The following is a 115,343-nucleotide window of genomic DNA, read 5'->3' as shown; positions in this document are numbered from 1 at the left end:
AATTTTTAATGCAGATAATGAGTAAAAATTAATAAAAGTAAGATGATTGATGTATATACTATTAAAAATTCACCAAAACAGTACGTATTACGCACCTTACGCCCAAAGGAAAACTTTATGAACAACAAACTTTCAAAATATGGCATTACCCCAACCAATCGCCCAAAAGTCCCTGCAACCAAAAAGCTAGATTTAACAGGCGAACAAGGGCAACAAATTATCAAATCCGAAACCAAACTTGTGTTACGAACGCATAAAGAAACATTTAAACGCTTGGCGGATATGTAATGGAAATTATTTGTTTTCCATTTGAGCGAGTGATTGAAATTAACGCCTATATTCTCTCTACTGAAAAAGGAATGAAAGGACAAGCGGATATTGGCAAATTACAAGGAGTATTATCTCGGATTGATAATGCGATTTTGTATGAAGGGTTAAATGATGTGCTTGAAATTGCCAGTAAATATGCAAATAGCATTGCAATGGCTCACGCCTTATCTGATGCCAATAAACGCACAGGGTTGGCGGTTGACCTAGAATATTTATCGCTCAATGATTATGAAATTACGATAGACCATATTTTAATGGCGGACGCTATGCGTGATTTGGTGATTGGTGAATTATCCGAAAGTGAATTTGCGGATATTTTGTATTATCAATATTTAAGTAGTATAAACCCACAAAAGGACTAAAACAATGCAAACCCCAATCCCAGCCACTTATATGCGTGGTGGCACATCAAAAGGCACATTTTTTAAACTCTCCGATTTGCCAGAGCCTTGCCAAGTAGCAGGGACGGCACGAGACAATTTTTTGCTCCGTGTTGTCGGCAGTCCAGACCCCTACGGCAAGCAAATAGATGGAATGGGCAATGGCTCATCAAGCACTTCCAAAGTCGTGATTTTATCGCCTTGCACAGACGGCATACACGATGTCAATTATCTGTTTGGGCAAGTCGCCATTGACAAGCCGATGATAGATTGGTCGGGCAACTGTGGGAATTTAACAGGAGCGGTCGGTTCGTTTGCCATTTTTAATGGACTCATTGACCAAGCCAAAATCCCCAACAACGGCATTTGCACCGTGCGTATCTGGCAAGAAAATATCAAAAAGACCATCATTGCCTATGTACCGATTGAGAATGGTCAAGTAGTAGAAACAGGCGATTTTGAGCTTGATGGGGTAACTTTCCCCGCCAGTGAAATTAAAATTGAATTTATTGACCCTGTGGACGAAGGCGGTGAGATGTTCCCCACAGGCAATTTAAAGGATACTTTGTCCGTGCCTGATGTGGGTGAATTTGAAGTTACAATGATTAACGCAGGCATTCCTACGATATTTTTACACGCCCACGAGCTTGGCTTTACAGGCACAGAGCTACAAAAAGACATTAATTCTAATGCAGAAATTTTAGACAAATTGGAAAAAATTCGTGCTTATGGAGCGGTCAAAATGGGCTTGATTGATGATGTGGAGCAAGCCCAAAGCCGTCAGCACACACCCAAAATCGCTTGGGTCGCACCGCCGTCAGACTACATAGCATCTAGCGGCAAAACGGTAAAAGCTGATGATATTGATTTACTTGCTCGTGCAATGAGTATGGGGCAGCTACATCACGCTATGATGGGAACAGCCAGTGTGGCAATTGGCACCGCAGGGACGATTGTCGGAACGATTGTTAATGATGTAGCAGGTGGTCAGCCTTTGATTGAAGTAAAGTTTGGACACCCATCAGGGACACTCACGGTAGGTGGTCAGTCCGAGTGTATAAATGGTAAATGGGTCGCTCGTAAGGTGTCTATGAGTCGTTCGGCACGCAGGCTTATGGTGGGGAGTGTGTTTGTGCCTGTTGATAGTTTTTGATAGATTAAAATGCATATAATAGATTAAAATGCATATAAATGAAATCAGCCTAAACCCCAAAGCAAAAAAACTTTGGGGTTTGTGTTTTAAACACTTGTCGTTATTTTTAGCAAAACCCATGAAAATTTGCTATAATAATGCATTTTTATCATCAGTCTAGCACCGTGATTTTACGCCGATACATGATACGCCAAGTTGCCACGACCACCGCCCTTGTACTAGGGTTTTTGGTGGTTATGCTTTTGGGTGGTCGCCTGATACGTTATTTTGGCATGGCTGCCGAAGGGGGGCTTGATGTGGGGGTGCTGTGGACACTCATCGGCTATAACTTGCCTTATTTTTTGGAATTGATTTTTCCTTTGTCCTTTTTTATTGGGCTTATGCTGGTATTTGGGCGACTGTATGCCGACCATGAGATGGCGGTACTAAACGCAGGCGGGGTCAGTCGTGGCATGGTATCAAGATGGCTGATACCGCTTGTGCTTGTGGTGTTTGTGGTGCAGGGTTTTATTACGCTTGTTGGTAAGCCGTGGGGGGTGGGGCGTGCCACCAACATTTGGCAAGAACAATCAGTGGTGGAGATTTTTGATTTAATTCGCACCAAAGAATTCATCAGCAGTGGCGACTATCATCTGTATGTGGGTGAAGTGGGCGATGAGCGTGAATTTTTAAAAGATGTCATCGTCATTCAAATGAATGATGGCAAGCAAGCAGAGCATGCCAACACACCGACCACGCAGACCGCCATAGAGCAGGGCGACCCGCTACACGCTGATAACCTAGACACGAGCAAAATCCCAAGCCAGCTACTATCTGACAAAGACACCATTATCCTAGCCAAATCCGCAACCCAAGTGCCGACCGCCACGCATGACGGTTCGGTGGTGCTTGACTTGCACGAAGGTCGGCGGTATGAGGTGGATACGGCAAGTCGTCAGTATAATCAAGTGGGGTTTGGGCGGTATCGCATTCATCTGACGGGCAAAAGCGAGAGTCAAGGACGCCCGATGAAGATAGAAGGCATTGCCACAGGCGAGCTTTTGAGTGTGCGTGGGGTGCAAGGCGAGATAACCCTAAAAAACAGCACGTTTAGCCCGCAGCAGGTGCGTGCCGAGCTCGGTTATCGTTTGTCGTTGCCGTTTTTGATGATTATCGCTGTGCTGCTTGCCACACCGCTTGCGACCGTGCGACCCCGTCAAGGCAGATGGCTCAAACTCATTCCTGCGATTTTTGTGTTTGTGGCGAACGTGCTGATTTTGATTTCTCTAAAAGAGAGCATTGCCAAGGGCAAAATTGGCGTGTACATCTATCCTGTGGCATTGGTGCTGTTCATCGCCTTTGCCTTGTATCTAAATTATCATGACCGTATCGTGGCACAGCTTCGCCGAAATCGTATCAGTCGCCAAGGTCATCAGCAATCAGAGCAGGGGGTATCATGAAAGCATGGATTTTACCCCGTTATGTCATCCGCTCGGCACTGTTTGCCATGATGGGGGCGGTGGCGGGCTTGTGGCTATTGCAAATCATCTTTGCCTACCTGTCCGAGCTTGAAAACTTATCCGAGACTTATACGTATCTTGACGCGTTGCGTTTTATTTTGTACCGCTCGCCTTATTTTTTGGTGCAATTTATTCCCACTGGGGCACTTCTTGGAGCGGTGGTGGGACTGGGTTTGTTGGCAGGCAATAGTGAGCTTGTGGTCATGCGAGCGTCTGGGGTGAGCGTGTACCGCATTATCGGGTATGCGATGTTACCTGCGTTTTTGTTCGTAGTCATCTCATTAGTGGTCAATCAATTTATCCTGCCAACAACCAACCAAAAAGCGTCGCAGATAGCCACGCACACCGCCACGACCGATAAGCTATTTACGGTCAATGGCTATTGGGCGGTGAATGACACCGAGCAAGGGCAGGAGATTGTCTATATCAGCTATGCCGACTCGGATGGCAAACTGGGGGCAACCAAACGCTACTATCTGGACAAAGGGGCGAATCTCACGGGGGCGACCCGTGCAGGCAGTGGCGTGTTCCATGAACAGGTAGGCGATGATTATCAGTGGCAACTGACCGACGTGGCACAGCTGACCGTGGGCGATACGGGCGTCTCTCGCAGTTTTGATATGCACAAGACCTTATCACTGCCCCTTGCCCCGAGTGATGTTCATCTTTTGACCAAAGAGGCCGAAGATTTGTCTTTGACCGACCTATATGCTCACCATCAGCTCATGAGTCATCAAGGCAAACGCTCGTTACGCCATGAAGTCGCCTTTTGGCAAAAACTCTTATCGCCCTTTGCCGTGTTGTCATTGGTGCTGGTGGCGTCGTCCTTTGTGTTTGGGTCGTTGCGTTCGCAGGGCTTGGGACTTCGCATTGTCATGGCGTTATTGACAGGGCTTTTGTTTAGTTATTTGACCGATTTGACAGGGTTTGTGGCACTCGCGACAGGGTTCTCCCCGTTTTTTATGGCACTGTTGCCGATTATCATTAGTGCAGGCGTGGGGATTTATCTACTCCAAAGACGGCAATAAAATGGGCGAGAGATTGCCAATTTTTATGGTTATTTTTAAATTAAAAATCTTAAGTGTATAGCCACAAATTTTAAAATTATCACAAGCTCAATAATATAAGGGTGTAGGGGCGTGCTGTGCACATCCGATAAACATGACAACAATAGATAAACATGACAACAATAAAGGACGTGCGGAGATAGTGCTGATAAACCTTTGATAAATATTAAGTTCGTTAGATATAAGTATATTTTAACATAAAAAAATCACCTATTTAAAAACGATTGATTTTGTCAAAGTGTGTGTTTTGATTGAAAAGTTTCATAAAAACCCCCATTTTTTGTGTGTTTTTGGCAAATGATGTTATAATAATCCGTTTCATCATCTGTCTGTTTTATTTTATCTACCAAATATAGCCTGTCATGAAATTAGCCGTCATCGGAGTCAATCACAAAACCGCCCCTGTCGCCCTGCGAGAGCGGTTGTCATTCGGCTCGGATTTGCCACAGGCGATTACTGACATTCGCCGTCTTGATGAGTCGGTTTCGGGGGCGGTCATCGTCTCTACTTGCAACCGCAGTGAGATTTATGTGGGGTTTGACGATGAGTGGCAAGCGGTCGCTGACGATGATGATGTGAGCGTGCAGGCGGGGCGAGTGCGGTCGTGGCTTGCCGAGTTCAAGGGCGTGGCACTAGATGACATTTCGCCTTTTTTGTACATTTATGAAAATAACCGTGCGTTGAACCACTGGCTTCGTGTGGCGTCAGGGCTAGACTCAATGATACTGGGCGAGCCACAGATTCTGGGGCAAATCAGACAAGCGGTGTCGCAGTCGCAGGCAGTGAGTGGGGTGGGCAGTGATTTTCATTGGCTTACTCAGCAGATTTTTGCGTCAGCACGCAGTGTCCGCCGTGACAGTAAGGTCGGACAGCAGGCGGTGACGTTAGGGTTTGCGACCGCCAAGCTGGTCACGCAGATATTTGACAAGCCAGAGAATACCACGCTACTCATGGTGGCGGCAGGCGAGATGAACCGCCTTGTCGCTCATAACGTGGCAAGCCTTGGCATGAAAAACATCATCATTGCCAATCGCAGTCCACAGCGTGCCGAACTACTCAAAGATGAGCTGGTGCAAATGGCACAAAATGCAGGGCGGTCGGTGTATGTTGAGTGCGTGGGGCTAGATAGTCTCGGGCAGGTGCTAAGCCGTGCCGATGTGGTGAGCAGTTGTAGCGGTAGCATGGAGACGCTGATTAGCACAGAGATGGTCAAGTACGCCCAAAAGGTGCGTCGTCATCGCCCGTTGCTACTGGTGGATTTGGCAGTGCCACGAGACATCGACCCTGCGGTGGGCGGATTTGATGATGTCTATTTGTATTCGGTGGATGACTTACAGCATGTCATTGCAGGTAACCTAGAAGAGCGAAAACAAGCGGCGGTAGAGGCGGAGCTGATGGTCAGTCAGCTGACCCTAAGTATCGAGAGTCAAATGCAACTGCTGTCCGCCAAACGTTATATTGCCGATTATCGCATGATGGCAAACGAGCATAAAAGCCGACTGTTATCGCATGCCAAACACCGTCTGGCACAGGGTGATGACATGATGATGGTGCTAGATGAATTTGCTCATCGCCTGACCAATACGCTCACGCACTCGCCGTCACGACTCATTCGCACCGTTGCCACACACCAAGATTCACAGCTTCTAGAAGTGGTAGGGGTAGGGCTAATGGATTACCGTGATAGGCAAGTCTGACTACTTTACTCAAAATCACCTTTATTCAAAATCCCCCAAATTCATCTTTAACGCATCAAAACACACACCCATCTCAAAGCCCCGATACTGCAAAAATCTCAGTTGGCGGGCTTTTTCTTTGGGGTCTTTTGGGATATTATCGCCATATTTTTTACAGCGAGCTTCTACGGCAAGTTTGAGCCAGTCTATCTCATCATCCTTGTCATCACCCTTGTTATCATCGTCCAAAATCGTGCCGTCCGCCACACTATCCACATCACTCATGGCAATCAGCTCATCCACACCGCCAAATGCCTTGACATCAAGCCCTGCTTTTTTTAGGCTATCCGTCAGATGCCGCACGCCACGCCCTTTGCGTACCGCTTCACGCACGAGCATGGTCGCACAGCGTGTGTCGGACTGATAACCTTTTTCGGCAAATTCATCAAGCAAGTCATCTACCGCCTGTGGGTCGCAGTCTTTGGCGATAAGTTTGGTTTTTAGCTCATGGCGGGACAGCTCTTTTTTGGATAAATAATAAAACGCAAGCCAACGCAAATAGCGAGTTTCTTTGTCGGGAAGTTGTAATTTTTCAATCTCCACTTGGCTTAATAATTTTAAAGAATTATCATCAAGCACCGTTTGGCTGTCGTCTTTTAATAATAAATCCACCGCAGACGGCTGATTATCGCTTGTTTGGGATTTGCGTTTGCGTGTGGGTGTTGGCGTATCGGTTTGGGAGTTGGAATTTTGGGTGTTTTTAACTGTTTTTTTAGATTTTTTAAAAGATTGTTTGGCAGGGTCGGTTAAACCTTTTGGTTTATCAGATAAAAAATTATCATCGGATTGTTTGTTGCTGTTTTTATCGTTCGTTTTATCCGCTTTTTTGGTATTTTTATCGTCCGTGCTATTGCTGTTATTACTCTTTTTATCAAAAGTTTTAGCAGACACAGGTTGTCCCATGTCTGCTAAAATGTCATCTAAGGTTTGTATTTTTATGGGTTTGACCATAAAATTAGTTGTCCATGCCTTCGACATATTCAGGCACTTCACCGTCATCATCGCTGGGGGCGACTGGCACGACATTGGCAAGTTTGAGCTCACGGATTTTGGCTTCAATCTCTTGGGCGATGGCTGGATTTTCCGCCAAAAATTGACAGGCATTGGCTTTGCCTTGACCGATTTTTGAGCCTTCATAGCTGTACCACGCCCCTGATTTACCCACGATGTCAAGGCTTGCCCCAAGGTCTACAATCTCGCCCAAGCGGTTAATGCCTTCGCCATACATGATGTCAAATTCGGTTTGGCGGAACGGGGGAGCCATTTTGTTTTTGATGACCTTGACACGGGTTTCAGAACCGATGATTTCTTCTTTGTCCTTGACCGAGCCGATACGGCGAATGTCTAGGCGGACAGACGCATAAAATTTCAAGGCATTACCGCCTGTTGTCGTCTCAGGCGAGCCGAACATTACGCCGATTTTCATGCGGATTTGGTTGATGAAAATCACCATGCAGTTAGAGCGTTTGGCGTTACCTGTGATTTTACGCAAGGCTTGGCTCATCAGACGTGCTTGCAGACCCATGTGGCTGTCGCCCATTTCGCCTTCAATCTCAGCCTTTGGGGTCAAGGCAGCAACCGAGTCCACCACAATCAAATCCACCGCCCCAGAACGCACAAGCATGTCTACGATTTCAAGGGCTTGCTCGCCGTTGTCAGGCTGTGAGACCATAAGTTCGTTCAAATTTACGCCCAATTTTTTGGCATAAATGGGGTCTAGGGCGTGTTCTGCGTCAATGAACGCACATTTTCCGCCTTGTTTTTGGCATTCGGCAATCGTTTGTAGGGTAAGCGTGGTTTTGCCCGAGCTTTCAGGCCCGAAAATCTCAATGATACGCCCCTTTGGCAGACCACCAATCCCCAGAGCAATGTCCAGCCCCAGCGAGCCTGTGGAAATGGTCTCGACATCTACCTTGATAGACTCATCGCCCAGATTCATGATGGTGTTTTTGCCGAACGCCTTTTCAATCTGAGCCAATGCCATTTGCAACGCTTTTTCTTTATTGCCTTCAATGTTTTCGTCTTTTTCTTTGGGTGCTTTTGCCATAAGAATTACCTTTTTTCAACTAAAATTAATGTGATAAAATAACTAAATTTACAACCAAAATTTTGCCTATTTTAGCACTTTTTTGGGCAAAGTGGCGGTAATTTTTGCGTTGTTACAATAAATAATTGTTAAGTTAAATTAAATAATTTATTAAAAAATACTATTAAATCTGCTCATCTCGTTTAAACACCCATTCATCATGACTGCTTGCTTTTTCATCAAAATAATAACTGTCGATGTCAAAGTTTTTTAGCTCATCGGGATTGGTGATTTGATGTTTTGCACAAAAATTCATCATCATGCCACGGGCTTTTTTGGCATAGAAACTCACGATTTTATATTGTCCGTTTTTTTGGTCTAAAAATTTGGGCGTGATAATCTCCGCCTTGATTTTGGCGGTATTGACCGCTTTAAAGTATTCATTGGACGCAAGATTTATCAATACATCAGAACCGCTATTTTTGATATTATGATTTATCACATCGGTAATCTCATCGCCCCAATAGCCGTATAAATCATCGGCATGGGGTGTTTTTAATTTCGTTCCCATTTCCAGCCGATAGGGGAGCATATTATCTAACGGCTTTAAAATGCCATATAAGCCTGATAAAATCCCCAAATGCCGATTTAAATATAAAATCTCATCAGTATTTAATGAATAAGCGTCCAGACCTGTATAAACATCGCCGTCAAACAGATAAATGGCAGGCTTTTTATTATCATCAAAAGGATAAGTCCAATTTTGGTTACGCACGACATTTAATTCGGCGATTTTTGCAGATACGCCCATAAGTTCTTGTAAGTCTATCACATCTTTATTTTTTAGGGTTTTCATTAATTCTATGGCGTGATTGATAAGTACAGGTTCGCTTAAATGATTATCTACATTAAAGGGAATGGCGGTTTTTTCATCTAGGTTTTTGGCAGGGGATATTAAACAATACATGATTTTTTCCAATGATTAAGCTAATTTAAAAGACAAAAAGATTATAAAATAACTGGTGTGATTTTTCAATTTAAAAATATTGATTTGACGGTTTAAATTTGTTATATTAAATCCTTATTTTAACCATTAAAAGGAATTTTTCATGACTGACACGATTTTGGCACGCCTAGCCCCCACCACTCACGGCAAACACATCGGCATCATCACGCTCAACAATCCCAAAGCCCTAAACGCCCAAAACCTAGACATGGTCAAAGCCACACGCACGCACCTAGATACATGGGCGAATGATGACAGCGTGGCGGTCGTGGTGCTACACGGCACAGGCGACAAGGGGCTGTGTGCAGGGGGCGACATCAAGGCACTCTATGGTGGGGCGAGCGGAGAGACCGCCCACGACTTTTTCACGCACGAGTACGGACTCATGCACGCCATGCACACCTACCCCAAGCCTATCATGGCGTGGGGGCATGGTATCGTCATGGGGGGCGGTATGGGGCTGTTTGGCGGGTCAAGCCATAAAGTCGTTACGTCCGCCACGCTCATGGCAATGCCCGAAGTCTCTATCGGGCTGTTTCCTGACGTAGGGGCATCTTATTTTTTAAATCATTTGGCGGGCAAGATTGGGCTGTTTTTGGGACTGACGGGAGCGAGATTTACAGGGGCGGACGCTTGTGCGTTTGGCGTGGCGGATTTTGCAATCAGTCATGATAGATTTGATGACGTGCTAAGCCATATTTGTCAAATTGATTTTAAGGATAATAGTACCAATCATCATTTATTATCCGCTTGTTTAAATGAATTTCATGACAAATCTATATTGGGCGACAGTATCTTATTAAAGTCATTTGATGAAATCAATCATCTCATGAATCAAGGCGATTTATTAGCGATTGATAATGCCTTAATGAATTATCAAGGCGATAATGATTTTATCAAATCCGCCATAGACATTTATAAAAATGGCTCGGATACCACAAAAGCCATTACCTTTAAAATTTATCATGATTTAAAAACGACCAAAAAAGATTTTTCTTTAAAACAAATATTTGATTTGGAAACGGTGGTGGCGACACATTGTGTTAATCATGGCGATTTTAAAGAAGGGGTGCGGGCATTGCTCATTGATAAAGACAAAAACCCAAAATGGCGATATACGCTTGCTGATATGCCTGTGGGGTATATTGATGAGTTTTTTGGGGAATTTGTTTGATTAAATTTTAAAAATAAAATCCGCTTTATGAAAAAGCGGATTTTTTATTAGTTGCTCTTTGGGGTGGGTATGGCTGATTTTTGACCGTCTTTGGGTGGCGGTGGGCAACCGTCTTTTTTGCCATTCTTTTTAAAGTCTTTGGGTGGCATGGGTTTACCGTTGGTGTCTTTGGGTGGTTCTGGGCGGTCGCCTTGTTGTCCGCTTGGTTTTTCGCCATTTTTAGGTGGTTTTTGACCATTTGGGCGGTCGCCTTTTTTGCCGTGTTCATGCGGTGGTTTGCATTCGTGGGTATCAGCTTTGGCGGGCTTGGCGGTGGTGCCTGCGTGAGCAGTGCCGAACATGGCAAGCATGGCAACGATTGCCGATGTGGCGATGAATTTGGTTTTCATAAAAACTCCAACGGTGGTTAAGTTAGTGAGTGTATGATACCCAATCATCGTGTGGCAAGTATAACCATATAAGAATGATTTGTCGTGTAAATATAAAAATAAGTAATGATTTTTGCGAGAGTATTGCGAATGTTTCTTAAAATCATCATTGGTATCATCTCTTAAGGGGAATGATTTATCAATAAAAAACCACGCCCAAACATGACTAAAATCCCAAAAAGTCATTACCTATCATTATCCGCTTTACCATTCTTCATCAGGGTGCTGTTTTAGATATACCACATTAAATTGACCGCATTTTGCCACAGGTGTGTCGGTATAGACGTACAAGGTATTTGCTTCTTTATCAGACCATGAGATATAGCTTTTTGGAGGTAGCGGACATTCGGGCGTGCCTTTTGCAATCTCTCCCTTTAACTTTTGTAAATGGTAAGTATCCAAATTCAAATGAGTGTCATAGCCATAACTACTGTGATTTAGACTAAATAAATTATAATGATGTATCTCGCTGTCAGTTATCACAACCCAAAACTCGGTAGAGTCATCACCCATCATTGTATCAACAAAAATACGACTATTCACAGGTAAACTCAACGCCAAAAAACCATTTTCACTGGTTGCAGTATCATCTTTGGCAAGCTGGCATTTGCCATTTTGTATTTTTTGATAAGCTGGCGGTGGCAAGCTAGCATCAACACTGGGGGTATTGCCTTTGTTATCTTGGATAAGCCCCCAAGTAATCTCTCCTTGACAATAAAACTTACCCGTTTTCAAAGGTTTATCAACCACGCCCACAACAACTGACCATAAAATGCGAGTGGTTTTGTACGATGAGCGACGAGAGCATTCTTCATCACTTAGATTGGGGTTGTTTTCCCGACAGCTAAAATAGTCATTGTCTTGTTTGGTGTCTAAAAATCGGTGTAACTGTGTAACAGGGACGCCCTGCCACAGGATAGGCTTAGGGAAGTAGGCGGATTCAAAATACTCAGGTTTGACCCATTGCGTGCCTACCGCTCCCTGATGTAGCAGTTCCAATCTTGTGCCAGCAGGCATGGTAATCCCTGCAAGTATGGTTTCTTGGCTAAGAGTGGGTGTACGAATGGCTTCTTCTTCGGCAATTTCTTCGGCGATTTTTGCTGACAGTCTGTTAAGTCGGTAACTCTCTACCACGCTTAATAGCCAAATTATGCTGATGATTGTTAAAAATATCATCATGGATTTGTTGTATTTGGCACGGCTGTTAAAATTTTGTCGTGCAGTCGGCGAGATTTTAAGTTTAACAGGTATTGTTAAATAAAGATAGATTTTAAGGTTTTCCGTTCGGACTGAGCTTGTCGAAGTCTAGGAAAACCGTTATGGTTCGACAAGCTCACCACGAACGGCTTTCTAGAAAAGTATACTCAATTAACAATACCGTTTAACAAGCCAAATAAACCACACCAATGCACAAGGCAAGCCTATGAAAAATACCAAAGCGATTAACAAAGGATATAAAGAGATAGAAAAGGGAATCATGGCAGAGTAGATTTTGGGTTTTTAGACATTGTATAAGAAATAATAATCAAATGCAAAAAAACTACCCTATCCAGAGTGGTTTTTTAAATCAACTAAATCAACCAAAACCGCTTACGCCTGTGGTGGCAAACAGCTCGCCAAATGCTTGGCAGGGTCGGTGTCATACGCTTTAATGGCATCTTCTACCGTCATGCCCAACGCTTTGGCAACACCCATGCCATAGTCAGGATGGCAGGCGTGGCAGTTTCTGATATGGCGGTATTTGATGAAGTCTAGTGCATCACCCATAGCAGCAGCAGTATTGGTGAACAACGCTTGCTTTTGCTCATCAGTCATGAGACTAAACAGGGCTCGTGGCTGGCTAAAATAATCGTTGTCATCTTCACGATAATCCCAGAATTTGGCGTCGCCATTGATTTTTAGGGGTGGCTCGGCATACTGAGGCTGTTGTTGCCATTGTCCAAAGCTGTTTGGTTCATAATGTGGGCGACCGCCATAGTTATCATCAACACGACCTTGACCGTCTCTTTGGTTGCTAAATACAGGGCAACGAGGAGCATTTACAGGGATTTGGTTGCGGTTTACGCCCAAGCGATAACGCTGTGCATCGGCATAGTTAAATAGACGAGCTTGTAGCATACGGTCAGGCGATACGCTGATACCAGGAACCAAGTTGCTTGGGGCAAAGGCGGATTGTTCAACATCTAAGAAGAAGTTTTCTGGGTTTTTATTAAGTTCAAATTCGCCCACTTCAATCAAAGGATAGTCGCCTTTTGGCCAGACTTTGGTTAGGTCAAATGGGTGATAAGGCACTTTATCTGCATCTGCTTCTGGCATGATTTGAACGTACATTTTCCATTTGGGGAAGTCGCCACGTTCAATAGCTTCAAACAAGTCTTTTTGGTGGCTTTCACGGTCTTGACCAATGATTTTTTCGGCTTCTTCGTTGGTTAGGTTTTCGATGCCTTGCTGGGTACGGAAATGGAATTTGACCCAAAAACGCTCATTATTGGCATTGATAAAGCTGTATGTATGCGAGCCAAAGCCGTGCATATGGCGATAAGACTTAGGAATGCCACGGTCGGACATGACAATCGTTACTTGGTGGAATGCCTCTGGCAGTAGCGTCCAAAAATCCCAGTTGTTGGTGGCGCTACGCATATTGGTTTTGGGGTCTCTTTTGACCGCTTTGTTTAGGTCAGGAAATTTACGGGGGTCACGCAGAAAGAATACAGGCGTGTTGTTGCCGACCATGTCCCAGTTGCCTTCTTCGGTGTAGAATTTAAGGGCAAAACCACGAATATCACGCTCAGCATCCGCCGCACCACGCTCGCCTGCTACGGTGGTAAAACGGGCGAACATTTCGGTTTTTTTACCCACTTCGCTAAAAATCGCTGCTCGGGTGTATTTGGTGATGTCGTTTGTGACGGTAAATGTCCCGAACGCCCCTGAACCTTTGGCGTGCATACGGCGTTCTGGAATGACTTCACGGGCAAAGTCGGCAAGTTTTTCGTTTAGCCACAAATCTTGGGCAAGTAAGGGACCTCTGGCACCTGCGGTCAATGAGTTTTGGTTATCAACAACAGGAGCTCCGTTGCTCATGGTAAGGGGTGTGCCTGAGTAGGGGCATTTTGGGGTATCAGTCATGATAAATCCTATGGTTAGGGTGTGTTACGATATCAAAGTATGACAGAATAAGTATAACAAAGCAGGGCATAATTGTCGGTTAGTATGTGTAAACAATACAAATGACATTCATTGCTGATTTGCTTTTGCTCAGTTTGTCAGTCTATGGAGCTATTATAGGCAGGATTGATGATTTGGTAAATTATAATAATTTGATAGTTTTGTTTGGTTTTTTAAATTAAAAAAATTAACTTATTTTTTGATTTTGATTGAAAAAATCAATGATACTAGGATTTTTCTTCGGTTTTGTTGGGGAGGAGTGATGTGATAAGATCGGCAACGATTTTTTGGTGCATCGGGGTGAGCATCGCAAATCCTAATGCCACCTCTATCTGACCACTAGACAGGTTGGGTAGACTACCTTTGATGGGTGGATAAACCTCTCCAAATCGAAGCCAATGACTATCTACCGACAGCCAATGTGCCAGTGTTTGTAATTTGTCTTGGCTAGGAATTGCTACACCAGATAGCCAGTTGCTCACTGTCTGAATGCTGACAGGATTGCCTGCATAACGCTCATTAAAGGCATTACGCACAAAGGTGGGGCTAGTGCTGAGTGAACGCTGTTCTAGGGCGTATTTTAATCGCTTGCTAAACTCAGCTTTGACATCATGGCGGGGTTTGGTATTCATAAAGTTAATGTAGCAAAAACTGTTTCAAATTTGTATTGAAAAATTTTTAAATAAATATTAGAATAACCGACATAAATAAAATGCAATAACAAGGACATCTGATGACCCAATCTGACAAGAACTATCACGGCACAATCATCGCCATCGATTCTGATAAACAATGCTTTAGCGTTTTAGCAGACAATCAAAAAATTTGCACTTTGCCACTAAAGTGCTGGCAAGAGCTGTTTGACCCACAAATCAACGATAAAATACAGTTTGGTAAAAACTCACAAGGTATTTGGGCGAAGTATGCAGATAATTCAGACAACACCAATTTGAGTGCCATCAATGCCTTTTCTGATTTTGAAAATAAACCCAAGCAGACAACCCAAACCCACTTTTCACAAAACACGCACACCTTTCATAAAGAGCAAGCCAAACCCCAATCAGAGTTTTATCAATCCTCACAAAAAGAGACATTGTATGATAATCAAGTAAGAGAGACAATTGAATATCCTTATGGTCTATTTAAAAGTTATTTTTATACTTGGAAGAGGTGTTTTGATTATAAAGGTCGTTCACGCCGACAGGAATACTGGTATTTTATGCTTGTTACTACTTTGATGATTGTTATTTTGAGCATTTTAAGCATTCCATTCTCGTTCATATTGGCTGCTATGAGCACTCCTTATGAGTATCAAATAGGGCAAGAGTTTGAGTTAATTTTTGGTGTGATGATACTCATCATCATTGGATTTGTTTCGCTGATTCATACATTACCAATGATCGCTCTAAACATTCGCCGCTGTCATGACCTTGGGTATTCAGGCTGGCTAAGTTTGCTTTGTTATGTGCCTTATCTTGGTGTATTAGCCAGTTTATTTTTATCATTTAAAGATAGTCAGCCAGATGACAATGCGTGGGGCGATCCTGTTAAGTAATTGGGATATTTATGATAATTTTTCTTATTATTGTAGGCGTATTTATCTATTTTGTATTTTTAAATCAAGAGAATGGAAATGGCTCAAATATGATTAATGGTCTTAATAATAGTTATGAATGGGAAAGGGTGGGCAATTATGCCTATCTTTCCCAATCTATACCCAGCCATATAAAAAGAGCGACTTATATTTGCCATATCAAATATCAAGAAAAATTGGTCAAAAGCCATCTCAAATTATTAAATGATGAGCGTGGTCATTTTTGTACATTAGGTATTATCAATGAGGACAATAAAGTCTATTTAACCATTCCCATCAATGCACTTGATTTGCCTAGAAATAGGGATATTGATATAGATATTATAATTGAACAGCAATTTAATATTGGCAATGAAACCAAAACAAATTTTGCAACCATCTCAAAAACCATCTACATCAGTAAAGAGATGGCATTGGCGACGGATTGGTTTTTACCTGTTTTGCAAATACAATCTCTCATCGCCTTAAGGTGGAATGATGACAAACAATATGAAAGCTGGCAATCTGAATATGTCAAAATCATTAAAGCATTCTATAAAGACATTATTACAAACAACAAATCAGAAACTGAATATTTAAGAAATTCTATCAAAAATCTTAGTCATATCAATTTAAATTTTGGTGATATCATATCAGAATATGATAGACGTGCTTTATTTATCTATTGTGCTGATAGTGCTTTTTCTAGCATTGTGGATTTGATGATTGAAAAAATCAACAACCATCAAATTGTTGATATTATCGGTGCTTGTGAAGATATTGAAAAATTTGGCATACTGCTTAAAGCAAATACCGACATCATTCATTCGGCGATACAATTTGTACGCCAAATAAATCATCATCGTTATGATAAAGATACCGACCATAAAGATAAAGCATGGGCTTATGAAATCTTAGGTGTTTCACCAAATGCCACGTCCCAAGAAATGAAAAAAGCCTATCGCAAAAAAATGGCAGAAATGCACCCTGACAAATACCAAGAATTACCAGAGAGCGTCAAAAAACTGCTAGAACAAACCGCTCAAGATCTTAATAAAGCCAAAGAAATTTTGAATTTTTAACAACCACCAAACAATCGTCAAGTGAGTGTATTATGAGTAAAGAACAAATTGCTAAAGCCGAAGGCGAAAAACAAAAGAACGCTCTTGCTTATATTTTAAAAGCAATCGTCAATGACCCCTCCATCCCCTATCACACCAAAATCAACAGCGTAATTGCACTAGGGTCAGCAAGCTGTGCCATCATTGCCGTTCAGTCCATTCCATTTGCAGACATTTTTATTTTAACGCCTGTGCAGATGGTGATGATTTATTATCTTAACAAAATCATCTCAGACGATGCTGATGCCGACATTGATGCAGGCTCGCTTTTGACCACCTTGGCGGCGGTGGCAGGTTGGGGGCTTGTCGCACAGCAGATTGTGCTTGGACTTTATAAGACCGTATTGCCTTTTATGGGCGGTTTTACCACCATTCCACTCGTGTATGGAGCAACTTCTGCGATTGGATTTATGGCGGTCAAAATGCTTGAGCGAAAGGCAAAATACAAAGATTTTGATCCTAACAATCTTACACCACAACAAAAACAAGAATTCGAAAAAGTGGCAGAACAAGCCAAAAAAGATGCCAAAAGAAATAAGCAGTCTTTTGAACAATTAAAAGATTTCGTAGCAAATGCCAAAAAGCAAGCGGAACAGTTTTATGATTATGAAAAAGAAAAAGCACGCTTAGAGAGCCAAATTAAAGCAAATAAAGAGCTGGAACAAGAGTTCATTAAAAAGCAGGCAGAATATGAAAGTAAATTATTGGAGTTAAAGGAGAATTATCACTCTTTGGAAGATGAGCAGTTGGAGATAATGCTTAAAAATGAAGAATTAAGCGAAGAGAATAAATTATTATTACAAGAGTTTATTGTCATCAAAAAACAATATGATGATTTAAAATCAAAAGCCTTAGAAAATCGTAAGTCTAAGCGTGAGTTTTATCAAAAAAGAATGAAATTATATCCTAATATTATTTTTAACAAAAATTCTTTTGATGAATTTTTATTATTGAATGAGAGTGATAACTTCTTGGTTGAAAAGCTGATCGGCTATCTCAATCATACACCAGACAAAGCAAAATTACGATGTAAGATTGAAGGCACTGATTTTTTGGAGTATGGCTTTGGCTCGCAAGGTAGATTGTACACCAAAAAAGTTAGTGTAAAGTACCAAATTTATAAAATTGGCAATAAAGCCACCCAAAAGAATGATGTTAAATACTTAAAATCTCTAAAATAAACTTCTTAATAACCCCCCTCAATCAATAAAAAGCGGATAACTATCCGCTTTTATCATTCCTCATCATCCCCATAATACTTCACGCCGATTTTAATCGGCTCACAACCCTGACTTCGGCGAAAATTATTGGTATCACGGAGCGAATAAGCACAGCCACAGTACTCTTGTTGGTAAAAATGCTCTCGTTTACTAATCTCAATCATACGACTGCTACCACCGCCTTTACGCCAGTTAAAATCCCAATAATCAAGCCCTTCATAAGGGGCAACGGCACGATGACCGCAGTCGTTAATCTGTGCCATGTTTTTCCAGCGACTAATCCCAAGCGAGCTTGTCATCACAGGAAAGCCATGCTCATGGGCATACAGAGCAGTGCGTTCAAATCGCATGTCAAAGCACATCGTACAGCGTCTGCCACGCTCGGGGTCTTGCTCCATGCCTTTGGCACGAGCGAACCAATTATCCATGTCATAATCAGCATCAATGAATGGTATGCCATGCTTTTGGGCAAAAGCGATGTTCTCGTTTTTGCGAATCTCATACTCTTTTTTGGGGTGAATGTTGGGATTGTAAAAATAAATGGTAAATTCAATGCCACTGGCAAGCATCGCCTCCATCACCTCGCCCGAGCAAGGGGCACAGCAGGAGTGTAATAGCACTTTTTTGTGTCCGTTTGGCGGGGTCAAAATCTCACGGTCAATCGGCGTTAGGTGCGGATTGGTGGGGTCAGCTTTGGCGATTTGTGGTTTGCCTTTACGTTGATTTTGGTTGGGTTTGGGGGTGTGGGTCTGTACGCTCATGATTTAACAATGATAAATAAAAATGGCGATTATTATAGCATTGATTTAATTTTTTTGCTAAAATTTGCGTGAATTTGTATTTAAAAAAGGTTTTTTATGAAACTCAACTGGCACGACAGCTTAGACATCGCCATTGCCCTTGCCGAAAAGCACCCCGATGTGGACGTACAGTACATTCGCTTTACCGACTTGCACCGCTATGTGTGTGAGCTTGACGACTTTGTGGGCGAACCTGACAAATCCAACGAAGCGATATTAGAAGCCATTCAAATGGCATGGCTTGATGAGCTTGATTGATAATTTAGATAATTTAAAGATAATTTATGGGTGTATCATACGCCTTTTATCTGGTTTTTATCCACCTTTCAAAACTTTATCTGTAAAAAAGCGGTCATTATCACCGCTTTTTTATTTTGGTAGTATGGTAGCAACTGTATCCCTAAAGAATACAGTACCACCAACCCTCATTAACTTTGTTGGCTTGTGGATGTTACTTAACGCTAAGATTAAGATGATAATCCGCTTGCCAAACACTGTCATTTCTAACAATGGCGTTAATGACGATTAGGAGTTTACGCATACAAGCGTTGATGGCAACTTTAAAGGGTTTGCCTTTGCCTATCAAACGCTCATAAAACTGTTTAAATTTGGGTTCATATTGTCTTGCCACATTGGTGGCATTGTATAAGACATTACGAACCGATTGCCTACCCCCTTTGCAATGGCTCTTGTATTTAAGTGTGCCACTTTCTTTGGGGTGTGGGGCAACGCCCACTAAGGAGGCGATTTCTTTATTGCTTAATGTACCAAGTTCAGGTAACATTGACATCAAGGTAGCGACAGTAACACCACCAATCCCCTTGATGTCTTTAAACTTTTTTGTGGTGTCATCAAAATGTTTGCTTAGGGTGTCGATGTCTTGTTCTAACTTAGCAATCTGTTCATCAAGGTAAGCAATGACTTGTTTAACACTCTCAAGCTGACTTTGATGAATTTGCCAAATACGGTTCTTTTCTTGTACACGCATTGCCACAAGCTGATGACGGCGTACTACCAATGCCTCTAAGCGTTCTTGCTCTTCGCTTGGTGGGACATAGAGCAAATGAGTAAGTTTGCTCTCATCAAGACTTAAAAACTTGGCATAAAGAGCAAGCATTTTGGCATCTTGGTTATCTGTCTTAGCATTAGAATAAGACTTAGCAAACTGGCTGGTTTTATTAGGATTGGCAATCACCACATTAAAGCCTGATTGATACAGGGCTTTGGCAAGGGGGATTTCTAATCCGCCTGTACTTTCAAGTACTACCAAAGCTAGGTTTGTGCCTGCATTGGTATTAAGATAAGCCATCGCTTGTTTGATGTCGCCCCCAGTGTTTGAAAAGGTTTTGGTTTTATCCTTACAAGAAAGTGATACCACAAAGACCTTTTTGCCCACATCAATGCCACAGTAAATGGGTTCATTGGGCTTGTTCGCTACATTGGTTTTGGTTTGCTTGGTATTTTTGGTTTGTTTAGCATTATTCATCATTAACCTGCCTTGTATTCGGTTTAGAGTCTATCAACTGTACGGTTTTGATTGATGAAAGGTTATCCACTCTTAAAGCTACGACACGAACTTAATCTTGGGTGGTTGCCCTTATGGTTCTAAGGTGCGTACAAGATGTGGATAACGGGTTTTTGCTTATTATACCTTAAAAGGGGGTATACAAAGGTGCGTATCACGCAACTTTTAAATTGGTGCGTTTTGAAGTTAAATGGTCATAAAATCAACCCTTTAACTTATCGCCCACCAATCCTTTGACCGTGTTTAGGATATCGGCAGGTAATACAACAGTTTTGGCATTATCAGATTGTGCCATCTCATTCATCGCCTTGATGTACTGCTCGCCAAGCAAGTACACAACAGGCATTTCTTTGCCGTCCATCGCCGATGAGATAAGACGAATGGATTCTTCGGAACCTTTGGCAAGCACTACCTGAGCTTCGGCATCACGGCGAGACGCTTCCAATCGTCCGTCCGCCTCTAGGATAGCCGCCTGTTTTTGTCCATCTGCTCGTGTTACCATCGCACGGCGTTGGCGTTCGGCAGCCGCTTGCTCTTCCATCGCCAGTTGCATGGTGTGGGACGGTTTGATGTCTTGGATTTCCACCGTTTTTAGGGTGATACCCCAGTCGGCGATGTCGTCTGATATGGCGTGTTTGAGCTGGGTTTTGATTTGGTCTCGGCTTGATAACGCACTGTCCAAATCCATCTCGCCCACGATAGAACGCAAAGACGTTTGCACCAGATTGCGAATGCCGTATTCATAGTCTTCAATACCGTACACCGCATATTCTGGCTGAATGATGTTAATGTACGCCACCGCATTGGCGATGATGACCACGTTGTCTCGGGTGATGACTTCTTGACTGGGAATGTCAAGCACGATGTCTTTGGTCGTGATTTTATAGGCGACCGTATCGACAAAGGGAATGATAAAATTCAAACCCGGTTCTAAGGTCTGATGATATTTTCCCAGTCGCTGAACCACCCATTTATAGCCCTGTGGTACAAGTCTGACACCCTTAAAAACGGTAAAAACGACAAACGCCACCAAGACAAATAAAACTTCCATAATAAGCCCCTATCTAACAGTTATCTAAAATTATCTAAATTTGAAATACAGGACAAATGTGATTACCCCCTACCAATCTATCTAATATGATGAATTGGTAATAAATAGCAATCCAATGGCATTATTTACGCCGAACCACCAACTCATTACCCAGTATCTGCACCACCACGACCCTATCGCCTGCCTGCAACACTTCGCCATCTGCCCCACGGCACAGCCATTCATCAGAGCCGACTTTTGGCACGCTAAACCGCACTTTGCCGAGTCTATCCGCACTCGGAGCTTGGGTGAGCATACCTATCTCGCCGATGATGACGCTACCCCCAAGCCCTGCGGTCGTGCGAGTCTTGATGTTGGGTTGGATAAATTTAAACCACGCCACACATGAGATGACCGACAGCACAAGCCACGAGATGACCCCCGCCCCAAAACCCAAGCCAAACGCCCACGCAAGCCCTGCCGTTACAACAGCAGACGCCCCGAACCATAGCAGAAAAAAGGTCGGCACAAACATCTCTAATATCATCAAAATCAGACCAAAAACCAACCAATGCCAAGGCTGTACGTTCATCAGGTGTCCTTATGTGGATTTTTGGTTAATATAAATCATTTATCAAAAATAGTCAATGATTTAACCCCAGACCCTAACCCATTGATAATCATAAAAATACTTGACAAAATATAAAATCGGCTGACAATCTTTTGGAAAATGGAAAAATATAGAACAGTTTTGATGGGATGGTTTCCGATTTGGCACCAAATAAAATAAAAAATCGGATAATAACTTATCCGATTTTTTTGTTATTTTGGTATTGTTAATTGAGTATACTTTTCTAGAAAGCCGTTCGTGGTGAGCTTGTCGAACCATAACGGTTTTCCTAGACTTCGACAAGCTCAGTCCGAACGGAAAACCTTAAAATCTATCTTTATTTAACAATACCGTTATTTTAAACCAATAGGGCGTACCTGCCTTTTGTATTTGCAATGAAAAATGTGAAAAATCGCCCGTTTTTCAAGGAAAAAGTGAAGTTTGTGAGTCTTCTATCAAACGAACTTTTGACTTCGAGCCACAAGATTTAGCCATTTTCATGCAAAAACATTATTTTATTTCCAAAATATTTCTATATTGTAAATAGTGTTATAAAGGGCAGGCACGCCCTAATCAACGTGGCACGACTTCCACGATGTTCAAATCAAAGCCCGACACGTTAAATTTGGCAGAGCTTGATAGAAGTCGCATGTCTTTGACGCCAAGCTGTTTTAGGATTTGGGCTCCAACACCGATACTGCGATAAGGCTCGCTACTTTCGTGTACGCTGACATTGGCTTGGCATTTATCCAACGCACCGCTGACATCGACAGCACGCCCCGAGTCAATCCACACGAACACGCCTTGCTCGCTTTGCCCGATTTGAGACAGTGCTGAGCGAATATCCCAACTGTGCTTGCTGTCAGTATGCCCAAACAGGTCTTTTAGGGGTTTTAGGGCATGGACTCGCACGGTCGCCACGCCACGGCTTGGGTCGCCTTTGACTAGGGCGATGTGGATCTCATCCGCCCCATATTCTCTAAAACGATAGAGTTTGAACGCCCCAAATTCACTGGCAAAGTCCCGCTCATCGATGACTTCCACGGTCTGCTCGTTGGTCATGCGATAGTGGATAAGGTCGGCGATGGTGCCGATTTTAAGCCCGTGTTCTTTGGCAAAGATTTCTAAATCATCACGACGTGCCATCTCGCCATCAGGCTTGATAATCTCACAAATCACCGCCGCAGGTTCAAGCCCTGCAAGGCGTGCTAAATCACAGCCTGCTTCGGTATGACCTGCCCGATGTAGCACCCCGCCTTGTTTTGCCATGATGGGGAAGATATGTCCAGGTTGGACGATGTCGGTGGGTTTGGCAAAGGGGGCGACGGCTGCCTGCACGGTTCTGGCACGGTCGGCGGCGGATATGCCTGTGGTTACGCCCTCGGCAGCTTCGATGGATAGGGTAAAGTTGGTGCTAAACTTCGCCCCGTTTTTGTCGCTCATTAGGGGCAGTTCAAGCTGACGGCAACGGGCTTCGGATAGAGTCAAACACACCAGCCCACGAGCGTGAGTAATCATAAAGTTGATGTCGGACGGCTTGACATGAACCGCTGCCATGACGATGTCGCCTTCGTTCTCACGGTCTTCATCGTCCATTAAGATGACCATTTTGCCTGCTTTGATGTCGGCAATGATTTCTTCTGCGGTGTTTAGGGTGCTTGCCATAAGGGTGCCTATTTGTGTTAAAAATTTAATAGGCTACATGGGGGCGGATTTGGGGGATTAAAGGCAGATGATGTAAAATTTTAAAAACAGTCAAGCCTTATTTGTCTTTAAAATTTTTTTAAAAGGCACATTGTACGATATAAAGACAGGCTTGCCACCCAAAAACCATTTAATCATTCCCTAAAGTTTGTTACAATACCCCCAATATCAGCACCGTATCTGACCATGAGCAAAACCCGAGCCACCAAGCCCCGCCTGCCGTCCTTGACGACCACTGACACCGACCCAGAGTATCTGACCGAATTTCGCATTAACATGCTCGCTCGGGGACTTGCCACACGCACCCGTAACGCTTACATTCGTGATTTACGTACTTGCATGGCAAGCAGTGAGCGAGCATTGCCCGATTGGCAAGAGACGGACGTAGCAGGGTGCTTGGTGTATCTACAAAACCAAGGCAAATCGCCACGCACGCAGGCGAGAATGCTCGCAAGTTTACGCCAGTTTTTCTTATGGCAGGTGGGAGATGGGGTGCGTGATGACAACCCCTGTGAGAACATCAAAAACCCCAAAGCCGACAAGCCCCTGCCCAAGACCCTATCCGAAGACGACATCACCAGACTGCTTGGCACGCCTGACTTAGCGACGATATTAGGATTGCGTGATAAAGCCATGCTCGAAGTCATGTATGCCTGTGGTCTGCGTGTCTCGGAGCTGGTCAATCTGTCGCTCGATGAGCTAAACCTAAACGCAGGCTGGCTCCAAGTGACGGGTAAGGGTGGAAAGACTCGCCTGATTCCGCTTGGCGAATACGCCCACAACGCTCTACAAAGCTATCTTGTCCGCCGCCATGAACTGACCGCTGGCAAAAGCGGTAAGGTCGGCACAAAGGGCGGTGACTGCCAAGCGGTGTTTTTGACCGAGCAGGGCGGTTATATGACCCGCCATAATTTTTGGCATTTGATTAAAAAATACGCTCTCTTGGCGAGTATCAAAACCGACATCTCACCGCACACGCTTCGCCATGCTTTTGCCACGCACCTGCTCAACCACGGGGCGGATTTGCGTAGCGTTCAGCTTTTGCTCGGGCATAGCGACCTATCCACCACGCAGATTTATACCCACGTTGCCACGGCACGTCTGCAAGCCTTGCACGAAGAGCATCATCCTAGGGGGTAGCATGCACGCCATTTTTAATCTCATTTTCCACCAAAACTTTGGCTTGTTCTAGCAAGTTTTCGCTTTGTTTCTTTAATTCAAAACTCATCTGCACTTTATCACTGACGGCTTGCTGAATGTCTTTGGGCAAAATTGGAATCACCACCTCCAAAATTTCAGACGGTTTCCAATGTTGGATAATTGAACCGCCCGCATCTCGCTCGGCTTGTAGTTGTACCGCCTCTGAATTTAGCACCAATGCCAAATAATCGGGCAAAATTTCATCAGTTTTTAGCGATAAATGTACAATCGCCCCCGATGTAATCACCTCCAAATCAGACGGCACACAATAAGCAATGCCCACTGTACCGTCTTTTGAAAGTAGAATGGTGTCTTTTTTGGGGCGAATGATGTCGGCAAAATCCGCAGGACTCACAAACTTATCCGTTTGGCTAATCCCAAATTTGGAAAAATCCGCCACACGCACAAAAGGCAAACCTTCATCACGGTAATTTTCCGATCCCACTTCTACCGATTTTTGCAAATCAACCAATTCACCCAATGTTTTGTGGTGGTGCTGTTTTAGTTTTTGTAATAATCGCTTATATTTTGGTTGGTGATATTCTGCATCAAGTCGACCGCTAATGCCAAAAGATTGGCTAAATGATTGCACTGATATATTTTTGGGTTGCCCCAAAAGCAAACTTTCCAACAATACCCATTCTGCCAATCTTAAATGATAATTAGCCTCATTTATAAGTCTCTCTCTCTCTCTCTCTCTCTCTTGTAAAGCACTTTGCTCAATTTCTGCCTCTACGCTATATTTGGCTTGGGCTAATAGTTGGGTGGCTTGTTCTCGCAATTCATTACTTTGGCGGACAAATTCAGCGATTTGGGTTTGGATTTTTTCATCAATAATTGGCAGTGGAATATTTAACAATTCCTCTTTATTGATTGCCGTCAAAATCGTTCCTGAACAGTTTTTCTTTAAAATCTGTTGCATTAAAGACGATTTAAACAAAACCAATAAAGTCTCTGCATTGATTTTATCCGATGATAAAACATAAAATCCTGTTGAGCATAATGCATTATCATAATGCACTGGTACAATTGCACAACTTTGTAATGAGCCTTCAATGCTAGAAATCATAACTTGATTTGTTCGCACTTTGCGTCTGGCACGAGATGGTAATTCTTTGCCAAAAGCACGAGTTGAACCTGTGATTTCTCCTGATTTACCAATATTAGATAATTCAATATAATCATATTCTTGATTGTCTTTTGGTGTGTAGTTTTCATCATTTAAATGACAAACATCACCCAATTTTTCAAAACCAGTGGAATGTGAAAAAATGTGATTTTCCAATTGCTCATAAATCGGTTGATAAAATTCCGCATCCAATCTGCCTGTTTGTAAAAAGCTGTCTTTTAGAGCTTTAATATTAACCGATTGGTTGGTTGGTTGAAAATTTTGCAAGCCTAGATTCTCCAATAATAGAGCTTCGGCTTCTTGATATATTTGTTGAGATAGTTCTTTATTGGATAATGATTTTTTAACAATCATTTCAATTTTCTCTGAAAACTCCTCATCAAAATTTAAAACTTTCAAATCCTTAATTAAAGACATGTTAATATTTGGTTGCCCTGTAATCGTCTTTAATCTATTGATTTGATTTTGTCCATATTTTGTATTTAAAAATGTGGAAATCAAATATGGATTAAAGTTCTTTTTTAAGGTAATTTTAGCAATTGCTTGATTTGAACTACATATAAAATCCTTATTATAAACAGCAACCCTACCAAGATATTCTCCTGCCATTGTTACTAAAACTTGGTCCTTTTTACAGTGTGATTTATATAACATTTTATGACTATCTAAATCTACAAATTTTTGAATATTCCAATCAATATAGTTTTCTCTTACATTTTCTGTCATCAAAAATGGAATGCCATTATCTTGAAAATTAATAAAGCTACATAATGAATACGCACCAAAATTCTGCACGGAAAGAGACATATCCCCTATCGTGTAATATTTATTCATGGTAATAAGTTTATCTGTTTTTAAATAATCCTTTTTATAGGTATTTGCATCAATCCTAAAATCAATGACTTTTTTGCATTCACTCAAATTTAAAATACTCACTTCCAGCCCTTCCAATAATGCCTGATATTTGGCATTATCAAAAGGGCTTAGTTCTTTCCCACAAAAGACAATTTCTCCTTTTTGGCAAATTCAATAAAGGCTTCAGCGATACCATCTTGGGTAACATTGTCGTGATTAAATAGGTCGTGAGCTACGATTAAATGCCCGTGACTGTCCAATTTGGGCGTGCCGTCTGTGTGTTTAACATAGATTTTATCACCAGAATTATCTTTGCTTGGGCTTTGCATTGTTGCAAAGAAAATGGGATAATCCTCCACTTTGGGGCATAATTCATCATGCCATTTTTGCACAAACAAAACAGAAGTTTTGGTGCCAGTATGTGGTTTAAATACATTGCCATGTAAGCCCACCACCGCCAAAATACGACAACGCTCAGCAATAAAATCACGAATGTATTTATCGCTAGAATTATTAAAACGACCTTGTGGCAAGACAATTGCCATACGCCCGCCGTCTTTTAAAAAGTCCAAATTGCGTTCAATAAATAAAATGTCTCGCCCGATTTTGGACTGTTGTTTGCCTTTGCTGTTTTTGCCAAGTTCATAGCGGGCAAGAATGCGAGTTTCTTTAATATCGCCTGCAAACGGTGGATTTGCCATCAATACATCAAATTGAAAATCACGGTTTTGGTCTTTGGTTTTGCGTAATTTTCTTAACTTTTTCCAGCCATTGCCATAAACATCGCTCCATTCTTCATCTTTGGTAAAATCGTCCCAACGCTCATAATCCAAAGTATTTAAATGCAGTACATTTGTTTGACCGTCTCCTGCAATCAAATTAAGTGTACGAGCGACACGCACTGCCTTTTCATCAAAATCAATGGCAAAGACTTTTTCGGTTACATAATCCAATTGTTCTGGTAATTTTTGTTCAGCAGTAAATAAATGGGAACGCTCCAATCCTTTTTCTTTAAGTTGTTTTTCCCAAACATGGAAAATGGCATGTACGGGAAACCCACAACTGCCCGCTGCTGTATCAATCACGGTTTCATCTGCTTTGGGGTCTAGCATTTTGACACACATATCAATCACATAACGCGGTGTGAAATATTGTCCTTTTTCGCCTTTGCTGGATTTGTTAATCAAATATTCAAAGGCTTCATCAACCACATCAAGATTGGAATTAAATAATTTGACCTCTTCTAATGATGAAATACAAATAGCCAAATGCGATGGCGATAAATTAATTTTACTACCCTCAGCAAATACACCCTCCCATTTACTTTTGGCTTTGTCAAATAAAGCACCAATTTTGGCTTTTAAATCACTTTCGGTATCGCCATAATTACGAAATTCCAAATGACGACTTTTATTTCTTGTACTTTCCATTTCATCATAAAGTTTGGTAAAAATGAGTTGGAATAATTCCTCAAAAACATCTACGCCAGCATTTGCCAATACTTCATCTTCCATTTCAATCACCAAATCTTTTAGTGATTTTCGTTGTGTGGCGATTTTGTCATTTTTGATTAAATCGTCAATCGTCCAGCGTTCTTGCAAAATATCGGATAATTTTTCGTGAACGCTTGGAATATTGGGAATGTCTTTAAAATAATTGGGGTCTCGGCGGTTGTAATAAGAAATGCTATCACCATTTGTCCAAACGCCAATCGGTGCTCCTGTGGCATTGCAATAGGATTTTAATTGTTCTTTACCGTCTTTTAATTTGGGTTTTTTAAGTTCTACCATGATATAAACAACGTTAGGATTGTCTTTATCAAAAATCACAATATCAGCACGCTTTTTCTCACGCCCAAATACTACCGAATATTCCAATTCCATGCGTTCATAAGGATAACCATAATCATGGTGTAATTTCATCAGATACAGTTGGCGAACCGCTTCTTCTGGGGTTAGTTTAATGTCCTTTTTGCGTATCAAGCAATGCACATAGGGCACATCGCCATTTTTACTGGGTTTTTGAAAAATGGTATTTTCCAATAGCGTGATATGCTCGGCAGAAAACTGGGTAAGTTGGTAATTGGTGTCTTTGAGTAGCTGTGATAAATTCATGGGAAGTCTCGTTGGATAAAATGGTTTTATTTTAGCATTGATTTGATAAAAAGTGGGTTGATTTATGGGTTGGGATTGGCTTGATAAACCCCCGAATCACCTCCCCAATCGCCTTTATCCCCTTCTCCAAAACATCATCAGGTTGGGCGATACTCATGCGAATGCATTCATGGGCGTGGCGATAATCAGATGTATCAATTCCCACAAAAAAATGCTCACTGGGAATAATCAGCGTGCCTTGCTCCTTTAAAACCTCATACAATTTTTGGGTAGAAATGGGCAGATTCTCAAACCAAATCCACAAAAATATCGCCCCTTCTGGTTTATGAATTTTGACTTGGGGGAAATCTTTAAATTCTTGTTTTAATAAGTCAATGGCGGTATGGGCTTGCTTTAAATAAAACGGGCGAATCTCTTGTAATGACAGTTCATTGATTTTGTCATTGTTGATAAGTGGCGTAACAATGCTCGCCCCAAAACGACACGGAGCAAGATTGACAATGGCGTTTAGGCTACTGATTGCCTTGATAATTTCAGGTTTGGCAATGACAATGCCCGTCCGCACGCCAGCCAGCCCCACTTTTGATAAACTAAAACACAAAATGATATTGTCATGCCACACCAAATTCGCCTTGGTGTGGATAATGTTAGGAAACGGCATTCCGTAAGCGTTATCAATAATCAAGGGAATGTTGTATTTTTGGGCGATGTTATCAAGTCGTGCCATTTCATCATCGGTCAAAACATTACCTGTGGGGTTGGTTGGGCGAGAACAACAAATCGCTCCAATTTGATTATTTTTTAATGCGTCCAAATTTTCTAGGGCGTCAAAATCCACTTTATATTTAAAAAAGCCATCTTGATTGTCATAATCGCATAGCTCAATCTTGGGCTTTATGCCAATAAAATGCTTGCCATCAATATGAGCGTCCGCATAGCCGATATATTCAGGGGTAAGTGGCAACAAAATGGACTTATCGCCATCATCAAACGCCCCACCGAATAGATTAAACAAATAGAAAAAGGCGTTTTGCGAACCATTGGTTAGGGCAATGTTGTCCTTGGTAATGCCCCAATCATAATGGCGATTAAAAAAGTCCACCAACGCCGTGATAAATTTGCCATCGCCCTGCGGATTGGAATAATTGCTGGCACATTCTAAGGCAACACTGTCCGCCCCATCGCCTTGTATGCTGTCTTTGAACATTTGTAGGTACACCTCATTGACCGAAGCGATATTGGCAGGGTTGCCGCCGCCTAACATATTGACAGGTTTGTCGCTGTTTAGGGCGTTCCCCAAATCGTCCATAAGTTGTAATATGCCACTGTTTTGGGTGAATTTTTTGCCAAATTTTGAAATGTTCATGCCAATTATCCAAATAAAAATACCATTGTAACATTTTTGGCAAAAACTGTCTGCTCATATCGCTATGGTATGCGTGGGGGGATTGGGGTATAATAAACTTTTGATTTTAGAGAAAACCCATGACAAACCAAACCACCTTAGACGAACTCCAAACAAAAGCCAAACAATGGCGACAAGACATCACCTTTACCCAAGACGTGCTTGGTAAGCCCTTTACCTTTCATACCACTTGGGGGATTTTTAGCCCAGAAAAGCTTGATGATGGTAGTCTTATGCTTCTTGATTATATTGATTTTAAGGCGGATGATAATTCCATTGACTTAGGCTGTGGCTATGGCGTGCTAGGCATGACGGCAGGACGTGAATGTCCAAACGGTCAGCATATTTTGATTGATAAAGATTTTGTGGCGGTAGAATATGCCCGCTTAAATTGCCAAAAAAACGGGCTAAAAAATACCGAAGTAATGCTCTCCAACGGCTTTCGTGATGTGCCAAAAGAGCGAAAATTTAGCCTTGTCATGAGCAATCTACCTGCCAAAGCCAGCAAAGAACAACATTATCTGTACCTGCTGGACGCTTATGAACGCATGGAAGTGGGCGGACGGTTTTATGTCGTTACCATTAACGGACTGCGTGATTTTATGAAACGCTCATTTAATGAAGTGTTTGGTAATGCCGATAAAATCAAACAAGGCAAAACGTATACGGTTACGCTTGCGGTGAAGGAGTGAATATTCATGGTTAATGATGGAGTTGTGATGAAATTTTTAAAATCAACATTAATGTCATCTTTATTATTAAGCACGATGGTTTTTGCAGGTACTTTTGAGATGCTGACAGATAATCTGGATACATTGATGGCAAATCATCAATCAAAAGGTTATCAAAAACCCATTAAAGAGATAATCATAGAAAATGTGAGTAAACCACAATATCACCCCAAAATTACTGAAGGTACAAATTTAAACGTGGGCGACCATGTTTGGAAAATATCCTATTCGCCTTATAGTGATGATGGCAATATCGTCCTGCTAAATCCCCACCCAACCTTAGAAACTCTTAACCAAAGAGCCTTGCAGATTGCCGAGCAAACCATCAAGCGAAGAGTAAGTCCACTAACCGAAACAGATAAACAAGCCTTTAAAAACTTGTTTAATGATGAAAATCTTAAAAAATGGGAACAATCGGTCAGTCATGAAGAAAAAGAATATCTAAAGCCATTTTTGGTTCAATTTACCGACCAAGACATACAAGATATAATTGATATCAAACAAGAAATCCAAGTTAATTTTGGTACTTTTGAAAAAGATGTTTCTAATAAGGCTCGCGAGCGGGTTCGTTCTGCTTTGGCAGGATCTGAATGTAGTGAGCACTTACAAAAAGAAGTTGTCAATTCTGTTATCTTAGAAGCCAAAGTGGGTGAACAAGGTAGAATTTCAAATCTAAAAATACATGGCATTGATAATCAATATCTTAATACTTGCCTATCAAGAAGTATTCGGCGTCAACAATATATGATTTTAAATCAGGATGGCGTGCCTGTTTCTTATAGCTTTTCCGTAGCTTTAGATTTGGCAATGCTCTAAAATCAAAAATAAGAAAACTTATGAACTGGCAATCCCTACTCTGTGCTGACCGTCTATGGATTGAAAATGGCGAAATTCGTGAAATGCGTGGCGAGCATTCACCCATTCGTAGCCAATTTCACACCGATTATGACCGTGTGGTGTTTTCATCGTCCTTTCGCAAACTGGGGCGAAAAACCCAAGTCCACCCCTTTGCCAAATCCGACCACACCCACAACCGCCTAACCCACAGCGTAGAAGTGGCAAGCGTGGGGCGTAGTCTGGGCAACAGCGTGGGGCAGGGACTGGCTCGGCATGGGCTACTACCGCCCCACATCAGCTCGTATGACATCGGCACGCTGGTGCAGGTTGCGTGTTTGGCTCATGATTTGGGTAATCCACCGTTTGGGCATACAGGCGAGGATGCTTTGCGTGAATGGTTTCGCCAAAATGATGAGTATTTACAATCACTTAGTAAGGCGGAGCAAGCCGACATCACCACATACGAAGGCAACGCCCACAGTTTACGCATTGTTACCACCACCGAAATGTACGCCCACGCAGGCGGTATGCGTCTGACCTGTGCCAGTCTTGGCACGCTCATGAAATACCCGTGGGGGAGCGTGGGGCAGACCAAATTTAACATCTATCAGAGCGAAATGCACATCATGCGACAAGTGGCGGACAGGCTCACGCTTGCCACGCATGGGGCGGACACATGGGCAAGGCACCCCTTGTCGTATCTTATGGAGTCGGCGGACGATATTTGTTATGCCTTGCTTGATTTAGAAGACGCTGTGGAGCTTGATTTGATTGGCTTTGACGATTTTGCCAAAGTGGTCAAACCGCTACTGGGGGCGGATTTTGATGATTATCAAAACATCAAAGATAACAAACAACGTATCGGGGCAATGCGTGGGCGAGCCATTGGCAAGGCGGTTGATGAAGTGGCAAGGCGCTTTTTTGATTACCATGATGAGTTGTTATCGGGCGATTTTATCCACAAAGATTTGCTTGTGGTGTGTGATGATGCGGTCAATGAAACCTTGCAAAATGCCAAAAATCTTGCCAAAAATCAGATATTTAACCACCATAGCAAACTCATCACCGAGATAGCCAGTTTTGGCTGTTTGGGACAGATTTTGGATTTAATCGTCCCTGCAATCCACGCCAAACTCACCGACAAACCCCTAACCGCCAAACACCGCCTTGCCTTAGAGCTTTTAAAAGACAGTCCAATCACGGACACCGATAGCCTATATGACGGCTACATGAAAGTGCTGGATTTTGTGGGCGGTCTGACTGACAACTCGGCAGGGCGACTGGCAAGGGAGCTGTCGGGTGTGGGGCTGGGGTAGGGGTTGGTTGGCGGTAAATGGTGTTGTTTTTATGGCTTTTGTGAATTTTTACCCAACTTGCCCCAATCAATAATTTCAATTATAATGACATCATCATTACATTAGCATTATTTTTACTTTAACTTTTTAACAATGGGAGCGATGATGAGCCACACCAATTTTAATATGCGACTAGACAACGACCTACGCCAAAAAGCCTATCCTGTGCTAGAACAATACGGCTTGACCCCAAGCCAAGCAGTGCGGATGTTTTTTAATCAAATCGCCCAAACAGGCAAAGTGCCATTGTCTTTTGATTGGGGGCAGTCGCACACTCTTAGTAGCAATGGCGAAAAGCTGTTGCGTGAGAGTATTCAAGCTTTTGAGAATGGCGAAACCGAGCGATTTGATAGCTTAGATGAGTTAAATCAAGCAATGGCGGAGATTGCTCGTGGCTAAACGTAGTTTTGAAATGGGCAATCCCTTTAAAAGGGATTTAAAAAAAGCATTATTTGGCATTGATTGGCGAAGCGTGGACGGAAGTATCCGATTGCTTGTTAAATGCCAAACCCATACCCCAAAAATACCAAGACCACTCATTACAAGGCGATTGGGCAGGGTTTAGAGATTGTCATATCAAGCCCGATTTGGTGCTAATTTATAAAATAAATGATGGAGTGGTGGAATTACATCGGCTTGCCACGCATAGCGAGTTGTTTGGTTGATAATAACCATGCCAACCGCACCATAAATTTGACATAGTTTACAAGGGAGAATTGCAATTTGCCCTTATAAAAACGGCACACATTCACGCCACGCCGTACAATCCTTTCCCAGCTCTCTTCTGACATAAAAATCTTCCACCATTTTGGCTTGTTGTTCTATGCCGTATTTAAAGAACGATTTGCCTTTTTTAAATTTATAACGGTATTTTCGGTTAAATATCGCTCGTCTTACCACCGCCATGCCTTGCTGAATTTGCCAAACGTGGGTCAGCTCGTGCACAAGCCACGCCCGCAGGTGCAAAGGCTTATCGCTAAAATCCTCACAAAAATCATCCTGATGAAAATACACCCACCCATTGGGCGACACCGCATAGCCTTTTAGCACCCACCAAGCTGTCGTCAGGCGAATGTCATCAAGGGCGAGCGTATCGCCAAAGACCGAACGAGCCATTTGGCGTTCGCCGTCTGTGAGCGGGCGGATTGGGCGGGTTTTTAATTTCATCATTTTTAAAAAAAAGTGTATAATGGGGTATTTTAGCAAAGTTTATTCCTTTATACCAACCATTTAAAATCAGAAACTTGACAAATGTTAAAAAACACCCCAACCATTTGCCCACACCCAAACTGTGGCAAGGTGCTTGATGATGTCATTTATCATCACGGCATTGTTTTTTGTCCGCATTGCCAAACAAGTTTGTTGGTTAATCCCTTTTTGCCAGAATTAGAAAAGATGACTTTTTGGCAATTTTCACAACGCTTTATCAAAAATCAATGGAAACTGTATGCAGTTTTTAGCATTATTATGGGATTGTTTGTTGGGCTTATTGAATTGATTGCCAATTTTGATAACATTCATTTTAGTGCCGAACTTTGGATAACTTTTTCTGTATTGTTGTGTATGTCAATTGTCATTGGCATTTATAAATTTGAAAAAAATTTACAAAATTATCATTATCACAAATTAAAAAACAAACCCATTTTAAATGGGGTTGATGATTATCAAACCGTCAAAGATGATTTTAAAATTTCACTTGCCTTAGAAGAATTAAAAGCGTCATTTTATCAATTTTCCCCTTGTTGTCCAAATTGTCATTCACAAAGATTACACCAACGCATTGATGATTTTTATTGTCAAAATTGTCATCACCAATTTATAATAAATCCAAAATTAAACAATATCAATACCTATAATCTTGTTATTACCTATATTTTGATGTTTGTTGCAATAAGACATTTTGACAGTTTTTATTTGATATTATTATTTATTCCCTTATTATTTTTGGTTAATTTAATTTCTCAATATTACTGGTGCAAAACCCCAAAATGGCAACTTCAATCCCCCTAGCCCAGCGTGTTCGCCCCAAATCCATTGATAAGATGATTGGGCAAAATCATCTATTAGGCGAGAACGCCCCCATTGCCAAAATGGTAGCCGAAGGTTATTTGCCGTCTATGATTTTGCACGGCAATGCAGGCATTGGCAAAACAACACTGGCAAGTTTATTGGCAAATAGCGTAGGGCGAGAATTTCGCCCCTTATCTGCAATTAACAGCGGTGTTAAAGAATTAAGAGAAGTTTTAAATATTGATGACGGATTATTTAATACATCGCCTGTGGTGTTTATTGATGAAATTCACCGTTTTAATAAAGCCCAGCAGGACGCATTATTGGGTGCGGTAGAAAGTGGGCAAATTACTTTGATTGGGGCAACCACCGAAAATCCGTCATTTAGCGTCAATAACGCTTTATTGTCCCGTTGCCAAGTTTATAAATTAGAACCTTTATCCGATGATGAGATTTTTCAAATTATCAAGCGGGCAATTTCCATTGACGAACAATTAAAAAAACTCCCCATTGTTTTAAATGACATTTCGCCCATTTATAGGCTCTCACAAGGCGATGCAAGACGTGCATTAAATCTATTAGAGCTTGCGATTTATGCTTATCAAGGCGAGCCAATTATTATTGATTTTGACAGTATCAGTAAAGTCGCAGGACAAACGCTCGTCCGCTATGACAAAGACGGCGATATGCATTATGACATCATTTCCGCCTTTATTAAATCGGTGCGTGGTTCTGACCCTGACGCGTCTATTTATTGGCTCGCTCGTATGCTTACCGCTGGCGAAGACCCTGCCTTTATTGCCAGAAGGCTTGTGATATTGGCATCGGAAGACATTGGGCTTGCCAATCCCAATGCCCTATTACTTGCCGATACCGCTTTACGAAGTGTCAAAGAAATCGGAATGCCCGAAGCAAGAATTATTCTGGGGCAAGTGGCGATTTATTTGGCAACATCGCCAAAATCCAATACCGCTTATCAAGCGATTAATAAAGCCATAGAATTTGCCAAAACGGATAATTCGCCTGTACCACTGCATTTGCGAAATGGTGTAACCACCTTGATGAAATCGCAAGGCTATGGCGTGGATTATATTTATCCGCACGATTATCCTAATCATTATTATCCCCAAAATTATTTGCCTGATAATTTAATAGGAATGCAGTTTTATGAGTTTGGCGATAATCAAAAAGAACAGACGAGTTTTGCGTTTATAAATTGGTTAAAGGGAAATCGGTAATGAAAAAACATCTAAGAGATACTGTCGTTTTACTGGTTTTTATTGGGATAATGTATCTTAATAATAATTACAAAACTTATATTCTTTTGGCAATATATTTTCTCATGATACTCATTTTATGTGGCTTATTAAAATATGCCGTCAAGAAAGATTGGGAATTTAATAATATTGCCAAAAACGCTATTATTATATTCTTGGCTTTGTTTTTTGTTTTACCAAATTCAATAGCAAATCATATTACCAAATATTTTGTTGCCAAAAACCAAAGTAAAATTTGTGGGATTGTCAGTCAAATTAACAAACCATCTTTGGGTCATAATACTTTTAATTTAGAAAATAATGCAAGTAATTTTAAATTAAATATTTATGATAATTTATCCATTGGCGATAAAGTTTGTGTTACTTATAATCCCAATGAAAAATGGTATGGTTATGCTTATGTGTTTAAATTAGACAAATTATAGATAAAATTATTTTTATTATTTTGATAATAATCAAAAATAGAAAAGTAGTTTTAATTTTTAAAATGGTTAAAATCGCAGTCGTAAATAAATACCCTTAAATCATTGCATTTAGGCAAAAATACCGTATAATAGCTATTATCCATATATATTTTGGAGAATAACAATGAGCCAAACTGCTACCGCAAAATTATTTTGGACTGGCAACAGTCAAGCCGTTCGCCTACCCAAAGCCTTTCGTTTTGAAGGCACCGAAGTGCGTATCAAAAAACAAGGACGACAAGTGATTATTGAGCCAGCAGAGACCCAAGATTGGGCGTGGCTGGACAAATTGCGAGCAATGCCAAAAGACGACAGTTTTGAAGAAGCCATTTTGGAAGGTCGCCAAAGTTTAAAAGCCGATGAACGAGATTGGGGTGCATTTGAATGAAATATTTGCTGGATACCAATGCGGTCATTGCGATTTTGAATGCCGATGAGCGATTTTTGACCACGCTAAAACAGCATAAAGAGCGTGAAATTGCCATCTCGTCAATTGTTTTGTCGGAGCTGTATTATGGGGCGTACAAAAGCCAAAAAACCGCCCAAAACCTTGAAAAAATCAATCTACTACCCTTTGAAGTGTTGCAATTTAATTCACAGGACGCTGATAAGGCTGGCGAAATTCGTGCAACCCTAGAAAGGCGTGGCACACCCATTGGTCCTTATGACACGCTGATTGCAGGGCAAGCGATTGCCAATGATTTGATTGTTATTACTGACAATGTGCGAGAATTTCTCCGAGTGGACGGCTTGCAAATTGAAAATTGGTTAAAATAACCGACGATTACCGCATTCATTGATAAAAAAATTATGCTAAAACCCACCCACGCCGATATTTTAAATAAACCTTATGCTCAAATTAAAGACTTAAAGCTGTATTGTCCTGATGAATTAGACGCCATCAAACACAATCACAAAACCACTTGGCAAGTTTTTAAAGCCTTTAATTTAAAAGTTTATCAAAATTTACCAATGAACTTTGCCAAACCGCACATTGAAAATTGGTGCAATGGCTGGGAAATCAGACGGCACTTTTTTGCTTATTATAAATACCAAACTTATCTTGGCAATGCTCCGATTATTGTCGTGATTTTAAATAGGCAAAGGCTGATTGTCGCTTTGACATGGCATTCTTATAAGGCAAACAGCTCAAATAGCACATTGGGGCAGTTTAATAATTGGATAAATGAGATTGATTGGGCGGACTTTGATGATTTTTATTTTTGGCATAGCCGTGTTAATGAGTATGGCGACTTTCAACAAGCCCATGAATTTGACTATGAAAAGGTAGAGCTAAACGCAGGCGAATTTTACCGCTTGGGCAAATTTATAGACAAAGACAAGCTGGATGATTTTAGCGATGATGAGCTAATAGAGTGGGTCGGGCAGACGATTGAGCGGTTAGACAGAGTGTATGAGTGGTGTCATTAGAGCGTGATGTCATCAAAGAATTTGGCAAAATGCCGATTGACGATAAATAATGCCAAGCCTTCTATCACAAACAATAATGTCATGATTTTAAAGATGAAATTACCAAATTCATTGCCATATCGTGCCAAATAAGTGCGGCTGTTGTGGTTGGCGGTCTCAGAAAACTCCCAAAATCCCAAAAAATAAATCAACGCCACAACCATAAACAGCCAAAAATAAGACGCTTGATTGGGATTTTCTACTGCTTGGGTTTGTAAGGTGTGGCGGTAATGCTTTTTTAGGGCAAATAAAGTCGGTGCGGACAGTCCGATGAGATGGTGTTTTAGCAGGACTTGCCCGAGCAAAAACAGATAATAAAATGTTAGGGTATCATATATCCATTTGTTGCCAGCACTGCCATTCATGCCCTTTGCCACAGGCAGTATGCCGGTATAATCGTTTGGCACAAAAAACAAACTACCAAACAGCAAGCACGGCAAAAGCCCAATGCTTATCACAGGCAAGCAAAACATCTCTTTATAAATGGCAAACCCCAAACGGTCGGGTAGACCAAATACAATCATGTCTAGCCCAACTTTTTAACAACCACATAACGATAACTGCCGTCATCAAGGGTCTCTTGACTGGCAAGCGTATGCCCCAAATGCCGACAAAAATTGGGAATGTCTCGGGTCGTGGCAGGGTCGGTCGCTAGGATATGAATCTCATCGCCCCCTTTGGCGGTGCGAATGCTCTTATGTAGGAGCATGACAGGTTCAGGGCAAATCAGCCCTGTGGTGTCTAGCATAATGGTATCACTCATAGCGGACGCCCTTCAAAATCACTTAAAATCTGCCGTTCGTCTGCCGTCCATGCCTGTTTGTTGCCATCTTTGTCGGTGCGGACGATGGTTGCCGTGCCGTTGGCAACGATGGCTTGTTGAGCGGTGCTGTAATATTCGTACGCCATCGACAGACTGGTGTTGCCGATTTTGGTGCATTTAACGCCGATAAGTAGGGTGTCAGGATAATGCACGGGGCGTAGGTAGTTGCATGATGAACCTGCTAAGATGGTCAGAGTTTCGTCCTTAAACATGGCAAGCGAATGCAAATAGCTGATACGGGCAGATTCGGCGTAGCGGTAATAAGCGACATTATTGACATGATTAAAGGCGTCCATCTCGCCCCATGCCACAGGTTGGACGTGGACGATAGGGTAGTCGTGTAGCTCGGTGGGGCGGTCATTGCCTGTGAGTGTGGCAGTGTAAGGATGGGTCATGGGGATGTCCTTTTAAGTTTCAATTTATCTAAAGTGATTAACGCATGATGAGTTCGCTGTTTTTTTGCCTGTTTTGGGGTTTATTTTAACATCTGAACACTGCTCAGCTCTTTGTTTTTGGGGCTGTTGGCAAGTAAATCATAGACCCAAAATAGGGCATCATCGATGGTATTTAGGGCGACTTGCTGTCCGATTTGCCCTGTTTTGGTGTCGGTATTGTTTGTGGTTTTGCCGTCTTTTTTGCCGTCTCTGTCACTGGCTTTGTTTGCCAAAGCGGTTTGTTCAGATTGCTTTTTTAGACTCTCAGGGTCAATCTTACCGCCGTGTAAGGTAATATGGCTTTCTAACTGTGAGCGGACTTCTTGTAAGTAACTGGTCATCAGTCCCCTGTCTCGCACGTTTGCCGAACCGATGGCAAGCGATAACATCATACTGGCGTCATGAAGCAGGATGTCGCCACGACTTAGGGGGGCGTTGGGTGTGCTGGTCTGCTGAGTGCGTAAAAAAGCTTGCACGTCTCGCATTTTGATGATGTGAGCCTGCCATGCGTCAGGCTGTGTTTTTAGCGTGCCGATGTAGGCGATGTCTGCCTTTATGCTACTGCTTAGGGCGGATTTGACCGATGGGGCGATACCAGTCATCTGCCCAAGCTGATAATCAATGGCTTGCAAGGCGGTCAAGGTGTCATCATAACTGCCTTGTTCAAAGAGCTTGTTGGTCATGGCAAGTTCGATTTTTAAAAATTCAGCGTCTTTGCTCGCTTCGGCTTTATTTGTTTTTTTGTGGCCGTCGGTTGGGGTGATAGCGAACAGGCGGTCGTCCATGTCGTTTAGGCGGGTATCGACGGTGTCCATTTTGGCAAGGCGTTCATCTACTTTATCCACGACCGACGTAAAAGAAAGGTATAGCCACAACAGCCCACCTGCCAGTAGGATAATGACCAGCCATTGCAGTCGCATGAGTACCACCCGAGCTTGGTCGGCTTGTTTTTTAAGCTCTTCTCTCTCGACTTCTTTGGCGTGGGCGAATTTGGCGTCCAGCTCTTCTAGATTTGCCTTGATGGCTTCGGCACTTGGACTGTCAGGTTTTTTGGTGTTTGGCATGATGATAAAAGCGTTAAATTTTAAAATGTCTCACGATGGGTAAGTTGCCATGACGTCTTGTATGGCTTGATTTAGGGTTGATTCCGTCAAATCCACCACGGGGCAGACACGGCTGTGCGGATAGTGCGTGGCGGTTAGGGCGGTCAGGCGATGACCCAGGGTTAAATATATCACATTTTGTGGCAAAAGCCCATGCGTGTGCGTGCGATGGCTGTGAATCTGTTGGTCATACACACTCTGCCAAGCGTTTAGACTCATCTGACTGCTGATAAGGACAAAGATGGGTGAGTGCTTGCCAATTTGATGTTGATGGTTTTGACTACTATTAAAAGTTCCATCAGGGCTGTCATCGGTGCTATCGCCAAGCAGACGAGTAAAATCGCTCGCCAGCTCTGACGGCACGCACCGCTCATAAAAGGCGATGGCACGCACATTCACGCCCCGTTTGATGAGTGTGTCAGACAACAATCGCCGTCCACCGACCCCACGCCATATCAGCACATCATCGCCTGTGTGTAGCTCACTGATGACGGGCATGGCAAGCATGCCTTCGTTACTCATCGGACATCCTGCATCAAAAGGGGTTAGCACCGAAAAACCAAACTCCGCCAAAGCATCTGCTGTCGGCTGTCCCACAGCGATGACGGTTAGGGTGTCATGATGGGGTAGGTCGCAGGCGTGGTCAATGCCTTGCTCTTTTAAAAAACGCACCGCACACGTGACTGCTTCCACGCTCACCACGATAAGTGTGTCAAATTTGCCATGGACAAAATCCACCAAATCCTGCATTTCTGACTGCTCTAATTCATCAAAATGCCAAATGGCAAGCAGTGGCAAGCCAACACTGTGGATGACCAGGTTCATGTCAGCTTTGTGCTTAGGACGGGTGTTGATGAATAGGGGGGTCATGGTGCTGGGTTGATTGTGCCTATGGGGTTGTTGGTATTAGTTGTCTTGATGTTGATACAGGGCTTTTAAAATCTCATCCGCCCCTTGGGTAAGTAGCTCTGTGGCGACAGCTTGCCCCAGTTGCTGGGCATTTTGGATATTTTGTGTGGCGTTGTCCGTGATGTCGGTCTGGGCGGTGACTTTTAGCAGGGTGCGACCGTCGGGCGTGCCTACTCGACCTTCTAGGTGCAGAACGCCTTTATCAAGCTGTGCAAATCCTGCTATCGGTACTTGACAGCCCCCTTCTAAGGCATGGTTCATGGTTCTCTCGGTGATGGCTCGTAGGGCGGAGATGTCATGGTTTAAGGGCTTGATAAGCTCCCTAATCTCATCGTCTCGGCACTCGATGGCAAGTGTGCCTTGCCCGACCGCAGGCAGGCAGATGTCGGCAGGTAGACTGTGGCGAATGCGTTCGTGTAACTCTAACCGCGCCAAGCCACTTTGGGCAAGGATAATTGCATCATAGTCGCCATTATCAAGCTTGCCAAGGCGTGTGCCAACATTACCACGCAAGCTGATGATTTCTAAGTCAGGGCGATAGGCACGCAGTTGGCATTCACGGCGTAGGCTTGATGTGCCGACCTTTGCCCCTTGGGGTAGGTCATCTAAACTGGCAAAATGATTGCTTACAAAAGCGTCGAAAGGGCTATGGCGGTCAAGATATGCCCCGATGATAAGCCCGTCAGGCAGTACCATGGGTACGTCTTTTAAAGAATGTACGGCAATGTCAGCTTCACCGCTTAGTAGGGCGTTTTCTAGTTCTTTGACAAATAAGCCTTTTCCGCCGATTTTGGCAAGAGGGGTATCTAAGATTTTATCGCCTTTGGTGACCAGCTCTAACAGACGAATGTCAAGTTCGGGGTAGAGTTTTTGAAGTTCGTCTTTGACAAAATGAGCCTGCCAAAGTGCAAGCGGGGATTGGCGTGTGGCGATGGTTAGGGTTTTCATGATTGTGTTATCGCTATGTTATCTTATCAATGATTGCCTATTTTAACCACATTTACCCCAAAATGCCAAATAAAAATTCATACCAGTTATTTCTTGGTATGGATGTAAATAACTACCAAATCAAGGTGGCTAAAATACAAAAGGGCGAATCAACGCCCTTGGATGGTATCGGATGGCTTGCCCGTCAAATGCTGTGAATTTTTTCTCTGAGCATGGGCAGATGACGGCGTGATACCGACAGTTTCTCAGGCATGCCCCGAAAGCGTACTTGATATTGACCGCTATCCACCGTTTCCAACAAATCCAAATAATCTAGATTAATCAAAGCATTACGATGAATGCGGAACATGATGCCTTCAAACTCTTCTTCTAAGTCTTTTAAGGTTTCATCAATGAGTACCACGCCATTTTTGTGGCGTACTTTGACGTATTTTTGGTCAGCGGTAAAATAGTAGACATCAGACAGCGAGATGAGTTCAACGCCACGGTGCGTGCGTGCGGCGATGTATTGGCGAGTGCGACCACTTTTACCGTTTTTCTCGTTAAGGCTTGCTTGTTGGGCGGCGTTAATGCGACAGCACTTTTGTAAGGCGTTCTTGACATCGTTTTCTTGAATGGGAATGGGTAGATAGTCGCAAACTCCCCATTTTAGAGCATTTAACATAAGGTGAGTGTCATCTAGCCCAAAGAAAATAATGGCAGGCGGATGGTTAAATTCTTGGTTGATTTTCTGACAAAATTCTTCAATGTAAGCCAAGTGAGCATTGATAAATAGAACCTCAGGCTGGTGTTCCATCACCGATGTGTAAGCTTCTTCTAAGCGTTCTGCTTGCCCGACGATTTCATGCGCGAGTGTCTCGATAATTGTTTGAACATGTTTGCGCAGGGCTGGCTCGCTCTCACAAATTAGAATTTTCATTTGCCTCTCCTTAATATTATGGCATGTGTTACAGTATCCACTTGCTATTGATGAATAACCAATAATGATGTGGATTTACAAATTATCATAACAAACGCTCGTCAAATACCATCAATGTAATGAAGAATAACTAAATGTTATGTCTGTTTTTGATGAATAATGTTATTTATGAGTTAACTTTTGCTAATTAAGGATTTTAGCAAAAGTTAACCCAAAAGAAAAGTGGGTATATCAAAATTTGGTATTGTTAAAAACAAATACATAAGTTAAAATAGCTCAATACTTTACCATATAGAGTAAAAACCAATGAACGAAACATTTGATAGTTGTCCTAAATGTAAGCACAAACACTTTGTCAAAGCAGGTTTTAACAATGGCAGACAACGCTATAAGTGCAAAGGTTGCAATCATTACTTTTCGGTACATAAACCAACGCATCATAAAAGCGAAGAAACCAAGCAAATGGCAATCAATATGTATCTAGAAGGTTTGGGCTTTCGCTCAATTGGTCGCATATTAGGTATTAGTTATGGCACAGTCTATCAATGGGTTAAAAAACTTGGTGAACAACATCAAATTAAACAAGATAGCAATCAAGCGATAGATATCGTTGAGCTTGATGAGATTCATAGCTACACCAAGCATAAAAAAACGCTTGCTGGACTTGGGTTGCCATTGACAGAACAACAAAACAAATCTTAGGTTTTGTTTGTGGCAGACGAGACACCAACACCTTTAAACAGCTTTACAATCAATTGAATATCCATAACATTCAACTGTTTTGTAGTGACTACTGGAAATCTTACCTTGAAGTCATTCCAAAATCAAAACATATGACAAGCAAAGCTCAAACTTTTACCATAGAGGGCTATAATAGTCTCATTAGGCATTTCACAGCAAGATTTAGAAGAAAATCAAAATGTTATTCTAAATCCGAGAAAATGATAGAAAACACTTTGAACTTACTGTTTGCTAAGTGGAATGGAACTTTGAATTATGTATTTTAGTTTAACAATGCCAAAAAGTTAAGCAAATTAACCAACACCAACCCCGCCAAAGAAGTCGCCACCGCCCAGCTTAATTATGGCGTATTTGACAATTTGCATTGGGCGGACGATAAGCTGATTACCGCAGGGTCTATGGCTTTGACTTGTCAAAATGGCTTGACTTTTGATTGTTTAAAAGATTATCACATCACCACGATTAACCCTAACAATTTGGCGACCAATGCCATTTATCAAGGCAAATATACCGCCGATTTTAGCGGTGTTTCTACCGTGTTGCCTGTGGGTAAGACTTATTACTTAGGTTCGTTTTATCGGGATAAACTGGCGTATTTTGAAGGGAAATAATGGGATTTAAAACACCGTTTAATTTAAAATTAGGCGGTGTTTTTTTATAAAAATTTTGCAAAATGGGTTTTCAGACAGCCTGAAAATTTATCTTTCCATTTTTAAAAACCAACTTTCCAAAAATCGCCATGCTTTTATCAAGTCTAAAATTTTATAATATGTCCATTCCATCAAACCCAAAGAGAAATGTTATGAAAAAATTCAAAACCATCGCCATTGCCCTGACCTTTTCCGCTTTGGCATTGGCACTGTCTGCTTGCCAAACCACCCCATCAAGCCAAGTGAGCGTAAATGCCAACACCGCCATAGACCAAGCCATCAGAGCCAACAGCAAGGCAAGCACCCAGCACACCAAGCAAATGGCAACTGCCAATAAACTCAATCACATCAGCTATGCCAATGTCGCTTATGACAACATCAACGAACGCCAAAAAATGGACATTTATTTGCCCAAAAATCATCGGGGTAACACCCCTGTCGTGTTGTACCTTCACGGTGGCGGATTTATCACTGGCGACAAAATGGAAGTCATGGGCGGTTCACACAAAAATGTAGAAGAAATGATAAAACGCCTGCTTGACAACGGCTATGCGGTTGTGTCGGTGGGCTATCGTTTTTTGCCCGATGCATTGCTTGACGAAATCATGATGTAACAAAAGCCTTTGAATTTGTGCGTAAAAATGGCAAACAATATGGCTTGGACAGCAATCGCATTGCGGTAATGGGCGAAAGTGCGGGCGGACATTTGGCACAGTGGCTTGCCGTAACGCAGGGCAAACACATTAAGGCGAGCTTGCCCTATTATGGTTCTGCTGATTTTGTCAATATGACCGCCACCAAAGCCCAGCCCCAATGTGATACAAGCCGACATTCCCCAAGATTTTGATTTGAGTGCCTATGCTGTTGGCGAAAAATACGGCTCGCCTGCCTTTATCAAAAAAGCCACCGCATTAAGCCCACTTTATCGGGTTTCCAAAGACACCCCGCCGACTTTGATGTTTCACGGCAACAATGATTGTGTTGTATCTCACGAACAATCGGTTCGCTATTTGAAAAAATTGAAAGAATATCAAATTCCTAGCGAACTGGTTATCCTAGAAGGCGAAGGACACGCCACGCCAAAATTTTGGACAACACCAGAATACCAAGAAAAAGTGTTGGCGTTTTTAAAACAATATTTGTGATGAATTGAAAGAGAAAGCACCCCAAAGGTTAGTGTGTGAGTGGCGAGCTTTGGGGTGGGGTTTCAATTCTCACTTGGACGGCATTTTAAAAACACTTTTAAATACCACCTTAACGCAAACTATGCAAAAAGTGCATATGGCGATGATATTGGCTGACAATGTCGTTAATCACCCCTTCTTTACTCCACCCCATGATGTCGTAATCTTGCCCGCCTTCACCCAAATGCACTTCGGCACGATAGTAGGTCTGGGTGTCGTCATCGCTTGCGGTGCTGGTGTCGTCATCGCTATGGACAAAGTCAGGCTGGACATGGCTTGACAGGCGTACCTTATAGACAAAGTCAATCTCACTGCCGTGATTGGCAAGTAGCACCACACTGCCTGATTTTTCATTTAAGACCTTAGCGTCCACGCCCAAGCCCCGTAGCTCTTCTGCCACATCTTCGCATGCCTCTTTGACGGTTGTATCAATAAAACGGCTTACCGCAGAGCGACTTGGAAAGTTCATGATGACGTGCAGTCTTTCACGCCATACGCCACCGCCTTGGGCAGGCAAAGGCACGCTTAGGTTTTGTTGTAGGATTTCTTGCTTTTGGGCGTCCACGTTCAGAGCCTTTAACAGCCCATACATCGCAATCATCAGCACTGTTACAAAGGGCAAAGCACTGGCGATTGCCATGGTTTGCAACGCCCCAAGACCGCCTGCCAGTAGCAGAGCAATGGCAACCACGCCTGCCCCGATTGACCAAAACAGACGATAACGTACCCCTTTGCTGCCTTTGCCGTGCGAGCAAAGCATATCCATCACCAAAGCCCCAGAGTCGGCAGACGTGATAAAAAACACGATAATCATGGCAAGGGCAACATAGCTAAACAGCCCCGACATGGGAAGCTCTTCTAAAAAGGCAAATAAGGACAGCGATACGTCTTTGTTGATAATCTCGCCAAGCAAGGTGTTGCCTTGATTTAAAATCATGTCAATGGCGGAGTTGCCAAACACCGTCATCCACAAAAAGGTAAAGCCGGCTGGGACAAACAGCACCCCAAGCACAAACTCACGAATGGTACGCCCACGAGACACACGAGCGATAAATAGACCGACAAACGGAGCCCAGCTAAGCCACCAACCCCAATACAAAATCGTCCAACCGCCAAACCAATCGGTTTTGTCATAGGCATATAGGTTAAAGGTTAAGCCGACAATGTTTGAAAGATATGAACCAACATTTTGGACGTACGCTTGCAATAAAAACACCGTCGAACCGCCCAATAGCACAAAGAGCAGTAGAACCACTGCCAAGCCTAGATTAAGCTCGGAGAGCATTTTTACGCCCTTATCCAGTCCCGACATCACCGAGACAGTCGCCAACGCACAGATGATGGCAATCAGCACCACTTGGCTTGCCGTCCCCACAGGGATGAACGAGAACATATGATTAAGCCCCGTATTGACCTGCAACGCCCCATAACCTAGGGAAGTCGCCAAGCCAAACAGCGTCCCCACCACCGCAAACACGTCCACCGCATGACCGATAGGGCCATAAATCTTGTCGCCGATAAGCGGATATAATGCCGAACGCAACGTCAAGGGCAGGTTATGCCGATACGCAAAAAACGCCAAAATCAGAGCCACCACCGCATACACCGCCCAAGCGTGCAAGCCCCAATGAAAAAAGGTCAGTCGCATGGCTTGGCGAGCAGCGTCTATGGTGCTACCGTCCCCATGTGGCGGATTTAAAAAGTGCATGACAGGTTCTGCCACGCCAAAGAACATAAGCCCAATGCCCATACCTGCCGAAAACAGCATGGCAAACCACGAAAAATTACTATAATCAGGGCGAGAATGGTCAGGGCCAAGCTTGATGTTACCGAGTTTGGATAAGCCCAAATACACGCTAAACAGCAAAATAATCGCCACCGTCAGCACATAGTACCAACTGGCATTATCCACAATCGCTGATTGTACCGCCTTAAAGGTCTTGTCGGCAAGCTCAGGCAATAAAATGGCAAACAAACTGATAAAGGCAATCAGCCCTGCCGATGTCAAGAACACAGGCGGATTTAGCCCGTGCTTGTTTTTTTTGGGTACAGGCGTACTCATATTACACTCCTATTGTCAATGGTAGTGCAATAAAATATGGATAAACGCCTAAATGATTAAAAACGATTGATAAACACACCAATCCTATTCATATTTGATTGCACCAATGGGGTTAATTTTGAGCAACATTTGCACAAAATTTGTTAATATTCAAAGGATTGTAACATAGATTAGCCAAAAAATAAAATTTGGTTGGGGTTTTGTAGGTTTTTTATGGTATCAATAAACATCTTTAAAAAAGTGTGTTGGTATGGGTAGGTATTGTCAAGGGAAGGATGGCAAATGTGCGTCAAAAGCATACATGACAAGCCTGCCAAGCAGTTTGTAATTTAGGCAGGCTGTAAATACAAGAACTCCTGTTGCGAGCGGTTTATTTGGATTGGTGTGCTTGTACCCACCCCACAACACGCCCCACCTGCTCTTTATAATCACTCATTCTATGGTCGCCCCCGTCTTGGGCGACAACGTCCGCCCCACAACTTTCAAAAAATGCTTGAGTGGCGTGGGCGTCCAACAGCTCATCACCCATTTTTAATAACACTTTGATTTTTTGGGGATTTTTGACGGTCAAACGGTGCTTTTCAAACCACGCCAAATCCCCATAGCGAATCTGCCAGCCCCCTGTCGTGGTGTAGATGATGGTATCGTCTGTGAGTGCTTGCCCGTCAAAATTGTCCGTTAAAAATCGCTGAAAGCTCAAATCAGGGCATATGCTCGGGTTTAATAGCACCGCAGGCGTGCCTGTCATGTCGGACAAGAGTGTAGCAAAATACCCACCCAAAGACGAACCGACAAGCACGGCATTGGGGTTTTCTTTGATTAAATTCAATAGCTTAGCCACCACGTCATCAGGCGGACAGTTCAAATCAGGGCGTAGGGTGTCTATGCCAAACTCTTTGGCGTGGTTGGCGGTGATGACGGCTTTGGTGGCATTGGGGTCGGAGTCTAGTCCGTGCAGGTAGATGATGGTCATGGTCGTTTTATGGGCAGTAAAGTGGTGTTATAAGAGTATCGTAAAATGGTGCGATGGGCAAATATATGATAAATAAATCGAACGCCATTGTATCAATTTTTATCAATTTTCGCTATAATTAATACTCCTGTCCGACATTTGCCCTTTTTATTAACCACACTCGCCTGCCATGCAAAACGAACTTTTTATGATAGACAACCCCTGCATTAGCGTGTGTGCCATGAACAAAAAGGGCTACTGCATGGGCTGTTTTAGAAATCGCACCGAACGCCAAACATGGCACATCATCAGCGATGGCGAGCGAGCAAAAATTTTAAAAAACCTTGGTAGACGACGTCGCAACATCAACGCCCTACTTCGCCACAAACAACGCCAAACCCCAGTCAATTATGAGTTTGATTTTTATGGGCAGTTTGAGCAGTTAAGTTTTGATTTTTAAATCAGTATCGCTCTGTGGTTTTTATTTACCTTTTTTTATTTATCTTTCTTAATTTGCCTTTATCATTTATCATTTATCATGGCAAATAAAGAGTAGGCACCCCCTATTTACCCCATTTATTTCCCCAGCTTATTTGCCAACGTCATACACGCTTCATAACGTCTATTGACATTGGTGGCGTACCAGTTGGTGTTTTTGTCCTGTTTCATCTTTGTACTGCTAATCACGACCTGTGGCATGATGGCATAGGTGGGGTCTTTTTTGTATTTGGCTTTAAACAGCTCGCTAACCCCTTGATACGTGGCGGTTTGCTCAAAACTTGCTTTTTTCTCTTTTTTCAAATCACTTCTGATTTGGGCGGGGGTGAGCGGTGTTTTGGCGGTGGCGAGTAGGTTGATGAGTGCCGTCTCAGTTTGTGATTTGGCACTGCTCACCGTGCCATTGGCATATAACAGCAAATCGCCATCGATGTCAAGGCTGATTCCTGTTAGGCTTGCCACACGTTTTTGAAAAGCGGAATTTCGACTTGAATACACGCCAGAGTTGTAGTCAGCAAAACGATAAATTGGCTTATCATAATCCGCCTGATACATCATCAAGCGATGAATGCCGTAATACAGACCGCCATACTGCCCGTACATGTCAGCACGCAGGGTGCGGTCGTTCATGTTGGCTCGGCGGTGGCGTTTGGCGTAGTTGACATGCACCTGCATGGAGCCTAAGGTGGTGATGGGATTTAGGCGTTCATCAAGGCTCTCGCCTGTGAGCTTGGTAAGATTGTTCACGCCACTGACTTTATAGGTGCTGGTAAAGTAGTCAAACATCTGTTGGTATAGCTCGTCCAGCTCTTTTTCGGTTTTTACTTTTTTGATTTGGCTCTCAAAGCTGTCATCCTTGGTCGGGCGAGTGGCGAGCATGGTGCGAAACACGCCAGCGAGCTGTTTACCCAGTTTGTCTTCTAGCTTATCATCGATGGCACGTAAGGACGCTTGCCCGAGATTGGCAACGGCGGGATTGGCGTGAAAGTTGGACTCTTGGTCAATGACCGCAACCACGGTGCAGATGTTCTCTTTGTCCTTATGCAGTTTTAGCTCGTCAAATATCGCCCCGATGTCGCTTGCCCAACTTGCCTTGTCCTGTGAGCGGTTGGGTAGCACTTTGGCAATCTCATCATTTGACAAGATGGGCGTGTCGGGCGTCTCTTGGGTGCAGGCGGCCAGCAGGATGGCACCGCCAAACAGAGCGATGTATAAGGACAGATTTTTTAACAGTGGATTTTTCATAAAATGATAAAAAACAATGACAAGCCAAAAAACGGCTTATTGTAGCAAAATAATGCCCCAACAAGCCTTGCCCGATATTAATGCCATGTGTGATTTTTGTATCACGAACTGCTGGTTACATGCTCACCGCCAACCAGTCGCATAAGCCCTTCTTGTTGGGTGGTGGCGACAAGCCTGCCATCTTGCCAAAACTGCCCGTGGTTTAGCCCCTTGGCGTGACTGGTCGTGTCGCTCCACATGTCGTACAGTAGCCAGTCGCTGACATCAAAGGGGCGATGAAAATGCATGCTGTGGTCAATGCTTGCCACTTGTAAACCCTTGGTCATAAAGCTAAGCCCGTGCGACATCAGCCCCGTACCCACCAAATAAAAGTCGGACGCAAAGGCAAGCAGAGCCTGATGAATGGCGACAGGCTGGTCTTGTAATCCATTGATACGGAGCCAGTTGGCTTGGCGGGGTCGCATGGGCTGTGGATGAATGGGGTCTCGGGGCGTGACAGGGCGTATCTCGACATGGCGTTTACGCAGGTAGCGGGCTTTTAGGGCGTCGGGGATTTTGCCGACATGGGCGTCTTTTAGCTCCTGCTCACTTTGTAAGGTGTCAGGGTGCGGATATTCGGGCATGCTCTCTTGGTAGTCCAGTCCGCCTTCCATGGGTGAGAATGACGCGATCATGCTAAAAATGACCTGTTCGGTCGTGCCAAGCGTGGGGTCGTCAGGGTTGTTTGGCACGTTTTGTACCGCCACGACTTGCCGAGCCGATAGGCTTTTGCCATCACGCAGACGGCGAACTTGGTAGATGACTGGCAGGCGAATGTCGCCCCCACGCAAAAAATAACCGTGAAAACTGTGACAAGGCTTATCTATCTGGAGCGTCTTCGCCCCCGCCATCATCGCTTGGGCAAGCACCTGCCCGCCAAACACCCTTGCCCCCACATAGTCAAAGCTCGGTGCCGAGAACACATCGGGGGTTATCTCGGTTAGGGTCAAAGTCGTCATCAAGTCACGAATCAAACTATCATCAGGCGTATTTGGCATAATCATTCCACACATCTAAAATGGTTAAGGGCAAGCGGTGCTACCTGTATTGACAAATGTCATCAAACCACACCGTTTCTGGCAGGCGTACAAGTATAACAAAATTTTTGTCCATTTCTAGTTAAAAATGTTAAAATACTAAGATTATTGTCAAATCATGGCACGTACTATGTTAAAACTTCCGAATATCTCTCAGATTTTTTCTAAAAAACCAAATAACACCCCAAAACCCACCCACCAAAACCAGCAAGAAGCCCCCAAAAGAGCAGAAAACAAACCATCGGTCTATCGCAACTTATCAGGCAAAGGCTTATCTTTGGCGGTCAAAGCACAAATCTTGGGCGAAGTGCCAGAGCTTGATGATGATATTCCCACGTTTTATGTGCTAAGAGAATATTCACGCTCCAACAGTCTGCTCGTGGATGTTAAAACCCAAGAGTTAAATCTACCATCCGCCCTTGCCAGTACCAGCATTGGCAGTCTTAATGAGAGTGCCTCTGTCATCTTTTTAAAGCACCGTCACGGCTCAGAGAACATTCCATCGCCACGCTTAGAGCGACTCATCAAAGCATGTATCGATGACCCCACATTGCGTGTGCGACTCATTCCCGTGACCATCCTATGGGGACGAGCCCCAAGCAAAGAAGACAGCCTGTTTCGCCTGCTCATGGCGGACGAATGGAATAGCCCCAGCATTCCCAAACAGCTCTTTAATATCGGGGTCATGGGGCGTGATACGGCAGTGCAGTTTGCTCAGCCCAAGGATTTACAAAAGCTTATTCAAGACAGCAAGGACGACCATGCTGACAATGTAGACCTTAGTACATCGCACTTGGCAAACCATATCAGCCAACGCCTAAAAGGCTATTTGGACAAACAACGCACCAGTATCATCGGGCCTGACCTATCTGACAAACGCAACGTGACGGGGCAAATCTTATCATCGCCCATCGTCCAAGAAGCCATAGAAAAAGAAGCCATCCGCACAGGCAAAACCATCGCCCAAATCAAAAAAGAAGCCAGCGGTTATGTGGGTGAGATAACAAGCGATTATTCACACTCTGTCGTGCGTTTTTTTGACCACTTTTTGACGTGGCTTTGGGAGCGACTCTATGACGGCGTGGAAGTGCGTCATTTTGAGCGGGTGCGTAAGCTTGCCCCCGACCACCAAATCATCTATGTGCCATGCCACCGTAGCCACATTGACTACATGCTCCTGTCTTATGTGATTTATAAACGGGGTTTACGCATTCCATACATCGCCGCAGGGGAAAACCTCAATCTGCCTATCGTGGGTGAGATTCTGCGAAATGGCGGGGCGTTTTTTATGCGTCGTAGCTTTAAGGGCAATGCCTTGTACAGCACAGTCTTTAAAGAATACGTTCACACCCTGATGAAACGTGCCGTTCCCATTGAGTATTTCATTGAAGGCGGTCGCTCTCGCTCGGGGCGTCTGCTACCGCCCAAGCTCGGTATGCTTGCCATGACCGTGGGTAGTTATCTGCGTGAGCCTGCCAAGCCCGTGGTCTTCATCCCGACCTACATCAGCTATGAACGGATTATGGAAGGAGCGACTTATGTGGGCGAGCTCAAAGGCAAGCCCAAAGAAAGCGAAAATCTACTACAAATCCTCCAAACTGCCAAAAAGATAGAGCGGATTTTTGGGACGGTACACGTCTCATTTGGTGAGCCGTTGCATTTGGATTATTTCATGCAAAAATTTGATGTCAAAGCCCAAGACGACAGCAACGACAACACCAAAAAGACACATGCTTTGGTACAAAACCTCGGCGTTAAGATTTTGCAAAACATCAACAAAGCCGTGGTGGTAAACCCTGTCTCACTCATGGCACTCGTGCTACTGTCCACCCCAAAATCTGCCTTAGGCGAAGCCCAAGCGATGGAGCAAATCGCCCTATATCAGCGTATCGCCCAAGCACTGCCCTATGATAAGGACACGCACATCACCGACATGTCGCCTGATGATATCTTGCAATATGCCATGAAGTTAAAACTCACCGAAAAACTCCCCCATGTGCTAGGCGACATGATAAAAGTAGCGGACAAACAAGCCCCCCTGCTCAGTTATTTTAAAAATAACATCCTACACGTCTTTATCCTGCCAAGCCTGCTTGCTTCGCTTATCCAAAGAAATGGACGCATTAATAAGGCTCAACTGGTCAGCATTGCCGAGCTGTTATATCCCTTTTTACAAACCGAACTGTTTTTAAAATTCCGCCAACGCACCATCAGCGACTTCATCTTTGAGGTGCTTGACGTACTTATCCATGAGGGCGTGGTGGTGGATTTGGGCAATGGCGTGGTCGGTGCCCCCCAAAGCAACTCGCCTGCCTACCAACAGCTCATCGTGCTAGCCAACCCTGCCCAACAGAGTCTAGAACGCTACTTTATGGCATTGACCTTGTTGTCCGAGCAAGGCTCAAACCGCCTAACAAGCGAACAGGTGGTTAACCTATCTCATGTACTGGCACAGCGTATCTCCCTACTGTATGCTGATGATTTGCCAGATTCATTTGATAAAGCACTCTTTACCAGTTTTTTAAATACCCTAAAACGCCTAGATTACGTAGCGACCGATGAACAAGGACTGCTTGGGTTTGATGAACGCATTGATGAGATTGCCAAACACGCCAAATTTGTCCTTAACCCTGACATGCTAGAACTGCTACATCACACCGCTCATCTCGATGATGACGAGATTAACACTGTCATGAGCGAGATTATCAACAAACGCAAATTTGGACGCAGATAGCTGATTTATTAGTTTAAAACACAGATAAAGAACTTTAAAATTACCACAGATTTATAATATGTGGGCGTAGGGACTGGCTCTGCACGCCTGATAAAATCGTTATATCATCAAGGGCGTGCTGAGCACGCCCCTACAAATCCTGTGGTAAATATCAAATTCGTTAGATATACGTTAAAATGCGTTGAATATTTTTTGGATAAATACATGGGGCAAATGGTAATTTGTCCCATGAAAGACACACCGATTTAGAGCGTGTCGCCCAGACATGCCCCAAACCCATTTTAAGGAAAATCCCCATGGACATGAACGCCCTACCTACCATCGACCCCACCGCCCTAGGCGACAACGTTCCACGCAGGCATGGCAAAATCGCCCCACGCCTTGCTCGTGCCTTTTTGGACAAGACAGGCTGGCGTATCACAGGCGAGATTCCCAACGTCTCGCAGGCGGTACTGCTTGCTGTTCCCCACACCTCCAACATGGACGGCGTGTACGCCATTCCCACCCTACTCGCCCTTGATGTGGACATCAAATTACTGGGTAAAAAACAGCTGTTCAAGCTCCCCATCATGTCGCATTTTTTGACGTGGGCAGGGGTCATTCCCATTGATAGGGACAAAAAAGGCTCGGTATTACAAGCCAACATTGACCGCTTTAAAACTGGCAAACCGCTCTTTTTGGGGCTAGCCCCCGAAGGTACTCGGGGTTATACCGATGAGTGGAAAACAGGCTTTTATTATCTGGCGGTGGGGGCAGGTGTGCCTATCTTGCCTGTGGCGATGGATTATAAAACCAAAGAAGTCCGCTTTATGCCCTTGTTTTATCCCACAGGCGACATTGAGGCGGATTTACCCAAGATTTATGCCTATTATGACGGCGTAGAAGGCAGGCATGTAGATAAAATGTCTAAGCCACTACAAGATTTGTCAAAACGCTGACCTGAGTATCTACCCCTTAGCATGCCGTTTGTTAGACATGCTGTCAAAAAATCTCAATACCCATTCTCCCATCTGCCCTCTTTGCAATATCAAAAGTGATGCCAAAACAAAACGCCCCCAACTTGGGAGCGTTTTGATGGATGTTTTACAATTAAGTTTAGAGGCCTGTTACTGTGACATTCTCCACCCATAGTTGGTTACCCTGACCATCGGTGTAGACATCATATTCAGTGTTATCATAGGTGACTTTGCCGGTGCTCACAGATGAGCCGTACCACTTAACGGTATCATCACCATTGCCTGTGACTATGATCACCGAATCATGGGTAGCACCCTGAACATCAATGAAAGAGCCACTATTATTGGTAAATAGCTCGGCACGGGTAATATTCAAAGTGTTCGCACCCTGACCTGTCAAGTCATAAGCTTCGAAGCCAGTAATTTTATCCAAGGTATAGTTACCGTTAGATGCATCAAAGACCATGGTATCAACACCTTCACCACCATCAATACTGTTACTAGCATTACCAGATGTAAGATCTTTGTCTCTTCTCACAATAAGAGTGTCATTGCCTGCACCCATATCAACGTTTGCCAAGTATCCAACATAGGTTAGGTTAAGAATGTCATCCCCACCACCCATTTCGATGCTTGAACCATCCATACCTCTATTAAGATAGATGTTATCATTGCCATTACCTGTGACAACTTTAGTGCCTGAGGCTAAACCCCTTCCTGTTACTACCAGCGAGTTATTGCCATCACCTAAATCATAGGTTCCTTTCAACAACCCCCCCGCTAACACAACATCATCGGCATCTGTTAAAGTATGAACCCTATTGACGAGACCTCCAGTTCGATCCCCTTTCTCAAACCAGTCATAGGTATCTAGATTGCCAAAGTAATACAACTTGCCCTGCTTGTTTGCATCCAAGGTATTACCCGCTTTATCAATAACACCTAAGCTGGCTTGGATTTTATCCCATTCACGGTCACCACGATCTGGATAATCAATCAAGTTATTCGCTAAAGTTAGGTTAAAGATGCCATTGTCATCAGCGATAGCAAACTCTTCGCCCACTTGATAGACACCATCACCATTTTGGTCATTATAGATAAATGCTCCCGCTTCAGCCTCACCTGTTAGTACGCCATCTTTATAGTTGATAGCGGTAGGAACACGAGCCACTTGGTCTAAGGTCATTTCAAGTTTATCAGACTTTGTACTCTCTACATCATAACCTTGACCCGCCTTAATGCGAGCCTCAATGACATACTCTTTACCCTTCCAACTTTCATTTTTAGGCAGAGTAATGGTCGCTACACCTTCATCTGACGCTTCCTCGCCTTCCATCCAGCCTGCACCGATATTATATTCCCATTTTACATCTTTTGGAATATTAGAAACAGTCACTTCTTGACTATTGGTGTACTTATCATCACCACTACCCACTGCAGGCGATGCTGAGAAACTGTCATTTTTAGATTCTAGCTTCACAACAAGTTTATCGTTGTTTTTAATCACTGAAGATTCACTGTCTTTGGTGACGGTTGCACCTGTTGCACCTGACAATGTTACTGTAAAGCCTTCGTTTGGCTCTATCACTTGGTCATCTTTGGTTTGCACCGTAATGGTCTTGGTGATTTCACCTACAGCAAAAGTTAGCTTACCAGAAGTCGCTTGGCTATCAGCAAAGTCACTTTCAGCATCTTTTACAGTAGCAGGGTTATCTCCTGAACCAGTCAGCGTCCAACCAACTGACGACCCTTTATTAGTATCGCCTGTACGGGTCACTATGAATGTTACTGTGCCGCCCTCTTCAATCTCAGCTTCATCAACACTAATTGACAGCTCGGTCGAAGTAGTGTCAGCTGGATCAACGGTATCTGTGGCAGTGTTACCTGCAGGGTCTTTGGCACCGATGGTGTTGTCGGCAGGCACTTTGTCTGCTGGGATGGTTGCATTGCCATCTTTGTCAGCAACGATTGGGTTACCGTTGTCATCAGTGATTGGGTTGCCATCTTTGTCAGTCACGGTAGCGTTTGGTTCAGTTTTAACTGAAACGCTGTTGTCTGGGTTACGAGTGGCTTCCACAGTTGGCGCGGTGGTGTCAGCTGGATCAACGGTATCTGTGGCAGTGTTACCTGCAGGGTCTTTGGCACCGATGGTGTTGTCGGCAGGCACTTTGTCTGCTGGGATGGTTGCATTGCCATCTTTGTCAGCAACGATTGGGTTACCGTTGTCATCAGTGATTGGGTTGCCATCTTTGTCAGTCACGGTAGCGTTTGGTTCAGTTTTAACTGAAACGCTGTTGTCTGGGTTACGAGTGGCTTCCACAGTTGGCGCGGTGGTGTCAGCTGGATCAACGGTATCTGTGGCAGTGTTACCTGCAGGGTCTTTGGCACCGATGGTGTTGTCGGCAGGCACTTTGTCTGCTGGGATGGTTGCATTGCCATCTTTGTCAGCAACGATTGGGTTACCGTTGTCATCAGTGATTGGGTTGCCATCTTTGTCAGTCACGGTAGCGTTTGGTTCAGTTTTAACTGAAACGCTGTTGTCTGGGTTACGAGTGGCTTCCACAGTTGGCGCGGTGGTGTCAGCTGGATCAACGGTATCTGTGGCAGTGTTACCTGCAGGGTCTTTGGCACCGATGGTGTTGTCGGCAGGCACTTTGTCTGCTGGGATGGTTGCATTGCCATCTTTGTCAGCAACGATTGGGTTACCGTTGTCATCAGTGATTGGGTTGCCATCTTTGTCAGTCACGGTAGCGTTTGGTTCAGTTTTAACTGAAACGCTGTTGTCTGGGTTACGAGTGGCTTCCACAGTTGGCGCGGTGGTGTCAGCTGGATCAACGGTATCTGTGGCAGTGTTACCTGCAGGGTCTTTGGCACCGATGGTGTTGTCGGCAGGCACTTTGTCTGCTGGGATGGTTGCATTGCCATCTTTGTCAGCAACGATTGGGTTACCGTTGTCATCAGTGATTGGGTTGCCATCTTTGTCAGTCACGGTAGCGTTTGGTTCAGTTTTAACTGAAACGCTGTTGTCTGGGTTACGAGTGGCTTCGATGGCAGGGTCTGTGGCTGTGCCAGTATCCCTATTGGTGTCCGCTTGGTCTTGTGCCTTGCCACCTGTGGTGTTTTGAGCTGCAGCTGTGACAGTGCTTTCATCTTTCACCGCATCTTGTGGAATGGTAACTTTACCATCTTTATCAACAGTGACACCCTCTGGCAATGTACCTTCAGCTGTCCAGTTGCCGTCAGCATCTTTATTGATGGTAACGGTTTGCTCTTTGCCATCTTCATCGGTGTATGTTACGACTAATTTGGCATTGTCAGTTCCTGGTGTGGCAGTTACAGAGCCGTCTGTGGTAGATGGGGTGACAGTTGGAGCGTCAGCTCTGGCGTCTCCTGCTGTATCAGAAGCATCACCACTCTTACCATTGTCAGTAGTTTGGTTGGCAGTCACGTCAGAGCCGTCTTTGACTTTATCGGCAGGTAGCGTGATGGTGCCGTCATCGTTGATCACAACGTTGTCATCGTCTGCTGTCCAGTTGCCGTCTTTGTCTTTGGTAACTGTCACAGTCTGCTCTTTACCATCTTCATCTACATAGCTGATTTCAACCTCTGTGGCATCATCTGCTGGCTTAACAGTTACCGAGCCGTCATTGTTGGCGGTCACGTCAGGTTCGGCAATGCCATCTTTGGCGGTCGCATCTGCTGGATCGCTGGTTCCCACAGGGGTGGTTTGTTGTGCGGTGACCGTTGAGCCGTCTTTGACTTTATCGGCTGGAATGGTGGTCTCACCCGTAGTTGGATTTACGATGACATTATTATCGTCTGATGTCCAATTGCCATTGTCATCTTTGGTGATGGTAGCGGTATTTGGTTTGCCATCTTCGTCGATATAGTTGATGACAACTTTATCTGCTTCTTTTGATGGCGTGACAGTCACAGAGCCGTCATTATTGGCGGTAATCTCTGGTGATGCAGGCTTGGCAGGGGTGGTATTATTTTCATTATTGGCAACCACTGGCACTTTATCGCTGTCTTTGCCATCGACTGTTTGCTCAGCAGTGGCAGTTGAGCCGTCTTTGACTTTATCGGCAGGTAGCGTGATGGTGCCATCGTTATTGATAACAACGTTGTCATCGTCTGATGTCCAATTGCCATCGTCATCTTTGGTGATGGTAGCGGTATTTGGTTTGCCATCTTCGTCGATATAGTTGATAACCACTTTATCTGCTTTGTCTGATGGCGTAACAGTCACAGAGCCGTCATCATTGGCGGTAATCTCTGGCTGTGGCACGTTATCTTGGGTGGTTACTGTGCCTTTGTCGCTGTCTTTATCGCCCACGGTCTGATTGGCAGAGACTTCTGAGCCGTCTTTGACTTTGTCATCTGGCAGAGTAATGGTGCCATCGTTATTGATAATAACGTTGTCATCGTCTGATGTCCAGTTGCCATTGTCATCTTTGGTGATGGTAGCGGTATTTGGTTTGCCATCTTCGTCGATATAGTTGATAACCACTTTATCTGCTTTGTCTGATGGCGTGACAGTCACAGAGCCGTCATCATTGGCGGTAATCTCTGGCTGTGGCACGTTTATTCTTGCTTTATCAGACACCGGATCGCTCTCTTTGCGACCTGGGTCAGTTTGAATGGCGGTAACGTCAGAGCCGTCGGTTACGTTGTCAGATTGGATGGTTACGGTGCCATTGTCTTTGTCTAGGACAACGCCATCTGGCAGATCGCCATCAGCCTCCCAACCGTCTTGGTCTTTGGTGATGGTTACTTGTTTGTTATTACCATCTTTGTCAGTATATTTTACAACAACTGCCGAGCCATCAGTAGCATCGTCACTTGGTTTCACAACAACATCGCCTGCATCATCACCTGTTTTGATGGCGTCTACGGCAGGTTTGGCTGATGGAATGTCACCCACGTCATCGCTGTTATTGGTTGTGCCGACATTGGTGGTTTGCTTAGCAGTAACGGCTGTATTAGAGCCAATCTCAGCCACAGGAACGACCACTTTGCCAGTGGCGGGGTCAATGGTAATGCTGTCATCTTTTTTATCATCTACCCATGTATCAGGCACGCCATCGCCATTGGTGTCTTCATGGGTGAATGTAACGGTGGTAGGCTCTGTCTCACCTGGCTTGGTGTAGGAGACTTCAAGTTTGGTCGCGGTCTCATGGGGCGTGACAACCACACCGCCATCCATGGTTACAACTTGTGGGTTGTATAGTGTGGCTGTGGCGTCTTTATAAGTGTCTTTGTTTGCACCGATGGTAAAATCGCTAAGACCACCGAGCGTGATGCCATTTAATGCCAATAACTCGGCAGTGATGGTCACATTACCTTCACTATCACTTTGAACTGTCTTGCCATCTGCATCTTTTAGTATGGTGCCATTGATGGAGATGTCAGCTTCAGGCACTTTAGCACCATCACTGGTAACAGTAAAGCTTAGTGCCTGTGCTGCACCTTGTGCGGTCGTGTTACTTTCTAGGTTAGAGATGCTCAGAGGTTTATCTTCTACTTCTACAGCGGTATTATTGTTACCGCCCTTGTCATCATCACTATCAGACACAGCGGCAATGATACCAGCCAGACCTGCGATGCCCACAAGCCATGGCATGATGCCAAAGCGACTGCCTTCTTCTGCACCAATCCACCATGGCGCAGGATAGCCTTGACCGCCTAGAGCCTGACCTTCGATGTCACCGATGACAAGCTCGGTCACATAGTCTTGGGTAAGACCGGTATCTGGCACGTAGTAGTGGTATTGACCGCTTTCGGCTTGTCCGATGAGTGCTGATTTGTCATAGTCATAGAAGTTTTCGATGATTAGGTCGGACTCTTCGGCACTCTCTTCAAAAGAGATATGCAAATCTTTACCAACACGCTTGGTGACGATGTGGTCAGGACCACGACCTGTGGCATCGTTGATAAGCTCATAGTTGGCATTACGATTGGCTTTGATGATGGTAGGTTGACCGTCTTTGGTGATGACCTTTGCTTCGGCAATGGTCTGAACGCTGTCATTGACTTTTACACTGATGGATTGCATGTGTTATCCTTATTTTAATTGACTGTATGATGATTATTGTGAAACAACAACGACACGGCGGTTTTCATAACGCCCTGCCTTGGTGTTGTTGGTGGCAACAGGGCGAGATTCGCCATAACCGATGGTAGATAAACGAGAATTCTCAATACCGTGGTTATTTACCAATAGGTGCTTGACCGCCTTAGCACGACGCTCAGAAAGCTTTTGGTTATAGCTAGCGGCACCTGTTGAGTCGGTGTGACCTTCGATGGTAGCACTGGTGTTAGGATGTTGTTTTAGAAAATTGGCGACTTTGGCGACATCCTGTTGAAATGCTGGTTTGACATGGCTTTTATCATGGTCAAATTGGATGGTTAGATTTAATTTGGCGGGCTGAGCTGCATAAGACGGCTGGCTGGGCTGTACGTTTGTCGTTGCTCTAACAGGGGCGACTGATACAGGGGCGACTTGCTGCTGGGTACGTTGTACTGGCGAGCAGTTAGCAGGCTGTACACGACTGACTTGATGAGCTTGACGGCGAGTACCTTGGATGAGCTCTTGGGCTTGATTGGCGTCTACTTGAGTTAAACTGGCTTGATAGTTATTGCCAGTTTGTACGACAAAGTACTGAACTTCTCGTGGATTTAGATGAGTATGAATGGATTGGGCTGATAAATCGTTGGTTTTTTTGCCTGTGGGAACAGCACTGATTTGGACATTGCCTGCACATGCCACACCAGATGTATAATGTCCATCTTGCAGGCTAGTTAGATAGCGGTCATTGATGGCAATGTTGGTGCTAGACTGTTCAGAAGATTCTGCATTGGCAAGCGGTCTGATGAAAACCACACCACCAGCATTATCATGCGTGGCTAGATTGGTAAACTCATCTACCGCACCTTGACTTGACATCTTCCATGTAACTTGATTGCCTAAACGTACATCGGCATGTGCATGAATTGCCATCATCAGTGCCGAACCGATGAAGGCTAATTTTTTTAGTTGCATGGCAACTCCTCATAAACATAAATTATGGTAACTACTTGCATAATACATTAAAACTCATTTTTGTGTGGCATGCCTGTCATGATACTTTTTAAACGACAATACATCAACATCACGGCAGACTTTGGGTTCACAAAATGCCTTTTAAATCATGCTTATCATCTCATTTTTGTGTCAATCAAACCTATCTTAGTTGTAAAATTATGCAAAAATACTGTCAAAAATTGTCACACCACTGACAAAAAATGTCACAGATGTACATTTTTTGGTATTGTTAAATAAAGATAGATTTTAAGGTTTTCCGTTCGGACTGAGCTTGTCGAAGTCTAGGAAAACCGTTATGGTTCGACAAGCTCACCACGAACGGCTTTCTAGAAAAGTATACTCAATTAACAATACCCATTTTTTAATACAGTTAAGCTTATCATGACACTTTATCTCATGTCAGTCATGATAAGCTTTTCCAAAATTCACACAAAAGATAAGATTGACATTTATCATGTTGCAAAAATCATACCAGGTAAAACGGTCGGATATAAACCGCCTAGGCGTTAAAATGGACTTGACTTATCTCAGCATCTGTTTTTGTCCATTTATCTCATCATAAAAATCAATAAGATGCCATTTTTTAGACAAAAATAAGGGGTGATACCAGAGAAGCATTTACTTGGTATTGATAATTTAGTAGTATTTCTTTACATACTTTTAATTAAAAAATACATTTTATTACATTTAATGTTTTAAATAATTATAGTCAAACAAATTTGAAATAAGACAAGGCATCTAGAGCGTGACTATCCTTTATACACCCAAGAAACTTTAAAATTACTACAAGCACAATGATGTGTGGACGTAGGGGCGTGGTAAATATTAAGTTGGTTGGGTGTAACACCAATTCTCTTTCCAAACTTAAAAATAAACCCTTGAAAATACTGGGGGTTTAATTTTTAAAAAATCTGAAAAAATCTGGGTTTGGAAAGAAGTCTAATAAATGATGCAAGAGGGGAGAATGGGGAATAAAACCCTTTGAAATAAACATTTCAAAGGGTCGGATATGGAGCTCTTGGCGAGAATTGAACTCGCGACCTCTTCCTTACCAAGGAAGTGCTCTACCCCTGAGCTACAAGAGCAAATAGTTTTGCTAATAAATGGAGCGGGTGGCGGGAATCGAACCCGCACCATCAGCTTGGAAGGCTGAGGTTCTACCACTAAACCACACCCGCATGGGTATTTGGTAAGAAAATATGGTGGTGGGGGAAGGATTCGAACCTTCGAAGCTTTCGCGACAGAGTTACAGTCTGTTGGGTTTGACCGCTCCCCAACCCCACCAAGTGGTACAGGTATGTCTTTTAATGGTCTGTTAAAAGATTAAGCCCAATAAACGGGCTTGACCTGAAAGGTTTCTTAGGAGTGGTGCCGGCTGCCGGAATCGAACTGGCGACCTACTGATTACAAGTCAGTTGCTCTACCAACTGAGCTAAGCCGGCGGTGTTTCCTAAGTGGTGCGTATGATACCATAGTTTTTGATTTGTGCAAGTATTTTTTTAAAAATTTTTAAAATTATTTTATAAGTCCTTGTTTTTTATATTAATTGTTTTCTGGCAGTGGGCTTGGTATTTTTTTATTATTTGACATACAAATCATTCGCACGCCTGCCGATATTTTTGTATAATGGCATAACCCTATTTTTTAAGAAGAGTACAAAAAATGACAACAGAGATGATTTTGAGCATTTGTCTTGGTATTGGCTTGGCGGCAAGCTCAGGCTTTCGGGTGTTCGTGCCGTTGTTTGGTATGTCGCTGGCAAGCTATTTTGGCATATTGCCCTTAGGTGAGAGCTGGCTGTGGCTAGGCAGTACGACCGCGTTGGTGATTTTGGCGGTGGCGAGCATCGCTGAGTCCATGTCTTATTTAGTGCCGTTTGTGGATAATTTGCTTGACACCATTGCCGTGCCACTGGCAGGCATGGCAGGGACGATAGCCATGGCAGGCAGTCTGACCGACATGAGTCCTGCGATGACATGGGCGCTCGCCATCGTGGCAGGGGGCGGAGCGGCAGCGACCATTAAGACCACGACCGCCGGTGCCAGAGCCGTTTCAACCGCCACGACCGCCGGTGTCGCCAACCCTGTCATCGGACTGGCAGAGACTGGTACCGCCATTGGACTGTCGGCACTTGCCATATTCGCCCCTGTATTGGCAGGGGTGGTTGCGGTCGTGGGGATTGTGGTGTTTATTTGGCTTGTGGTTAAGCTCAAAAACCGCCATAAGGCAAGCGAATCGGCGTGATTTGGCAAAAACCATTTGCAATTTATGCTAAATTTTTGTAAATTATCCCAAACCCACTTTTTTAAGGACAAAACCATGCCTGCCTTACGAGACGACATTGACCCACAAGGACTTTTGGAATATTCGGTGGTCTATACCGACCGAGCGTTGAACCATATGTCTACCGAATTTCAAAGCGTGATGAGAGACTTATCCGCCACTTTAAAAGAGCTTTATCATGCCGATGGCGTGGCGATTATCCCTGGTTCTGGCACGTCAGGCATGGAAGCGGTCGCCCGTCAGCTTGCCACAGATAAGGACGTAGCGATTGTGCGAAATGGCTGGTTTAGCTATCGCTGGACGCAGATTTTGGAAAAAGGACGTATCGCCAAATCCACGCACGTTTTTACCGCCCAAATCCACGGCAACCCTGCCACATTCGCCCCTGCCGACATTAGCGAAGTTACCGCCCATATCCGCCAAAACCGCCCAAGCGTGGTGTTCGCTCCCCACGTTGAGACCGCTTCTGGCATGATGTTATCAGACGACTATATCAAGGCACTAGGTCAAGCGGTGCATGACGTGGGCGGGATTTTAGTGATTGATTGTATCGCCTCGGGCTGTGTGTGGCTTGACATGAAAGCATTGGGCATTGATGTTCTACTCTCTGCCCCACAAAAAGGCTTATCTAGCACACCTTGCTGTGGACTTGTGATGATGTCCGAGCGTGCCAAAGAGCTGGTACAAAGCACCGAATCCACAAGTTTTGCCTTAGATTTAAAGGTGTGGGCAAATATCATGACCGCCTATGAAAATGGCGGACACGCCTATCATGCGACCATGCCCACGGACGGACTAAGACAGCTAAGAGACACACTAAAAGAATGCCAAGCGATAGGATTTGACACACTCAAATCCGCCCAAATAGAACTGGGGCAAGCCATTTTACAAGTGTTAAACGACAAAGGGATTGTAAGCGTGGCAGACAAAGACAGTCAAGCGGTTGGGGTTATCGTCTGCCACGCCCCAAATGATGACGTACACAAAGGCGTGGCGTTTGCCAAAGTCGGTGTACAAATCGCAGGGGGCGTACCGCTACAAGTGGGCGAGCCGTCTGATTATAAGAGTTTTAGAATTGGGCTGTTTGGGCTTGATAAATTGACCGATGTATCAGGCACGGTGGCACGCTTTAAACAGGCGTGTGATGAAGTATTTTGATTGCTTTTAGTGCCTAGTATAAAAGCCCAATGCGATGTTGGGCTTTTTGTTTTAAACAATTATTCGGATTTCCCCACGCCATTTTCCTTGACAAGACTATCCGCCCAATCAAACAACTCCTTCAAGTCATAATCCCCGCCATGACCCACACCCCACGCCAAGGCAAAATCAACGTTCTTGCCCTGATTTTGTAAGGCGGTGGCGAGTATCACAGGTACAGCAAGGGACGTGTCATTATCTTTCGCCCCATGACGGATACGCCAATGCTGGGTAGGGCTTTGGTTGATATAATTCATCGCATTCATCATCTTGACGGTGTGAGCGTCCGCCATGCTCCCTTGTCCGTATTTTTTGCCAAAGGCGGTAAAATGCTGATTGTTCAAAGTCTTATTGCCAAACAAATTATTCTCACCACTGGTCAAATCTGTGGCATCAAAGGCAGGTACGCCTTTACCACGCCCCAAGTATCTCAAATAACCGTCAAAATCTGCCACATAAAAGGGGTTTGCCGATTTTCGTTGTGCCAAAAAATCAAAATCATTTAAATCCGTGCCATTTTTAAAGGCGGTGTTGGCAGAGTTATTTAAATGATAAATCACTTCATCTTTAAAGGTGCCATTACCGTTATTATCCAATGTTAATGCTTGACCGTTGTGCCCTGTTAATTTCAACCCATTGATATAACTGGGGAAATTGGATTTTAATTCATTTGACCAAATTTTTTGCTCGTCCTTAGGCTTGCCTTTATGCGTTCACGTTTGACATTATAGTCAAGCATGCCCACACTCATTTTTTGATAATCAAATATACCGTTAAATTGCCATTCATACGCCATATCGGCATTTTCAAGGTTGGTAATTGGAGCATAGGCGGACACGGCAAACACGCTGTCATCAGCCGTCATAATCGCCCCTGTTTTTTGCAATTCGGCGTGATAATCCATGCTATTGCCACTTGCTCCGAGTAGTAGCGACATCGCCCCGCCTGCGGACGTGCCATTGGCGATAATACGGTCGGCTCGCCCTGCCATGAGCGTGTCATTGGCTTTTAAATAGGCAATGGCGGATTTTAAATCCACGATGACGGACGGAGCTTTGCCCGTGTAGTTGCCATCTGTGCCGAGTATCCGCCCCCTAGCCCCTGCACTTGCCACGACATAGCCACGCATAAGGGCGGCAGCCACACTGTTTGGTCTTGGCGTACCGTCTCGCCCTGCCCTACTCTCGGCAGTCATCGGCTTGGCGGCATATATCCACCCACGCCATTGGGGAAAAATATCGGAGCGGTGTCTGCCGTGTAGCCATTGATACTACCGCCTGTAAAATACGACTCGGGGACATAGATATTCATCACTTGATAATCAGGCTCGGTAGGGTTTGCCACATAGGGAACATTTTCAAACGCACGCACAACAAGGCTTTGCCCGTCTTGGGTGATGGTGATGGTTTTGTAATTGTTGGGATTAAACGTTAAAGAGCTGGGCGTGGTGGTCATGGCAAGCTTATTTGAATTTGAATTTGTATTTGGATTTGTATTTTGGGAAATAGGTGTGGTGCAGGCGGATAAAGACAGCAAGGCGATAATGGAAATGGACAATAAGGATTTCATACATATTTCTCAATAAAATAATAATCATTATAGTCCAAGCAGTCAAAAAAGCAACTCCTTGTACAAAAATCATCATTTGAGAAACTTATGCTCTTTTAAATAAATACACACAAAAACTCGCCGTTACATCAAACCTATCCTGTGCTTTTAATGCCGTCTTACGCTCAAGTTTGGCTTTATAAGTATAAGGGGTCATGTCTATCAAATCATTTAGGCTTTGGCTATCAAGGCATAAATCAGCATCAATCTGCCACTCATCAATCAGGGTAAATTCTGGCGACAGTTCAGTGATAAATTTGGCAGGATTGTGCGGATTGACGGTGTCAAACAGCTTCTCACGCATGGCATATAGGTGCATGGGAGCAGGTGTGGCAACAAGCAAAGACCCGTCTGATTTTAACACCCTGACCATCTCGGACTTTGGCAAGGGACTAAAAAAGCTCGTGCAAATATCCACACACTCGTCCGCCACAGGCAACACCGCCCCTGTACCCACCACCCAAGTGATGTGTTTGCCGATGTCAGTGTTTTTATACGTTTTGGACGCTGTCATAATGGCGGTTTTGGCAATGTCAAGCCCGATAACTTGGGCAGAGTGTGTCATGCGAGCGGTATAATAGCCTTCGCCACAGCCGATGTCTAGCACCGATGTTGGGGCAAGCTCGTCAATGATTTGCCCGACCTTATCCCTTAACGGCTCATAAAATCCGCCCGCCAAAAAGCGTCTGCGAGCCTGTACCGATGTTGGCGTATCGCCTGCACTGTGGCTGTTTTTGTGCTGAACCACGTGCAAATTGACATAGCCGTCCTTGCTGATGTCATAGCTGTGGCGGTTTTGGCAGGTGTAGGTTTTGCCGTGCAGGGTTAGGGGCATGTGGCAGATGGGGCAGGTGAGCATGGTTATTTGTTCAAATGGGTGAAATCAAAGCCAGTTTTCATAAGCTAAATTGGCGACTCTATTAAATTCTTTGATATTATGCGTAATCAGAATCAATCCTTGACTGATGGCTTGTCCTGCAATCAGCGTATCATAAGCACCGATTGGCGTGCCTTTGGTTTTTAAATCGGAACGAATCAGCCCTGCTTCATAAGCGTCTTTTTCACCAAAGGGTAGAATTGTAAAGGGCAGACGATGTAAATCAGCTAAATTATCTTGCACTCGCTGGCTGTTATAGGCTCCAAAAATCAATTCAAAATACACAATACTAGATATGGCAATATCTTCAATGCGGTGTTTTTGTAACTCAGCAAGGACTTTTGGGTTTTTATTTCGGATGGCAATAACAATATTGGTATCCAATAAATACTTCATTTTAATGCACCCCAATCACGTTCGCTTATTGGGTCTGCTCGCAATTCTTCAATCGCCTTTTCCCAACTAGGGTCAGGCGGACTAAGTTCATCAATCCAAGCCCACTCATCAGCCACAGGTTCAATAATCACCTGCTTCCCTTTTTTATAAATATTGACTTTATCGCCTTGAAATTGAAAGGCTTTTGGCAACTCTACCGCTTGTAAATCGCCATGCCAAAAAAGGGTCGTGGTTGTCATCGTTACTCCTAATTCTTATAATACCAGTTCATGATAAGCATTTTACCGTAAAAAATGATACATGCCAATATTTTACTATGCTTTTGAATCAAGGCAAATCTGTTCTCACCTTTTGTATGTCATCTCTAAAATCTTGAAAATGGTCTATATTCACATCATAGCTTGGTGGATTGATTAACACAATGTTTTGATAAATCAAATCATCATAAAGCCAATGAGCTTGCTGGGCAATCTCAGCTAAACTCTCATCAGAAAATTGAAAGTCTTGGTAATCCTCATCATAAAAAGACAAATTGGCAGTTAACCCATAAGTTAATGCCAATTTTCTTAAAAAATAATACCCTTGACAATACCAATCATAAATCTGTGATAATTTATCAAAATCATTAGGATTATTGATGAGCGATGATAAGGTTTGTTTTAATAGATTTTGATAATATGCCAAAAAATCCAAATAGGGACTGATGAGTTTTTCTAATTCAATCACTGCCTTCTTATCATTAAAATCCAAACCGATTAGCATTAAATAATCTTCAGGCGATAAATATTCTTCCAAACTTGGTTCGTGATATATCCAAGTTTCTAATGCTTTTATATCATCATTTTCTAAAATGACTTTAAAAAATGGACGTTGTAGATGAAAGGGAAGTTTCATTTATTCAAACTCATTCATTTGACCGAGTATGGAAAAAACCGCCCATAAAGCGGTTTTTACTGCCGAAATTTTATCAATGCTCCCTTGTCGCCCTAAACTCCACCTCTGGATACCGCTCCTGCATTAACTGCAAATTAACACGGCTTGGAGCAAGGTAGGTCAGATACCCACCACCGTCCAGCGAGAGTTGGTCGTGGGCTTTTTTCTTAAATTTTTCAAAGGCGACTTTATCATTACAATGCACCCAACGAACAGTAGCAATAGAAATCGGCTCAAAGCTACATTGCACCTTATATTCTTCTAGTAAACGATGTGCCACCACTTCAAATTGTAGCACGCCCACCGCCCCCAAAATCAGGTCATTATTGATTTGGGGCATAAATACTTGGGTCGCTCCTTCTTCGGATAATTGCTGTAAGCCTTTTTGTAATTGCTTGGATTTTAGTGGGTCTTTTAGCACCACACGGCGAAACAGTTCTGGGGCAAAGTGCGGAATGCCTGTAAAATTAAGGGTTTCGCCACTGGTGAAACTATCGCCAATCTGAATTGTCCCGTGATTGTGCAAGCCGATGATGTCGCCAGCGTACGCTTCATCCAACGCTTCACGGTCGCCTGCTAGGAACATCAAAGCGTCCGACACTCGCACTTCTTTACCGATACGCACATGGTTCATTTTCATGCCACGCTCGTATTTGCCCGAACACACTCGCATAAAGGCGACACGGTCTCGGTGCTTGGGGTCCATGTTGGCTTGAATTTTAAAGACAAAGCCCGTAAAGGCAGGCTCGTCCGCTTTGACGGTGCGTTCTACCGCCACATGGTCTTTTGGGGGCGGGGCGTATTGGGTCAGCACGTCCAAAATCATGTTTACACCAAAGTTACCCAACGCCGTACCGAACAAAACAGGCGTTTGTCGCCCTGCCAAAAATTCGTCCACGTCCCAGTCTTCATACGCCATTTGGGCAAGTTCGATGTTGTCCATAAACTCGTCCCACAAAATCTGCCCAAGTCGCTCCTTGATGTCGGCATGGTCGTAACCATCTCGGCTCTCGATATCCGTGATTTGTGAACCAAAGCCTTTTTTATAAAAATAAGTCTTGTTATCCACAAAACTATACACCCCCACAAAATCCTGCCCCATGCCAATGGGATAAGCAAACGGCACGCATTTGATTTTTAGGACGCTTTCAATCTCATCAAGCAGGGCAAGCGGATTTTGGATTTCACGGTCAAGTTTATTGACAAATGAAATAATGGGCGTATCACGCATACGGCACACTTCCATGAGCTTAATCGTCCGCTCTTCCACGCCTTTTGCCCCGTCAATGACCATTAACGCACTATCAACGGCGGTCAGCGTGCGGTAAGTGTCTTCTGAAAAGTCCGCGTGTCCGGGGGTGTCTAGTAGATTAACCACATGATTTTTATAGGGAAATTGCATAACCGATGTCGTGATAGAGATACCACGCTCTTGCTCCATGCTCATCCAGTCGGATGTCGCATGGCGGTCGGCTTTACGTCCACGCACCTCGCCTGCCACTTGGATTGCCTTGCCCCACAGTAGCAGCTTTTCGGTCATGGTGGTTTTACCTGCGTCAGGGTGCGAGATGATGGCGAATGTTCTACGAGCCTTGATTTGGTTGGTTAAATTGGTTGTCATTTCTTGCCTTTTATGAATTATGTACACGTTTATGTACAAATATATTTTGAGTTAAACGGGATAAAATTTGGCATATTATATATCAAAATACACTTTCTTAATACACAAAAAAACAACCGCACCCCAATGAGAACCGCACCCCAAAAGTTAGATGCTCAAATACCAACCTTTGGGGTGCGGTTCAAAATGAAGTGGGTTTTATGGTAGCATAAGAATTAAAAGCAAAGATAGATATAAAAATAAGGTTCTGGTTCAAAAAGGATGCTACACCCAAAAAAACTTCAAAATTACCACAAACGCAAGATGTTTGGATGTAGGGACGTGCTGAGCATGCCCCTAAAAATGACAATATTAAAAGATGTGTGGAGCCAATCCCTACAAACCTGTGGTAAATATCAGGTTTGTTGGGTATACAAGAAAAACCGTTCGTGGTGAGCTATGCCTGCCCATGACGGAAACCGACTCGCAGGCAAACTTGTGGCGAACGGAAAACCTAGTTTGGCATACTTTTTAGACTACTGTCAAAAATAAAACCTGTTCAAGGCTAGAGTGGCGAGCTTTGGGGTCGGTTCATTTTTTTGGGCGGTGTTTTTATCAAAATTTATTCCACAAATTTCACCACTTCATCAAAGGCTTTGCGTGCCTTTGGCTTGATGTCTTTATCACGATAGCCAAAAGTACACATTACCGATACCGCCCACTCGGCAGGGTCAAATAAGCCTTCTTCCGCCAAAACACGGTTTACTTCTTTATAATCAAAACCTTCAATCGGACAAGAATCAATGCCCATCATCGCCGCCCCCGTCATCATATTGGCAAGGGCGATGTAAGTTTGTTTACTTGCCCAATCGTATAGACTGCGGTCAGAGTCCAAAATGGCAATGTCTTCTGTTTGGAATTTTTTGTACACCGCCAACGCTTTTTCACGAGCCTCGCCAGTTAAGCCCCGTCTGTCCATAATCTGCCCAAAATAAGGCGTGTCATAGCGGGCGTTTTTCTTTGCCAAAATCGCCACAATATGACTTGAAGTTTCCATCGTGGGAATACCCCAGCAGTAGGGTTTTAATTTTTGGCGTAAATTGGCATTTTGCAATACCAAAAATTGCCAAGGCTCAGAGCCTACCGAGCTTGGGGAGAGTCGCCCCATTCCCAAAATGGCATAAAAATCGTCATCGCTGATTTTCTTATTGCCATCGTACGAGCGAGTGGAGGCACGGTAATGAAAGGCATTTAAAATATCGTCTTTATTAAAAAAGGTCATCATTGCTCCAAAATTGAGGATTTTAAAAATTGGCGTGCATTATAAAAGATTTTATTTATTATGGGTAATTGATAGTTTTGATAGGTAGGTATTATTTGAAATGATAAATGGGTTTTTTCGGCTGTCTAAAAATACATTTGTCATACTTCCATATGTATAAACTCCAACTCTATTGACTGTGGCGGATTTTTCAGCATTTCAATTTTGAAGTTACCACATTGTAAAACAGATGTTTTGCTGTAAACTTTTAGCGTTTCGGGCTGATTAAAATCCCATTCAACATAAGTTTTGGGGGCAAGCGGACAGCTTGGCGAACCTTTTATGATCGTGCCTGATGCGGCGTATAAATCACGACTTTGTAAATCCAAATACCAAGTTACCGATTCTAAATCAAACAAATTAAAAGATAAGGTATCGCCATAATCATTGCCTGTCCACATATCTGGCAAACTGTTACCCATAAAACGCGTGCGGAAAATGCGGCTTTTTTCAGGCAGCCTGAAACTCAATTCGCCATTTTTGCTTTGAAATTCATTGCCTTCTGCCAATACACACATGTCAAACACAAATTCGGGTGCAGACTGTTCGGCAGATATATATGGCACTTTATCCATTGGGTAGGGTTTTAGGACTTCGGGGCGTTTCCAATGCACTTCGTCTTTACAAGTAAAACCATTGATTTTACTGGGTTGTGCCAATACGGTATCCAAATGCCAACCCCAATGAATTTGTATTTCACGCTCTTTTTCAGGCAGGGTTTCGCACATATCAAAATCAAAATTGTGCCGTTCAAAACAATGCGAACTTTGCAAACGGCGATTGATGGATTTTAGCGGCAACCCCCGCCAAATCACCGCTTGTGGAAACTCGGCTGTTTCAAAATATTCAGGCTTGACCGCTTCTTCGCCTACGCTGTATTTGCTAAGTAACCCCAACTTCGTACCTGCGGGCATCGTAATGCCTGCCAAGGTGGTTTCTTGCTCTAAGGTTGGGAATTGCTGTGCCATTTCGCGTTCGTATGCGGCTTGCCACTGGCGTTCACGCTCTGCGCGGGCTTGTTCGGCAGACACTTCGGCAAATGCCAATATAGGCAGTAATGATAGTATTGCGATGGGTGCGTAAGTCATCATTTACCTTTTTATTTGAGTTATCAAAAATATAAAATATTATATCATATTCCATAAAAAACACCGCTCAAATCTCTCAATTTGAACGGTATTTTATCAAGCAAAATCACATAAACCCACGCACATATTGTCTTGGTACAAACTGCATTTCGCTACTGTCCGAGCCATTTTGCTGATATTGAGCGTTTAGCACCCAATACGGGTCTCGCAAAAGCCCACGACCGACCGCCACCAAATCGGCATCGCCCACGCCCAGCACATGATCGGCAACGGCAGAGTTATCCAGCATACCGACCGCAATCACGGGCTTGTTAGTTGCGTGTTTGACTTTACGAGCCAAATCCACTTGATAGCCTGCATAAAATTCAGGGTGATTGCCCTTAACGAGTACGCCATCGCCACCACCGCTGACATCAAACACATCCGCCCCTGCGTCTGCAAAACGCTTGGCAATTTCTACGCCATAATCGCTGTCAAAGCCGTCTTTGCCATATTCTTGGGCAGAAATTCGCACGATTAAAGGCATATCGGCAGGCATTACCGCTTTGGCAGCAGCAATGATTTCCACACCAAAAAGCGCTTTATCTTGACCGTATTCATCGGTGCGAGTATTGGATTTTGGCGAATAAAATTGATGAATCAAATAACCGTGTGCAGCGTGAATTTCAATGGTATCAAAACCTGCCTCCACCGCTCGTTTGACTGAATCGGCAAAGGCTTGCACCAAGTCTTTGACTTCGGCTGTGGTCAATTCTCTTGGTGTGATGAGATTTTGCCCAGCATAATCCAACTCGCCATAATGAATGGCGGACGGGGCAACAGCATTTGGCTCATCTTGGGCTTTACGACCTGCGTGGGCGATTTGAATGCCGATTTTTGCCCCTTGTGCGTGAACGCTGTCCACGATTTTTTTTAAAGGCGTGCTGTTGCTCATCATTCCACAACCCCAAGCAGTTTGGGCTAATACGACCGTTTGGGGCAACATTGGTCATCTCAACGATAATTAAGCCCACACCGCCCACCGCTCGGCTGGTGTAATGCACCAAATGCCAATCGTTTGGCACACCGTCTGTGGCAGAATATTGGCACATTGGGGGCATAACCACGCGGTTTTTGAGTTCAAGATTTTTAAGGTAAAAGGGGGTAAAAAGGTTGCGGATTTTTGCCATTGTTCGTTTCCTAATCGGTTTAAAATGATGATATTTTAGAGAAAATGTGCTATCATTTCAAATTGATTATTTTGATAATTAGATATAATGCTCATTGATAGTGGCAAAAGTATTTCACTGCCTATATCACCTTTTACGCAAGCAAGGAAAAACGATGACCGCACAACAACAACGCGCCGAACTGCACCGCCGTATTTGGCAAATCGCCAACGAAGTACGAGGCTCTATTGACGGTTGGGACTTTAAACAATATGTTTTGGGCACTTTATTTTACCGCTTTATCAGCGAAAATTTCTGTGCCTATATTGAAGCAGGCGATGACAGCGTTCATTATGCCAGTTTTCCAGATGATAGCCCGATTTTGGCACAAATCAAAGAAGACACCATTAAAACCAAAGGCTATTTTATTTACCCTAGCCAATTATTTGAAAATGTCGCCAAAAATGCCAACGACAATCCCAATCTCAATACCGATTTAAAAGCCATTTTTGATGCTATTGAATCGTCCGCCAATGGCTTTGATTCTGAACGCGACATCAAAGGCTTATTTGCCGATTTTGATACCACCTCAAACCGTTTGGGTAATACCGTTGCCGATAAAAACAAACGCTTAGCGTCTGTTTTAAAGGGCGTGGCGGAACTCAATTTTGGCGATTTTAAAAACAATCAAATTGATTTGTTTGGCGATGCTTATGAATTTTTGATTTCCAATTATGCCGCCAATGCAGGCAAATCTGGCGGTGAATTTTTTACCCCACAAAATGTTTCTAAATTAATTGCCCAATTGGCTTTACACGGTCAAACCAGCATTAATAAAATCTATGACCCTGCTTGTGGTTCTGGCTCATTATTATTACAAGCCAAAAAACAATTTGACGAACACATAATTGAAGACGGATTTTTTGGGCAAGAAATCAATCACACCACTTATAACCTTGCCCGTATGAATATGTTTTTGCACAATATCAATTACGACAAGTTTGAAATTGCATTGGGCGATACCCTACTTTCTCCTGAATTTGGCGATGGTAAGCCTTTTGATGCCATTGTGTCCAATCCGCCTTATTCGATTAATTGGATTGGCTCGGACGACCCCACCTTAATCAATGATGACCGTTTTGCCCCTGCTGGCGTACTCGCTCCAAAATCCAAAGCCGATTTTGCTTTTATTATGCACGCTTTAAATTATTTATCTGCCAAAGGGCGGGCGGCAATTGTTACTTTTCCAGGGATTTTTTATCGTGGTGGAGCAGAACAAAAAATCCGCAAATATTTGGTTGGGTATTGTTAAATAAAGATAGATTTTAAGGTTTTCCGTTCGGACTGAGCTTGTCGAAGTCTAGGAAAACCGTTATGGTTCGACAAGCTCACCACGAACGGCTTTCTAGAAAAGTATACTCAATTAACAATACCATTTGGTTGATAATAATTTTGTAGAAACGGTGATTGCCCTTGCCCCCAATTTATTTTTTGGGACAAGCATTGCGGTCAATATTTTGGTATTGTCCAAACACAAAACAAACAATCAAATTCAATTTATTGATGCCAGTAAATTATTTAAAAAAGAAACCAATAATAATGTTTTGACCGATGAGCATATTGAAAAAATTCTCCAAATCTTTGCCGAAAAAAGTGAAATCGCTCATCAAAGTGCTAATATTGATAATAATCAAATTGCAAGCAATGATTATAATCTGTCTGTATCCAGCTATGTAGAAGCCGAAGACACCAGAGAAGTGATTGATATTGCGGTATTAAATGAAGAAATCCGCCAAACGGTCAGTAAAATTAGCACTTTACGCCAAAGTATTGATGACATTATTGCACAGATTGAAATGGAGTAAAATAATGCACACCTTTATTAAAAATCTCTTAAATGAGCAATCAGTGGAATGGAAAACTTTGGGGGAAGTAGCTGAATTAAAGCGTGGGCGAGTTATGTCAAAAGAATATTTGGCGGATAACAAAGGAAACTACCCTGTTTACAGCTCTCAAACAGCAAATAATGGCGAGATTGGCAAAATCAATACTTTTGATTTTGAAGGGGAATTCGTTACTTGGACAACAGACGGTGCGAATGCTGGAACGGTTTTTTATCGTAACGGAAAATTTTCCATAACAAATGTTTGCGGTTTAATTATTTTAAATAACAATAATCAACTAAATTACAAATTTATTTATCATTGGCTTTGTATTGAAGCTAAAAAATATGTGTATTCAGGAATGGGAAATCCAAAATTGATGAGCAATCAAATGGAAAAGGTAAAAATCCCAATCCCACCCCTAGAAATTCAACAAAAAATCGCCCAAATTTTGGACGCATTTACCGCCGTAACCGCCGAGCTAACCGCCGAGCTAACCTAAGAGTTAAGCAATATCAATACTATCGTGATAAATTATTAAATTTTTCCGATAATGTGGAATGGAAAAGTTTGGGGGAGATTGCTCATTATTCAAAAAGCCGTATTTCTTATGAAAATCTTGATGAAAATAATTATGTTGGTGTAGATAACTTATTGCAAAATAAACAAGGAAAAACACTATCCAATCATATTCCAGAAAAAGGTAATGTTACAGCTTATTTTAAAGATGATATTTTGATTGGTAATATTCGTCCATATTTAAAAAAGATATGGCAAGCCAATAATGATGGTGGAGCAAGTGGAGATGTTTTGGTCATTCATTTGACGGATAATTCTGTTAATTCAAGATATTTATATCAAGTTTTATCCGATGATAAATTTTTTGCTTACAATATGCAACACGCCAAAGGGGCAAAAATGCCACGCGGGAGCAAAGAAATGATTTTAGATTACAAAATCCCAATCCCACCCCTAGAAACCCAAACCCAAATCGTAGCGATATTGGATAAATTTGAAACGCTGACCCACTCCATTAGCGAAGGTTTGCCCCGTGAAATCCAGTTGCGTCAAAAGCAATATGAATATTATCGGGAGTTGTTGTTGGGGTTTGAGTAATAAGGTAAGTAATAATATGAATGATATTGCAAATAAATTGATAGAGCTATTAACTCAAATTGAAAGTGAAGTCATTGAATTTAAAGAGGCTCAAAATAGTTTTGATGACGATAAATTGGGAAAATATTTTTCGGCACTTAGTAATGAAGCCAACTTGCGTGGCTTGGATTGTGCTTGGTTGATATTTGGTGTTAAAGACAATCATAAAGTTATTGGTTCGCGATATAAAAATACTGAAAAAGAGCTATTGGCAGTTAAAAAAATGATTGCGGATAACACAAACAACAACATTAGCTTTAAAGAAATATATACGCTTAACTATCAAGGGAAAAGAATTGTTTTATTTGAAATTCCACCTGCTTTAAAAGGCATACCAACCACTTGGAAAGGACATTATTATGCCAGACAAGGCGAATCATTAACGAGTTTGGATTTGCATAAAATAGAACAAATTCGTAATCAGCAGAATATGTCAGATTGGAGTGCTGGTATTGTAGAAAATGCCAGTATTGATGATTTGTCTATGGAGGCAATCGCTTTTGCACGCATTAAATATGCAGAAAAACACCCTGATTTAAAGCAAGAGATAGAGGGTTGGGATAATATAACCTTTTTAAATAAAGCCAAACTTACCATAAAAGGAAAAATTACTCGTACCGCCATTATTTTGCTTGGATTGCCCGAATCAGAAGTTTTAATCAATCCAGCAACACCGACAATGACATGGATTTTAAAGGATAGAGATGGCATTGAAAAAGATTATCAGCATTTTGGAAGTCCGTTATTGCTCAATGTAGATAAATTAGCCTCCAAAATAAGAAACCTAAAATATCGTTATATTAAACAAGGCACTTTATTTCCTGAGGAGATTGACCAATATGATGGTTTTGTGATACGAGAGGCTTTGCATAATGCCATTGCTCATCAAGATTATCAACTGGGTGGTAAAATTAGCATAGTGGAATTTGAAAGCGGTCGCATTGTTTTTAAAAATAAAGGTCGTTTTATTCCAAATGATGTTTGGCAGGTTATTAGTAGCGATGCTCCAGAGGAACGGTATCGCAATCGTTTCTTGGCGAACGCAATGGTTAATCTAAAAATGATTGACACGATTGGTAGTGGTATCAAAAAGATGTTTTTGGTGCAAAAAGAGCGTTATTTTCCATTGCCTGATTATGACTTATCAAATGATTCTGTACAAGTGAGCATAGAGGGTAAAATTTTGGATATTAATTATGCTCAAAAGTTAGCAAGTTTACCTGATCTAAGTTTGTATGATATTTTTCTATTAGATAGAGTTCAAAAAAAATTACCTATTAGCGATGAGCAGGCAAAAAATTTAAAAAAATTAGGATTAATAGAAGGTCGTAAACCCAATTACTGTATTTCGGCAGATGTCGCTGAGGTGAGCGATGAGCAGGTTCATTATATGCATCATACAGCATTTGACGACCAGTATTATAAAGACTTGATTATTAAATATTTGCAAACATTTACGGAGGCAGGGGCGCAGAAGTTTAGGGAATTGTTGTACCAAAAATTTCCAGATGGATTAAGTGAGGAACAAAAGCATCATAAGGTTAAAAACTTACTGCAAGCACTCAAACGAGCTGGCAAGATTTATAATATCAACAAGGTTTGGCGGTTGTCTGATGAGTGAACTTAGACGAACTTAGACGAACTTAGACGAACTTAGACGAACTTAGACGAACTTAGACGAACTTAGACGAACTTAGACGAACTTAGACGAACTTAGACGAACTTAGCGAGTAAGGCAATGACCACCACCCAAACCACCCCCATTACCGAAACCAATCATTTTATTGTTTTGGACAAATACGAAAAAATTGACCAATCGGGTGCCAGTTATCAAAGCGAAAGTGCTTTGGAAAAAGAATTGATTGAAGATTTAATCAATCAAGGTTATGAATATCGCCGTGATTTAAACAGCCAAGCCAAACTATTGGCAAATGTGCGTGAGCAATTACAAAAACTCAATCAAATGGCTTTTTCGGATAAAGAATGGGAGCGTTTTGTCGCAGAATATTTGGATGTGCCGTCCGAAAATATTATCCAAAAAACCCGTAAAATTCACGATGATTATATTTGTGATTTTGTCTTTGATGATGGACATATCCAAAATATTTATTTGCTGGACAAAAAGAACATTGCCCGCAATTTTGTACAAGTCATCAATCAATTTGAACAAACAGGCAATCACAAAAACCGCTATGATGTTACGATTTTGGTCAATGGCTTGCCTTTGATTCAAATTGAACTCAAAAAACGAGGCGTTGCCATTCGTGAAGCCTTTAATCAGGTACATCGTTATAGCAAAGAGAGTTTTAATTCGGATAATTCGTTATTTAAATTCTTACAAATTTTTGTCATTAGTAATGGTACAGATACCCGTTATTTTGCCAATACCACCAAACGCGACAAAAACAGCTTTGATTTTACAATGAATTGGGCTCGCTCGGATAATACACTAATTAAAGATTTAAAGGATTTTACCGCCACTTTTTTTCAAAAAAACACATTATTAAATGTGCTATTAAATTATTCGGTGTTTGATGTTAGTGATACGCTTTTGATTATGCGACCTTATCAAATTGCCGCCGTAGAACGCATTTTATGGAAAATTCAAAGTTCGGCACAAAGCAAAAATTGGAGCAATACCGAGAGCGGTGGTTTTATTTGGCATACCACAGGTTCGGGAAAAACTTTAACCAGTTTTAAGGCGGCTCGTTTGGCGACAGAGTTGGAATTTATTGATAAAGTCTTTTTTGTGGTGGATAGAAAAATTTGGATTATCAAACAATGAAAGAATACCAACGCTTTTCGCCTGATAGTGTGAATGGCTCGGAAAGTACCGCAGGACTCAAACGCAATATAGAAAAAGACGATAATAAAATTATTGTAACCACCATTCAAAAACTTAATAATTTGATGAAATCGGAAGATAATTTACCAATTTATCAAAAACAAGTGGTGTTTATTTTTGATGAATGTCATCGCTCACAATTTGGCGAAGCACAAAAGAATTTAAATAAAAAATTCAAAAAGTTTTGTCAATTTGGCTTTACAGGCACGCCTATTTTTCCACAAAATGCTTTGGGGGCAGAAACGACCGCTTCGGTGTTTGGTCGTCAATTGCATTCTTATGTGATTACCGATGCCATTCGTGATGAAAAAGTTTTAAAATTTAAAGTGGATTATAATGATGTTCGCCCACAATTCAAATCCATCGAGAGCGAACAAGATTTAAATAAATTATCGGCATTTGAAACCAAGCAAGCACTTTTACACCCCGAGCGAATTACCAAAATCAGCCAATATATTTTGGATAATTTTAAACACAAAACCCACCGTTTGAATGCAGGTGGCAAAGGCTTTAATGCAATGTTTGCGGTAAGTTCAGTTGATGCCGCCAAAGCCTATTATGAGGCTTTTAAAGAATTGCAAAAAGACCAAGAAAAACCTTTAAAAATAGCGACCATTTTTTCATTTTCTGCCAATGAAGCCCAAGATGCGGTTGGCGATATTGAAGATGAGGGCTTTGAATTAACGGCAATGAATAGCAGTGCCAAAGAGTTTTTGCAGGCTGCGATTAATGATTATAACGCTCTATTTCAAAGCAATTACAGCGTAGAAAGTCGTGAATTTCAAAATTATTATCGTGATTTAGCCAAACGCGTAAAAAATCAAGACATTGATTTATTGATTGTGGTTGGTATGTTTTTAACAGGGTTTGATGCACCGACTTTAAACACTTTATTTGTGGATAAGAATTTGCGTTATCACGGTTTAATGCAAGCCTATTCACGCACCAATCGTATTTATGATGCCACCAAATCTTTTGGAAATATCGTAACTTTCCGTGATTTGGAACAAGCCACCATTGACGCCATTACTTTATTTGGTGATAAAAATACCAAAAATGTGGTATTGGAAAAAAGCTATCAAGAATATATGCAGGGCTATACCGATAGCCAAACAGGCGAGGCTCGGCGGGGTTATTTGGAAGTTGTCAAGGAATTAAATGAACGATTCCCCGACCCTGAAAAAATAGAAACCGAAAAAGACAAAAAAGAATTTGCCAAATTATTTGGTGAGTATTTGCGTGCCGAAAATATTTTGCAAAATTATGATGAATTTACTGCACTCAAAGAAATACAAACAATTGATTTGGATAATGAAACTGCGGTAACGGAATTTAAAACCAAATTTCAATTAAGCGATGATGATTTTGCTACAATGCAAACCATACCAATGCCATCTGAGCGAGTGGTGCAAGATTATCGTTCTACTTATAATGACATTCGTGATTGGCTTCGTCAGCAAAAAGCGACAGAAAACCAAAATCAAAGCCAAATTGATTGGGACGATGTGGTTTTTGAAGTGGATTTATTAAAATCGCAAGAGATTAATTTGGATTATATTTTGGAACTTATTTTTGACCATCACAAAAAAATCAAAGATAAGACGGCATTGGTAGAAGAAATTCGCCGTACCATTCGGGCAAGCATCAGTAATCGTGCCAAAGAAAGTTTGGTGGTGGATTTTATTAATCAAGCGGATTTGGATAGCATTCCTGATAAGCCAAGTATTATTGGTGAGTTTTATGAATTTGCCCAAAGCGAACAAAAACGCGAAGCCGATGAACTGATTAGCGAAAATAATTTAAATACAGAGGCTGCCAGACGCTATTTAATGACTTCACTCAAACGAGAATATGCCAGCGAAAACGGTACGGATTTAAATGCAGTATTGCCCAAAATGAGTCCGCTCAATCCCAATTATTTGACCGCCAAACAAAGTATTTTTCAGAAAATTGCGGCGTTTGTGGAAAAATTTAAAGGAATTGGAGGAGAGGTGTAATATGACCGACCTTCGCAAACTTGACCTAAATTTATTAAAAGCCTTTGTCGTATTATTAGACGAATGCAATGTCAGCCGTTCGGCACAAAGACTCTCCGTTACTCAACCTGCGATGAGTGGGATTTTAAATCGCTTACGGATAAGTTTTAATGACCCCTTATTTGTCCGAGTTCAGCACGGAATGCAACCGACCGATAGAGCATTAGAACTTGGCAAAATCGCACGGCAAATCTTAACTGATATTAATTCAATGTTACAACCGCCCATTTTAGAACCTGAAAATTTGGCGATGACATTGCGGATTGGGGCGACCGATTATGTGCAAGCGATTATTGTCGTCCCCTTGATTTTAAAATTAAGACGGCTTGCCCCCAATGTGCAAGTGGCATTATTGCCCGTACAAGGGCAAAATATTAAAACTTTATTTGAACAAAATAAAATTGATTTGGCACTGGTTGGGCAACACCACATCACAGACGATATGCCCCAAACCCTACTGTATAAAGAAAGCTACGTCTGTACGATGAGCAAAACACACCCCATGGCAGACACCGCTTTGACGCTTGATGAGTTTTGTGAATTGCCCTTTGCCATGCTGTCGTACAATGGTGGTGAGTTTAGTGGAGCAACCGACATTGCCCTACAAAAATTGGGGCGAAAACGCAAAGTGATGGTGTCGGTTGATCACATCTCGCTGTTGCCACAGCTTTTGAATGACTCGGATTTGGTGGCGGTGTTGCCCAAACATCTTGCCCAAACCCTGCCAAACGTCCGCCTGCAAAATCCGCCCATAAATATTGACGGCTTTACCATAATGATGACGTGGCACGAACGCACCGAACAGGATATGGCTCATCGTTGGCTTCGGGGGGTTGTGCTTGATGTGATTGGGGGTGTTGAACATTAATAGCATATTAGTGGAATTTGATTAGGGCGTGCCAAACTTTTATAATACAATTTAATGTTTAGAAATTTTATAGAAGTAAAATGATGTTTTGCATGAAAAATGACTATCCGACCACTTAATTTAAAAAATTAAATTAAAACTCTTAAAATTTACCCAGTCAAGTGGTTAGATTACTTTTCATCGCCAGAAACTTGCTTGATAAAAACTCACAACCTGCGTTTTTTTCCTTGAAAAACGGACAATTCCCCTGCTTTTTTAAACAGGCATTTTTCATGGCAAATACAAAAGGCAGGCACGCCCTTTCTACTGTTTGTAGATGAGATTTCTATCTACTGTTATATTGGCGTTGATGATTAACCCCACTGCCTGTCCCGAAACGCCACCGCCGTGTCTTTGGCTTTTTTGATGGCAAGTTTGCGGTTATGACTGGCAAAGAGTTTTAACTGCCACAGTTTTTCTTGGTATAAGGTCAGATGGTCGCTTGGGTGCATGCGATTGATGAGGCGTTTGCTTGCCAGTATCGCATCAGGCGAGCGAGTGGCAATCTCATCGACTAGGGCTTTGGCACGTGCCATCGGCTCATCATCTATATGAGTGATGAGTCCGTAGTCGTAAGCAGTCTCGGCATCAAGCAGGCGAGCAGACATGGCAAGCTCTTTTAGCTTATCCTTGCCGACATCTCTGGCAAGACGGGTTAGCCCCATGTCAGCGACCAGTCCCCATTTGGCTTCAAGTACCGACCATGTCGCCGATGGGTGGCTGATACGCACATCCGCCCCCATGGCAAGCTGTAACCCTGCCCCAAGGCACACACCATCGACCACGGCAATCACTGGTACAGGCAGGCTCTGCCAAATTAGGCACACCTTTTGAAACAAGCTGGGGGCTGGCTTTATCAGCTCTTTGGTGGCAAAAATCATGTTCTTGGGCGAGCCAAACACCGCCAAGTCCAGTCCACTACAAAAATCCGTCCCGCCCGTGATGATGACGGCACGCACTGATTTGTCCGCCTTGATGTGGCGTGCGGTCTTGATTAACTCTTGCATCATCACAAAGTCCATGGCGTTCTTTTTGTGGGGACGAGATAAGGTAATGATGGCGGTGTGGTTATCATGGCTTAGCGTGAGTGTTTGCATGGGCTCTCCTTTGCTGTGCTTTATACCATTTTCCAAGGTAGGGTGTCTTCATCGTCATGACCGCCCGACTTAGGTGTTGATTCAGGTATTGATTCAGGGGTGGATGAGTTCTTCACTCCATTTGCCAAAAAGTCTTCGATGTCAATATTTTCAAGACTTTCTAGGGCATCGATGAGTGAGCGGTAACTGGGGCGAATGCTGATGAATTGCCCTGCTGATGTGTCGTCCAAATTGGCACGGCACTTTTGTTCAAAGTCTTCTGCCGTGGCTCTAAGGCGTGGCACGCCCGTGTAGCGACTGCCCCCGACCAACCGATGTGTGATGTCAGCAAGGGCAACCCTGTCTCTGTCTGCCCATGCTCGTTCTAGGGCGAGCTTTTCGCTCTCGCTGCTCTCAATAAGTAGTGAGAGTAAGGTTTTGGCAAGGTCGTCTTTGTTGGCAGAGCGTGCCAATGCGTCCGCCCAGTCGATGTCAAGCAGGGTGGGTTTGGCTTTATCAACTTTATGGGCGTGCTTGCTCTGTTGGGGGGTTAGCCCATTGTCATCCACGCCTTTATCCATGCCTTTATTTGTGTCTTTATCTGTGCCGTCACCCATGTCATCGCCCGTCAGTTCGCTCATCTCGCCCATCTTGCCATAGGGCGTACCTGCAAAGTTGGGCGTGCCGTCTGTGGGGGCAAGCACAGGTCTGCCCGACTCGCCAAGCCAGCGTGAGAGCGTCTGCACCAGCTGTTCATGCCCGATGGGTTTACCGACATAGTCGCTCATACCTGCCGACACCAGTCGCTCTTTTTCATCAGACAGACCGTGGGCGGTTAGGGCGATGATGGGGATGGGGGGGCGGTTGTGGCTCTCTTCGATTTTGCGGATTTGGATACTCGCTTCTAACCCTGACATTCTGGGCATTTGAATGTCCATAAAAATCAAATCAATCCGCTCGCCCATGCTGATGGCACGGGTCATGGTCTCGATGGCATCAAAGCCATTATGGGCGGTGATGACTGCCACGTCAAGCTCGCCAAGCAAGGCTTCTAGCACGAGCAGGTTGGGCGGATGGTCGTCCACTGCCAGCACCCGATGACCCGAGAATTTACTGATGGGGGTATCCTGCATGGGCTTGTCATCGGCGAGCATGGCGATGAGTTGGCGTTTGTTCATGGGTTCGTAGAGTGCGTGCGTTTGGTATTTGTCCAGTAGGGCGTTGTCCATGCCCACTTGATAGCCATAGGCGGACAGTTTGCCCTGATAGCGAGAGCGGATTTGGCGAAGGATGGCACCGACGTCATCCAAGGACGCATCCTGCCCAAAATAATCCACAATCACCCAATCAAAGCCATGCCCTGTCTTGTCTAGCTGTTCTAACAAATCGGCAAAGCCGATGGCGAAATGCACGTCCACGTCCGACCCTGCCAAGGTTGCTTTTAGCACTTGGATGGCGGGGGCGTGGTTTATCCACACCAACAGTTTGGTTGGGGCAAGTTTTGTTAGGCTGTATAAATCGTCATCGGTATCTGCCTCATCAGGAGCCTGCACGCTTGCACCACCTAGATGAATGGGCATCTCAAACCAAAACGTCGCCCCTGTCTTGGCGATGTTTTCGCTGTTATTGTCATAAAAACCTATCGTTCCGCCCATCAGCTCGGTCAGCTGTTTACTAATCACAAGCCCCAGCCCCGTTCCGCCATAACGACGGGTCACTGACAAATCGCCTTGGCTAAAACTTTTAAACAGCGATGCTTTGTCATCATCGGACACGCCTTTGCCTGTGTCTTCAACGCTGATGTTTAGATAGCCATCATTGTCATCGGACAGACCCACACGCACCACCACGCCCCCTGTATCAGTGAACTTGATGGCATTGCCAACGAGATTGGTTAGGATTTGTTTGACACGCAAACTATCCCCCACCACACGGCTTGGCACATCATGATAAAACAGCACCGACAGACGCAAATGCTTTTCAAGTGCCATCGGCGAGAGCATGTCCACCACATCATAGATGGCGGCATATAGGTCAAACTCATGACTGTCTAGCACAAGTTTATTTGCCTCCAACTTTGAAAAATCCAGCACATCATTGACAAGAGCAAGCAAGTGGGCGGAGGATTTTTTGATGGTTTGGACATACAAAGTCTGCTCGCTGGTCAAGCCCTCATTTCTTGCCAAAAGATTGATAAAACCATCAATGCTGTTTAAGGGGGTACGAAGCTCATGGCTGATGTTTGCCAAAAATGCTGATTTGGCATGGCTTGATGACACCGCCACATCTCTTGCTTGACGGATAGAGATGGCTTGCATTTCCATCTCATCTAGGGCGTGTTGTAAATCCTGTTCGGTTTCATTGGCGTGGGTTTTTAGCTCATTAAAACTTGCCGACAATCGCCTCATCGCCTGCACAAAATCCCTTTGTAATAACGAAAACTCGCCATCGGTGGTCGCTTTGATGGGCTTGTCGAGATTATCGGTGGTCAATTTTTGTAAAAATAACCGCATCTCATAAATGGGAGCTATCCAGCGTTTTGAGTAGATATTTAAAATCAGTAGTAGCAAAAGCAGGGTAATCAGCCCTGTGATGGCAAGGGCAAGCACCACCCGATACCCTGTGATGGTCAAAGACTCACTGTCCATCTCCACGACAACATAATAAGGCACGCCATGAAAACTCATCGCTCTGGCATAGCTTGTGCCGTAAGTGGTTTTTTGGCGTTCAAAATCATTATCTTTGGCAAGCAGTCGCCCCACCTCAAAGGGCGTGTCGCCATCATAACCCCCGTAACTGGCAAGCTGTTTGTAATTACCATCAAAAATCGCCATGCGGTACACTTGCTTGGGCGAAATTTTATGAAAAAACTCATCAAGCACAGGCACGCTCAACGCACCATCACTCATCGCCTCTGTACGGGCAAAATGACGGGTCAGCACCATTTCATAATTTAACAACGCACTGTATGCCAAAGCGTCTTGCTCGCCAAGGCTCGCTGTTCGCACCTCTTTAAAGACAAGTCCTCCACCCACCACCGCCAAAATCACAATCGGCAAAAAAACGATGATGACCAGTTGTCCATAAGCACTTCTTAAATCAAAAGGGGTTTTTTTCATGGGAGTTTCGGGCATGGCTGTGATAATTTGGCGGTTAGTTTAGCATATTTTTTGCCATTAAGCGGTGGATAAATTATGCTATAATAAAGCAAAAGTTTAGGATAAAAATCATGCAAACACTCGCCCACACTGTCGGTAATACCCCTCTTGTTCGCTTAACTCGTCTTGGCACTGATGTCCATGCTGACATTTTTGCCAAATTAGAGGGCAACAATCCTGCTGGCTCGGTCAAAGACAGACCTGCCTTTAATATGATAAGTGAGGCCCAAAAACGAGGGCAAATCAAACCAGGCGACACCCTCATCGAAGCCACAAGCGGTAATACGGACATTGCCCTTGCAATGGTGTCGGCGATGATGGGCTATAAGATGACGCTCATCATGCCAGCCAGCTCCACCCAAGAGCGAAAAGATGCCATGCGTGCTTATGGGGCAACCCTCATTGAGGCGGATAATATGGAGACGGCTCGGGATATGGCACTTGCCATGCAAGCAGAGGGCAAGGGCGTGGTGCTTGACCAGTTTAACAACAATGACAACTGGCTTGCTCACTACCATACTACCGCCCCTGAAATTTGGGAGCAAACAGGCGGTAAGATTACCCATTTTGTCAGCAGTATGGGAACGACAGGCACGATTATGGGTGTCTCTCGCTTTTTAAAAGAGAAAAATCCTGCCATTCAAATCATCGGTTTACAGCCGTCTGATGGCTCAAACATCGCTGGTATTCGTCGTTGGGAGCCAGAATATCTGCCTAAGATTTTTGATAAAAACTGGGTAGATGTGATTATGGACATCGACCAGACGGACGCTGAAAATTATATGCGAGCCTTGGCACGAGTGGAGGGGATTTTTTGTGGGGTGTCAAGTGGGGGGGCAGGCTTTGCAAGTTACCAAATTGCCAAACAAATCAAGGCAGATGACCCCAAAGCCGTCATCGTCTTTATCGTCTGTGATAGAGGCGACCGCTATCTTTCCACAGGGCTGTTTGGGATTTGAGTTGTTAGATAATGTTAAGGAAAAAACAATGACCACCACACCGATTTTGGTTTTTGACATCGAAACCATACCTGACCTTGACACAGGGCGACTGCTCTATCCCGAAATTGCCACACTCTCTGATGATGACGCACAAACCGCCCTGACCGCCATCAGAGAGGCAGAGGCTGGCAATCCTTTTATGAGACTGCCTTTGCACAAAATCGCTTGTTTGTCGTTTTTGTGGGTCAATGGCGACACATTTAGCCTAAAATCACTCGCCCTAAACACCATGAGTGAATCTGAAATTTTAGCCACTTTTTTTAGAGCCTTTAAACACAAACCTGCCCCCACACTCGTCTCATGGAATGGCGTGGGCTTTGATTTGCCAGTCATCTTGTATCGTGCCATGCACCACAAACTCTCCGCCCCCACCCTATTTAACAGCCAAGCCCCCAATTATCTGTACAAATACGGCGAGGCACATCTTGATCTGATGGATAAATTATCGCTGGGCAACTATGGCAACAAACAAAAACTCGACACCATCGCCAGCCTGTGCGGTTTTGCTGGTAAAGGCGGTCTGGACGGCTCACAGGTGGTGCCGATGGTCAAGGCAGGTCAATGGGATAAGCTTGCCACTTACTGCGAGTCTGATGTGCTAAACACATGGCTCATCTACTTGCGTTGGCAACTTTTGACAGGCAAGTTTGCCCCTGATGTCGTGGCAATGTACGAGGCACTCACTCACGACAGATTATCACAGCTCAAAGATGGCGAGGCGGTGCGACACGCTGAATTTTTGGAGGCATGGCGGTAGGATTGGGGCGGTTAAGCATGGTTTTGTTTGGTGGGCGTAAATAAATGCCTGTTTAGTCCGCCCACTTCTCAATCGCCCGCTCCACCACCATTTGTGTAAAGGCTTGAATGCTTGGCACACCAGAACCACGAGGTCCGCCAAAATTTAAGGTTTTGATGTCATATTTTTTAATAAAATCAAGAATATAATCAGAGGCAATGCCTACCGAAAAGACATTCATATCAATGAGCAAATAAGGTTTGTTTTGGCTGATACAAGTTTTTAGGGTCAATTCTGTTCCGCCTTTTGGCACAATTTGTGTATGATAAATAATCACAGTCGCATCGCTGTCTATCACATTTTGGCGAGTGCGTTTACGATAGCTTGCACCCGCTAGGGGCGTGAGTGGGTATTTGTCGTCAATTGTTCCGTCTTCGGCTCGCCTGTCCTCTGGGCAATGACCGCCACACGCCACGCCTTTATTTAAGGCTGCATCCAATGCACCTCTATCTACGCCTGTTTGTCCGCCTGAAATGATGATTGGAAAGGTCATTTTATTTTCCTTTTAAAAACTCATTTTGATATTCTTGTGCAAACGCCATTGCCCTTTCTTTTAATATCTGTTCTTTTTGTATATCGCTTTCGTTGGTTGGTTTGGGTAAATTTAAGTCTTTTTTGGTAACGATTTCTAAGGCGTATAATAACACTCTGGATTTTTCATTTCTATGCATTAAAAATCTTTCATAAGTATCAGGAATATAATCATTGACACCACCATTATTTTGCATAATATGATTACAATTTATCAAATCATACATATAAATAAAAGTTGCCTGTTTAATATTTTCGTCATTATGTGGCTCATAAGAGTATTCATCTTTTACCATTTGCCTAACAAAGAAAAGCTCATCAAGCAGTCTTTTATCCACTTTCCCCATTCTGTCTTTATAGGTATAAAAATCACTCCAAATATCTATGTCTGAATTGATTTTACAGTCATTGATGATTAAAGTTTTGACTTGTGATAAGGCTTGTTTATACATTTGATTGGCTTTATCGTGTGAACCGCGTATAAATTCTTGCGTGCCATCACTAGCTAATTTATTAGCATAACTACCAATAGCCTCACGATAGCCCATATTGGCAGATTGCTCTAAATAAAAATCCACCAATTTATCTTCTGGAATACTAGGATTGATTTTATGGGCGGATTGCAACCAATCTTTTTCTTTCCATATCATTTTTGCATACAGAAAATTATCTACTTCATCTGCGGTTTTATTTTTAATTTTTCTTTGAGTTTGATAAAACAAAATACTGTCCCTAGTATTTTCATTAACTTTTGACAAAACACCAACAGGAACACACGATAATTCTGAGCCCAAAGAAACGCCAATCAAACATAAAATTCCCAAAAAAAAATAATAGTGCATAAAACACAATGGGTATCACAACAATTACCACAAGCGAAATTAAAGCGGTCTTTTTTAAATTCATATTAAATCCCATTAAGCTAACCGAATTTAATTGCATTATACCCCAAACCCCCACCATTTACCACTTTCCCCCCACCCAAAAAGGTGCTATAATACCGCCCTTTACCCAAAGCACTTCGTATGTGCTTTTTATTTTTAACTCATTCCACTGGTAGCGGTTAAATGTTCACTCGTAACGAACATCACTACCAACGCCAACATTAGGAGACTTCTTATGGTTGCAATCACACTTCCAAGTGGCGACATCAAGCACTTTGACGGTGCAACAACAGTAATGCAAATCGCCCAAAGTATCGGTGCAGGACTTGCCAAAGCAACGCTCGCAGGCAAAGTAAACGGCAAACTTGTGGACGCCTGCGACCCCATCACGACAGACGCAACCGTACAAATCATCACCCCAAAGGATAATGAGGGCGTGGAGATTATCCGCCACTCGTGTGCACACCTTTTGGGACACGCTGTCAAACAACTGTTTCCAGAAGTCAAAATGGTCATCGGACCTGTGATTGATGAGGGCTTTTATTATGATATTTTTAGTGAAAAGCCCTTTACCCAAGACGATATGGCAGCCATTGAAGCTCGTATGGTGGAGCTGATTAACCAAGATTACGATGTCATCAAAAAAATGACCCCACGAGATGAAGTCATTGAAATCTTTAAAAATCGTGGCGAGGATTATAAACTTCGTCTGATTGACGATATGCCAGACGAAACCGCAATGGGGCTGTATTATCATCAAGAATACATTGATATGTGCCGTGGACCGCACGTTCCCAATACTCGCTTTTTAAAGGCGTTTAAACTGACCAAAATGAGCGGTGCCTACTGGCGAGGAGATGCCAAAAACGAGCAACTACAACGAATCTACGGCACGGCGTGGGCGGACAAAAAAGAGCTACAAGCCTACATCAAACGCATAGAAGAAGCCGAAAAACGAGACCACCGCAAAATCGGTAAAGCCTTAAATCTGTTCCATTTGCAAGAAGAAGCCCCCGGTATGGTGTTTTGGCACCCCAACGGCTGGACGGTGTGGCAAGTGCTTGAACAATATATGCGAAAAGTGCAAAAAGACAACGGCTACCAAGAGATTAAGACCCCGCAAGTGGTGGACAGAAGTCTGTGGGAAAAATCTGGGCATTGGGAAAATTATGGCGAGATGATGTTTACGACATCTAGCGAAAAACGAGATTATGCCATTAAGCCGATGAATTGCCCGTGCCACGTGCAGGTGTTTAATCAGGGCTTAAAGTCCTATCGTGATTTGCCCTTGCGTTTGGCGGAATTTGGTTCGTGTCATCGTAATGAGCCGTCTGGCTCCTTGCACGGCATTATGCGTGTGCGTGGCTTTGTGCAAGACGATGCCCATATCTTTTGTAGCAATAGCCAAATTCGCACCGAAGCCCTTGATTTTATTAAATTAACCTTGCAAGTCTATAAAGATTTTGGCTTTGATGATGTGCAAATGAAGCTCTCCACTCGCCCCGAAAAACGAGTCGGTTCTGATGAGCTTTGGGACTTAGCCGAAAAAGATTTGGCGGACGCTTTGGATAACGCAGGGCTCGCTTGGGAACTGCAAGAGGGCGAAGGGGCGTTTTATGGTCCTAAGATTGAATTTAGCCTAAAAGACTGCTTGGGGCGTGTGTGGCAATGTGGCACGCTACAACTGGACTTTAATTTGCCAGAGCGACTGGGGGCAGAATATGTGGGCGAGTCTGGCGAAAAAGAACGCCCTGTAATGCTTCATCGTGCGATTTTGGGCAGTTTTGAACGCTTTATTGGTATCTTGATTGAACATTATGCAGGCTGGTTCCCTGCGTGGCTTGCCCCCCAGCAGGTCGTGGTAATGAACATCACCAACAAGCAAGCGGACAATGTCGCTGACACCGTCAAAGCCTTGACCGACAAGGGCTACCGTGCCATTGGCGATGTTCGTAACGAAAAAATCGGCTTTAAAATTCGTGAACGCACCCTTGAACGCATTCCTTTTATGCTGGTACTGGGCGACAAAGAAGTGGAGTCTGGTACGGTCAATGTGCGTACAAGAGAGGGCGAGAATTTGGGTAGTATGAGCCTATCTGACTTTATGAGCGTACTGGATAAGGCGATTGAGAAAAAGGGAAGGGTTGAGCCAAAAAGTGAATAATTTGGCTTAATATTAAAATCCACTCAAAAAGGTGTTTTGAGTGGATTTTTTTATAAAAATTTAAAAAAATTGTTTTTTTTGATTTTTAGTATAATGCCTGTAATCCATTTTAAAATTAAGGGTATTTTTATGAAAGCATTAAAAATTTGGCAGTGGTTCAAAAAGTATGCTGTAACAAAAACTAAAAAGACAACTTAACCAAACAGTGGTAATTTACGGTTATGAAGACGACAATTACCATTACTTGCCCAAGTTGCCTATGTCATAGTATAAAGAAAAATGGCGTAAAAAGCTATGGCAAACAAAATTATTTTTGTAAAAATTGCCACAGACAGTTTGTCCAACAGTCAGAACTAAGCTACAAGGGCTGTTATTCGCACATAGACAACAAAATACGCTTAATGCTTGCTCGTGGTAGCATTGCAGATATTGTGGTAATTGAACAAGTGAGCAAAGCAAAGGTGCTAAGTGTACTCACAAACAGCAACCACAAAATCAAACCCAAACAACAACATTACGACACCTTAGAAGTAGATGAGTTTTGGACTTATGTTGGTAACAAGAAAAACAAAGTTTGGCTCATCTATGCTTATGACAAAGGCACAGGTGAGATTGTTGCTTTTGTGTGGGGCAAACGAAACCTTGCTACTGCCAAAAAACTCAAAATACAACTTACCCAACTAGGCATTACTTTCAACAAAATTGCTTGTGATGATTGGGATAGCTTTTTAACTGCCTTTAAGCACTCTTTAAAACAAGTTGGTAAACGCTTTACTGTGGGTATTGAAGGCAATAACACCAGACTGAGAACCTTCGTCAGGCGAGCATTTAGGAGAACTTGCTGTTTTTCTAAAAAGCTAGAAAACCATTTCAAAGCATTTGAGTTGGTGTTTCATTATATTAACTATGGTTGGGTTTAGCATACTTTTTAGACCAGAGCCAAAAATTTTAACTCTTTGTGCATTGCTTGCAGTAAGCGGACAAGGTTTTGCCAATACTGTGCCAATTAAGTTTGCCAAAGGTAGTGAATGTGGTGTCTTTTCAGGTAATGTGAAAGGGAAAAAATTTACACTGCAATTAGGTGCTAGACAAATTTTAAATATTAGCACATCGGAAAATTTCAAAGCTGTTGTCAAAGACCCAAAAGGTCGCACTCTATCAACATTTGAGGAGTATGATGAAATTGATTATGGAGGAGATTTACAGCTTCTATATAACACGACAACAAAAGGAAACTATACTATATCCATAATGCCAAGACAGCAAAATCAATATCTTAATGTTCAGTTTTGTGCATTCAATGACTAGATTTAATCAAACAAAAAAATCCATTCAAAAAAATTGAGTGGATTTTTTATTTTAAAAATACCTTACCAAACAAATCATCATAATCATTCATTAAAATCTTCCGCCATAAATTTAACCATTCCTTTAAGCTCCGCTAAGCTCTCGCTCTTTGGGCTTTTTTTAAGAAATTCACGAAAGGCTTGCAATATGGATTGTTCATTTAATAGTCCAAATTTATCCGCTTGGGCGGATAATTCATCTTAGAATATGTAAAGTGAGTAAAGTCATAGAATTATCCCTATCTGTTTTTTGTTATGGTAGCGGATTTGGGTGGGTTTGTCAAACAATAAATCATCACAACTCTTGCCACTTTAAATTTTAACTTGTCTTTATTTTATGGATTTGTTATGATAATAAAAACAGTTTTTTAAGGGAAAATTTATGAAAAGTTTAAAAACTCTGTTAATCTGTGGGGCGATAATAATGGGCGGTCAAAGTTTTGCCAAACCGCCCAAAGACATAGAAATCAAATTTAAAAAGGGCGATTATTGTGCTACCTATGAAATTGATACTCGTAGCAATCTTCATATTTATTTAAACAAAAATCAAACATTTACCATTGATTTAATTGCAGGCACTTCAAAACCCTACCTCACCAATAGCAAAGGTGATGGCGTTGAATTTGATTATAGCAAAGTATACAGTCAAAAGTACGACATTGAGCAAGCACAATGGAAATATCATATTGCAAACAAGGGGAAATATACGATTGGATTTGACATACCGCACGACAGCCATACTTATGCCGAACTTGAATTTTGTGCTTATTGATTTTTTAAAATTTATTTAAAAACCTTGAATACTTTTTTGCTTAAAACAACTTGCCCATCATTGCAAACTACCATATAATTTTGTAAGGTGCGTACCACGCACCGTTTTTGGTTCATATCCCTTAATGGTGCGTGTTACGCACCTTACCATTAAGAATTAACTTATGCAAAAACTTGCTTTGATGATGCCTGTATTGTTTTTGTTTGGTTGTACAACCACAACCAAACAGCCTACCGAGCCAATTACCTATTCTGTATTAGAAACCACACCAAATGAGCTTATGGGTAATGACTATAAGCTCCCCAGTCATATCCGCACTGTACCCATTGGACTTTTTACTTGGTACCCACAAGGCTCAACCATTCATACCCTAGATGGTACCATAGGCACCACAGGGCGGTTTGTTTGGCTCAATGATTGTCTTTTGTTTAATGTGGATAGTACAGCAGAATTGATAACCCCCATTTTTTGGGTAAATTCTATTAAGGATTACAAGATTTATGACAATCAAGGATTTTTAACTTTACACAACAATCAAATTATTCACTTAAATCATCAATATCATATCAACTCACAAGTAGAACCCAAGCAAAATCCCCGTACGGAGCAAATAATTCAGCGTGGTCAAGACAAATGCTTAATGGATAAGGTGATTTATTTGGGTTTAAAAGTGATGGATTGAAACAATCATCATTTGTTCTATCCTTTAAAATCCATTCAAAGTAATTTTGAGTGGATTTTTTATTTTAACTGGTTTATGATAATAAGCGTATTTTTAAGGATAATTTTATGAAAAGTTTAAAAATTTTGTTAATTTGTAGGGCAATGATAATGAGCGATCAGAGTTTTGCCAAGACTACTCCTATCTCTTTTGCCAAAGGTAGCCATTGTGGTAGCTTTGAGGGGGATTATACAAACCGAACTTTACTTTAAATACCAAAGCCAACCAAACCATTTATGTTACTATTAGAGAAAACGCTCGTGATGTTGAGGATATTAAAATCATAGACCCAAAAGGTCGCACCGCCTATGCAGACGACGCAGAGCTTGATTTTACCACCAAAGTCAAAGGCGTGCATAAAATCAAGATTATCCCTTATAATGATGCAGAGTGGGCAAATATTGAATTTTGTGCTTATTAACTAGCAGTTTATATGAAAAAATTAGCACTTGCTCTAATATTAAGCTTTGCTAGCATATCTGCCCACGCTCAAACCTGCAAGGCAACCGACCCAACAGGCACACCGCTCAATGTACGAGCCACACCCAATGGCAAGGTCATTGGTAAAGTGCCAAATGGCGCGGTGGTTTATGTCAGTCAATACGATTATGACAACAAAGGTCGTCCTTGAATAATGGTGTTTAACGCCAAAACAGACCGATATATTGGTTGGGTATATCGGGAATTTATCAGTTGTTATTGATTTTTAAAAATCCATTCAAGAAATTGAGTGGATTTTTTTTAAATCCGTATTACCAAATAACAGGTAAATCATATTTGGCACAATACCCATCAGAACTAGACCATGTTGAACTTTATTAACAAAACAAAAAACGATTTTGGTAACCCTAGAAGGCATTTTGTTTCGCATTCGTACAGGCATACCTTGGAGAGACTTACCCAAATGTTTTAGTTGCCACAACACTATTTACAAAACCTTTGTGCGTTGGTAAGTTAGGTAAGCTCATGAAATTGTTTCAATACCCATCCAAAGAAGCTGATACTGAGTGGGTGTTTATAGATGATAATTACATCAAAGCCCATCAACATGCTTGTAATGTTGCTAACAAGACAGAACAAGGCATTAAAGATTCATCTTGTGGTAGATGCTTGCGGTAACCCTATTGATTTTCTCATCACAGGTGGACAAGTTCATGATGTTAAGGTTGCTCCACAGCTTATAGAGCAAAACAAACAAGTTTTATCAAAGCATACAGAAGCATTAAGTGCGGATATTGGCTACGACTGTGATGAACTAAGGGGGGTAAATTAAACAAACCAATACAACACCCAACATATCAAAACGCAGTAATAGCAAAAGTAAAGACCAAAACCCAATAGATGACTACTTGTACAAACTAAGACACCTGGTGGAAAATGCCTTATCAAGGTACAGTGGCTTTTGCCCACCCATTAATATCACCCTACGCACAAGCAAGTTACTCACATAAATAATTATAAGTAAAGTTAAGTCAAGCTATTATACACAAATTCAAGGATTTTAAAAACCAAAACCCCCTCCATCATCCGACAGAGGGGGCTAAATAAGGTGCTGACGATGACCTACTCTCACATGGGCGAACCACACTACCATCGGCGCTAAGACGTTTCACTTCTGAGTTCGGGAAGGGATCAGGTGGTTCCATCTTGCTATTGTCGTCAGCGTAAAAGGATTAACAACGCTGTTATGAGTCTGTTTTATTTTAATTTCATTTTTTAAAGTTTTTACTAAATCAAGATTAAGGTTATCATTACACTTTACAATACAACACTTAAAGTGATTTAAACCACTTGGGTGTTGTATGGTCAAGCCAAACGAGCAATTAGTATTGGTTAGCTACACACATCGCTGTGCTTCCACACCCAACCTATCAACGTCGTAGTCTACAACGGCTCTTTAGGGAAATCTTATCTTGAGGTGGGCTTCCCGCTTAGATGCTTTCAGCGGTTATCCCATCCGAACATAGCTACCCGGCGATGCTTCTGGCGAAACAACCGGAACACCAGAGGTTCGTCCACTCTGGTCCTCTCGTACTAGGAGCAGATCCTCTCAAATTTCCAACGCCCACGGTAGATAGGGACCGAACTGTCTCACGACGTTCTAAACCCAGCTCGCGTACCTCTTTAAATGGCGAACAGCCATACCCTTGGGACCTGCTTCAGCCCCAGGATGAGATGAGCCGACATCGAGGTGCCAAACACCGCCGTCGATATGAACTCTTGGGCGGTATCAGCCTGTTATCCCCAGAGTACCTTTTATCCGTTGAGCGATGGCCCTTCCATACAGAACCACCGGATCACTAAGACCTACTTTCGTACCTGCTCGACTTGTGGGTCTCGCAGTTAAGCGCGCTTTTGCCTTTATACTCTTTGAACGATTTCCGACCGTTCTGAGCGCACCTTCGTACTCCTCCGTTACTCTTTAGGAGGAGACCGCCCCAGTCAAACTACCCACCATACATTGTCCTTGATACTGTTATATCTAAGTTAGAACCCCAACATAACCAGGGTGGTATTTCAAGGTTGGCTCCATGGCAACTGGCGTCACCACTTCAAAGCCTCCCACCTATCCTACACAAGTTAGGTCAAAGTTCAATGTAAAGCTGTAGTAAAGGTTCACGGGGTCTTTCCGTCTAGCCGCGGGTACACAGCATCTTCACTGCGATTTCGATTTCACTGAGTCTCTGCTGGAGACAGCGCTGCCATCATTATGCCATTCGTGCAGGTCGGAACTTACCCGACAAGGAATTTCGCTACCTTAGGACCGTTATAGTTACGGCCGCCGTTTACTGGGGCTTCGATCAAGAGCTTCGCTTACGCTAACCCCATCAATTAACCTTCCAGCACCGGGCAGGCATCACACCCTATACGTCCACTTTCGTGTTTGCAGAGTGCTGTGTTTTTAATAAACAGTTGCAGCAGCCTGGTATCTGCGACTGCCAACAGCTCAAAGAGCAAGTCTTATCACCATCGGCAGCGTACCTTCTCCCGAAGTTACGGTACCATTTTGCCTAGTTCCTTCAGCAGAGTTCTCTCAAGCGCCTTGGTATTCTCTACCTGACCACCTGTGTCGGTTTCGGGTACGATTTCTTTATGACTATCGCTTAGAAGCTTTTCCTGGAAGCAGGGTATTTGCCACTTCGCTGTACATGTACAGCTTGCTATCAGATCTCAGTAATAGTCTAGCGGATTTGCCTACTAAACCTACCTACATCCTTCCACCTGGACAACCAACGCCAGGCTGACATAACCTTCTCCGTCCCTCCATCGCATCATAAACAAGTATCGGAATATTAACCGATTTCCCATCGACTACGCCTTTCGGCCTCGCCTTAGGGGTCGACTCACCCAGCCCCGATTAACGTTGGACTGGAACCCTTGGTCTTCCGGCGAACGGGCTTTTCACCCGTTTTGTCGTTACTCACGTCAGCATTCGCTCTTGTGATACCTCCAGCATACCTTACGATACACCTTCACAGGCTTACACAACGCTCCCCTACCACTTAATTGAAACAATTAAATCCGCAGCTTCGGCTCCTAGTTTGAGCCCCGTTACATCTTCCGCGCAGGCCGACTCGACTAGTGAGCTATTACGCTTTCTTTAAAGGGTGGCTGCTTCTAAGCCAACCTCCTAGCTGTCTGTGCCTTCCCACATCGTTTCCCACTTAACTAGGAATTTGGGGCCTTAGCTGGCGGTCTGGGTTGTTTCCCTCTTGACGACGGACGTTAGCACCCGCCGTCTGTCTCCCGGATAGTACTCATCGGTATTCGGAGTTTGCATCGGTTTGGTAAGTCGGGATGACCCCCTAGCCGAAACAGTGCTCTACCCCCAATGGTATTCGTCCGAGGCGCTACCTAAATAGCTTTCGGGGAGAACCAGCTATCACCGAGTTTGATTAGCCTTTCACCCCTATCCACAAGTCATCCCCTGGCTTTTCAACGACAGTGGGTTCGGTCCTCCGGTGCCTGTTACGGCACTTTCAACCTGCTCATGGATAGATCACTCGGTTTCGGGTCTATACCCTGCAACTTAATCGCCCTATTAAGACTCGGTTTCCCTACGGCTCCCCTAAACGGTTAACCTTGCTACAGAATATAAGTCGCTGACCCATTATACAAAAGGTACGCCGTCACGGAACAAGTCCGCTCCGACTGCTTGTATGCACACGGTTTCAGGTTCTATTTCACTCCCCTAACAGGGGTTCTTTTCGCCTTTCCCTCACGGTACTGGTTCACTATCGGTCAGTCAGGAGTATTTAGCCTTGGAGGATGGTCCCCCCATCTTCAGACAAGATTTCACGTGTCTCGCCCTACTTAATATGTCTCATAAACAGTTTCGCATACAGGACTATCACCTACTATGGTTGGCTTTCCCACGCCATTTTGCTACTGTAAATTCGATCGGCTCCTCCCCGTTCGCTCGCCGCTACTTGGGGAATCTCAATTGATGTCTTTTCCTCGGGGTACTGAGATGTTTCACTTCTCCCGGTTTGCCTCCTAACCAAAGGTTAGGATAGCCAACTTATGTTGGCTGGGTTTCCCCATTCAGAAATCGCCGGGTCACAGGATATTGCCACCTCACCGACGCTTATCGCAGGCTATCACGTCTTTCATCGCCTCTGACTGCCAAGGCATCCACCATGTGCACTTCATTACTTGACCATACAACCCCAAGTAGTCTTGGTGTCATAAGGGTAATGTGTAACGATTCACCTATGTTTACGCTTGATTCAGTTCTCTTTACTTTAGGTGTTTGTATTGGGTACAAACACCATGGTTAATTATTTGTTGGAATTAAATAATTAACCCAGACTCATAGTTACGTTGTTAAATAATGTAATTAACTTCATCAGTTAATTGTAAGTTATCTACATAAAGTAGAATTAAGAAATCTAATTGTATGCTGTTTAATTTGATTGCTTAGTTCTAATTTATTGTAAGTGGTGGAGTTAAGGAGAGTCGAACTCCTGACCTCCTGCGTGCAAGGCAGGCGCTCTACCAACTGAGCTATAACCCCAAAGTATGGTGGGTCTAATAAGACTTGAACTTATGACCCCCGCCTTATCAAGGCGGTGCTCTAACCAACTGAGCTATAGACCCAATTTAACTTACTTTACTAAGAACAACTTGTTGTGAATTCTTGCTAATCAGATAATTCGTTAAGGAGGTGATCCAGCCGCAGGTTCCCCTACGGCTACCTTGTTACGACTTCACCCCAGTCATCGACCCCACCGTGGTGATCGCCCTCTTGCGTTAGGCTAACCACTTCTGGTGAGATCAACTCCCATGGTGTGACGGGCGGTGTGTACAAGGCCCGGGAACGTATTCACCGCAGCATTCTGATCTGCGATTACTAGCGATTCCGACTTCATGGAGTCGAGTTGCAGACTCCAATCCGGACTACGATTGGCTTTTTGAGATTAGCATCACATCGCTGTGTAGCAACCCTTTGTACCAACCATTGTAGCACGTGTGTAGCCCTGGTCGTAAGGGCCATGATGACTTGACGTCGTCCCCGCCTTCCTCCAGTTTGTCACTGGCAGTATCCTTAGAGTTCCCACCCGAAGTGCTGGTAACTAAGGAAAAGGGTTGCGCTCGTTGCGGGACTTAACCCAACATCTCACGACACGAGCTGACGACAGCCATGCAGCACCTGTATCAGAGTTCCCGAAGGCACTAAGCTATCTCTAGCGAATTCTCTGTATGTCAAGACCAGGTAAGGTTCTTCGCGTTGCATCGAATTAAACCACATGCTCCACCGCTTGTGCGGGCCCCCGTCAATTCATTTGAGTTTTAACCTTGCGGCCGTACTCCCCAGGCGGTCTACTTATTGCGTTAACTGCGTCACTAAGTCTTCAAGAGACCCAACGACTGGTAGACATCGTTTACGGCGTGGACTACCAGGGTATCTAATCCTGTTTGCTACCCACGCTTTCGAACCTCAGTGTCAGTATGATGCCAGGAAGCTGCCTTCGCCATCGGTATTCCTCCAGATCTCTACGCATTTCACCGCTACACCTGGAATTCTACTTCCCTCTCACCTACTCTAGTCACCCAGTATCAGATGCAGTTCCCAGGTTAAGCCCGGGGCTTTCACATCTGACTTAAATAACCACCTACGCTCGCTTTACGCCCAGTAATTCCGATTAACGCTTGCACCCTCTGTATTACCGCGGCTGCTGGCACAGAGTTAGCCGGTGCTTATTCTGTGGGTAACGTCAGGGCTTGTGGGTATTAACCACAAGCTTTTCCTCCCCACTTAAAGTGCTTTACAACCAAAAGGCCTTCTTCACACACGCGGCATGGCTGGATCAGGCTTTCGCCCATTGTCCAATATTCCCCACTGCTGCCTCCCGTAGGAGTCTGGGCCGTGTCTCAGTCCCAGTGTGGCTGATCATCCTCTCAGACCAGCTACAGATCGTCGCCTTGGTAGGCCTTTACCCCACCAACTAGCTAATCCGACTTAGGCTCATCTATTAGCGAGAGCTAAAAGCCCCCTTTCTCTCGTAAGACGTATGCGGTATTAGCGTAAGTTTCCCTACGTTATCCCCCACTAATAGGCAGATTCCTAAGCATTACTCACCCGTTCGCCACTAATCCGTCTAGCAAGCTAGACTTCATCGTTCGACTTGCATGTGTTAAGCCTGCCGCCAGCGTTCAATCTGAGCCATGATCAAACTCTTCAGTTTAATCTTTGTTTTGCCTAATTGCTTAGGACTTAATTTGTTTTGGCTCATTTATCGTGTACGTTATGTACTTACTAGCAATATTTGATATTTTTAAAAATATCTGCTCATCGTGTAAATGAATTAACTTTGAGTATTTTTGCTTGATAAATGATAATTTTTGTATTATCTTGTATTAGCAAAAATCCACACAAGTTGTTCTTAGTATGTTTTTAAATAGTGCGTGATACATCGTCTGTATCATCAATCAAGGCTGACTATTTTATCACAATGGATTTTTATGTCAAGCACTTTTTTAATTTTTTTGAAAGTTTTTAGAAGTTTGTTTTTAACTTAACTTTTAAATAAATTCTTCCAAAATATTCAAACTTTAACAAACTTCATTCTTAATTTATTTTAGATTAAAGTTGTTTTGTTGGTGTTTTGTAACCAACCATTGCTTGAATGAGTGCGTATTATACAGGGTTTTTGGTGGGGGTCAAGGGGTAAAATTAAAAATTTTGATATTTTTTGTAAGATGTTGATTTTTAAGGGGATTTATTTTTAAATTTTTGCTTGCTAGACCGCTCGCATTTTGCTATCTTAGTATTTTTCATTCAAAAGGACTTGCCAATGTAACTCATATCTCATCTTTACCTACGCTTAAAATTTTTAAAAACACCCAACTCTCAACATTATACAAGCCGTTGATTTATCAAGGGTAAATGTGATTCGCCCCTACAATTCAAAAAACCATCAATAATCAATACGTTATCATTCTGAGTTGAGATTAGGTTAAAAACTTTGGAAAGTTCTGTATGAGATACGCTCTACTATTTACCCCTGCTTTTGTGGCAAGCCTTGCCTTTGTTGGTATTGCCCAACTTATTGTCGCATCATCCACCTTTTTTATCGCAAATCTTGCCAAAAGTGTAACGGGCGGCACACTGTCGCTGCCTTATCTTATTGGTTTTGTGACATCTTTGACACTCGTACTGATACCGCTTTATTTTGCCAGTATCTTTTTGGAAAAAGCCAAATTTGACTCGCTGGCACGTTATAACACTTTGTTTGATAAGCATTTTTTGGGAAAATCATGCCATTATAATAACCACACTCTAAAACACACCGCCACCGCCATGCTCGCCCAAGAAAGCAAACACACTCTTGATGATAGCTTACTTGGCGTTTTTGATATGATAACGCTACTATTAAATGTCGGATTCAACCTGATTGTCATTGCATGGGTGCTAGACGGCTTTATTTTATTGGGTTATGGCGTGGGCATGGTGCTTGCCATGGGAGCGGTGCATTTATTTAAAGACAGGCTTGGCAATCTTGCCAGAACCGCCCAAATGTCTCGGCTCATGCTGATGTCGGGGCTATCAAGGGCGTGGGATAATGTGATTATTTTTAATAAATACAATTACTTACGACACAATCGCACTTTGACAGACACCCTTAACACAGCCAAAACCGACAGTATCCATGCCAAATCCATGCGACACCTAAGCAGTAATGTGGGAATGCTTGTTTTGCTTGTGTGCGTCTTGACGGCAAGTGGCGTGCTGTTTTGGCAAAATTTGGGGGATATGGCGATGCTTGCCATGCTCGTTGCTACGTTGCCACGCCAGATTCAAATGCTTCAAATGAGCCATGAACTCATTGGCTATCGGGCGGAAATTAGCACACTCATGGCTCGGCTTGACGGGCTAATCCAATTGTTTGATACGCCAAATGTCACACTTGACAAGCACATTAAAAAAGATAGAATTTTTGTCAAACAGACCAATCAAGCCTTTGATTTTGATGAATTTTTGAAAAATCCGCCCAGCACAGGACGCATTACCCTTGTTGGCGATAATGGCGTGGGCAAATCGTGCGTGCTTTTGACATTAAAGAACAGGCTTGGCGAGCGTGCTTATTACCTGCCCGCCAAGCATGAGCTGATTTTTGATAATACCGAAGGCTCAACAGGACAGCGACTTATCGGTGAAATTGATGAGCTAACGGGCGATGATACGCCTATATTGCTCCTTGATGAATGGGACGCCAATTTGGATGGCGTGAACACGGACATTATTCACGCCAAGTTAGATGAAATTGGCAAAACAAGGCTTATCGTGGAAGTTCGCCATTGATTCAGTTTTGCAGGATACATCAAACCCTAACCAAGCCCATCATCAAAGCATTTACCACGGCCACCAGCCCCACTATCGCCCCAAGCTCCTTACCCAAACGAGCAGGACTGTGGCGGTGCGTGATGACGGCGTGGGTGTGCTTGATAAGTAGGGGAAAACATAATGCCAACACCCACGCCCTATCGCCAAAGACAACAGCGTGATAGCCATAGCACATCATCGCCCCATATAAAAGGACGAGATAACCCACGATACGGTAGCGACCCAACACAATGGCAAGCGTTGTCTTACCACTGGTGCGGTCGGTGTCAGTATCTCGCAGATTATTGATGTACAGCACGCAGGCGGACAACAGCCCCACACCTGTGGCGATGATGAGATTTTGAGCGATATCCGCCCTGCCCGTTTGTAGATAATAACCGCCAAGCACCGCCACATAGCCAAAGAAAATCAGAACAGCAAGCTCGCCAAGCGCATGATAACCATAAGGTTTTTTGCCCATGGTGTAACCCAATGCTCCCAAAATCGACACCGCCCCCAAGCCAAAAAATAGTGCGATTTGATAAACCGTTAAAGGACTTAACCAAATCAGCACCGCCCCTGCCATCATGGTTTGGATAAGCCAAAGGACAAGCCACGCCCGAAACCTGCTTGCCGACACCGTCCCACTGCCGACAAGGCGGACTGGGCTGTCATGATGACGGTCTTGGTCAGTGCCACGAATGCCGTCGCCCAAATCATTGGCAAGGTTTGACAAAATCTGCAAAGACAAAGCGGTATAAATAATCAGCACACACAGCACCCAATTATCTACCCCAAATCCGCCAAGCGTGCGATACGCCGAGCCCTGCCCCACTCCAAGGCTCATGATGGCGATGGGATAGGTGCGTGGGCGAGTGGCGTGGAAGAATTGGATAATGGGCGAGTTGGCAGATGACATGATAAGCCAAGTGGGTTTATGGGTTGGGTTTTAAAGGTATTTAGGCTTTCTCTCGTCTTGCCATAAATGTCGTCCAAAACCCCGACAAGGCATAAATCACACCAATGGCAAGCACGCCCACAGGAATGTCATATAGGGCAATGCCCATGATAAGCACGCCAATAATTAGCCCAACAAAGGGGGTTTTTTGGCGGTCAAATTCTTTAAAACTATAATATTTGACATTGCTCACCATAAGTAGTCCACAAATCACCGTCCACACCGCACAGATGGTGGCGAGCGTTTGGGGGGTAAGGGTGGCTCCATGGTCTCTTGCCACCATCACGCTTGACGTTACCAAAATCGCTGCCAAAGGACTTGCCAATCCGATAAAGTATTTTTTATCCACCGTGCCAATTTGCACGTTAAATCTTGCCAAGCGAAACGCCGCACAGACACTAAACACAAAGGCACACGCAAGCCCAAACCGCCCAAATTCATGCAACGCAAAATGATACACAAGTATGGCAGGGGCAAGCCCAAAAGCGATACAGTCGGCAAGGCTATCCAACTGCTCACCAAATGGGCTTTGGGCGTTTAAGAGTCTGGCGGCTCGTCCGTCCATGCCGTCCAAAATGGCGGATAAAAAAATGGCGAGGCACGCCTTATCAAACCGCCCCTCGCTACTGGCAACGATAGAAAAAAATGCCGAGAGCATGGACGCACTGGTGATAAGATTGGGAATGGGATAGACCCCACGGCTTATCTTTTTTTGATTGCCGTGTTGTTCGGTCTCAACGACTTCAAAGGTAATGCCGTCATGGTCGTCTGGGTCTTTTTGGGAATATGAGGGCTGGGTTGTCATGGTGTTTTATTTTTAAAATGAATGGGTTGTTGTTAATTATGATATTTTGATATTGGGCGAATGTAATTCGCCCCTACATATCCAATTTTAAATACATTGAATTGAACAACACCAATTTTAATCGCTTAATTAACAATATCTTAAAAATCATTCCCCAACCAACCATTTAACCACCGCCATGTCGTCCATGCTCATGGCAGGAGCGTCTTTTGGTTTTAGGATTGGGGCGAGCGTTTGCAAAATGGCTTTGGCGTGTTCGTCAAATTGCCAAGGCGGATTGATGATGTGTAGCCCTGTGCCGTTCATGCCCACTGCTACGTCATTGGGGTATAGGTTTAGCTCACAGACAAGCTGACGGCGAATGTCGGTGCGTTTCATTTTTTTATAAAACAGCTCCACCGCCTCTTTATTCTTAATGGGATACCACAGTACAAATGTCCCTGTGGCAAATTTTTTATGACTTGCCACAAGCAAATCTACTAAACGGCTAAAATCCTTATGCTCCTGCTCAAAAGGCGGGTCAAGCAGGATAATGCCACGCTTTTCCTTGGGCGGTAGCACGGCAGGCACACCTTCAAAGGCGTTGCGATGATGAATGCCAATGGGGAGCTGATAAAGCTGATAGTTTAGGGCGTCATACTCGTCTGCCACCGCTTCAAAGGCTTCGGCACGCAAGGGAGCGTTGTCCGAATGGTTTTGGGCGTGATTGGCAATCCACCAAGGCGAACCTGGGTAGACGTGCTTATCATAGGTTTTGCGAGCGGTGTCAAGGTCTAATAGATACTGGGCAATGGCTTTTGGCGGTGTGCCAAGGTCGGCATTTTCTAAGGCACGAATGCCTTTGTCCGCCTCGCCTGTTTTGGTCGCCTCATCGCTTTCCAAGGAATACAACCCACGTCCGCCATAAGCGTCAAGCACATAAAAGGGCTTGGCTTTGGCACTAAATTGGGCGAGCAGTTGGAGTAATAAAATGTGTTTGGCAACGTCAGCGAAGTTGCCTGCGTGGTAGGCGTGTTTGTAATTCATGGGAAAATGCGTGTAATTTTAAATGACTTATGGTAGCATAACTCACGATTTTTGGCTATTTTTTATTTTCATTCTCGTTTTCATCGGCTTTATCAGTCGGACTATTTAGAAAATTTAAAAACTTCTTTAAATTCACCCGAAACAAAAACGGCATGCCAAACCACGCAATCATTGCCAAAAACAGGCTCATGTAGAATGCCACCGCCCAACCCTTAATTGCCATGGCAAAAGCAAATGCGAGCAGCCCCATGCCCACCACCAAAATCATCTTTAAAATACCCTTTTGGATAATGCGATAGCGACCCAAAATGAACAGATGATACAAACTTATCGGCATGGACAAGCCAATCAGCACATAGGGCAGGTAATGAAACGCCCAATACACCAACCCACTGTCTTTGAACGTCGCCATGCTCGCCAACGTGCCAAACACACAAAAACACACAATCGCCCCATAGCCCAAATACACGCTGACATTGGCAAGCCCCATCGCTTGCGTGATGACTTGGATGATTTTCTGATGTTTGGCTTGGGGGTTGGATTGGGGGTTGGGTTCGGTTGGGTTGGGGGCGTGGTTATCCATGCGTGTCCTTTTATTTGTGTGGTTTTGGGGTGGGATTTGTCTAATTTGATGCTCAATAAAATTGCACGCCCTAATCTTTGCCTTTTTGCTCATTATCATGATAACTGCCAACATAGCGGGCAAGCTCTGGCGAGTTAAAATAACCATCAACCAACAAGCACGCCGAGACATCATCAATTGGGTCTCGCTCGTGCTTTATCCAGCCACGCTCCCACGCCATCATGCGAGCTTCGTGCGATGATAAGCGTTCATCATACATGTACACCTGTACGGGCAAATGGCGTTCGCCCAGACGGTGTGCCAGACGGCGAGCGAATTTAGCCGCTCGTTTAGAAAGCATGGAATCAGTGCCGTCCATGTTAAGCGGTAAACCGACCACCACCACATCAATCCGCCACTGCTCAATGATGCCCAGTAGATTATCCCAGTCGGGCTGTCCGTTGTCCATCGCCAAAATGTCAAAGGGGCGTGCGTCTGCACTTAGGCTGTTGCCCAGTGCCATGCCCATTTTTTTGACGCCAAAATCTAGGGCTAAAATCAAAGTCGGTGTTGTCATGAAATTCCTATTATTTGGCAAATCAAAAAATTGGTCGCAGGTAAAGCAAAATTGGCTTTTTAACTTTTAAAAAATCACGTTTAAAAATCAAGCAAACCCTGTGGTCAAGGTAAATTTATCAGGGTCAATGCCCAGTTTATCATAAGCCAACATCAATCTGTCTTCAAACTTCGCCCGAAACAATATCTCCAAATCAGCAGGGCAAACCAGCCAGTCCTGCTCGCTTATCTCCTGCTCCAACTGCCCTGCCGCCCAGTTACAAAACCCCATGCAAAGCAAAAAGTGGGGCAAACTGTCGCCCGATATCAGGCTTAGCACGTCTTTACTGGTTGTGATACATACGTTCTCGCCCACCGCAAACGACGACGCAAACTCGGGCAGTCCTGTATGTAGCACAAAACCCGCTTCGGGGCGGATAAAGCCCCCGTGCATGGCAGGGGTGTTCATCGCCTTTTGGCTGGCGGGCAAATCAAGCTCGTGTAGCAAACCGCCCACCGAAGCACCAAGAGGCTTATTAATCATAAATCCCCACGCCCCGTCAGTGCTGTGGCGACAGATATAAATCAATGCGTCAGCAAAGCGTTCATCAGGCATGGACGGACTGGGCAATAAAAAATGATGAGTTAAGTTGGAAAATTTTTTCAAATCAGCTCGCTTGGGGATGTCATTATCATTAGGGTCAATATGGGGCAAAATCGCCATTTTACAAGGTTTGTGGGTGGTAAAGCTATGAGCTGGCTTTATTGATATCATCAAGCAAGCCCTTGACGTGAGCCCGAGTCGCTTCGGTGATGTTCACGCCACCTGACATGCGTGCTAGCTCATCAATCTGTCTGTCGCCTGTGATGATGGACAAATGACTCATCGTCTGCTCGCCATGCTCTTTGTGCACCAAGATATGACGGTGTGCCGCCGCCGCAACCTGTGCTTGGTGCGTGATGGCGAATAACTGCTGATGGTCGCCCAAACTTCTTAGTAGCTCGCCCACCACCTGAGCTGTACCACCACTAATACCCACGTCCACTTCATCAAACACCAAGGTCGGGCGTGTCTCTTGATTCACGCCTGCACTCATGACCTGCATGATGAGAGCCATGCGAGACAGCTCACCCCCTGACGCCACTTTGTGTAGCGGTTGCATGGGCATGCCGACATTGGCACTAAACATGAGAGCGATGTCAAACATCCCACTACCACCATACTGATGTGTCTCTTTAGGGCTAAACTCAAAGAGACAGCTGGCGTTCGGCAGGGCAAGTGCCGACAGGCGATGAGCCAGTTCATCAGCGATTTGTGGGGCGATTTTGGTGCGTTCGTGATGCAGTTTGTCCGCCACACTCACATACTCATCCCATGCCCCTGCCACCTGCTCATCCATGGTCTCGTTATCAGGCAGGCTCTCTAATTTGTCCAGCTCCGCCTGCCACTGCCCTGCCTGTGCGGTCAGCTCATCTGTGGTCGTGTGGTATTTTTTGGCAAGGCGATGAGCCAGCCCCATGAGATTATTAAGCTCATTTAGTCGCTCTTCGTCAGGCAGTGACTGCTCGGCATAGTCCATAAGCCGTGCCACCGCGTCATCTATCTGCTCGGACGCTTGGGTAAGTAGCTCGCTACACTCGGCGAACGCTCGGCTTTTGTCCGATAAGTTATCACAGATTTTTAGACTGCGTGCTAACAGACCCGACACACTCATCTCGTCATTGTCTAGGTGCGTGACTGCTTGCACCGCTGACTGCATGAGATTTTCAAGGTTGGACAGCTCATCATACTCTTGTTCTATCTCGCCAATATCCACCGCCATGAGTGGCTCAATGTCACTTAGACGTGATGACAAAAGTGCCATCCGGTCGGCACGCTGAGTGGACATGGCACGAGCGTCATCGGCTTCTTTTTTTAGGCGTTGGTATGTCCCAAAGGCGTCTTTGGTCGCTGATTTTAGAGTGTGCAAGCCCCCCACATCATCTAGCCAATCGATGACAAACTGCGGTTTTAGCAGTTCAAGCCCTGCATGCTGTGAGTGGATATTGACCAAAATGCTGCCCAGTGATTTTAGTTCGCTAAGGCTCGCTGGCACGCCATTTATCCATGATTTTGAACGTCCATTGGCACTGATTTTGCGGCGGATGAGCAGTGTGTCTTCTTCTAGCTCTCGCTCATGCTCGGCAAACCATTGGCTCACTTTGTCATTATCGGTTATATCAAACTCGCCAAACACCGACGCTTCACTCTCGCCAAAACGCACCATGCCAGCATCAGCTCGTCCGCCCACACAAAGCGATAAAGCGTCCAATATCAAAGACTTACCTGCACCCGTCTCGCCCGTGATGACATTAAAACGCTCATCAAAGACGATTTCATGGTGCTTAATCAAAGCCAAATTATCTAAGGTTAGGGCTGTTAGCATGAATGTTCCATTATAAGTATGAATCGTTGCGATATTTTAGCACAATCAGGGCTTGTTTGGATAATTTGGTCGGGTAAACCATCAAATCCCAAAATATTTTATCCGCCCCCTTGTATCTTGGCAATTATCATTTATAATATCATCTTATATATTTATTAAGGTTAATAATAATGAGTACCACCCTACGCCAGCTAAAAGCCTTTGTACTTGTCGCCGAGCAAAACAGTTTTACCAAGGCTGCCGAGACACTGTGCCTGACCCAATCCGCCCTAAGCGGTCTGATCAAGGAGTTAGAACAAAATCTTGATGTCAAACTATTTGACCGCACCACACGCAAACTACACCTATCAGACGCAGGTTCACGGCTACTGCCACAGGCTCGGCGAGTACTCAACGAGATGTCAGTACTCAACGAAAAAGTCAATAACCTAAAATCACTACACCAAGGACATGTCCGCCTTGCTGTCTCTCAGCAGTTGTCTGCGTCCACCATGCCCAAATTTGTCGCCAAGTTCTGTGAGCTACACCCCAACATTCAGGTCACGCTCACCGACTGCTCGGTGGATAATGTGGTTGAGCATATTGAGAACCTAGAAGCCGATTTGGGGGTTGCTCCCGAACGTCCTTATTCTGATGATTTGAATGTGGATGTGCTGTTTAGCTCGCCTTTTTATTTGGTACTACCGCCAAACCACCCCTTTGCCCAAAAAGATGAAATCACATGGGCGGACTTACTTGATGAAAAGCTCATTACTCTAAATGGACCTTTTATCAAAAGCCTACAAAACGAACTTCCCAATAATATTTCAAGTCGTATCTTTAACCCCGATTTTGAGATTAATTTTCTCTCAACCGCCCTTGGCATGACCCGAATGGGACTTGGAGTGACGTTATGCCTACTCTATGCTGCCGAATGGGTGGAACTATACGGGCTGGTCATGCGACCCATCAGCGAGCCTGTGGTAGAACGTAAATTCTTGCTCTACACCCACAAAAACCGCTCGCTGTCGCCTGCCGCTCTTGCCTTTAAGGAATTTTTGATTAATAACGCTGGGGATTTTTTGGTCAGTAAACCCAAGGCGGTATAGAATGAGTTGAAAAAATATAAGTCTTGACTTATCATTTTGGTAAGGGGATAAAAATTGTACACCGTTTTAATGACCGAGCATTTTACCGAATGGCTGACAAATCTAAGTCAAAAGCGAACAAGAAAGCGTGGCTTATGACCCAAAAAGACAGGTCATTTTTCTGTGTGCAGGCGACAAACGTTTTTATCAACGCATGATACCCCTTGCCGAACGTATTTATGGCGAATACTTAAAGGATAATGAGCTATGAAAACTTACAAAACCCTAGCCGACCACATGGCAAGCCTGCCTACCGAACGCCGTAACAAGATAGAACAGCGAGTTGCCGACACTTTGGTCAGTATCCGTCTAAGCAAGCTTCCAAAAATGCCAAACTCACCCAAGCCGAGCTTGCCGACAAAATTGGCGTGCCCCAATCCGCCATTTGCCAAATGGAAAGTGCTGACAACCCCGAATACGCCACCATCAAAAAATACGTCCAAGCCCTAGGCGGAAAGCTCATTGTTGAGATTGATGGTAAGCAGTCGGTGTTATTTGGCTGATAAACGTATCTCCAAAAACAACAAAATTTCCCCCACAACCACCCGATTTTGCGTTATACTGACACAGTTTTTTTAGTTTTTATCCACAACAACAAAGGTATTTGTTATGTTTGAACACGTTACCCCCTATGCTGGCGACCCGATTTTGGGTCTTATGGACAAATTTGCAAACGACCCACGAGGCGACATCAAGGTAAACCTTGGCGTGGGCGTGTACTACACCGAAGACGGCAAATTGCCCGTCCTAGAATGCGTCAAAACCGCCGAAGGACGTATCGCAAGCCCGCCCCGTCCCCGTGGCTACTTGCCAATGGACGGTTTGGCAGGTTACAAAAAAGCGTGCCAAGAGCTACTGTTCGGCAAAGACAGTCAGGTCGTCAAAGACGGGCGAGTTGCCACGATTGCTACCTTGGGCGGGTCTGGTGCGTTAAAGGTAGGAGCGGACTTTATCCACGAGTGGTTTCCCAATGCCAAATGCTATGTATCCGACCCAACATGGGGCAACCACATCAGCATTTTTGAAGGGGCGGGACTAGAAGTTGGCAAATACCCCTACTATGACGGAGCGACCATTGGCGTCAAATTTGACGAGATGTGTGCGTTCTTAAACACCCTAAACGAAAATGACGTGGTGCTACTACACCCCTGTTGCCACAACCCCACGGGCGTGGATTTGTCAAACGAGCAATGGGGTAGTGTGCTTGACATCATCAAAGACAAAAAACTCATTCCCTTTATGGACATCGCCTATCAAGGCTTTGGCGATGACATGGACGGCGATGCGTCTGCCATTCGCCTAGCGGTAGAAAAAGGCTTGACCGTATTTGTGTCAAATTCATTTTCCAAAAACCTATCGCTCTATGGCGAGCGTGTTGGCGGTCTGTCGGTGGTTGCCCCCACCAAGACGGAGGCGGACACCGTGCTTGGTCAATTAAAATTCACCGTTCGCCGTATCTATTCAAGCCCACCGTCTCACGGTAATGCGGTGGTGGATACCGTGATGAACGATGATGAATTGTTCAATCAATGGGTAGGCGAAGTGTACGAGATGCGAGACCGTATCCGCCAAATGCGTCAAAAGCTCCAAGACGTATTGACCCAGAAGCTCCCCGAGCGTGATTTTAGCTACTTTACCAAACAGCGTGGCATGTTTAGCTTTACAGGGCTGACCGCTCCGCAGGTTATCCGCTTGCGTGATGAGTTTGCCATTTATATGGTAGAAAACGGGCGTATGTGTATCGCAGGGCTAAATAACGCCAACGTGGAATATGTCGCAAATAGTATGGCAGAAGTGCTAAAATAACCCACTTGCCATAAAAACCGCTCCGTGATTTCGGGGCGGTTTTAGTTTATCCTATTTTGACCGTTAGTCACGCAAATAATGCTCAAACACCACCCCAAAGTCATACTGGCGAATGGCATTTAGGCGTTCGTTATAGCCTGCCTCCACTTTTTGCACGGTTTGATTGATGACGGTAGGCAAGCTCATAATCACCGCCTCTGGCACGTCTTTTAAATTAAACATGCCTGTTACCGTCTCAAAGGTCTTCTCTAACACCATCTCATCATGACGGATTACCTGACAACGCTCGGCAATGGCAGTCAATGCCTTATAAATGTCTCGCACGCCTTCGATTTGGCTTTTGTCAATGTCAATGCTAAACGCCAAACCGCCCAAATGAAACTTTAATTCCACGTCCAAATCCATCGTCCCTGCCGTCTCAATGGAGACTTGACTTGGGGCAAAATAACGATAAGGATAGCGTTTTAGCATACGTTTTTTGCTCGTGGCGGACTGCCCGTCTAAATGGATAAAGGCGGTGTTGGTAAAGCAGTATTCGTCCATCTTTGATTTGATGACAAAATAAATCCGTTCATTATCTTCATGAAAAATATAGTCATCAATGTCCGTTTGGTTAAACTGGCTGGGCGGTATGATTTTGCCAATGTCGGACAAGCCAAGAGCGTCTGAGGCGAAGTTTTTGAACATGAGTTTTTCCTTTTTAGATGGATTTAAAACAAGCTCATTTATTGTAGCACAAGCATTTTTTATTTTAAAAGACAATCGTGTTAAAAGATGTGAGTTGGTTTTTATTGGCTTATGGTGCGGTCGTAT

Annotated in this window: 107 protein-coding genes, 6 tRNA genes, 3 rRNA genes and 3 pseudogenes (1 of these 119 cut by a window edge); 56 read left to right on the top strand and 63 right to left on the bottom strand. The window is 43.6% G+C overall.

What is annotated here, in order from left to right; translation table 11 throughout:
- From DX073_RS08225 to hemA, 7 genes are all read left to right on the top strand, one after another.
- Positions 1–32, top strand: the end of a protein-coding gene (locus DX073_RS08225) for an ATP-dependent nuclease (RefSeq protein WP_115007311.1). Its footprint begins 1,759 nt before the window's first position; 32 of the gene's 1,791 nt are visible here — the last part of the coding sequence; its start codon lies beyond the left edge, outside the window; its stop codon occupies positions 30–32.
- Between the two features lie 85 nt (positions 33–117).
- Positions 118–288, top strand: a complete 171-nt coding sequence (locus tag DX073_RS08220; protein ID WP_115007309.1) for an acetyltransferase — start codon at positions 118–120, stop codon at positions 286–288.
- Positions 288–692 carry a type II toxin-antitoxin system death-on-curing family toxin gene (locus tag DX073_RS08215; protein ID WP_115007307.1) on the top strand — a complete coding sequence of 135 codons (405 nt, stop codon included), beginning with the start codon at positions 288–290 and terminating at the stop codon, positions 690–692. Before DX073_RS08220 ends, DX073_RS08215 begins: the two co-directional genes overlap by 1 nt.
- A gap of 4 nt (positions 693–696) precedes the next feature.
- Positions 697–1,863, top strand: a complete 1,167-nt coding sequence (gene prpF / locus DX073_RS08210) for a 2-methylaconitate cis-trans isomerase PrpF (RefSeq protein WP_115007304.1) — start codon at positions 697–699, stop codon at positions 1,861–1,863.
- Between the two features lie 137 nt (positions 1,864–2,000).
- Complete coding sequence (locus DX073_RS08205; protein ID WP_115007302.1) at positions 2,001–3,302, top strand: LPS export ABC transporter permease LptF; 1,302 nt, start codon at positions 2,001–2,003, stop codon at positions 3,300–3,302.
- Positions 3,299–4,390, top strand: a complete 1,092-nt coding sequence (lptG, locus tag DX073_RS08200) for an LPS export ABC transporter permease LptG (RefSeq protein WP_115007300.1) — start codon at positions 3,299–3,301, stop codon at positions 4,388–4,390. The genes DX073_RS08205 and lptG overlap by 4 nt, the downstream gene beginning before the upstream one ends.
- A 401-nt stretch (positions 4,391–4,791) precedes the next feature.
- On the top strand, positions 4,792–6,126 hold the full coding sequence (gene hemA, locus DX073_RS08195) for a glutamyl-tRNA reductase (RefSeq protein WP_115007298.1): 1,335 nt from the start codon (positions 4,792–4,794) through the stop codon (positions 6,124–6,126).
- A 21-nt stretch (positions 6,127–6,147) separates the two neighbouring features.
- Here the strand turns inward: hemA and DX073_RS08190 are convergent, their stop codons facing one another.
- The 3 genes from DX073_RS08190 to yaaA all read right to left on the bottom strand — a co-directional run bounded on the left by DX073_RS08190 (position 6,148) and on the right by yaaA (position 9,158).
- Positions 6,148–7,116: a regulatory protein RecX gene (locus DX073_RS08190; RefSeq protein ID WP_181814401.1), complete on the bottom strand. Its 969-nt coding sequence runs from the start codon at positions 7,114–7,116 to the stop codon at positions 6,148–6,150.
- A gap of 4 nt (positions 7,117–7,120) precedes the next feature.
- Positions 7,121–8,179, bottom strand: a complete 1,059-nt coding sequence (recA, locus tag DX073_RS08185) for a recombinase RecA (RefSeq protein ID WP_115007569.1) — start codon at positions 8,177–8,179, stop codon at positions 7,121–7,123.
- A gap of 196 nt (positions 8,180–8,375) precedes the next feature.
- A complete protein-coding gene (gene yaaA, locus DX073_RS08180) occupies positions 8,376–9,158 on the bottom strand; it encodes a peroxide stress protein YaaA (protein ID WP_115007293.1) in 783 nt (260 codons plus the stop codon).
- Positions 9,159–9,300: 142 nt separating this feature from the next.
- On the opposite strand from yaaA, the gene DX073_RS08175 reads away from it, so the two are divergent.
- On the top strand, positions 9,301–10,371 hold the full coding sequence (locus DX073_RS08175; RefSeq protein WP_115007291.1) for an enoyl-CoA hydratase/isomerase family protein: 1,071 nt from the start codon (positions 9,301–9,303) through the stop codon (positions 10,369–10,371).
- 47 nt (positions 10,372–10,418) lie between these two features.
- On the opposite strand, the gene DX073_RS08170 is transcribed toward DX073_RS08175, so the two are convergent.
- The 4 genes from DX073_RS08170 to DX073_RS08155 all read right to left on the bottom strand — a co-directional run bounded on the left by DX073_RS08170 (position 10,419) and on the right by DX073_RS08155 (position 14,596).
- A complete protein-coding gene (locus DX073_RS08170) occupies positions 10,419–10,760 on the bottom strand; it encodes a hypothetical protein (protein ID WP_115007289.1) in 342 nt (113 codons plus the stop codon).
- A 243-nt stretch (positions 10,761–11,003) separates the two neighbouring features.
- Positions 11,004–11,978, bottom strand: coding sequence for a hypothetical protein (locus DX073_RS08165; protein WP_115007287.1), 975 nt, complete (start codon positions 11,976–11,978; stop codon positions 11,004–11,006).
- 411 nt (positions 11,979–12,389) lie between these two features.
- The gene (locus DX073_RS08160) at positions 12,390–13,925 is read right to left on the bottom strand and encodes a catalase (protein ID WP_181814400.1); all 1,536 of its coding nucleotides are present in this window, start codon (positions 13,923–13,925) and stop codon (positions 12,390–12,392) included.
- A 266-nt stretch (positions 13,926–14,191) separates the two neighbouring features.
- Positions 14,192–14,596, bottom strand: a complete 405-nt coding sequence (locus DX073_RS08155) for a hypothetical protein (RefSeq protein ID WP_115007285.1) — start codon at positions 14,594–14,596, stop codon at positions 14,192–14,194.
- A gap of 101 nt (positions 14,597–14,697) precedes the next feature.
- Between DX073_RS08155 and DX073_RS08150 the strand changes: the two genes are divergently transcribed.
- Genes DX073_RS08150 through DX073_RS08140 form a run of 3 tightly spaced genes read left to right on the top strand, consistent with a single transcriptional unit; the run spans position 14,698 to position 17,839 of the window.
- Positions 14,698–15,519 (top strand): DUF805 domain-containing protein, encoded by an 822-nt coding sequence (locus tag DX073_RS08150; protein ID WP_115007283.1) that lies wholly within the window; start codon positions 14,698–14,700, stop codon positions 15,517–15,519.
- 11 nt (positions 15,520–15,530) lie between these two features.
- On the top strand, positions 15,531–16,619 hold the full coding sequence (locus DX073_RS08145) for a DnaJ domain-containing protein (RefSeq protein WP_258556914.1): 1,089 nt from the start codon (positions 15,531–15,533) through the stop codon (positions 16,617–16,619).
- 32 nt (positions 16,620–16,651) lie between these two features.
- Positions 16,652–17,839: a hypothetical protein gene (locus DX073_RS08140; protein ID WP_115007281.1), complete on the top strand. Its 1,188-nt coding sequence runs from the start codon at positions 16,652–16,654 to the stop codon at positions 17,837–17,839.
- Positions 17,840–17,892: 53 nt separating this feature from the next.
- On the opposite strand, the gene DX073_RS08135 is transcribed toward DX073_RS08140, so the two are convergent.
- Entirely contained in the window at positions 17,893–18,639 is a 747-nt protein-coding gene (locus DX073_RS08135; protein ID WP_258556913.1) for an epoxyqueuosine reductase QueH, read from the bottom strand.
- Between the two features lie 96 nt (positions 18,640–18,735).
- Here DX073_RS08135 and iscX point away from each other — a divergent pair, with 96 nt between their 5' ends.
- The gene (gene iscX, locus DX073_RS08130; protein WP_029103819.1) at positions 18,736–18,936 is read left to right on the top strand and encodes a Fe-S cluster assembly protein IscX; all 201 of its coding nucleotides are present in this window, start codon (positions 18,736–18,738) and stop codon (positions 18,934–18,936) included.
- A 193-nt stretch (positions 18,937–19,129) separates the two neighbouring features.
- On the opposite strand, the gene DX073_RS08125 is transcribed toward iscX, so the two are convergent.
- The 4 genes from DX073_RS08125 to ribBA all read right to left on the bottom strand — a co-directional run bounded on the left by DX073_RS08125 (position 19,130) and on the right by ribBA (position 23,508).
- Positions 19,130–20,167, bottom strand: a complete 1,038-nt coding sequence (locus DX073_RS08125; RefSeq protein ID WP_258556830.1) for an IS110 family transposase — start codon at positions 20,165–20,167, stop codon at positions 19,130–19,132.
- 238 nt (positions 20,168–20,405) lie between these two features.
- Positions 20,406–21,254: an SPFH domain-containing protein gene (locus DX073_RS08120; RefSeq protein WP_065255809.1), complete on the bottom strand. Its 849-nt coding sequence runs from the start codon at positions 21,252–21,254 to the stop codon at positions 20,406–20,408.
- Positions 21,255–21,375: 121 nt separating this feature from the next.
- On the bottom strand, positions 21,376–21,825 hold the full coding sequence (locus DX073_RS08115; protein ID WP_115007279.1) for an NfeD family protein: 450 nt from the start codon (positions 21,823–21,825) through the stop codon (positions 21,376–21,378).
- Between the two features lie 591 nt (positions 21,826–22,416).
- Entirely contained in the window at positions 22,417–23,508 is a 1,092-nt protein-coding gene (gene ribBA / locus DX073_RS08110) for a bifunctional 3,4-dihydroxy-2-butanone-4-phosphate synthase/GTP cyclohydrolase II (RefSeq protein ID WP_115007277.1), read from the bottom strand.
- Positions 23,509–23,733: 225 nt separating this feature from the next.
- On the opposite strand from ribBA, the gene xerD reads away from it, so the two are divergent.
- A complete protein-coding gene (gene xerD, locus DX073_RS08105) occupies positions 23,734–24,687 on the top strand; it encodes a site-specific tyrosine recombinase XerD (protein WP_115007275.1) in 954 nt (317 codons plus the stop codon).
- On the opposite strand, the gene DX073_RS08100 is transcribed toward xerD, so the two are convergent.
- Genes DX073_RS08100 through DX073_RS08090 form a run of 3 tightly spaced genes read right to left on the bottom strand, consistent with a single transcriptional unit; the run spans position 24,677 to position 30,211 of the window.
- A complete protein-coding gene (locus tag DX073_RS08100) occupies positions 24,677–26,812 on the bottom strand; it encodes a restriction endonuclease subunit S (RefSeq protein ID WP_115007273.1) in 2,136 nt (711 codons plus the stop codon). The two genes, xerD and DX073_RS08100, sit on opposite strands and share 11 nt — an antisense overlap.
- A gap of 47 nt (positions 26,813–26,859) precedes the next feature.
- Positions 26,860–28,845 carry a type I restriction-modification system subunit M gene (locus DX073_RS08095; RefSeq protein ID WP_115007271.1) on the bottom strand — a complete coding sequence of 662 codons (1,986 nt, stop codon included), beginning with the start codon at positions 28,843–28,845 and terminating at the stop codon, positions 26,860–26,862.
- Positions 28,846–28,876: 31 nt separating this feature from the next.
- Positions 28,877–30,211: a valine--pyruvate transaminase gene (locus DX073_RS08090; RefSeq protein WP_115007269.1), complete on the bottom strand. Its 1,335-nt coding sequence runs from the start codon at positions 30,209–30,211 to the stop codon at positions 28,877–28,879.
- Between the two features lie 119 nt (positions 30,212–30,330).
- Here DX073_RS08090 and DX073_RS08085 point away from each other — a divergent pair, with 119 nt between their 5' ends.
- From DX073_RS08085 to DX073_RS08065, 5 genes are all read left to right on the top strand, one after another.
- Complete coding sequence (locus DX073_RS08085; RefSeq protein ID WP_115007267.1) at positions 30,331–30,942, top strand: class I SAM-dependent methyltransferase; 612 nt, start codon at positions 30,331–30,333, stop codon at positions 30,940–30,942.
- 27 nt (positions 30,943–30,969) lie between these two features.
- Positions 30,970–31,797: a hypothetical protein gene (locus DX073_RS08080; RefSeq protein ID WP_115007265.1), complete on the top strand. Its 828-nt coding sequence runs from the start codon at positions 30,970–30,972 to the stop codon at positions 31,795–31,797.
- A gap of 20 nt (positions 31,798–31,817) precedes the next feature.
- Positions 31,818–33,134, top strand: a complete 1,317-nt coding sequence (locus DX073_RS08075) for a deoxyguanosinetriphosphate triphosphohydrolase (protein ID WP_115007263.1) — start codon at positions 31,818–31,820, stop codon at positions 33,132–33,134.
- A 144-nt stretch (positions 33,135–33,278) separates the two neighbouring features.
- Positions 33,279–33,572 (top strand): type II toxin-antitoxin system RelB/DinJ family antitoxin, encoded by a 294-nt coding sequence (locus tag DX073_RS08070; RefSeq protein ID WP_029103533.1) that lies wholly within the window; start codon positions 33,279–33,281, stop codon positions 33,570–33,572.
- A 53-nt stretch (positions 33,573–33,625) separates the two neighbouring features.
- A complete protein-coding gene (locus DX073_RS08065) occupies positions 33,626–33,838 on the top strand; it encodes a type II toxin-antitoxin system YafQ family toxin (protein WP_258556912.1) in 213 nt (70 codons plus the stop codon).
- A gap of 64 nt (positions 33,839–33,902) precedes the next feature.
- On the opposite strand, the gene DX073_RS08060 is transcribed toward DX073_RS08065, so the two are convergent.
- Positions 33,903–34,340 carry a type IV secretion protein Rhs gene (locus DX073_RS08060; protein WP_309473753.1) on the bottom strand — a complete coding sequence of 146 codons (438 nt, stop codon included), beginning with the start codon at positions 34,338–34,340 and terminating at the stop codon, positions 33,903–33,905.
- A 132-nt stretch (positions 34,341–34,472) separates the two neighbouring features.
- On the opposite strand from DX073_RS08060, the gene DX073_RS08055 reads away from it, so the two are divergent.
- The 6 genes from DX073_RS08055 (at position 34,473) to DX073_RS08030 (ending at position 38,355) form a co-directional block, all read left to right on the top strand.
- Positions 34,473–35,183, top strand: a complete 711-nt coding sequence (locus DX073_RS08055) for a hypothetical protein (protein ID WP_147279701.1) — start codon at positions 34,473–34,475, stop codon at positions 35,181–35,183.
- On the top strand, positions 35,162–36,421 hold the full coding sequence (locus DX073_RS08050) for a replication-associated recombination protein A (RefSeq protein ID WP_115007259.1): 1,260 nt from the start codon (positions 35,162–35,164) through the stop codon (positions 36,419–36,421). The genes DX073_RS08055 and DX073_RS08050 overlap by 22 nt, the downstream gene beginning before the upstream one ends.
- Positions 36,421–36,885, top strand: a complete 465-nt coding sequence (locus DX073_RS08045; protein ID WP_115007256.1) for a hypothetical protein — start codon at positions 36,421–36,423, stop codon at positions 36,883–36,885. The genes DX073_RS08050 and DX073_RS08045 overlap by 1 nt, the downstream gene beginning before the upstream one ends.
- Before the next feature lie 163 nt (positions 36,886–37,048).
- On the top strand, positions 37,049–37,312 hold the full coding sequence (locus DX073_RS08040) for an antitoxin (RefSeq protein ID WP_115007254.1): 264 nt from the start codon (positions 37,049–37,051) through the stop codon (positions 37,310–37,312).
- The gene (gene vapC / locus DX073_RS08035; protein ID WP_115007252.1) at positions 37,309–37,701 is read left to right on the top strand and encodes a type II toxin-antitoxin system tRNA(fMet)-specific endonuclease VapC; all 393 of its coding nucleotides are present in this window, start codon (positions 37,309–37,311) and stop codon (positions 37,699–37,701) included. Before DX073_RS08040 ends, vapC begins: the two co-directional genes overlap by 4 nt.
- 33 nt (positions 37,702–37,734) lie before the next feature.
- Positions 37,735–38,355, top strand: coding sequence for an HI_0552 family protein (locus DX073_RS08030; protein WP_115007251.1), 621 nt, complete (start codon positions 37,735–37,737; stop codon positions 38,353–38,355).
- On the opposite strand, the gene DX073_RS08025 is transcribed toward DX073_RS08030, so the two are convergent.
- The 7 genes from DX073_RS08025 to DX073_RS07995 form a co-directional block, all read right to left on the bottom strand.
- Positions 38,352–38,918: a hypothetical protein gene (locus DX073_RS08025; protein WP_115007249.1), complete on the bottom strand. Its 567-nt coding sequence runs from the start codon at positions 38,916–38,918 to the stop codon at positions 38,352–38,354. The genes DX073_RS08030 and DX073_RS08025 overlap by 4 nt on opposite strands.
- A gap of 2 nt (positions 38,919–38,920) precedes the next feature.
- Positions 38,921–39,157, bottom strand: coding sequence for a sulfurtransferase TusA (tusA, locus tag DX073_RS08020; protein WP_062501545.1), 237 nt, complete (start codon positions 39,155–39,157; stop codon positions 38,921–38,923).
- Positions 39,154–39,612 (bottom strand): acyl-CoA thioesterase, encoded by a 459-nt coding sequence (locus DX073_RS08015; RefSeq protein WP_115007247.1) that lies wholly within the window; start codon positions 39,610–39,612, stop codon positions 39,154–39,156. The genes tusA and DX073_RS08015 overlap by 4 nt, the downstream gene beginning before the upstream one ends.
- Positions 39,613–39,692: 80 nt before the next feature.
- A complete protein-coding gene (locus DX073_RS08010; RefSeq protein WP_115007245.1) occupies positions 39,693–40,715 on the bottom strand; it encodes a hypothetical protein in 1,023 nt (340 codons plus the stop codon).
- Between the two features lie 30 nt (positions 40,716–40,745).
- On the bottom strand, positions 40,746–41,624 hold the full coding sequence (locus DX073_RS08005; protein ID WP_115007243.1) for a uroporphyrinogen-III synthase: 879 nt from the start codon (positions 41,622–41,624) through the stop codon (positions 40,746–40,748).
- Positions 41,625–41,660: 36 nt separating this feature from the next.
- Complete coding sequence (gene hemC / locus DX073_RS08000) at positions 41,661–42,611, bottom strand: hydroxymethylbilane synthase (protein ID WP_115007241.1); 951 nt, start codon at positions 42,609–42,611, stop codon at positions 41,661–41,663.
- Positions 42,612–42,795: 184 nt separating this feature from the next.
- Positions 42,796–43,530 (bottom strand): LytR/AlgR family response regulator transcription factor, encoded by a 735-nt coding sequence (locus tag DX073_RS07995; protein ID WP_115007239.1) that lies wholly within the window; start codon positions 43,528–43,530, stop codon positions 42,796–42,798.
- 306 nt (positions 43,531–43,836) lie between these two features.
- Between DX073_RS07995 and DX073_RS07990 the strand changes: the two genes are divergently transcribed.
- The 5 genes from DX073_RS07990 (at position 43,837) to DX073_RS07970 (ending at position 46,066) form a co-directional block, all read left to right on the top strand.
- A protein-coding gene (locus DX073_RS07990) for an IS1 family transposase (protein WP_228707437.1) occupies positions 43,837–44,537 on the top strand; the annotation gives its coding sequence in 2 pieces (ribosomal slippage) (positions 43,837–44,185 and positions 44,185–44,537; 702 coding nt in all).
- Between the two features lie 93 nt (positions 44,538–44,630).
- Positions 44,631–44,882, top strand: coding sequence for a hypothetical protein (locus tag DX073_RS07985; RefSeq protein ID WP_115007237.1), 252 nt, complete (start codon positions 44,631–44,633; stop codon positions 44,880–44,882).
- A gap of 191 nt (positions 44,883–45,073) precedes the next feature.
- Complete coding sequence (locus tag DX073_RS07980; RefSeq protein WP_181814399.1) at positions 45,074–45,535, top strand: alpha/beta hydrolase family protein; 462 nt, start codon at positions 45,074–45,076, stop codon at positions 45,533–45,535.
- Between the two features lie 17 nt (positions 45,536–45,552).
- Positions 45,553–45,768 carry an alpha/beta hydrolase fold domain-containing protein gene (locus DX073_RS07975; RefSeq protein WP_115007233.1) on the top strand — a complete coding sequence of 72 codons (216 nt, stop codon included), beginning with the start codon at positions 45,553–45,555 and terminating at the stop codon, positions 45,766–45,768.
- Positions 45,737–46,066, top strand: a complete 330-nt coding sequence (locus tag DX073_RS07970; protein ID WP_115007231.1) for an alpha/beta hydrolase family protein — start codon at positions 45,737–45,739, stop codon at positions 46,064–46,066. Before DX073_RS07975 ends, DX073_RS07970 begins: the two co-directional genes overlap by 32 nt.
- Before the next feature lie 109 nt (positions 46,067–46,175).
- On the opposite strand, the gene DX073_RS07965 is transcribed toward DX073_RS07970, so the two are convergent.
- Both DX073_RS07965 and DX073_RS07960 read right to left on the bottom strand, forming a co-directional pair.
- The gene (locus DX073_RS07965) at positions 46,176–48,167 is read right to left on the bottom strand and encodes a BCCT family transporter (protein ID WP_115007228.1); all 1,992 of its coding nucleotides are present in this window, start codon (positions 48,165–48,167) and stop codon (positions 46,176–46,178) included.
- 370 nt (positions 48,168–48,537) lie between these two features.
- On the bottom strand, positions 48,538–49,140 hold the full coding sequence (locus DX073_RS07960) for a YqiA/YcfP family alpha/beta fold hydrolase (protein WP_115007226.1): 603 nt from the start codon (positions 49,138–49,140) through the stop codon (positions 48,538–48,540).
- A 187-nt stretch (positions 49,141–49,327) separates the two neighbouring features.
- Here DX073_RS07960 and DX073_RS07955 point away from each other — a divergent pair, with 187 nt between their 5' ends.
- The gene (locus DX073_RS07955) at positions 49,328–49,579 is read left to right on the top strand and encodes a DUF1289 domain-containing protein (protein ID WP_220186731.1); all 252 of its coding nucleotides are present in this window, start codon (positions 49,328–49,330) and stop codon (positions 49,577–49,579) included.
- A gap of 116 nt (positions 49,580–49,695) precedes the next feature.
- On the opposite strand, the gene DX073_RS07950 is transcribed toward DX073_RS07955, so the two are convergent.
- Both DX073_RS07950 and DX073_RS07945 read right to left on the bottom strand, forming a co-directional pair.
- A complete protein-coding gene (locus tag DX073_RS07950) occupies positions 49,696–50,862 on the bottom strand; it encodes a DUF1615 family protein (RefSeq protein ID WP_115007223.1) in 1,167 nt (388 codons plus the stop codon).
- A 101-nt stretch (positions 50,863–50,963) separates the two neighbouring features.
- The gene (locus DX073_RS07945) at positions 50,964–51,899 is read right to left on the bottom strand and encodes an acyl-CoA thioesterase (RefSeq protein WP_115007559.1); all 936 of its coding nucleotides are present in this window, start codon (positions 51,897–51,899) and stop codon (positions 50,964–50,966) included.
- Positions 51,900–52,068: 169 nt separating this feature from the next.
- On the opposite strand from DX073_RS07945, the gene plsB reads away from it, so the two are divergent.
- A complete protein-coding gene (gene plsB / locus DX073_RS07940) occupies positions 52,069–54,672 on the top strand; it encodes a glycerol-3-phosphate 1-O-acyltransferase PlsB (protein WP_115007221.1) in 2,604 nt (867 codons plus the stop codon).
- Between the two features lie 296 nt (positions 54,673–54,968).
- Positions 54,969–55,610, top strand: coding sequence for a lysophospholipid acyltransferase family protein (locus tag DX073_RS07935; protein ID WP_115007219.1), 642 nt, complete (start codon positions 54,969–54,971; stop codon positions 55,608–55,610).
- A gap of 157 nt (positions 55,611–55,767) precedes the next feature.
- On the opposite strand, the gene DX073_RS07930 is transcribed toward DX073_RS07935, so the two are convergent.
- From DX073_RS07930 to DX073_RS07905, 6 genes are all read right to left on the bottom strand, one after another.
- Positions 55,768–61,683, bottom strand: coding sequence for a Calx-beta domain-containing protein (locus DX073_RS07930; protein WP_115007217.1), 5,916 nt, complete (start codon positions 61,681–61,683; stop codon positions 55,768–55,770).
- A 33-nt stretch (positions 61,684–61,716) separates the two neighbouring features.
- Positions 61,717–62,670: an OmpA family protein gene (locus DX073_RS07925; RefSeq protein ID WP_115007215.1), complete on the bottom strand. Its 954-nt coding sequence runs from the start codon at positions 62,668–62,670 to the stop codon at positions 61,717–61,719.
- 1,052 nt (positions 62,671–63,722) lie between these two features.
- Positions 63,723–63,797 (bottom strand) — tRNA-Thr (locus DX073_RS07920).
- Positions 63,798–63,816: 19 nt separating this feature from the next.
- Positions 63,817–63,890: transfer RNA gene (locus DX073_RS07915), tRNA-Gly, on the bottom strand.
- Between the two features lie 22 nt (positions 63,891–63,912).
- Positions 63,913–63,996: transfer RNA gene (locus DX073_RS07910), tRNA-Tyr, on the bottom strand.
- An 82-nt stretch (positions 63,997–64,078) separates the two neighbouring features.
- Positions 64,079–64,154 (bottom strand) — tRNA-Thr (locus DX073_RS07905).
- Positions 64,155–64,374: 220 nt separating this feature from the next.
- Here DX073_RS07905 and DX073_RS07900 point away from each other — a divergent pair.
- Both DX073_RS07900 and DX073_RS07895 read left to right on the top strand, forming a co-directional pair.
- Positions 64,375–64,956 carry a DUF4126 domain-containing protein gene (locus DX073_RS07900; RefSeq protein ID WP_115007213.1) on the top strand — a complete coding sequence of 194 codons (582 nt, stop codon included), beginning with the start codon at positions 64,375–64,377 and terminating at the stop codon, positions 64,954–64,956.
- A gap of 75 nt (positions 64,957–65,031) precedes the next feature.
- A complete protein-coding gene (locus DX073_RS07895) occupies positions 65,032–66,153 on the top strand; it encodes an aminotransferase class V-fold PLP-dependent enzyme (protein WP_115007557.1) in 1,122 nt (373 codons plus the stop codon).
- 59 nt (positions 66,154–66,212) lie between these two features.
- Here DX073_RS07895 and DX073_RS14515 read toward each other — a convergent pair whose 3' ends face one another.
- From DX073_RS14515 to DX073_RS14725, 12 genes are all read right to left on the bottom strand, one after another.
- The gene (locus DX073_RS14515) at positions 66,213–66,788 is read right to left on the bottom strand and encodes a hypothetical protein (protein WP_220186730.1); all 576 of its coding nucleotides are present in this window, start codon (positions 66,786–66,788) and stop codon (positions 66,213–66,215) included.
- Between the two features lie 65 nt (positions 66,789–66,853).
- Positions 66,854–67,387: an alpha/beta hydrolase family protein gene (locus tag DX073_RS14510; RefSeq protein ID WP_220186729.1), complete on the bottom strand. Its 534-nt coding sequence runs from the start codon at positions 67,385–67,387 to the stop codon at positions 66,854–66,856.
- Positions 67,384–67,761, bottom strand: coding sequence for a hypothetical protein (locus DX073_RS14505; RefSeq protein ID WP_220186728.1), 378 nt, complete (start codon positions 67,759–67,761; stop codon positions 67,384–67,386). The genes DX073_RS14510 and DX073_RS14505 overlap by 4 nt, the downstream gene beginning before the upstream one ends.
- An 85-nt stretch (positions 67,762–67,846) precedes the next feature.
- Complete coding sequence (locus DX073_RS07885) at positions 67,847–68,665, bottom strand: putative RNA methyltransferase (protein WP_115007211.1); 819 nt, start codon at positions 68,663–68,665, stop codon at positions 67,847–67,849.
- Positions 68,666–68,683: 18 nt separating this feature from the next.
- On the bottom strand, positions 68,684–69,073 hold the full coding sequence (locus DX073_RS07880) for a type II toxin-antitoxin system VapC family toxin (RefSeq protein WP_115007209.1): 390 nt from the start codon (positions 69,071–69,073) through the stop codon (positions 68,684–68,686).
- A complete protein-coding gene (locus DX073_RS07875) occupies positions 69,070–69,312 on the bottom strand; it encodes an antitoxin (RefSeq protein WP_115007207.1) in 243 nt (80 codons plus the stop codon). The genes DX073_RS07880 and DX073_RS07875 overlap by 4 nt, the downstream gene beginning before the upstream one ends.
- Positions 69,313–69,400: 88 nt before the next feature.
- Positions 69,401–69,967 (bottom strand): hypothetical protein, encoded by a 567-nt coding sequence (locus DX073_RS07870; protein WP_115007205.1) that lies wholly within the window; start codon positions 69,965–69,967, stop codon positions 69,401–69,403.
- Positions 69,968–70,040: 73 nt separating this feature from the next.
- The gene (locus DX073_RS07865) at positions 70,041–71,627 is read right to left on the bottom strand and encodes a peptide chain release factor 3 (RefSeq protein WP_115007203.1); all 1,587 of its coding nucleotides are present in this window, start codon (positions 71,625–71,627) and stop codon (positions 70,041–70,043) included.
- A 601-nt stretch (positions 71,628–72,228) separates the two neighbouring features.
- Positions 72,229–72,888 carry an NAD(P)H-dependent oxidoreductase gene (locus tag DX073_RS07860; RefSeq protein ID WP_115007201.1) on the bottom strand — a complete coding sequence of 220 codons (660 nt, stop codon included), beginning with the start codon at positions 72,886–72,888 and terminating at the stop codon, positions 72,229–72,231.
- A 140-nt stretch (positions 72,889–73,028) separates the two neighbouring features.
- A complete protein-coding gene (locus DX073_RS07855) occupies positions 73,029–74,015 on the bottom strand; it encodes a hypothetical protein (RefSeq protein ID WP_115007199.1) in 987 nt (328 codons plus the stop codon).
- Between the two features lie 106 nt (positions 74,016–74,121).
- Positions 74,122–74,952, bottom strand: coding sequence for an oxidoreductase (locus DX073_RS07850; protein WP_258556911.1), 831 nt, complete (start codon positions 74,950–74,952; stop codon positions 74,122–74,124).
- A complete protein-coding gene (locus tag DX073_RS14725; protein ID WP_258556910.1) occupies positions 74,858–75,184 on the bottom strand; it encodes an oxidoreductase in 327 nt (108 codons plus the stop codon). Before DX073_RS14725 ends, DX073_RS07850 begins: the two co-directional genes overlap by 95 nt.
- Positions 75,185–75,338: 154 nt before the next feature.
- On the opposite strand from DX073_RS14725, the pseudogene DX073_RS07845 reads away from it, so the two are divergent.
- The 7 genes and pseudogenes from DX073_RS07845 to DX073_RS07820 form a co-directional block, all read left to right on the top strand.
- Positions 75,339–76,457: pseudogene (locus DX073_RS07845) on the top strand (type I restriction-modification system subunit M); the annotation flags it as partial.
- Positions 76,458–76,599: 142 nt separating this feature from the next.
- Positions 76,600–77,028, top strand: a pseudogene (locus DX073_RS07840) (N-6 DNA methylase); the annotation flags it as partial.
- Between the two features lie 4 nt (positions 77,029–77,032).
- A complete protein-coding gene (locus tag DX073_RS14720; RefSeq protein WP_258556909.1) occupies positions 77,033–77,548 on the top strand; it encodes a restriction endonuclease subunit S in 516 nt (171 codons plus the stop codon).
- Between the two features lie 53 nt (positions 77,549–77,601).
- The gene (locus DX073_RS14715) at positions 77,602–78,162 is read left to right on the top strand and encodes a restriction endonuclease subunit S (protein WP_472973937.1); all 561 of its coding nucleotides are present in this window, start codon (positions 77,602–77,604) and stop codon (positions 78,160–78,162) included.
- Between the two features lie 16 nt (positions 78,163–78,178).
- Positions 78,179–79,822, top strand: a complete 1,644-nt coding sequence (locus DX073_RS07830; RefSeq protein ID WP_115007194.1) for an RNA-binding domain-containing protein — start codon at positions 78,179–78,181, stop codon at positions 79,820–79,822.
- A gap of 117 nt (positions 79,823–79,939) precedes the next feature.
- Positions 79,940–83,043, top strand: a pseudogene (locus tag DX073_RS07825) (type I restriction endonuclease subunit R).
- Between the two features lies 1 nt (position 83,044).
- A complete protein-coding gene (locus tag DX073_RS07820) occupies positions 83,045–83,950 on the top strand; it encodes a LysR family transcriptional regulator (protein ID WP_115007192.1) in 906 nt (301 codons plus the stop codon).
- 353 nt (positions 83,951–84,303) lie between these two features.
- On the opposite strand, the gene DX073_RS07815 is transcribed toward DX073_RS07820, so the two are convergent.
- Positions 84,304–85,086 carry a crotonase/enoyl-CoA hydratase family protein gene (locus tag DX073_RS07815; RefSeq protein ID WP_115007190.1) on the bottom strand — a complete coding sequence of 261 codons (783 nt, stop codon included), beginning with the start codon at positions 85,084–85,086 and terminating at the stop codon, positions 84,304–84,306.
- A 20-nt stretch (positions 85,087–85,106) separates the two neighbouring features.
- Entirely contained in the window at positions 85,107–88,184 is a 3,078-nt protein-coding gene (locus tag DX073_RS07810) for an ATP-binding protein (RefSeq protein WP_115007188.1), read from the bottom strand.
- 110 nt (positions 88,185–88,294) lie between these two features.
- Here DX073_RS07810 and cysM point away from each other — a divergent pair, with 110 nt between their 5' ends.
- Both cysM and DX073_RS07800 read left to right on the top strand, forming a co-directional pair.
- Positions 88,295–89,182, top strand: a complete 888-nt coding sequence (gene cysM / locus DX073_RS07805) for a cysteine synthase CysM (protein ID WP_115007186.1) — start codon at positions 88,295–88,297, stop codon at positions 89,180–89,182.
- A 28-nt stretch (positions 89,183–89,210) separates the two neighbouring features.
- Positions 89,211–89,981 carry a 3'-5' exonuclease gene (locus tag DX073_RS07800; RefSeq protein ID WP_115007184.1) on the top strand — a complete coding sequence of 257 codons (771 nt, stop codon included), beginning with the start codon at positions 89,211–89,213 and terminating at the stop codon, positions 89,979–89,981.
- A gap of 52 nt (positions 89,982–90,033) precedes the next feature.
- On the opposite strand, the gene DX073_RS07795 is transcribed toward DX073_RS07800, so the two are convergent.
- Together DX073_RS07795 and DX073_RS07790 are read right to left on the bottom strand one after the other, a co-directional pair.
- The gene (locus DX073_RS07795; RefSeq protein ID WP_115007182.1) at positions 90,034–90,513 is read right to left on the bottom strand and encodes a putative molybdenum carrier protein; all 480 of its coding nucleotides are present in this window, start codon (positions 90,511–90,513) and stop codon (positions 90,034–90,036) included.
- Position 90,514: 1 nt separating this feature from the next.
- Positions 90,515–91,360 carry a hypothetical protein gene (locus DX073_RS07790; RefSeq protein ID WP_147279700.1) on the bottom strand — a complete coding sequence of 282 codons (846 nt, stop codon included), beginning with the start codon at positions 91,358–91,360 and terminating at the stop codon, positions 90,515–90,517.
- A 310-nt stretch (positions 91,361–91,670) separates the two neighbouring features.
- Between DX073_RS07790 and thrS the strand changes: the two genes are divergently transcribed.
- The 8 genes from thrS (at position 91,671) to DX073_RS07750 (ending at position 97,711) form a co-directional block, all read left to right on the top strand.
- Positions 91,671–93,599 carry a threonine--tRNA ligase gene (thrS, locus tag DX073_RS07785; RefSeq protein WP_115007178.1) on the top strand — a complete coding sequence of 643 codons (1,929 nt, stop codon included), beginning with the start codon at positions 91,671–91,673 and terminating at the stop codon, positions 93,597–93,599.
- Between the two features lie 221 nt (positions 93,600–93,820).
- Positions 93,821–94,519 (top strand): IS1 family transposase, encoded by a 699-nt coding sequence (locus DX073_RS07780; RefSeq protein ID WP_115004781.1) that lies wholly within the window; start codon positions 93,821–93,823, stop codon positions 94,517–94,519.
- On the top strand, positions 94,506–94,907 hold the full coding sequence (locus DX073_RS07775; protein WP_115007176.1) for a hypothetical protein: 402 nt from the start codon (positions 94,506–94,508) through the stop codon (positions 94,905–94,907). Before DX073_RS07780 ends, DX073_RS07775 begins: the two co-directional genes overlap by 14 nt.
- 420 nt (positions 94,908–95,327) lie before the next feature.
- Positions 95,328–95,717: a hypothetical protein gene (locus DX073_RS07770; RefSeq protein ID WP_115007174.1), complete on the top strand. Its 390-nt coding sequence runs from the start codon at positions 95,328–95,330 to the stop codon at positions 95,715–95,717.
- Between the two features lie 163 nt (positions 95,718–95,880).
- A complete protein-coding gene (locus tag DX073_RS07765; protein ID WP_115007172.1) occupies positions 95,881–96,399 on the top strand; it encodes a hypothetical protein in 519 nt (172 codons plus the stop codon).
- Positions 96,400–96,871: 472 nt separating this feature from the next.
- Entirely contained in the window at positions 96,872–97,069 is a 198-nt protein-coding gene (locus DX073_RS07760; RefSeq protein WP_181814397.1) for an SH3 domain-containing protein, read from the top strand.
- A 208-nt stretch (positions 97,070–97,277) separates the two neighbouring features.
- A complete protein-coding gene (locus tag DX073_RS15065; RefSeq protein ID WP_181814396.1) occupies positions 97,278–97,391 on the top strand; it encodes a transposase in 114 nt (37 codons plus the stop codon).
- 68 nt (positions 97,392–97,459) lie between these two features.
- The gene (locus DX073_RS07750; RefSeq protein ID WP_115007168.1) at positions 97,460–97,711 is read left to right on the top strand and encodes a transposase; all 252 of its coding nucleotides are present in this window, start codon (positions 97,460–97,462) and stop codon (positions 97,709–97,711) included.
- A 277-nt stretch (positions 97,712–97,988) separates the two neighbouring features.
- On the opposite strand, the gene rrf is transcribed toward DX073_RS07750, so the two are convergent.
- The 5 genes from rrf to DX073_RS07725 form a co-directional block, all read right to left on the bottom strand.
- Positions 97,989–98,102 (bottom strand): 5S ribosomal RNA (rrf, locus tag DX073_RS07745).
- Between the two features lie 138 nt (positions 98,103–98,240).
- Positions 98,241–101,100 (bottom strand): 23S ribosomal RNA (locus DX073_RS07740).
- Between the two features lie 279 nt (positions 101,101–101,379).
- Positions 101,380–101,455: transfer RNA gene (locus DX073_RS07735), tRNA-Ala, on the bottom strand.
- A 6-nt stretch (positions 101,456–101,461) separates the two neighbouring features.
- Positions 101,462–101,538, bottom strand: a tRNA-Ile gene (locus tag DX073_RS07730).
- Between the two features lie 60 nt (positions 101,539–101,598).
- A 16S ribosomal RNA gene (locus tag DX073_RS07725) occupies positions 101,599–103,127 on the bottom strand.
- The 16S, 23S and 5S rRNA genes sit together here with 2 tRNA genes alongside, the layout of an rRNA operon.
- Before the next feature lie 794 nt (positions 103,128–103,921).
- Between DX073_RS07725 and DX073_RS07720 the strand changes: the two genes are divergently transcribed.
- Positions 103,922–105,244, top strand: coding sequence for an ATP-binding cassette domain-containing protein (locus DX073_RS07720; protein ID WP_115007166.1), 1,323 nt, complete (start codon positions 103,922–103,924; stop codon positions 105,242–105,244).
- 19 nt (positions 105,245–105,263) lie between these two features.
- Here the strand turns inward: DX073_RS07720 and menA are convergent, their stop codons facing one another.
- From menA to recN, 7 genes are all read right to left on the bottom strand, one after another.
- Positions 105,264–106,184, bottom strand: coding sequence for a 1,4-dihydroxy-2-naphthoate octaprenyltransferase (menA, locus tag DX073_RS07715; RefSeq protein WP_115007164.1), 921 nt, complete (start codon positions 106,182–106,184; stop codon positions 105,264–105,266).
- 40 nt (positions 106,185–106,224) lie between these two features.
- Complete coding sequence (gene pssA / locus DX073_RS07710; RefSeq protein ID WP_115007162.1) at positions 106,225–107,028, bottom strand: CDP-diacylglycerol--serine O-phosphatidyltransferase; 804 nt, start codon at positions 107,026–107,028, stop codon at positions 106,225–106,227.
- Positions 107,029–107,175: 147 nt separating this feature from the next.
- On the bottom strand, positions 107,176–108,054 hold the full coding sequence (locus DX073_RS07705; RefSeq protein ID WP_115007160.1) for a 23S rRNA (adenine(2030)-N(6))-methyltransferase RlmJ: 879 nt from the start codon (positions 108,052–108,054) through the stop codon (positions 107,176–107,178).
- 55 nt (positions 108,055–108,109) lie between these two features.
- Positions 108,110–108,637, bottom strand: coding sequence for a hypothetical protein (locus DX073_RS07700; protein ID WP_258556907.1), 528 nt, complete (start codon positions 108,635–108,637; stop codon positions 108,110–108,112).
- A 70-nt stretch (positions 108,638–108,707) separates the two neighbouring features.
- Positions 108,708–109,193, bottom strand: a complete 486-nt coding sequence (gene ruvX, locus DX073_RS07695) for a Holliday junction resolvase RuvX (protein ID WP_065255074.1) — start codon at positions 109,191–109,193, stop codon at positions 108,708–108,710.
- Between the two features lie 87 nt (positions 109,194–109,280).
- The gene (locus DX073_RS07690; protein WP_228144943.1) at positions 109,281–109,787 is read right to left on the bottom strand and encodes a YqgE/AlgH family protein; all 507 of its coding nucleotides are present in this window, start codon (positions 109,785–109,787) and stop codon (positions 109,281–109,283) included.
- Between the two features lie 133 nt (positions 109,788–109,920).
- Complete coding sequence (gene recN / locus DX073_RS07685) at positions 109,921–111,597, bottom strand: DNA repair protein RecN (RefSeq protein WP_115007158.1); 1,677 nt, start codon at positions 111,595–111,597, stop codon at positions 109,921–109,923.
- Between the two features lie 170 nt (positions 111,598–111,767).
- On the opposite strand from recN, the gene DX073_RS07680 reads away from it, so the two are divergent.
- Both DX073_RS07680 and DX073_RS14710 read left to right on the top strand, forming a co-directional pair.
- Positions 111,768–112,685: a LysR family transcriptional regulator gene (locus tag DX073_RS07680; RefSeq protein WP_079324733.1), complete on the top strand. Its 918-nt coding sequence runs from the start codon at positions 111,768–111,770 to the stop codon at positions 112,683–112,685.
- Positions 112,686–112,812: 127 nt separating this feature from the next.
- Positions 112,813–112,935, top strand: a complete 123-nt coding sequence (locus DX073_RS14710) for a hypothetical protein (protein ID WP_258556906.1) — start codon at positions 112,813–112,815, stop codon at positions 112,933–112,935.
- 4 nt (positions 112,936–112,939) lie between these two features.
- On the opposite strand, the gene DX073_RS15060 is transcribed toward DX073_RS14710, so the two are convergent.
- Positions 112,940–113,101 (bottom strand): hypothetical protein, encoded by a 162-nt coding sequence (locus tag DX073_RS15060; protein WP_404932930.1) that lies wholly within the window; start codon positions 113,099–113,101, stop codon positions 112,940–112,942.
- Between DX073_RS15060 and DX073_RS15055 the strand changes: the two genes are divergently transcribed.
- Together DX073_RS15055 and DX073_RS07670 are read left to right on the top strand one after the other, a co-directional pair.
- On the top strand, positions 113,093–113,227 hold the full coding sequence (locus DX073_RS15055; protein ID WP_404932929.1) for a hypothetical protein: 135 nt from the start codon (positions 113,093–113,095) through the stop codon (positions 113,225–113,227). The genes DX073_RS15060 and DX073_RS15055 overlap by 9 nt on opposite strands.
- 106 nt (positions 113,228–113,333) lie before the next feature.
- Positions 113,334–114,530, top strand: a complete 1,197-nt coding sequence (locus DX073_RS07670) for an amino acid aminotransferase (RefSeq protein ID WP_115007154.1) — start codon at positions 113,334–113,336, stop codon at positions 114,528–114,530.
- A gap of 63 nt (positions 114,531–114,593) precedes the next feature.
- On the opposite strand, the gene DX073_RS07665 is transcribed toward DX073_RS07670, so the two are convergent.
- Complete coding sequence (locus DX073_RS07665) at positions 114,594–115,217, bottom strand: PH domain-containing protein (protein WP_115007152.1); 624 nt, start codon at positions 115,215–115,217, stop codon at positions 114,594–114,596.
- Positions 115,218–115,343: the final 126 nt, after the last annotated feature.

Origin of the sequence: Moraxella lacunata (assembly GCF_900453205.1) — a bacterium.
Classification (GTDB): Bacteria; Pseudomonadota; Gammaproteobacteria; order Pseudomonadales; family Moraxellaceae; genus Moraxella; species Moraxella lacunata_B.
Note: the sequence above shows the minus strand (reverse complement) of the source record. Positions and strands in the feature narration are given on the sequence as shown.

Coding starts and splice junctions, on each gene's coding strand:
- DX073_RS08220 (WP_115007309.1), top strand. CDS start 118: ATGAACAACAAACTTTCAAAATATGGCATTACCCCAACCAATCGCCCA.
- DX073_RS08215 (WP_115007307.1), top strand. CDS start 288: ATGGAAATTATTTGTTTTCCATTTGAGCGAGTGATTGAAATTAACGCC.
- prpF (WP_115007304.1), top strand. CDS start 697: ATGCAAACCCCAATCCCAGCCACTTATATGCGTGGTGGCACATCAAAA.
- DX073_RS08205 (WP_115007302.1), top strand. CDS start 2,001: ATGCATTTTTATCATCAGTCTAGCACCGTGATTTTACGCCGATACATG.
- lptG (WP_115007300.1), top strand. CDS start 3,299: ATGAAAGCATGGATTTTACCCCGTTATGTCATCCGCTCGGCACTGTTT.
- hemA (WP_115007298.1), top strand. CDS start 4,792: ATGAAATTAGCCGTCATCGGAGTCAATCACAAAACCGCCCCTGTCGCC.
- DX073_RS08190 (WP_181814401.1), bottom strand. CDS start 7,116: ATGGTCAAACCCATAAAAATACAAACCTTAGATGACATTTTAGCAGAC.
- yaaA (WP_115007293.1), bottom strand. CDS start 9,158: ATGTATTGTTTAATATCCCCTGCCAAAAACCTAGATGAAAAAACCGCC.
- DX073_RS08175 (WP_115007291.1), top strand. CDS start 9,301: ATGACTGACACGATTTTGGCACGCCTAGCCCCCACCACTCACGGCAAA.
- DX073_RS08170 (WP_115007289.1), bottom strand. CDS start 10,760: ATGAAAACCAAATTCATCGCCACATCGGCAATCGTTGCCATGCTTGCC.
- DX073_RS08165 (WP_115007287.1), bottom strand. CDS start 11,978: ATGATGATATTTTTAACAATCATCAGCATAATTTGGCTATTAAGCGTG.
- DX073_RS08160 (WP_181814400.1), bottom strand. CDS start 13,925: ATGACTGATACCCCAAAATGCCCCTACTCAGGCACACCCCTTACCATG.
- DX073_RS08155 (WP_115007285.1), bottom strand. CDS start 14,596: ATGAATACCAAACCCCGCCATGATGTCAAAGCTGAGTTTAGCAAGCGA.
- DX073_RS08150 (WP_115007283.1), top strand. CDS start 14,698: ATGACCCAATCTGACAAGAACTATCACGGCACAATCATCGCCATCGAT.
- DX073_RS08145 (WP_258556914.1), top strand. CDS start 15,531: ATGATAATTTTTCTTATTATTGTAGGCGTATTTATCTATTTTGTATTT.
- DX073_RS08140 (WP_115007281.1), top strand. CDS start 16,652: ATGAGTAAAGAACAAATTGCTAAAGCCGAAGGCGAAAAACAAAAGAAC.
- DX073_RS08135 (WP_258556913.1), bottom strand. CDS start 18,639: ATGAGCGTACAGACCCACACCCCCAAACCCAACCAAAATCAACGTAAA.
- iscX (WP_029103819.1), top strand. CDS start 18,736: ATGAAACTCAACTGGCACGACAGCTTAGACATCGCCATTGCCCTTGCC.
- DX073_RS08125 (WP_258556830.1), bottom strand. CDS start 20,167: ATGATGAATAATGCTAAACAAACCAAAAATACCAAGCAAACCAAAACC.
- DX073_RS08120 (WP_065255809.1), bottom strand. CDS start 21,254: ATGGAAGTTTTATTTGTCTTGGTGGCGTTTGTCGTTTTTACCGTTTTT.
- DX073_RS08115 (WP_115007279.1), bottom strand. CDS start 21,825: ATGAACGTACAGCCTTGGCATTGGTTGGTTTTTGGTCTGATTTTGATG.
- ribBA (WP_115007277.1), bottom strand. CDS start 23,508: ATGGCAAGCACCCTAAACACCGCAGAAGAAATCATTGCCGACATCAAA.
- xerD (WP_115007275.1), top strand. CDS start 23,734: ATGAGCAAAACCCGAGCCACCAAGCCCCGCCTGCCGTCCTTGACGACC.
- DX073_RS08095 (WP_115007271.1), bottom strand. CDS start 28,845: ATGAATTTATCACAGCTACTCAAAGACACCAATTACCAACTTACCCAG.
- DX073_RS08090 (WP_115007269.1), bottom strand. CDS start 30,211: ATGAACATTTCAAAATTTGGCAAAAAATTCACCCAAAACAGTGGCATA.
- DX073_RS08085 (WP_115007267.1), top strand. CDS start 30,331: ATGACAAACCAAACCACCTTAGACGAACTCCAAACAAAAGCCAAACAA.
- DX073_RS08080 (WP_115007265.1), top strand. CDS start 30,970: ATGAAATTTTTAAAATCAACATTAATGTCATCTTTATTATTAAGCACG.
- DX073_RS08075 (WP_115007263.1), top strand. CDS start 31,818: ATGAACTGGCAATCCCTACTCTGTGCTGACCGTCTATGGATTGAAAAT.
- DX073_RS08070 (WP_029103533.1), top strand. CDS start 33,279: ATGAGCCACACCAATTTTAATATGCGACTAGACAACGACCTACGCCAA.
- DX073_RS08060 (WP_309473753.1), bottom strand. CDS start 34,340: ATGAAATTAAAAACCCGCCCAATCCGCCCGCTCACAGACGGCGAACGC.
- DX073_RS08050 (WP_115007259.1), top strand. CDS start 35,162: ATGGCAACTTCAATCCCCCTAGCCCAGCGTGTTCGCCCCAAATCCATT.
- DX073_RS08045 (WP_115007256.1), top strand. CDS start 36,421: ATGAAAAAACATCTAAGAGATACTGTCGTTTTACTGGTTTTTATTGGG.
- DX073_RS08040 (WP_115007254.1), top strand. CDS start 37,049: ATGAGCCAAACTGCTACCGCAAAATTATTTTGGACTGGCAACAGTCAA.
- vapC (WP_115007252.1), top strand. CDS start 37,309: ATGAAATATTTGCTGGATACCAATGCGGTCATTGCGATTTTGAATGCC.
- DX073_RS08030 (WP_115007251.1), top strand. CDS start 37,735: ATGCTAAAACCCACCCACGCCGATATTTTAAATAAACCTTATGCTCAA.
- DX073_RS08025 (WP_115007249.1), bottom strand. CDS start 38,918: ATGATTGTATTTGGTCTACCCGACCGTTTGGGGTTTGCCATTTATAAA.
- tusA (WP_062501545.1), bottom strand. CDS start 39,157: ATGAGTGATACCATTATGCTAGACACCACAGGGCTGATTTGCCCTGAA.
- DX073_RS08015 (WP_115007247.1), bottom strand. CDS start 39,612: ATGACCCATCCTTACACTGCCACACTCACAGGCAATGACCGCCCCACC.
- DX073_RS08010 (WP_115007245.1), bottom strand. CDS start 40,715: ATGCCAAACACCAAAAAACCTGACAGTCCAAGTGCCGAAGCCATCAAG.
- DX073_RS08005 (WP_115007243.1), bottom strand. CDS start 41,624: ATGACCCCCCTATTCATCAACACCCGTCCTAAGCACAAAGCTGACATG.
- hemC (WP_115007241.1), bottom strand. CDS start 42,611: ATGAAAACCCTAACCATCGCCACACGCCAATCCCCGCTTGCACTTTGG.
- DX073_RS07995 (WP_115007239.1), bottom strand. CDS start 43,530: ATGAAAATTCTAATTTGTGAGAGCGAGCCAGCCCTGCGCAAACATGTT.
- DX073_RS07980 (WP_181814399.1), top strand. CDS start 45,074: ATGAAAAAATTCAAAACCATCGCCATTGCCCTGACCTTTTCCGCTTTG.
- DX073_RS07965 (WP_115007228.1), bottom strand. CDS start 48,167: ATGAGTACGCCTGTACCCAAAAAAAACAAGCACGGGCTAAATCCGCCT.
- DX073_RS07960 (WP_115007226.1), bottom strand. CDS start 49,140: ATGACCATCATCTACCTGCACGGACTAGACTCCGACCCCAATGCCACC.
- DX073_RS07955 (WP_220186731.1), top strand. CDS start 49,328: ATGATAGACAACCCCTGCATTAGCGTGTGTGCCATGAACAAAAAGGGC.
- DX073_RS07950 (WP_115007223.1), bottom strand. CDS start 50,862: ATGAAAAATCCACTGTTAAAAAATCTGTCCTTATACATCGCTCTGTTT.
- DX073_RS07945 (WP_115007559.1), bottom strand. CDS start 51,899: ATGCCAAATACGCCTGATGATAGTTTGATTCGTGACTTGATGACGACT.
- plsB (WP_115007221.1), top strand. CDS start 52,069: ATGTTAAAACTTCCGAATATCTCTCAGATTTTTTCTAAAAAACCAAAT.
- DX073_RS07935 (WP_115007219.1), top strand. CDS start 54,969: ATGGACATGAACGCCCTACCTACCATCGACCCCACCGCCCTAGGCGAC.
- DX073_RS07930 (WP_115007217.1), bottom strand. CDS start 61,683: ATGCAATCCATCAGTGTAAAAGTCAATGACAGCGTTCAGACCATTGCC.
- DX073_RS07925 (WP_115007215.1), bottom strand. CDS start 62,670: ATGCAACTAAAAAAATTAGCCTTCATCGGTTCGGCACTGATGATGGCA.
- DX073_RS07900 (WP_115007213.1), top strand. CDS start 64,375: ATGACAACAGAGATGATTTTGAGCATTTGTCTTGGTATTGGCTTGGCG.
- DX073_RS07895 (WP_115007557.1), top strand. CDS start 65,032: ATGCCTGCCTTACGAGACGACATTGACCCACAAGGACTTTTGGAATAT.
- DX073_RS14510 (WP_220186729.1), bottom strand. CDS start 67,387: ATGACTGCCGAGAGTAGGGCAGGGCGAGACGGTACGCCAAGACCAAAC.
- DX073_RS14505 (WP_220186728.1), bottom strand. CDS start 67,761: ATGAAATCCTTATTGTCCATTTCCATTATCGCCTTGCTGTCTTTATCC.
- DX073_RS07880 (WP_115007209.1), bottom strand. CDS start 69,073: ATGAAGTATTTATTGGATACCAATATTGTTATTGCCATCCGAAATAAA.
- DX073_RS07875 (WP_115007207.1), bottom strand. CDS start 69,312: ATGACAACCACGACCCTTTTTTGGCATGGCGATTTACAAGCGGTAGAG.
- DX073_RS07870 (WP_115007205.1), bottom strand. CDS start 69,967: ATGAAACTTCCCTTTCATCTACAACGTCCATTTTTTAAAGTCATTTTA.
- DX073_RS07865 (WP_115007203.1), bottom strand. CDS start 71,627: ATGACAACCAATTTAACCAACCAAATCAAGGCTCGTAGAACATTCGCC.
- DX073_RS07860 (WP_115007201.1), bottom strand. CDS start 72,888: ATGACCTTTTTTAATAAAGACGATATTTTAAATGCCTTTCATTACCGT.
- DX073_RS07855 (WP_115007199.1), bottom strand. CDS start 74,015: ATGACTTACGCACCCATCGCAATACTATCATTACTGCCTATATTGGCA.
- DX073_RS07850 (WP_258556911.1), bottom strand. CDS start 74,952: ATGATGAGCAACAGCACGCCTTTAAAAAAAATCGTGGACAGCGTTCAC.
- DX073_RS14725 (WP_258556910.1), bottom strand. CDS start 75,184: ATGGCAAAAATCCGCAACCTTTTTACCCCCTTTTACCTTAAAAATCTT.
- DX073_RS14720 (WP_258556909.1), top strand. CDS start 77,033: ATGCACACCTTTATTAAAAATCTCTTAAATGAGCAATCAGTGGAATGG.
- DX073_RS07830 (WP_115007194.1), top strand. CDS start 78,179: ATGAATGATATTGCAAATAAATTGATAGAGCTATTAACTCAAATTGAA.
- DX073_RS07820 (WP_115007192.1), top strand. CDS start 83,045: ATGACCGACCTTCGCAAACTTGACCTAAATTTATTAAAAGCCTTTGTC.
- DX073_RS07815 (WP_115007190.1), bottom strand. CDS start 85,086: ATGCAAACACTCACGCTAAGCCATGATAACCACACCGCCATCATTACC.
- DX073_RS07810 (WP_115007188.1), bottom strand. CDS start 88,184: ATGAAAAAAACCCCTTTTGATTTAAGAAGTGCTTATGGACAACTGGTC.
- cysM (WP_115007186.1), top strand. CDS start 88,295: ATGCAAACACTCGCCCACACTGTCGGTAATACCCCTCTTGTTCGCTTA.
- DX073_RS07800 (WP_115007184.1), top strand. CDS start 89,211: ATGACCACCACACCGATTTTGGTTTTTGACATCGAAACCATACCTGAC.
- DX073_RS07795 (WP_115007182.1), bottom strand. CDS start 90,513: ATGACCTTTCCAATCATCATTTCAGGCGGACAAACAGGCGTAGATAGA.
- thrS (WP_115007178.1), top strand. CDS start 91,671: ATGGTTGCAATCACACTTCCAAGTGGCGACATCAAGCACTTTGACGGT.
- DX073_RS07780 (WP_115004781.1), top strand. CDS start 93,821: ATGAAGACGACAATTACCATTACTTGCCCAAGTTGCCTATGTCATAGT.
- DX073_RS07775 (WP_115007176.1), top strand. CDS start 94,506: ATGGTTGGGTTTAGCATACTTTTTAGACCAGAGCCAAAAATTTTAACT.
- DX073_RS07770 (WP_115007174.1), top strand. CDS start 95,328: ATGAAAAGTTTAAAAACTCTGTTAATCTGTGGGGCGATAATAATGGGC.
- DX073_RS07765 (WP_115007172.1), top strand. CDS start 95,881: ATGCAAAAACTTGCTTTGATGATGCCTGTATTGTTTTTGTTTGGTTGT.
- DX073_RS07760 (WP_181814397.1), top strand. CDS start 96,872: ATGAAAAAATTAGCACTTGCTCTAATATTAAGCTTTGCTAGCATATCT.
- DX073_RS07750 (WP_115007168.1), top strand. CDS start 97,460: ATGATAATTACATCAAAGCCCATCAACATGCTTGTAATGTTGCTAACA.
- DX073_RS07720 (WP_115007166.1), top strand. CDS start 103,922: ATGAGATACGCTCTACTATTTACCCCTGCTTTTGTGGCAAGCCTTGCC.
- menA (WP_115007164.1), bottom strand. CDS start 106,184: ATGTCATCTGCCAACTCGCCCATTATCCAATTCTTCCACGCCACTCGC.
- pssA (WP_115007162.1), bottom strand. CDS start 107,028: ATGACAACCCAGCCCTCATATTCCCAAAAAGACCCAGACGACCATGAC.
- DX073_RS07705 (WP_115007160.1), bottom strand. CDS start 108,054: ATGAATTACAAACACGCCTACCACGCAGGCAACTTCGCTGACGTTGCC.
- DX073_RS07700 (WP_258556907.1), bottom strand. CDS start 108,637: ATGGATAACCACGCCCCCAACCCAACCGAACCCAACCCCCAATCCAAC.
- ruvX (WP_065255074.1), bottom strand. CDS start 109,193: ATGACAACACCGACTTTGATTTTAGCCCTAGATTTTGGCGTCAAAAAA.
- DX073_RS07690 (WP_228144943.1), bottom strand. CDS start 109,787: ATGCCTGATGAACGCTTTGCTGACGCATTGATTTATATCTGTCGCCAC.
- recN (WP_115007158.1), bottom strand. CDS start 111,597: ATGCTAACAGCCCTAACCTTAGATAATTTGGCTTTGATTAAGCACCAT.
- DX073_RS07680 (WP_079324733.1), top strand. CDS start 111,768: ATGAGTACCACCCTACGCCAGCTAAAAGCCTTTGTACTTGTCGCCGAG.
- DX073_RS07670 (WP_115007154.1), top strand. CDS start 113,334: ATGTTTGAACACGTTACCCCCTATGCTGGCGACCCGATTTTGGGTCTT.
- DX073_RS07665 (WP_115007152.1), bottom strand. CDS start 115,217: ATGTTCAAAAACTTCGCCTCAGACGCTCTTGGCTTGTCCGACATTGGC.